At 69.5% G+C, this 115,343-nt stretch carries 102 protein-coding genes, 7 tRNA genes and 5 pseudogenes (1 of these 114 cut by a window edge); 24 read left to right on the top strand and 90 right to left on the bottom strand.

From position 1 onward, the window contains the following. Nucleotides 1-35: 35 nt before the first annotated feature. A complete protein-coding gene (locus ET445_RS11920) occupies nt 36-641 on the bottom strand; it encodes an ANTAR domain-containing response regulator (protein WP_129191489.1) in 606 nt (201 codons plus the stop codon). Between the two features lie 36 nt (nt 642-677). Between ET445_RS11920 and ET445_RS11915 the strand changes: the two genes are divergently transcribed. Continuing rightward, nucleotides 678-758 (top strand) — tRNA-Leu (locus ET445_RS11915). 150 nt (nt 759-908) lie between these two features. Here the strand turns inward: ET445_RS11915 and pyk are convergent. From pyk to ET445_RS11700, 43 genes and pseudogenes are all read right to left on the bottom strand, one after another. Next, the gene (gene pyk, locus ET445_RS11910; protein ID WP_129191488.1) at nt 909-2,324 is read right to left on the bottom strand and encodes a pyruvate kinase; all 1,416 of its coding nucleotides are present in this window, start codon (nt 2,322-2,324) and stop codon (nt 909-911) included. Between the two features lie 65 nt (nt 2,325-2,389). Next, nucleotides 2,390-3,847: a glutamate synthase subunit beta gene (locus tag ET445_RS11905; protein WP_129191487.1), complete on the bottom strand. Its 1,458-nt coding sequence runs from the start codon at nt 3,845-3,847 to the stop codon at nt 2,390-2,392. Between the two features lie 68 nt (nt 3,848-3,915). Then, nucleotides 3,916-8,508, bottom strand: coding sequence for a glutamate synthase large subunit (gene gltB, locus ET445_RS11900; protein ID WP_129191486.1), 4,593 nt, complete (start codon nt 8,506-8,508; stop codon nt 3,916-3,918). Between the two features lie 93 nt (nt 8,509-8,601). After that, nucleotides 8,602-9,591 carry a prolipoprotein diacylglyceryl transferase gene (gene lgt, locus ET445_RS11895; RefSeq protein WP_424922847.1) on the bottom strand — a complete coding sequence of 330 codons (990 nt, stop codon included), beginning with the start codon at nt 9,589-9,591 and terminating at the stop codon, nt 8,602-8,604. 57 nt (nt 9,592-9,648) lie between these two features. Further along, nucleotides 9,649-10,434: a tryptophan synthase subunit alpha gene (trpA, locus tag ET445_RS11890; RefSeq protein WP_129191485.1), complete on the bottom strand. Its 786-nt coding sequence runs from the start codon at nt 10,432-10,434 to the stop codon at nt 9,649-9,651. Next, nucleotides 10,431-11,639, bottom strand: a complete 1,209-nt coding sequence (gene trpB, locus ET445_RS11885) for a tryptophan synthase subunit beta (protein ID WP_129191484.1) — start codon at nt 11,637-11,639, stop codon at nt 10,431-10,433. Before trpB ends, trpA begins: the two co-directional genes overlap by 4 nt. Nucleotides 11,640-11,641: 2 nt before the next feature. Next, nucleotides 11,642-12,412: an indole-3-glycerol phosphate synthase TrpC gene (gene trpC / locus ET445_RS11880; protein ID WP_129191483.1), complete on the bottom strand. Its 771-nt coding sequence runs from the start codon at nt 12,410-12,412 to the stop codon at nt 11,642-11,644. 5 nt (nt 12,413-12,417) lie between these two features. Beyond that, nucleotides 12,418-12,648, bottom strand: coding sequence for a DUF6704 family protein (locus tag ET445_RS11875; protein WP_129191482.1), 231 nt, complete (start codon nt 12,646-12,648; stop codon nt 12,418-12,420). 44 nt (nt 12,649-12,692) lie between these two features. Then, nucleotides 12,693-13,364 (bottom strand): Trp biosynthesis-associated membrane protein, encoded by a 672-nt coding sequence (locus ET445_RS11870; RefSeq protein WP_165314390.1) that lies wholly within the window; start codon nt 13,362-13,364, stop codon nt 12,693-12,695. A 22-nt stretch (nt 13,365-13,386) separates the two neighbouring features. Further along, a complete protein-coding gene (gene hisI, locus ET445_RS11865; RefSeq protein ID WP_129191480.1) occupies nt 13,387-13,809 on the bottom strand; it encodes a phosphoribosyl-AMP cyclohydrolase in 423 nt (140 codons plus the stop codon). Beyond that, the gene (hisF, locus tag ET445_RS11860) at nt 13,806-14,567 is read right to left on the bottom strand and encodes an imidazole glycerol phosphate synthase subunit HisF (RefSeq protein ID WP_129191479.1); all 762 of its coding nucleotides are present in this window, start codon (nt 14,565-14,567) and stop codon (nt 13,806-13,808) included. The genes hisI and hisF overlap by 4 nt, the downstream gene beginning before the upstream one ends. Nucleotides 14,568-14,572: 5 nt before the next feature. Continuing rightward, nucleotides 14,573-15,412, bottom strand: a complete 840-nt coding sequence (gene hisG, locus ET445_RS11855; RefSeq protein ID WP_129192537.1) for an ATP phosphoribosyltransferase — start codon at nt 15,410-15,412, stop codon at nt 14,573-14,575. Nucleotides 15,413-15,461: 49 nt separating this feature from the next. Beyond that, the gene (locus tag ET445_RS11850; protein WP_129191478.1) at nt 15,462-15,725 is read right to left on the bottom strand and encodes a phosphoribosyl-ATP diphosphatase; all 264 of its coding nucleotides are present in this window, start codon (nt 15,723-15,725) and stop codon (nt 15,462-15,464) included. Further along, nucleotides 15,722-16,420 carry a ribulose-phosphate 3-epimerase gene (gene rpe / locus ET445_RS11845; RefSeq protein WP_129191477.1) on the bottom strand — a complete coding sequence of 233 codons (699 nt, stop codon included), beginning with the start codon at nt 16,418-16,420 and terminating at the stop codon, nt 15,722-15,724. The genes ET445_RS11850 and rpe overlap by 4 nt, the downstream gene beginning before the upstream one ends. A 37-nt stretch (nt 16,421-16,457) precedes the next feature. Further along, nucleotides 16,458-17,825: an RsmB/NOP family class I SAM-dependent RNA methyltransferase gene (locus tag ET445_RS11840; protein WP_208008394.1), complete on the bottom strand. Its 1,368-nt coding sequence runs from the start codon at nt 17,823-17,825 to the stop codon at nt 16,458-16,460. Nucleotides 17,826-17,923: 98 nt separating this feature from the next. Further along, entirely contained in the window at nt 17,924-18,883 is a 960-nt protein-coding gene (gene fmt / locus ET445_RS11835) for a methionyl-tRNA formyltransferase (protein ID WP_129192536.1), read from the bottom strand. A gap of 59 nt (nt 18,884-18,942) precedes the next feature. Further along, nucleotides 18,943-20,895 carry a primosomal protein N' family DNA-binding protein gene (locus ET445_RS11830; protein WP_243695188.1) on the bottom strand — a complete coding sequence of 651 codons (1,953 nt, stop codon included), beginning with the start codon at nt 20,893-20,895 and terminating at the stop codon, nt 18,943-18,945. 47 nt (nt 20,896-20,942) lie between these two features. Beyond that, nucleotides 20,943-22,136: a methionine adenosyltransferase gene (metK, locus tag ET445_RS11825; protein WP_129191475.1), complete on the bottom strand. Its 1,194-nt coding sequence runs from the start codon at nt 22,134-22,136 to the stop codon at nt 20,943-20,945. Between the two features lie 58 nt (nt 22,137-22,194). Then, nucleotides 22,195-23,439, bottom strand: coding sequence for a bifunctional phosphopantothenoylcysteine decarboxylase/phosphopantothenate--cysteine ligase CoaBC (gene coaBC, locus ET445_RS11820; protein ID WP_129191474.1), 1,245 nt, complete (start codon nt 23,437-23,439; stop codon nt 22,195-22,197). 13 nt (nt 23,440-23,452) lie between these two features. Next, complete coding sequence (rpoZ, locus tag ET445_RS11815; protein ID WP_127793552.1) at nt 23,453-23,710, bottom strand: DNA-directed RNA polymerase subunit omega; 258 nt, start codon at nt 23,708-23,710, stop codon at nt 23,453-23,455. Nucleotides 23,711-23,767: 57 nt separating this feature from the next. After that, the gene (gene gmk / locus ET445_RS11810) at nt 23,768-24,697 is read right to left on the bottom strand and encodes a guanylate kinase (RefSeq protein WP_129191473.1); all 930 of its coding nucleotides are present in this window, start codon (nt 24,695-24,697) and stop codon (nt 23,768-23,770) included. Then, nucleotides 24,694-25,572 carry an orotidine-5'-phosphate decarboxylase gene (gene pyrF, locus ET445_RS11805; protein WP_208008392.1) on the bottom strand — a complete coding sequence of 293 codons (879 nt, stop codon included), beginning with the start codon at nt 25,570-25,572 and terminating at the stop codon, nt 24,694-24,696. Before pyrF ends, gmk begins: the two co-directional genes overlap by 4 nt. After that, nucleotides 25,569-28,857 (bottom strand): annotated as a pseudogene (gene carB / locus ET445_RS11800) (carbamoyl-phosphate synthase large subunit). The gene pyrF and the pseudogene carB overlap by 4 nt, the downstream one beginning before the upstream one ends. Further along, on the bottom strand, nt 28,857-30,014 hold the full coding sequence (carA, locus tag ET445_RS11795; protein WP_208008390.1) for a glutamine-hydrolyzing carbamoyl-phosphate synthase small subunit: 1,158 nt from the start codon (nt 30,012-30,014) through the stop codon (nt 28,857-28,859). Before carA ends, carB begins: the two are co-directional and overlap by 1 nt. Further along, complete coding sequence (locus tag ET445_RS11790) at nt 30,007-30,561, bottom strand: PH-like domain-containing protein (RefSeq protein ID WP_129191472.1); 555 nt, start codon at nt 30,559-30,561, stop codon at nt 30,007-30,009. Before ET445_RS11790 ends, carA begins: the two co-directional genes overlap by 8 nt. Then, entirely contained in the window at nt 30,554-31,924 is a 1,371-nt protein-coding gene (locus tag ET445_RS11785; protein WP_129191471.1) for a dihydroorotase, read from the bottom strand. The genes ET445_RS11790 and ET445_RS11785 overlap by 8 nt, the downstream gene beginning before the upstream one ends. Next, nucleotides 31,921-32,871, bottom strand: a complete 951-nt coding sequence (locus ET445_RS11780) for an aspartate carbamoyltransferase catalytic subunit (RefSeq protein WP_129191470.1) — start codon at nt 32,869-32,871, stop codon at nt 31,921-31,923. Before ET445_RS11780 ends, ET445_RS11785 begins: the two co-directional genes overlap by 4 nt. Beyond that, nucleotides 32,868-33,419, bottom strand: a complete 552-nt coding sequence (pyrR, locus tag ET445_RS11775; RefSeq protein ID WP_129191469.1) for a bifunctional pyr operon transcriptional regulator/uracil phosphoribosyltransferase PyrR — start codon at nt 33,417-33,419, stop codon at nt 32,868-32,870. Before pyrR ends, ET445_RS11780 begins: the two co-directional genes overlap by 4 nt. A 211-nt stretch (nt 33,420-33,630) precedes the next feature. Further along, a complete protein-coding gene (locus ET445_RS11770; RefSeq protein WP_129191468.1) occupies nt 33,631-34,158 on the bottom strand; it encodes a DoxX family membrane protein in 528 nt (175 codons plus the stop codon). A 167-nt stretch (nt 34,159-34,325) separates the two neighbouring features. Next, nucleotides 34,326-35,057, bottom strand: coding sequence for a DsbA family protein (locus ET445_RS11765; RefSeq protein ID WP_129191467.1), 732 nt, complete (start codon nt 35,055-35,057; stop codon nt 34,326-34,328). A gap of 126 nt (nt 35,058-35,183) precedes the next feature. Then, a complete protein-coding gene (gene nusB, locus ET445_RS11760) occupies nt 35,184-35,597 on the bottom strand; it encodes a transcription antitermination factor NusB (RefSeq protein ID WP_129191466.1) in 414 nt (137 codons plus the stop codon). Then, a complete protein-coding gene (gene efp, locus ET445_RS11755; protein WP_129191465.1) occupies nt 35,597-36,160 on the bottom strand; it encodes an elongation factor P in 564 nt (187 codons plus the stop codon). Before efp ends, nusB begins: the two co-directional genes overlap by 1 nt. A gap of 77 nt (nt 36,161-36,237) precedes the next feature. Then, nucleotides 36,238-36,681, bottom strand: coding sequence for a type II 3-dehydroquinate dehydratase (locus ET445_RS11750; protein ID WP_208008387.1), 444 nt, complete (start codon nt 36,679-36,681; stop codon nt 36,238-36,240). Between the two features lie 43 nt (nt 36,682-36,724). After that, on the bottom strand, nt 36,725-37,870 hold the full coding sequence (aroB, locus tag ET445_RS11745) for a 3-dehydroquinate synthase (RefSeq protein WP_129191464.1): 1,146 nt from the start codon (nt 37,868-37,870) through the stop codon (nt 36,725-36,727). Further along, entirely contained in the window at nt 37,867-38,418 is a 552-nt protein-coding gene (locus ET445_RS11740) for a shikimate kinase (protein ID WP_243695187.1), read from the bottom strand. Before ET445_RS11740 ends, aroB begins: the two co-directional genes overlap by 4 nt. Beyond that, the gene (gene aroC / locus ET445_RS11735) at nt 38,411-39,622 is read right to left on the bottom strand and encodes a chorismate synthase (protein ID WP_129191463.1); all 1,212 of its coding nucleotides are present in this window, start codon (nt 39,620-39,622) and stop codon (nt 38,411-38,413) included. The genes ET445_RS11740 and aroC overlap by 8 nt, the downstream gene beginning before the upstream one ends. Nucleotides 39,623-39,685: 63 nt before the next feature. Then, complete coding sequence (locus tag ET445_RS11730) at nt 39,686-40,534, bottom strand: shikimate dehydrogenase (protein ID WP_129191462.1); 849 nt, start codon at nt 40,532-40,534, stop codon at nt 39,686-39,688. 4 nt (nt 40,535-40,538) lie between these two features. Continuing rightward, a complete protein-coding gene (gene mltG / locus ET445_RS11725; protein ID WP_129191461.1) occupies nt 40,539-42,062 on the bottom strand; it encodes an endolytic transglycosylase MltG in 1,524 nt (507 codons plus the stop codon). Continuing rightward, nucleotides 42,059-42,544, bottom strand: coding sequence for a Holliday junction resolvase RuvX (gene ruvX / locus ET445_RS11720; protein ID WP_129191460.1), 486 nt, complete (start codon nt 42,542-42,544; stop codon nt 42,059-42,061). The genes mltG and ruvX overlap by 4 nt, the downstream gene beginning before the upstream one ends. A 2-nt stretch (nt 42,545-42,546) precedes the next feature. After that, complete coding sequence (gene alaS / locus ET445_RS11715) at nt 42,547-45,204, bottom strand: alanine--tRNA ligase (RefSeq protein WP_129191459.1); 2,658 nt, start codon at nt 45,202-45,204, stop codon at nt 42,547-42,549. 76 nt (nt 45,205-45,280) lie between these two features. Next, a complete protein-coding gene (locus ET445_RS11710; protein WP_129191458.1) occupies nt 45,281-45,472 on the bottom strand; it encodes a hypothetical protein in 192 nt (63 codons plus the stop codon). A 126-nt stretch (nt 45,473-45,598) separates the two neighbouring features. Then, a pseudogene (gene rpsD / locus ET445_RS11705) lies at nt 45,599-46,263 on the bottom strand (30S ribosomal protein S4). Nucleotides 46,264-46,458: 195 nt separating this feature from the next. After that, on the bottom strand, nt 46,459-47,862 hold the full coding sequence (locus tag ET445_RS11700) for a replication-associated recombination protein A (RefSeq protein WP_129191457.1): 1,404 nt from the start codon (nt 47,860-47,862) through the stop codon (nt 46,459-46,461). A gap of 104 nt (nt 47,863-47,966) precedes the next feature. Here ET445_RS11700 and ET445_RS11695 point away from each other — a divergent pair, with 104 nt between their 5' ends. From ET445_RS11695 to ET445_RS11685, 3 genes are all read left to right on the top strand, one after another. Next, the gene (locus tag ET445_RS11695; protein ID WP_129191456.1) at nt 47,967-48,755 is read left to right on the top strand and encodes a peptidylprolyl isomerase; all 789 of its coding nucleotides are present in this window, start codon (nt 47,967-47,969) and stop codon (nt 48,753-48,755) included. A 108-nt stretch (nt 48,756-48,863) separates the two neighbouring features. After that, the gene (locus ET445_RS11690; protein WP_129191455.1) at nt 48,864-50,096 is read left to right on the top strand and encodes a DUF349 domain-containing protein; all 1,233 of its coding nucleotides are present in this window, start codon (nt 48,864-48,866) and stop codon (nt 50,094-50,096) included. A gap of 95 nt (nt 50,097-50,191) precedes the next feature. Beyond that, nucleotides 50,192-50,788, top strand: a complete 597-nt coding sequence (locus ET445_RS11685; protein WP_129191454.1) for a type IV toxin-antitoxin system AbiEi family antitoxin — start codon at nt 50,192-50,194, stop codon at nt 50,786-50,788. Here ET445_RS11685 and ET445_RS11680 read toward each other — a convergent pair. From ET445_RS11680 to pdxS, 12 genes are all read right to left on the bottom strand, one after another. Further along, nucleotides 50,777-53,026: a RelA/SpoT family protein gene (locus ET445_RS11680; protein WP_129191453.1), complete on the bottom strand. Its 2,250-nt coding sequence runs from the start codon at nt 53,024-53,026 to the stop codon at nt 50,777-50,779. The genes ET445_RS11685 and ET445_RS11680 overlap by 12 nt on opposite strands. Before the next feature lie 77 nt (nt 53,027-53,103). Continuing rightward, nucleotides 53,104-54,123, bottom strand: coding sequence for a protein translocase subunit SecF (gene secF, locus ET445_RS11675; protein ID WP_129191452.1), 1,020 nt, complete (start codon nt 54,121-54,123; stop codon nt 53,104-53,106). After that, the gene (gene secD / locus ET445_RS11670) at nt 54,123-55,838 is read right to left on the bottom strand and encodes a protein translocase subunit SecD (RefSeq protein WP_243695186.1); all 1,716 of its coding nucleotides are present in this window, start codon (nt 55,836-55,838) and stop codon (nt 54,123-54,125) included. The genes secF and secD overlap by 1 nt, the downstream gene beginning before the upstream one ends. Nucleotides 55,839-55,902: 64 nt before the next feature. After that, entirely contained in the window at nt 55,903-56,286 is a 384-nt protein-coding gene (gene yajC, locus ET445_RS11665; protein ID WP_129191451.1) for a preprotein translocase subunit YajC, read from the bottom strand. 67 nt (nt 56,287-56,353) lie between these two features. Further along, complete coding sequence (gene ruvB, locus ET445_RS11660; protein ID WP_129191450.1) at nt 56,354-57,409, bottom strand: Holliday junction branch migration DNA helicase RuvB; 1,056 nt, start codon at nt 57,407-57,409, stop codon at nt 56,354-56,356. Further along, a complete protein-coding gene (gene ruvA / locus ET445_RS11655; RefSeq protein WP_129191449.1) occupies nt 57,406-58,050 on the bottom strand; it encodes a Holliday junction branch migration protein RuvA in 645 nt (214 codons plus the stop codon). The genes ruvB and ruvA overlap by 4 nt, the downstream gene beginning before the upstream one ends. Then, nucleotides 58,047-58,685, bottom strand: coding sequence for a crossover junction endodeoxyribonuclease RuvC (locus ET445_RS11650; protein WP_129191448.1), 639 nt, complete (start codon nt 58,683-58,685; stop codon nt 58,047-58,049). Before ET445_RS11650 ends, ruvA begins: the two co-directional genes overlap by 4 nt. Before the next feature lie 10 nt (nt 58,686-58,695). Continuing rightward, nucleotides 58,696-59,451, bottom strand: coding sequence for a YebC/PmpR family DNA-binding transcriptional regulator (locus ET445_RS11645; protein ID WP_129191447.1), 756 nt, complete (start codon nt 59,449-59,451; stop codon nt 58,696-58,698). A gap of 102 nt (nt 59,452-59,553) precedes the next feature. Next, entirely contained in the window at nt 59,554-60,321 is a 768-nt protein-coding gene (locus ET445_RS11640) for a hemerythrin domain-containing protein (RefSeq protein ID WP_129191446.1), read from the bottom strand. Between the two features lie 78 nt (nt 60,322-60,399). Further along, the gene (locus ET445_RS11635; protein WP_243695402.1) at nt 60,400-60,882 is read right to left on the bottom strand and encodes a DUF1697 domain-containing protein; all 483 of its coding nucleotides are present in this window, start codon (nt 60,880-60,882) and stop codon (nt 60,400-60,402) included. A gap of 105 nt (nt 60,883-60,987) precedes the next feature. Further along, on the bottom strand, nt 60,988-61,632 hold the full coding sequence (gene pdxT, locus ET445_RS11630) for a pyridoxal 5'-phosphate synthase glutaminase subunit PdxT (protein WP_129191445.1): 645 nt from the start codon (nt 61,630-61,632) through the stop codon (nt 60,988-60,990). Continuing rightward, nucleotides 61,629-62,519 (bottom strand): pyridoxal 5'-phosphate synthase lyase subunit PdxS, encoded by an 891-nt coding sequence (gene pdxS / locus ET445_RS11625; RefSeq protein WP_129191444.1) that lies wholly within the window; start codon nt 62,517-62,519, stop codon nt 61,629-61,631. Before pdxS ends, pdxT begins: the two co-directional genes overlap by 4 nt. A gap of 130 nt (nt 62,520-62,649) precedes the next feature. Between pdxS and ET445_RS11620 the strand changes: the two genes are divergently transcribed. Both ET445_RS11620 and pdxY read left to right on the top strand, forming a co-directional pair. Next, on the top strand, nt 62,650-63,990 hold the full coding sequence (locus ET445_RS11620; protein ID WP_243695185.1) for an aminotransferase class I/II-fold pyridoxal phosphate-dependent enzyme: 1,341 nt from the start codon (nt 62,650-62,652) through the stop codon (nt 63,988-63,990). Between the two features lie 7 nt (nt 63,991-63,997). Next, nucleotides 63,998-64,848 (top strand): annotated as a pseudogene (gene pdxY / locus ET445_RS11615) (pyridoxal kinase PdxY). Between the two features lie 87 nt (nt 64,849-64,935). Here pdxY and ET445_RS11610 read toward each other — a convergent pair. The 5 genes from ET445_RS11610 to ET445_RS11590 all read right to left on the bottom strand — a co-directional run bounded on the left by ET445_RS11610 (nt 64,936) and on the right by ET445_RS11590 (nt 67,976). Further along, nucleotides 64,936-65,505, bottom strand: a complete 570-nt coding sequence (locus ET445_RS11610; protein ID WP_129191443.1) for an HIT family protein — start codon at nt 65,503-65,505, stop codon at nt 64,936-64,938. Beyond that, entirely contained in the window at nt 65,502-67,487 is a 1,986-nt protein-coding gene (gene thrS, locus ET445_RS11605; protein ID WP_129191442.1) for a threonine--tRNA ligase, read from the bottom strand. The genes ET445_RS11610 and thrS overlap by 4 nt, the downstream gene beginning before the upstream one ends. A 185-nt stretch (nt 67,488-67,672) precedes the next feature. Next, nucleotides 67,673-67,744: transfer RNA gene (locus ET445_RS11600), tRNA-Val, on the bottom strand. Between the two features lie 30 nt (nt 67,745-67,774). Next, nucleotides 67,775-67,845, bottom strand: a tRNA-Cys gene (locus ET445_RS11595). 59 nt (nt 67,846-67,904) lie between these two features. Further along, a tRNA-Gly gene (locus ET445_RS11590) sits at nt 67,905-67,976 on the bottom strand. Nucleotides 67,977-68,292: 316 nt separating this feature from the next. On the opposite strand from ET445_RS11590, the gene ET445_RS11585 reads away from it, so the two are divergent. Further along, nucleotides 68,293-68,368 (top strand) — tRNA-Val (locus ET445_RS11585). A gap of 138 nt (nt 68,369-68,506) precedes the next feature. Beyond that, nucleotides 68,507-70,084 (top strand): aspartate:alanine exchanger family transporter, encoded by a 1,578-nt coding sequence (locus ET445_RS11580; protein WP_129191441.1) that lies wholly within the window; start codon nt 68,507-68,509, stop codon nt 70,082-70,084. 66 nt (nt 70,085-70,150) lie between these two features. On the opposite strand, the gene ET445_RS11575 is transcribed toward ET445_RS11580, so the two are convergent. The 3 genes from ET445_RS11575 to zapE form a co-directional block, all read right to left on the bottom strand. Continuing rightward, the gene (locus ET445_RS11575; RefSeq protein WP_243695184.1) at nt 70,151-70,825 is read right to left on the bottom strand and encodes a type II toxin-antitoxin system PemK/MazF family toxin; all 675 of its coding nucleotides are present in this window, start codon (nt 70,823-70,825) and stop codon (nt 70,151-70,153) included. Nucleotides 70,826-70,886: 61 nt separating this feature from the next. After that, complete coding sequence (locus ET445_RS11570; RefSeq protein WP_129191440.1) at nt 70,887-72,116, bottom strand: ammonium transporter; 1,230 nt, start codon at nt 72,114-72,116, stop codon at nt 70,887-70,889. A 305-nt stretch (nt 72,117-72,421) separates the two neighbouring features. Continuing rightward, complete coding sequence (gene zapE, locus ET445_RS11565; RefSeq protein WP_129191439.1) at nt 72,422-73,477, bottom strand: cell division protein ZapE; 1,056 nt, start codon at nt 73,475-73,477, stop codon at nt 72,422-72,424. 141 nt (nt 73,478-73,618) lie between these two features. Between zapE and ET445_RS11560 the strand changes: the two genes are divergently transcribed. Next, complete coding sequence (locus ET445_RS11560) at nt 73,619-74,518, top strand: sulfurtransferase (protein WP_129191438.1); 900 nt, start codon at nt 73,619-73,621, stop codon at nt 74,516-74,518. A gap of 107 nt (nt 74,519-74,625) precedes the next feature. Beyond that, nucleotides 74,626-75,063, top strand: a complete 438-nt coding sequence (locus ET445_RS11555; RefSeq protein ID WP_129191437.1) for a SufE family protein — start codon at nt 74,626-74,628, stop codon at nt 75,061-75,063. 6 nt (nt 75,064-75,069) lie between these two features. Here ET445_RS11555 and ET445_RS11550 read toward each other — a convergent pair whose 3' ends face one another. Then, nucleotides 75,070-76,236, bottom strand: a complete 1,167-nt coding sequence (locus tag ET445_RS11550) for an alpha/beta hydrolase family protein (protein WP_129191436.1) — start codon at nt 76,234-76,236, stop codon at nt 75,070-75,072. 86 nt (nt 76,237-76,322) lie between these two features. Between ET445_RS11550 and ET445_RS11545 the strand changes: the two genes are divergently transcribed. The 6 genes from ET445_RS11545 (at nt 76,323) to ET445_RS11520 (ending at nt 82,943) form a co-directional block, all read left to right on the top strand. Next, a complete protein-coding gene (locus tag ET445_RS11545; protein ID WP_129191435.1) occupies nt 76,323-76,910 on the top strand; it encodes a DUF3000 domain-containing protein in 588 nt (195 codons plus the stop codon). Beyond that, nucleotides 76,903-78,099, top strand: a complete 1,197-nt coding sequence (locus ET445_RS11540; RefSeq protein WP_129191434.1) for a ribonuclease D — start codon at nt 76,903-76,905, stop codon at nt 78,097-78,099. The genes ET445_RS11545 and ET445_RS11540 overlap by 8 nt, the downstream gene beginning before the upstream one ends. 79 nt (nt 78,100-78,178) lie before the next feature. Beyond that, nucleotides 78,179-79,384 carry a thiolase family protein gene (locus ET445_RS11535; protein WP_129191433.1) on the top strand — a complete coding sequence of 402 codons (1,206 nt, stop codon included), beginning with the start codon at nt 78,179-78,181 and terminating at the stop codon, nt 79,382-79,384. Between the two features lie 2 nt (nt 79,385-79,386). Next, the gene (locus tag ET445_RS11530) at nt 79,387-81,528 is read left to right on the top strand and encodes a 3-hydroxyacyl-CoA dehydrogenase NAD-binding domain-containing protein (protein WP_129191432.1); all 2,142 of its coding nucleotides are present in this window, start codon (nt 79,387-79,389) and stop codon (nt 81,526-81,528) included. A gap of 90 nt (nt 81,529-81,618) precedes the next feature. Beyond that, entirely contained in the window at nt 81,619-82,323 is a 705-nt protein-coding gene (locus ET445_RS11525) for a TetR/AcrR family transcriptional regulator (protein WP_129191431.1), read from the top strand. Beyond that, entirely contained in the window at nt 82,320-82,943 is a 624-nt protein-coding gene (locus ET445_RS11520) for a hypothetical protein (RefSeq protein WP_129191430.1), read from the top strand. The genes ET445_RS11525 and ET445_RS11520 overlap by 4 nt, the downstream gene beginning before the upstream one ends. On the opposite strand, the gene dxs is transcribed toward ET445_RS11520, so the two are convergent. The 5 genes and pseudogenes from dxs to dut all read right to left on the bottom strand — a co-directional run bounded on the left by dxs (nt 82,940) and on the right by dut (nt 89,952). After that, the gene (gene dxs, locus ET445_RS11515; RefSeq protein WP_129191429.1) at nt 82,940-84,883 is read right to left on the bottom strand and encodes a 1-deoxy-D-xylulose-5-phosphate synthase; all 1,944 of its coding nucleotides are present in this window, start codon (nt 84,881-84,883) and stop codon (nt 82,940-82,942) included. The genes ET445_RS11520 and dxs overlap by 4 nt on opposite strands. A gap of 151 nt (nt 84,884-85,034) precedes the next feature. Next, nucleotides 85,035-87,874, bottom strand: a pseudogene (locus tag ET445_RS11510) (aconitate hydratase). A 160-nt stretch (nt 87,875-88,034) separates the two neighbouring features. Continuing rightward, the gene (locus ET445_RS11505) at nt 88,035-88,880 is read right to left on the bottom strand and encodes a DUF3159 domain-containing protein (RefSeq protein WP_129191428.1); all 846 of its coding nucleotides are present in this window, start codon (nt 88,878-88,880) and stop codon (nt 88,035-88,037) included. Beyond that, nucleotides 88,877-89,497 (bottom strand): DUF3710 domain-containing protein, encoded by a 621-nt coding sequence (locus tag ET445_RS11500; protein ID WP_129191427.1) that lies wholly within the window; start codon nt 89,495-89,497, stop codon nt 88,877-88,879. The genes ET445_RS11505 and ET445_RS11500 overlap by 4 nt, the downstream gene beginning before the upstream one ends. After that, nucleotides 89,494-89,952, bottom strand: coding sequence for a dUTP diphosphatase (gene dut, locus ET445_RS11495; protein WP_129191426.1), 459 nt, complete (start codon nt 89,950-89,952; stop codon nt 89,494-89,496). Before dut ends, ET445_RS11500 begins: the two co-directional genes overlap by 4 nt. Before the next feature lie 38 nt (nt 89,953-89,990). Here dut and ET445_RS11490 point away from each other — a divergent pair, with 38 nt between their 5' ends. After that, nucleotides 89,991-90,455, top strand: a complete 465-nt coding sequence (locus ET445_RS11490; RefSeq protein WP_129191425.1) for a DUF3093 domain-containing protein — start codon at nt 89,991-89,993, stop codon at nt 90,453-90,455. Between the two features lies 1 nt (nt 90,456). Here the strand turns inward: ET445_RS11490 and ET445_RS11485 are convergent, their stop codons facing one another. Beyond that, the gene (locus tag ET445_RS11485; protein WP_129191424.1) at nt 90,457-90,750 is read right to left on the bottom strand and encodes a DUF4193 domain-containing protein; all 294 of its coding nucleotides are present in this window, start codon (nt 90,748-90,750) and stop codon (nt 90,457-90,459) included. Between the two features lie 195 nt (nt 90,751-90,945). Between ET445_RS11485 and sepH the strand changes: the two genes are divergently transcribed. From sepH to ET445_RS11470, 3 genes are all read left to right on the top strand, one after another. Continuing rightward, nucleotides 90,946-92,112, top strand: a complete 1,167-nt coding sequence (gene sepH, locus ET445_RS11480; protein WP_129192527.1) for a septation protein SepH — start codon at nt 90,946-90,948, stop codon at nt 92,110-92,112. Between the two features lie 75 nt (nt 92,113-92,187). Next, entirely contained in the window at nt 92,188-92,472 is a 285-nt protein-coding gene (locus ET445_RS11475) for a DUF6504 family protein (RefSeq protein WP_129191423.1), read from the top strand. A gap of 58 nt (nt 92,473-92,530) precedes the next feature. Continuing rightward, the gene (locus ET445_RS11470) at nt 92,531-93,676 is read left to right on the top strand and encodes a serine hydrolase domain-containing protein (protein WP_165314389.1); all 1,146 of its coding nucleotides are present in this window, start codon (nt 92,531-92,533) and stop codon (nt 93,674-93,676) included. Nucleotides 93,677-93,680: 4 nt separating this feature from the next. Here the strand turns inward: ET445_RS11470 and clpX are convergent, their stop codons facing one another. The 7 genes from clpX to ET445_RS11435 form a co-directional block, all read right to left on the bottom strand. Next, nucleotides 93,681-94,958: an ATP-dependent Clp protease ATP-binding subunit ClpX gene (gene clpX / locus ET445_RS11465; RefSeq protein WP_129191421.1), complete on the bottom strand. Its 1,278-nt coding sequence runs from the start codon at nt 94,956-94,958 to the stop codon at nt 93,681-93,683. A gap of 129 nt (nt 94,959-95,087) precedes the next feature. Further along, nucleotides 95,088-95,759, bottom strand: a complete 672-nt coding sequence (locus tag ET445_RS11460; protein ID WP_129191420.1) for an ATP-dependent Clp protease proteolytic subunit — start codon at nt 95,757-95,759, stop codon at nt 95,088-95,090. 17 nt (nt 95,760-95,776) lie between these two features. Next, entirely contained in the window at nt 95,777-96,367 is a 591-nt protein-coding gene (locus ET445_RS11455; RefSeq protein WP_129191419.1) for an ATP-dependent Clp protease proteolytic subunit, read from the bottom strand. Nucleotides 96,368-96,500: 133 nt separating this feature from the next. Then, nucleotides 96,501-96,980, bottom strand: coding sequence for a tetratricopeptide repeat protein (locus ET445_RS11450; protein ID WP_129191418.1), 480 nt, complete (start codon nt 96,978-96,980; stop codon nt 96,501-96,503). A 137-nt stretch (nt 96,981-97,117) separates the two neighbouring features. Further along, the gene (gene tig / locus ET445_RS11445; RefSeq protein ID WP_129191417.1) at nt 97,118-98,566 is read right to left on the bottom strand and encodes a trigger factor; all 1,449 of its coding nucleotides are present in this window, start codon (nt 98,564-98,566) and stop codon (nt 97,118-97,120) included. Nucleotides 98,567-98,613: 47 nt separating this feature from the next. Further along, a tRNA-Pro gene (locus ET445_RS11440) sits at nt 98,614-98,688 on the bottom strand. 98 nt (nt 98,689-98,786) lie between these two features. After that, nucleotides 98,787-99,161 carry a nuclear transport factor 2 family protein gene (locus ET445_RS11435; protein WP_129191416.1) on the bottom strand — a complete coding sequence of 125 codons (375 nt, stop codon included), beginning with the start codon at nt 99,159-99,161 and terminating at the stop codon, nt 98,787-98,789. A 105-nt stretch (nt 99,162-99,266) separates the two neighbouring features. Between ET445_RS11435 and ET445_RS11430 the strand changes: the two genes are divergently transcribed. Then, nucleotides 99,267-99,337, top strand: a tRNA-Gly gene (locus ET445_RS11430). A 111-nt stretch (nt 99,338-99,448) separates the two neighbouring features. Here ET445_RS11430 and dhaK read toward each other — a convergent pair. From dhaK to ET445_RS11405, 5 genes and pseudogenes are all read right to left on the bottom strand, one after another. Further along, nucleotides 99,449-100,444, bottom strand: a complete 996-nt coding sequence (gene dhaK / locus ET445_RS11425; RefSeq protein ID WP_129191415.1) for a dihydroxyacetone kinase subunit DhaK — start codon at nt 100,442-100,444, stop codon at nt 99,449-99,451. Then, entirely contained in the window at nt 100,441-101,085 is a 645-nt protein-coding gene (gene dhaL / locus ET445_RS11420; protein ID WP_129191414.1) for a dihydroxyacetone kinase subunit DhaL, read from the bottom strand. Before dhaL ends, dhaK begins: the two co-directional genes overlap by 4 nt. 61 nt (nt 101,086-101,146) lie before the next feature. Then, on the bottom strand, nt 101,147-101,929 hold the full coding sequence (locus ET445_RS11415; protein WP_129191413.1) for an HAD-IA family hydrolase: 783 nt from the start codon (nt 101,927-101,929) through the stop codon (nt 101,147-101,149). Nucleotide 101,930: 1 nt separating this feature from the next. After that, nucleotides 101,931-102,790: pseudogene (locus ET445_RS18670) on the bottom strand (class II fructose-bisphosphate aldolase). A gap of 101 nt (nt 102,791-102,891) precedes the next feature. Beyond that, nucleotides 102,892-104,718, bottom strand: a complete 1,827-nt coding sequence (locus tag ET445_RS11405; protein WP_165314388.1) for a GAF domain-containing protein — start codon at nt 104,716-104,718, stop codon at nt 102,892-102,894. Nucleotides 104,719-104,918: 200 nt separating this feature from the next. On the opposite strand from ET445_RS11405, the gene ET445_RS11400 reads away from it, so the two are divergent. Then, nucleotides 104,919-105,404: a Dps family protein gene (locus ET445_RS11400; RefSeq protein WP_129191411.1), complete on the top strand. Its 486-nt coding sequence runs from the start codon at nt 104,919-104,921 to the stop codon at nt 105,402-105,404. Between the two features lie 108 nt (nt 105,405-105,512). Here the strand turns inward: ET445_RS11400 and ET445_RS11395 are convergent, their stop codons facing one another. From ET445_RS11395 to ET445_RS11380, 4 genes are all read right to left on the bottom strand, one after another. After that, nucleotides 105,513-106,172, bottom strand: a complete 660-nt coding sequence (locus ET445_RS11395) for a response regulator (protein WP_129191410.1) — start codon at nt 106,170-106,172, stop codon at nt 105,513-105,515. A 61-nt stretch (nt 106,173-106,233) separates the two neighbouring features. Next, a complete protein-coding gene (locus tag ET445_RS11390; protein WP_243695183.1) occupies nt 106,234-107,649 on the bottom strand; it encodes a sensor histidine kinase in 1,416 nt (471 codons plus the stop codon). 168 nt (nt 107,650-107,817) lie between these two features. Then, entirely contained in the window at nt 107,818-109,305 is a 1,488-nt protein-coding gene (locus ET445_RS11385) for an amidohydrolase (protein WP_129191409.1), read from the bottom strand. Then, entirely contained in the window at nt 109,302-109,988 is a 687-nt protein-coding gene (locus ET445_RS11380; protein WP_129191408.1) for an FMN-binding negative transcriptional regulator, read from the bottom strand. Before ET445_RS11380 ends, ET445_RS11385 begins: the two co-directional genes overlap by 4 nt. A 73-nt stretch (nt 109,989-110,061) precedes the next feature. Here ET445_RS11380 and ET445_RS11375 point away from each other — a divergent pair, with 73 nt between their 5' ends. Continuing rightward, a complete protein-coding gene (locus ET445_RS11375; protein WP_129191407.1) occupies nt 110,062-111,513 on the top strand; it encodes an MFS transporter in 1,452 nt (483 codons plus the stop codon). 10 nt (nt 111,514-111,523) lie between these two features. Here the strand turns inward: ET445_RS11375 and ET445_RS11370 are convergent, their stop codons facing one another. The 3 genes from ET445_RS11370 to ET445_RS11360 are packed head-to-tail and all read right to left on the bottom strand — an operon-like array spanning nt 111,524 to nt 114,308. Then, complete coding sequence (locus ET445_RS11370) at nt 111,524-112,543, bottom strand: Fpg/Nei family DNA glycosylase (protein WP_129191406.1); 1,020 nt, start codon at nt 112,541-112,543, stop codon at nt 111,524-111,526. 2 nt (nt 112,544-112,545) lie between these two features. Continuing rightward, on the bottom strand, nt 112,546-113,064 hold the full coding sequence (locus ET445_RS11365; RefSeq protein WP_129191405.1) for a ribose-5-phosphate isomerase: 519 nt from the start codon (nt 113,062-113,064) through the stop codon (nt 112,546-112,548). Nucleotides 113,065-113,105: 41 nt separating this feature from the next. Continuing rightward, nucleotides 113,106-114,308, bottom strand: coding sequence for a Fic family protein (locus ET445_RS11360; RefSeq protein WP_129191404.1), 1,203 nt, complete (start codon nt 114,306-114,308; stop codon nt 113,106-113,108). 215 nt (nt 114,309-114,523) lie between these two features. Here ET445_RS11360 and pepN point away from each other — a divergent pair, with 215 nt between their 5' ends. Next, nucleotides 114,524-115,343: the beginning of an aminopeptidase N gene (gene pepN, locus ET445_RS11355; RefSeq protein ID WP_129191403.1), read on the top strand. 1,751 nt of this gene lie beyond the right edge of the window; the window shows 820 of its 2,571 coding nt (coding positions 1-820); it begins with the start codon at nt 114,524-114,526; the stop codon falls past the right edge of the window.

Below are 115,343 nucleotides of genomic sequence, written 5' to 3'. Positions count from 1 at the left end.
TTCCCGCCGCGGCATCCGGATGCTTCGGAGCGTGCCTACTTCTTGGGCGCGAGCTGCTCGATGATCGCCTGCGACACGTCTTTCATCGTGAGACGACGATCCATCGACGCCTTCTGGATCCAGCGGAACGCCTCGGGCTCGGTGAGGCCCATCTTCTCGTTGAGCAGGCCCTTGGCCCGGTCGACGAGCTTGCGGGTCTCGAACCGCTCGACGAGATCGCCGACCTCGGCCTCGAGTGCGATGATCTGCGCGTAGCGCGCGAGGGCGATCTCGATCGCGGGCAGCAGGTCGTTGGGCGTGAACGGCTTCACCACGTAGGCCAGCGCGCCCGCCTCGCTCGCGCGCTCGACCAGTTCTTTCTGGCTGAACGCCGTGAGCAGCACGACCGGCGCGATGTGCCCCTTCGAGAGGCGCTCGGCAGCCGAGATGCCGTCGAGCTGGGGCATCTTGACGTCCATGATGACGAGGTCGGGGCGCAGCTCGGTCGCGAGCGCAACGGCCGTCTCGCCATCGCCGGCCTCGCCGACGACCTCGAAACCGTTGTCGCGAAGGATCTCGACGATGTCGAGACGGATCAGCGACTCGTCTTCCGCGACGACGACGCGGCGAGGAGCCGACTGGGTGGGTTCACTGTCAGTCACGGCTGAAAGCCTACGGTATTCTGGCCGAGGCCCGTTGCCGGTGTGGCGGAATGGCAGACGCGGAGCACTCAAAATGCTTTGCCGAAAGGCGTGTGGGTTCGAGTCCCACCACCGGCACAGCGGGCCTCGGAACAAGCGTCCCTCGTGTCAGACGGCGGATGCCTCGAGCGGTCGACGCCCACGCGTCCACCCGACGTCGGGAAACGACGCGCACGAACGACGAACGGCCGGTGCGAGACATCCGCACCGGCCGTTCCTCGGAACCGCTTAGAGCACCTCGCCGACCTTGTGCACGCGCACGTCGTTCGTGGTGCCGGGGATCCCGGGAGGGGAACCCGAGATGATGACGACCGTCTCGCCCTCGACCGCACGGCCCGACTTCGCGAGCACGTCGTCGACCTGGCCGACCATCTGGTCGGTGTGCGTGACGCGGTCGACGACGAACGACTCGACGCCCCAGAAGAGCGACATGCGCCGACGGATGGCCTGGTCGGGCGTGAACGCGAGGATCGGGATCGGCGAACGCAGACGCGCCATGCGGCGGACCGACTCCCCGGACTCGGTGAAGACGCACAGGTACTTCGCGCCCACGAAGTCGGCGATGTCGACACCGGCTGCCGTGATCGCGCCCGACTGGGTGCGCGGCTTCGTGCCGAGCTTCGGCACCCGCTCGAGTCCGTGGAGCTCGGTCGACTCGACGATGCGCGCCATGGTCTGCACCGTGATGACGGGGTACTCGCCCACGCTCGTCTCGCCCGAGAGCATGACCGCGTCGGCGCCGTCGAGGATGGCGTTCGCGACATCCGACGTCTCGGCGCGAGTCGGAACCGGGCTGTGCGTCATCGACTCGAGCATCTGCGTCGCGACGATGACCGGCTTCGCGAGACGACGGGCGATCTCGATCGCCTGCTTCTGCACGATCGGAACGGCCTCGAGCGGGAGTTCGACGCCGAGGTCGCCGCGCGCGACCATGATGGCGTCGAACGCCTCGATGATCTCTTCGAGGTGGTCGACGGCCTGGGGCTTCTCGATCTTCGCGATGACCGGAACGCGGCGACCCACTTCGTCCATGATCTCGTGGACCCGCACGATGTCGGCGGCGTTGCGCACGAACGAGAGCGCGATGAGGTCGGCACCGAGTTCGAGGCCCCAACGGAGGTCTGCCTCGTCCTTCTCGGAGAGCGCGGGCACGTTGACCGCGACACCCGGGAGGTTGATGCCCTTGTTGTCGGACACCGGGCCCGCGACGACGACGCGCGTCGTGACGACCGTGCCGTCGGTCTCGATCACCTCGACGCGGACCTTGCCGTCGTCGATGAGCAGGAAGTCGCCAGGGGCGACGTCTTGGGGCAGGCCCTTGAAGGTCGTGCCGACGAGCTCCTTCGTGCCGAGGATGTCTTCGGTCGTGATCTTGAAGACATCGCCGACGGCGAGCTCGTGCGGTCCGTTCTCGAACTTGCCGAGGCGGATCTTCGGCCCCTGCAGGTCGACGAGCACGGCGATCGCACGGCCCGAGTCGTTGGCGGCTTTGCGGACGTTCTGGTAGACGCCCTCGTGGACCTCGTAGCTGCCGTGGCTGAGGTTCATGCGGGTGACGTCGACGCCCGCGTCGATGACGGCGCGGATCTGTTCATAGCTCGACGTCGCAGGCCCGAGGGTCGCGACGATCTTCGCTCGTCTCATATCGGTGTGTACTCCCAGGTGTTCCGCGCCGAGACGCGGGTCGGTGGCGCCGGGTGGCGCGATGGTCAGACGGCGAACGCTCGGGCGGTCGCAGGAATCGGGCTCGGCAGACGCGTATCACCCTCAAGGTACCGGTCGACGGCCGCGGCCGCAGCACGCCCTTCGGCGATCGCCCACACGATGAGCGACTGGCCGCGGCCCGCGTCGCCCGCGACGAAGACGCCGGCGAGGTCCGTCGCGTAGTCCGCGTCGCGCTCGAAGTTGCCGCGAGACGTCGCACCGAGGCCGATCTGCTCGCCGGCGACCTTCGTCTCGGGACCCGTGAATCCGAGCGCGAGCAGGACGAGGTCGGCCGGGATCTCGCGCTCGGTGCCCGCCTTCGGAACCCGCTTGCCGTCGAGGTACTCGGTCTCGGCGATACGGATCGCGCGAACCTCTCCGGCGTCGTTGGCGAGGAACTCGACCGTTGACGCGAGGTACTGGCGCTCGCCGCCCTCTTCGTGCGCCGACTGGACCTCGAAGATGTTCGGGTGGATCGGCCACGGCTGCTCGGGCGAGCGCTCGTCGCCCGGACGCTTGCCGATCGCGAGGTTGGTCACCGTGAGCGCGCCCTGGCGGTGCGCGGTGCCGATGCAGTCGGCGCCCGTGTCGCCGCCGCCGAGGACGACGACGTGCTTGCCCTCAGCGGTGATCTGGTCGAAGACCTGATCGCCCGCGACGGCCTTGTTGGACTGCGTGAGGTACTCCATCGCGAAGTGCACACCGGGCAGATCACGACCCGGGATCGGCAGATCGCGCGGCTCGATCGCACCCGTCGCGACCACGACGGCGTCGTAACGCTCGCGGAGCTGCTCCCACGTGATATCGACGCCGATCTCGACGCCCGCGCGGAAGCGCGTGCCCTCGGCGGTCATCTGCGCGAGACGCGCATCGATGTGCTTCTTCTCCATCTTGAAGTCGGGGATGCCGTAGCGCAGGAGACCGCCGATGCGGTCGTCGCGCTCGAACACCGCGACCGTGTGTCCGGCCCGCGTGAGCTGCTGGGCGGCCGCGAGACCGGCGGGGCCCGAACCGACGACGGCCACGGTCTTGCCCGTCAGACGCCCCGGCGGCTGCGGCTGCACCCAGCCGTTGCCGAACGCCTGGTCGGCGATCGACACCTCGACCTGCTTGATCGTGACGGCCGGCTGATTGATGCCGAGCACGCACGCCGACTCGCACGGAGCCGGGCACAGACGACCGGTGAACTCGGGGAAGTTGTTGGTCGCGTGCAGCCGCTCGCTCGCCGCACGGCCTTCGCCGCGCCACGTGAGGTCGTTCCACTCGGGGATCAGGTTGCCGAGCGGGCAGCCCTGGTGGCAGAACGGCACGCCGCAGTCCATGCAGCGACCGGCCTGCCGGCGCAACTGCGTCGGGTCACCCTGCTCGTAGACCTCTTTCCAGTCCATGATGCGGACCGGCACCGGGCGGCGCTTGGGCAGCTCCCGCTCGGTGACCTTCAGAAAGCCCTTCGGGTCAGCCACCCGTCACCTCCGAGTACTCCATGCAGTTGATACGGGTGTTCGCGTCGAGGCGACGCACGACGGATGTCTCAGCCACCGGTCACCTCGAGGATGCGAGTCCAGACGACGTCGCCGTCGGGGTCGAGCCCCTCGTCGACGGCGGTCTGGCGGGTGCGGAGCACCGCGGCGTAGTCGCGCGGCAGCACTTTCGTGAACGAGTCGAACGCGGCGTCGCCCTCCTCGAGGAGGCGCGCGGCGACGGCCGAGCCGGTGTGCTCGAGGTGCTGCTCGAGCAGGTCGCGCACGATCTCGCGGTCGGCGCTGCCGAGCGGGAGCAGTTCGAGCTCGCCGCTCGAGAGCGATTCGCGGTTGACGCGGCCCTCGCGGAGGCCGAGCACGTAGGCGGTTCCGCCCGACATGCCGGCGCCGAGGTTACGGCCCGTATCGCCCAGGATGAGCGCGAGACCGCCGGTCATGTACTCGAGCGCATGATCGCCCACGCCCTCGACGACCGCCGTTGCGCCCGAGTTGCGCACGAGGAAGCGCTCGCCCACGATGCCGCGGATGAACATCGACCCGCGCGTGGCGCCGTACCCGATGACATTTCCGGCGATCACGTTGCGCTCGGCGACGAAGCCCGCGTCCTCGGCCGGCTTGACGATGATCTGTCCGCCCGAGAGGCCCTTGCCGACGTAGTCGTTCGAGTCGCCCTCGAGCCGCAGCGTGATGCCGTTCGGCAGGAACGCGCCGAAGGACTGACCCGCCGAACCCGTGAGGGTGATGTCGATCGACCCGGTCGGCAGCCCGTGCTCGCCGTGGGCGACCGTCACCTCGTGGCCGAGCATCGTGCCGACTGCGCGCTCGGTGTTCTTGATGGGCAGCTCGATCTGGATCGATCCGCCCTCCTCGAGCACGAGACGGCTGCGCGCGATGAGCTCGTTGTCGAAGTGCTCGTCGAGCTCGTGGTCTTGTGCGCGGCCGTGCTTGCGCGGCTCGGAGTCGGAGAAGTCGGGGCCGACGAGCACGGGCGTGAGGTCGAGACCCGAGGCCTTCCAGTGGTCGACCGCGCGGTCGACGTCGAGGAGCTCACGGCGGCCGATGATCTCGTCGAGCGACCGGAAACCGAGCGCAGCGAGGTACTCGCGCACCTCTTGCGCGATGAACTCGAAGAAGTTGACGACGAACTCGGGCTTGCCCGAGAAGCGCTTGCGGAGCTCGGGGTTCTGCGTCGCGACGCCGACGGGACATGTGTCGAGGTGGCAGACGCGCATCATGATGCAGCCTTCCACGACGAGCGGGGCCGTTGCGAAGCCGAACTCCTCGGCGCCGAGCAGGGCGCCGATCAGGACGTCGCGGCCCGTCTTCAACTGGCCGTCGACCTGGACGACGACGCGGTCGCGCATGCCGTTGAGCATGAGCGTCTGCTGCGTCTCGGCGAGGCCGAGCTCCCACGGGGTGCCCGCGTGCTTGAGCGAGTTGAGCGGGCTCGCGCCGGTGCCGCCGTCGTGCCCCGAGACGAGAATGACGTCGGCGAGTGCCTTGGCCGTGCCGGCCGCGACCGCGCCGATGCCCGACTGGCTCACGAGCTTCACGTGGATGCGGGCCTTGGGGTTCGCGCGCTTCAGGTCGAAGATGAGCTGCTTGAGGTCTTCGATCGAGTAGATGTCGTGGTGCGGCGGCGGCGAGATGAGGCCGACGCCCGCCGTCGCGTGACGGGTGCGGGCGACCCACGGGTACACCTTCGTCGGCGGCAGCTGACCGCCCTCGCCGGGCTTCGCGCCCTGCGCGAGCTTGATCTGGATGTCGTCGGCGTGGGTGAGGTACATGCTCGTCACGCCGAACCGGCCGGACGCGACCTGCTTGATCGCGCTGCGGCGCTCGGGGTCGAGGAGACGGTCGAGGTCTTCGCCGCCCTCACCCGTGTTCGACTTGGCGCCGAGGCGGTTCATCGCGATCGCGAGCGTCTCGTGCGCCTCTTTCGAGATCGAGCCGTAACTCATCGCGCCGGTCGAGAACCGCTTGACGATCGACTCGATCGACTCGACCTCGTCGATCGGGACCGCCGGGCGCGTGCCGGTGCGGAGCCCGAAGAGACCTCGCAGCGTCATGAGTTGCGACGACTGGTCGTCGACGAGGTCGGTGTACTCCTTGAAGATGTCGTAGCGCCGCGTGCGAGTCGAGTGCTGCAGGCGGAACACCGTCTCGGGGTTGAAGAGGTGCGGCGAGCCGTCTCGGCGCCACTGGTACTCGCCGCCCGTCGCGAGGCGCTCGTGCGCACGCACGGCCTCGTCTTCGGGGTACGCGGAGGTGTGACGGTCGAGGTTCTCGGTCGCGATCACGTCGAGGCCGACACCGCCGAGCTTCGTCGTCGTGCCGGTGAAGAACTCGTCGACGAACTCGTTCGAGAGCCCGACTGCTTCGAACGCCTGCGCACCCGCGTACGAGGAGATCGTCGAGATGCCCATCTTGGACATGATCTTGAGCACGCCCTTGCCGAGCGCCTTGATGACGTTGTGCACGGCGTCCTCGGGCGTGACGCCCTGGATGACGCCCGAGCGCACGAGGTCTTCGCACGTCTCCATCGCGAGGTACGGGTTCACGGCGGACGCCCCGTAGCCCACGAGGAGCGCGACATGGTGGACCTCGCGTACATCGCCCGCCTCGACGACGAGCCCGACCTTCATGCGGTTCTCGGACCGGATGAGGTGGTGGTGCACGGCCGACAGCATGAGGAGCGACGGGATTGGCGCCAGGTCCTTGTTCGAGTCGCGGTCGCTCAGGATGATGAACAGCGCGCCGTCTTCGATGGCCTGATCGACTTCGGCGCACAGCGCCGTGAGCCGGCTGCGCAGGGCGTCGGGCCCCTCGTCGAACCGATAGAGGCCCTTGAGCGTCACCGTGGTGCGCGAACCGGGGCGCGGGTCGATGTGGACGATCTTCGCGAGTTCGTCGTTGTCGATCACAGGGAACGCGAGGGAGACCTGCTTGGCGTGCTCGGGGCCCTGGCTCAGCAGGTTGCGCTCGGGACCGAGCGATGAGCCGAGGGAGGTGACGACCGCCTCGCGGATCGAGTCGAGCGGCGGGTTCGTCACCTGGGCGAACTGCTGCGTGAAGTAGTCGAACAGCAGGCGCGGGCGCTTCGACAGCACGGCGACCGGCGTGTCGGAACCCATCGCGCCGAGCGGTTCGGCACCGGTCTTCGCCATCGGCGTGAGGAGGATCTTGACCTCTTCCTCGGTGTAGCCGAAGGTGCGCTGTCGGCGGTTGACGGACGCCGGCGGGTGCACGATGTGCTCGCGCTCGGGAAGGTCGGCGAGCCGGATGCGACCCTGCTCGAGCCACTCGCCCCAGGGCTCCTGCCCCGCGAGCTGCGCTTTGATCTCGTCGTCTTCGATGAGGCGGCCCGCCTCGGTGTCGACGAGGAACATACGGCCCGGCTGCAGGCGCCCCTTGCGCACGATCTTCGACTGGTCGAAGTCGAGCACGCCGATCTCGCTCGCGAGGACGACGAGTCCGTCATCGGTGACCACATAGCGGCCGGGGCGGAGTCCGTTGCGGTCGAGCGTCGCGCCGACGAGCGAGCCGTCGGTGAAGACGATCGCGGCGGGGCCGTCCCACGGCTCCATGAGCATCGAGTGGTACTCGTAGAACGCGCGGCGCGCGGGATCGATCTCGGTCTGGTTCTCCCAGGCCTCGGGGACCATCATCATGATCGCGTGCGGGAGGCTGCGGCCCGCGAGCGTCAGAAGTTCGACGACTTCGTCGAAGGACGCCGAGTCGCTTGCGCCGGGGGTCACGATCGGGAGCACGGGCGAGAGGTCGCCGAGCACTTCGGACTCGAGTTGCGACTGACGCGCGCGCATCCAGTTGCGGTTGCCCTGGATCGTGTTGATCTCGCCGTTGTGGGCGATCATGCGGAACGGCTGCGCGAGCGGCCAAGACGGGAAGGTGTTGGTCGAGTACCGCGAGTGGACGAGCGCGAGCTTCGACGCGAACCGCTCGTCGGAGAGGTCGGGGTAGAACGGCTCGAGCTGGAGCGTCGTGACCATGCCCTTGTAGACCATCGTTCGCGACGACAGCGACGTGAAGTACAGGTCGAGCTCGCGCTCGGCGCGCTTCCGCAGACGGAACGTCAGCCGGTCGAGCGCGATGCCCGCGAGACGGTCGCCTCCGGCGTTGGTCGCGAGCGAGCGCACGAAGAGCTGCTGCACGGCCGGCATGGCCGCACGCGCAAGCGTGCCGAGCTCGTCGGGACGGACGGGGACCTCGCGCCACCCGAGGACTTCGAGGCCCTCGCTCGCCGCGATCGCGTGAACGTCTTGCTTGACCTTGCTTCGCGACGTCGGGTCGACCGGAAGGAACGCATTGCCGACCGCGTACTCGCCGACCGGCGGGAGCGGGAAGTCTGCGACCGCACGGAGGAACTCGTCGGGGATCTGCGTGATGATGCCGGCGCCGTCGCCCGTGCCGGCGTCGGAGCCCACGGCGCCTCTGTGCTCGAGGTGGCGGAGCGCGTCGAGGGCGTTCGTGATGATGTCGTGCCCCGCAGTGCCCCGAAGGGTCGCGACCATGGCCAGACCGCAGGCGTCCTTCTCGGCGGCCGGGTCATACATGCCCTGCGCGGCCGGGACGGTTCCGAACCGGGAGAAGGGTGGGGTGAGCGACACGTGTACCGTCCTCATCAACTTGGGTGGGAGCGAGGGACGACATTGGCCCATCGAAAAGGGGAAGTCGCGGCGCTAGGTGCGGCGCCGCGTCGGAGAACGGAGTGTTCGCTAGGAAGCTGACCGGCCGGGGCTTGTGGCCGCCGCATCGCCGGGGTCGTTCTCGCCCTCGACGGCTGCGTCGAGAGAGTCTGAATCGGACTCGGTATCGTCAGAGTCTACCTCAGCGTCGGAACCCTGCCATTCTCGGCCCGGTACGTAGACGCTGGGCTCGAGCCCGGGGTGGCGACGGCTCTGAACGAGGATGATGACGATACCGATGACGACCGCCGCCCACGCGGCCCACACGTTCGACCGGACGCCCAGGAACATCTCGCTCGGGTCGACGCGGATCGACTCGAAGAAGGCGCGGCCGGCGCCGTACCAGATGAGGTACACGCCGAACGCCTTGCCCCACCTCATGTTGAACCGGCGCTCGAGCACGAAGACGATGAGCGCGGCCCCCAGCAGGTTCCAGATGAGCTCGTAGAGGAACGTCGGGTGGAAGAGCGTGCCGTCGGCGAGGCCCTGCGGGAAGGCGGGGTTGTCGGACTCGATCTCGAGGCCCCACGGCAGGTCGGTGGGAAGTCCGAAGAGCTCATGGTTGAACCAGTTGCCGATGCGGCCGACCGCCTGCGCGACGAGGAGACCGGGAGCGAGCGCGTCGGCGAACGACCAGAATCGGAGGCCTGTGAGCTTGCACCCGATGAAGACGCCGACGGCGCCGCCGATGAGCGAACCGAAGATGGCGTTGCCGCCCTCCCAGATCGCGAAGACCTTCCACCATTCCTGGCCGGCGAAGTAGTCGGCGGGGTGGGTGAAGACGTGGTAGAACCGTGCCCCGATGATGCCCAGCGGCACCGCCCAGAGCGCGATGTCGAGCACGATGCCGGGTTCGGCCCCGCGCTTGGTGAGGCGTCGCGACGTGATGATCGTCGCGAGGATGATGCCGAGCAGGATGGCGAGCGCGTACATGTGGATGTTGAGCTGCAGACCGAAGAGGTTGAGCTCCCACACCTGCCACGCGTAATCGGGGCTCGGAATGCTGAGGGGTGCGGACACGCCGACCTATGCCTTTCGTCGGGAAACGTCGGCCACGAGGGCCTCAGTCAGGGTACTTCACTCGGGGCGCGTGCCGCGCGCGAGCTCGGCTGCGAGCTCGGCGACGCCCTCGACGCCGCGCTTCGCGAGCGCGTCGACGAGCGCCGAGCCCACGATCGCGCCTTCGGCGTAGCCGAGCACTTCGCGCACCTGCGCGGACGTCGAGATGCCGACGCCGACGCACGCGGCGGGGGCCTCGGCATCGTGCAGTCGGCCGACGAGGGTGCGGGCTGCGGCGTCGACGTCGGCACGGGCACCCGTGATGCCCATCGTCGAGACGGCGTACACGAACCCTCGGCTCGCGTCGACGGTGTGCCGGATGCGCGCGTCGGTGGAGGTCGGCGCCGTGAGGAAGACGCGGTCGAGTCCGGTGCGCTCGGAGGCTGCGAGCCAATCGGATGCCTCGTCGGGAATGAGGTCGGGCGTGATGAGCCCGGCGCCGCCCGCGGCGACGAGGTCGTCGGCGAAGCGGTCGACGCCGTACTGGAGCACGGGGTTCCAGTAGGTCATCACGAGCACCGGGGCATCCACTCGTGCCGTGATGCGCCGAACCGCCTCGAAGCCGTCTGCGAGACGGAAGCCGTTCGCGAGCGCCTGCTGGGTAGCCGCCTGGATGACGGGGCCGTCCATGACGGGGTCGGAGTACGGCAGGCCGAGCTCGATGATGTCGACGCCGTTCTCGACGAGTGCGACCGCCGCCTCGACGCTCGTGTCGAAGTCGGGGAAGCCGACCGGCAGGTAGCCGATGAGTGCACCGCCGGCCTCTTCGTTGCGCCGCGCGATGACGGATCCGACCGTCCTCATGCCTGCTCCTCGCCGTCGTACAGGCCGAACCAGCGGGCGGCCGTGTCCATGTCTTTGTCACCGCGGCCGGAGAGGCTCACGAGGATCGTCGAGTCGGGTCCGAGTTCGCGACCGAGTTCGAGCGCGCCCGCGAGCGCGTGCGACGACTCGATTGCGGGAATGATGCCCTCGGTGCGGGTGAGGAGACGCAGAGCGTCCATCGCTGCCGCATCCGTCACCGGACGGTACTGCGCACGCCCGATCGCCGCGAGCCACGAGTGCTCGGGGCCGACGCCCGGGTAGTCGAGACCGGCCGAGATCGAGTGCGACTCGATCGTCTGACCGTCTTCGTCTTGCAGAAGGAAGCTGCGGGCGCCGTGGAGGACGCCTGGGCGACCCTTCGTGATCGTCGCGGCGTGGCGGGGCGTGTCGGCGCCCTCTCCGCCGGCCTCGAAGCCGTACAGCGCGACATCCGCGTCGTCGAGGAACGCGTGGAAGATGCCGATCGCGTTCGACCCGCCGCCGACGCATGCGGCGACGGCGGTCGGCAGCGCACCCGTGAGGTCGAGGACCTGCTGTCGCGCCTCTTCGCCGATGATCTTCTGGAAGTCGCGCACCATCTCGGGGAACGGGTGCGGACCCGCGACCGTGCCGAAGATGTAGTTGGTCGACTCGACGTTCGTCACCCAGTCGCGCATCGCTTCGTTGATGGCGTCTTTGAGGGTGCGCGAACCCGCCTTGACGGCGACGACCTCGGCGCCGAGGAGGCGCATGCGGGCCACGTTGAGCGCCTGTCGCTCGGTGTCGACCTCGCCCATGTAGATCGTGCAGTCGAGACCGAAGAGTGCCGCCGCGGTCGCCGTCGCGACCCCGTGCTGACCTGCGCCGGTCTCGGCGATGACTCGCTGCTTGCCGATGCGCTTCGTGAGGAGCGCCTGGCCGAGCACGTTGTTGATCTTGTGCGAGCCCGTGTGGTTGAGGTCTTCGCGCTTCAAGACGACTCGCGCACCGCCCGCGTGCGCGGCGAACCGGGGCACTTCGGTGATGATCGAGGGACGCCCGGTGTAGCTGCGCCCGAGCTCGGCGAGCTCTTCGTTGAAGCCCGGGTCGAGCTTCGCGAGGTCGTACGCCTCGCCGAGCTCGTCGAGGGCTGCGACAAGCGACTCGGGCACGAAGCGCCCGCCGAACTCGCCGAAGTAGGGACCGGTCTGGTCGCGCAGGGCCATGTTCACACCGCCAGGAATGCAGAGAGGTTCGCGATGGGGTCGCCCGTGACGAGGGCCTCGCCCACGAGCACCGCGTCGGCGCCCGCGCGTCGGTAATGGGCGACGTCGTCGGGGGTGAGCACGGCCGACTCCGCGACGCGGATCGCCCCCTCGGGGAACCGGTCGGCGAGACGGCCGAAGAGGTCGCGGTCGAGTTCGAACGTCGTGAGATCGCGCGCGTTGACGCCGATGAGCTTCGCGCCGAGAGCCGCGGCCCGGTCGAGCTCGTCGGCCGAGTGCGTCTCGACGAGCGCCGTCATGCCGAGCGACACGATGAGGTCGTAGAGTTCGCGAAGGGTCTCGTCATCGAGTGCGGCGACGATGAGGAGCACGAGGTCGGCGCCTGCGGCGCGTGCCTCGTAGACCTGGTACGCGGTCGCGACGAAGTCTTTTCGGAGCACCGGCAGCGCCACGGCCTCGCGGACGGCCTCGAGGTCGGCGAGCGATCCGCCGAACTTGCGCCCCTCGGTGAGGACGCTGATCGCGCTCGCTCCCCCGAGTTCGTAGCTGCGGGCGAGCGATGCGGGGTCGGCGATCTGGGCCAGGGCGCCGCGCGACGGGCTCGAGCGCTTGATCTCGGCGATGACCTTGACCCGCTCGCCGGGAGCGAGGAGCGCGAGAGCGTCGAGCGCCGGCGGGCGTGCCTTCGCGGCGGCCTGCACTTCGGCGAGCGACCGAACCGTCTCGCGGGCGCGTGCGTCTGCGACGGCGTTCGCCGTCAGTTCGCTGAGCACGGACGTCAGTGGGTCTTGGGCGTGGTCTTCGACCCGCCGACGCCGTAGCCGGCGCTCTTGAGCGCCCAGCCGACGAGGAGGCCGACGACGAGGAGACCGGCCGAGGCCCAGACGAGCCAGGCGAGGTCGAACCAGAAGGCGAAGGTGCCGATCGTGAACGCGATGAGCATGATCACGACGGCGGTCCATGCTGCGGGCGAGTGTCCGTGGCCGGGATCTGCGGTCTCAGTGCTCATGTCGCTCCTTCGTTGCGGGGGTTCGGGTGTCAGTCTAGCGGCGGTCAGCCGGTCGGATCGTCGCCGCGGCTGAGCTCATCCCAGTCGTCGATCGCGCGGTCGGACGCGCTGCGGTGCAGACGGGCGCGGGACACCTCACCGGATGCCTCGGAACGACCTGCATCGGACGCGACGGCGCTCTCGGGCTCGGCTGCGCCGTCGACGGGCTCGAACGCGGGCGCAGCCCCGTCGCGGTAGCGACGCGACGAGGACGGCCACACGGTGCCGGTCGCGAGGACGAGGACTCCGGATGCCACGAGCAACGCGCCGCCCGCGAATGCGAGCACCGGCCAGAACGTCGCCGTCACCGTGCCGACGAGCGACGCCGTGGGACCGGCTCCGGCGACGCCCGTGGCATCCGTCACCGCGGGCGAGACGGCCGCGACCGGGTCGCCCATCGTCAGTGCGGCGGCGAGCACGACGCATCCGCCGAGGAGCGCAGCCAGCACGCCGAGCACGATCCGGATGACCGGACCCGCGATCGCGAGCGCGCCCGCGAGCGCGAGTCCCGCGAGCCCGAAGGCCGCGAGGGCAGGTGACGCGACCTGACCGGAGACCTCGATCGGGGTGCCGGACCCGGCGCCCGCGTCGGCTCGGAGGACGAGGTCGAACCACGTTTGGCTCCACGACAGGAGCGCGAGGCCGCCGCCGACGATAGCCGCGAGGATCGCAGGCAATTTCATCGTTTCGCGACGCATGTCAGACCCCGTCGGTCACCGACGAGGTGACGTCGAGCACCGTGACGTCGAGCGCATCGCCGTCGAAGCACGTGCGCGTACCCGTGTGGCATGCCACGCCGATCTGGTCGACCTGCACGAGCAAGGTGTCGGCATCGCAGTCGAGCGCGGCGTGCTTCACATACTGGGCGTGCCCGGACGTGTCGCCCTTGCGCCAGTACTCCTGGCGCGAGCGCGACCAGAACGTCACGCGCCCCTCGGTGAGGGTGCGGCGGAGGGCTTCGCGGTCCATCCAGCCGAGCATGAGCACCTCGCGGGTGTCGTGCTGCTGGATGATCGCGGGCAGAAGCCCGTCTGCGTTGAACAGCGCACGATCGAGCGGCGACTCGTCGGGAGCCCAGGGCTCGTCGTCGCGTTCGAGTTCTTCATCGCCGGGTTCGCTCATCGCACGATCCTTCCGTCGGCCGCGAGTGCGGCTTTGACCTCGCCGATGGTCATCTCGCCGTTGTGGAACACGGATGCCGCGAGCACGGCGTCTGCTCCGGCCGCGACCGCAGGCGCGAAGTGCTCGACTGCGCCGGCGCCGCCCGAGGCGATGACGGGCACGGTCGACAGTTCGTGCATGAGCGCCGTGAGCTCGAGGTCGTACCCCTCCTTGGTGCCGTCGGCGTCGATCGAGTTCACGAGGAGTTCCCCTGCGCCGAGCTCGATCGCGAGCCGCGCCCACGCGAGCGCGTCGAGGTCGGTCTCGGTGCGCCCGCCGTGGGTCGTGACGACGAAGCCCGACTCGGTGCGCCCGCTGCGCTTGACGTCGAGCGACAGCACCACGACCTGCGCGCCGAACCGGTCGGCGATCTCGGCGATGAGGGACGGGCGGGCGATCGCGGCGCTGTTGACGCCGATCTTGTCGGCGCCGTGGCCGAGCAGGCGCGCGACGTCTTCATCGCTGCGGACGCCGCCGCCGACCGTGAGCGGGATGAACACCTGCTCTGCGACGCGCTGCACCATGTCGTACGTCGTCGACCGGTCGTCGACCGTCGCCGTGACGTCGAGGAACGTGAGCTCGTCCGCGCCCTGCTCGCCATACCGCGCTGCGAGTTCGACGGGATCGCCCGCGTCACGCAGGTTCTGGAAGTTGACACCCTTGACGACGCGGCCCGCCGCGACGTCGAGGCACGGGATGACTCGGACGGCGAGGGTCATGTCGCTCACAACCTCGCCGCGTGGATGGCGCTCACGAGGATCGCGCGCGCACCGAGCTCGTAGAGCGTGTCCATGACCTGGTTCATGCCGATGCGCGGAATCATCACGCGCACGGCCGCCCACTCGGGGTCGTGGAGGGGCGAGATCGTCGGCGATTCGAAGCCCGGCGCGGCGGCCGTCGCGGCCTCGAGTTGCGAGCGCGGCACGTCGTAGTCGAGGAGCACGTAGCGGCGCGCGACGAGCACGCCCTGGAGTCGCCGGAGGAGGGTCTGCGTGCCCGACTGTTCGACGCCCGAGCCGATGAAGACGGCCTCGGACTCGAGGATGACCGGCCCGAAGATCTCGAGACCGGCCTGGCGGAGCGTCGTGCCCGTCGAGACGACGTCGGCGACGGCGTCTGCCACGCCGAGCCGGACGGCCGATTCGACCGCGCCGTCGAGCTTCACGAGGTTCGCCGTCACGCCGTGCTTGGCGAGGAACTCGCCCACGAGGCCCGGATAGCTCGTCGCCACGCGCACGCCCTCGAGGTCGGCGAGTTCGGCGAAGACCCCGGCGGGGCCGGCGAAGCGGAACGTCGAGTCGCCGAATCCGAGCGCGGCGATCTCGGTGGCATCCGAACCCGAATCGAGCAGGAGGTCGCGACCCGTGATGCCGACGTCGAGCGCGCCCGAGCCGACGTAGGTGGCGATGTCGCGCGGACGGAGGTAGAAGAACTCGACCCCGTTGCGGTGGTCGGCGACGAACAGTTCTTTGGCGTCGCGGCGGCCGGTGTACCCGGCCTCGTACAGCATCTCGGCTGCGATGTCGGCGAGCGAGCCCTTGTTGGGCACGGCGATGCGGAGCATTCTCTGGCTTTCGTGTCGGAGTGTCTGATCGGTCATGGAAGGACGTCGATCAGAGATGTCGGTACACGTCGGCGGGCGTCAGGCCTTTCGCGAGCATGAGGACCTGCAGGTGGTACAGGAGCTGCGAGATCTCTTCGGAGGTTTCGTCGTCGGACTGGTACTCGGCGGCCATCCAGACCTCGGCCGCCTCCTCGACGATCTTCTTGCCGATGGCGTGCACTCCGGCGTCGAGTTCGCGCACGGTGCCGGAACCCTCAGGGCGGGTGCGGGCTTTGTCTGCGAGCTCGACGAAGAGGTCGTCGAAGGTTTTCACCCGTCCAGCCTATCGGTGCCGGCGGGGTGGTTCCTGACGTGCACGTGTGCCGAAGCGGCGGCGCGCAGGTCCGCGATCTGCTCCGCGGGGTCGCCCTTGAACACCGCGGACCCCGCGACGAAGGTGTCGGCACCCGCCTCGAGCGCGATGCCGAGGGTGTCGACCGTGATGCCGCCGTCGACCTGGAGCCACACGTCGAGCCCGCGCTCGCGCACGGCCGCGGCGACCCGGGAGAGCTTGGGCATCGTCTCCGGCATGAACGCCTGGCCGCCGAAGCCCGGCTCGACCGTCATGACGAGCACCTGATCGAACTCGTCGAGCACGTCGAGGAACGGCTCCACGGGAGTGCCGGGCTTCAGCGCGACGCCGGCGCGCGCCCCGATCTCGCGCAAACGCCGCGCGATCGCCACGGGGTCGTTCGCGGACTCGACATGGAAGGTCACACTCGCCGCGCCCGCCTCGGCGTAGCCGGGCGCCCACCGGTCAGGATCTTCGATCATGAGGTGCACGTCGAGCGGAATCGGCGACACCTGGGCGATCCGCTCGACCACCGGACGGCCGATCGTGAGGTTCGGCACGAAGTGGTTGTCCATGACGTCGACGTGCACGAGATCGGCCGTCGCGATCCGCCCGAGCTCGTGCTCGAGGTTCGCGAAGTCGGCGGCCAGGATGCTCGGATTGATGCGCGTCGTCATGCTTCCGAGCCTAGCGAGGGCGAACCGTCCGGTGCCTTCAGGAGGTCTTTCGGAGGAGTGCGATGAACATCGCATCAGTGCCGTGCGCGTGCGGCCAGAGCTGCACCGTCGACCCGTCCCCGCGGACATCGATCGGATGCTCCGCCACGGCCTCGATCACGGCACGCGTGTCGACCGACTCGATCCGGTCTCCCCACCGCTTGCGTGCGGCGGCGATCGTGCCGTGCGTCTCGGCCGTGTGCGGCGAGCACGTCACATACCCGAGGAGGCCCCCGGGACGGAGGGCCCGGAGGGCCGCGTCGACGAGTTCGCCCTGAAGCAGCGAGAGCGCGGGGACATCCGTCGGCTGCTTGCGCCACCTCGCCTCTGGGCGCCGCCGGAGCGCGCCGAGCCCCGTGCAGGGCGCGTCGAGCAGAATGCGATCGAATCCGTCGGGAGATCCGAGCGCCGCGATCTCGAGATCGCGGCCGTCGCCCGTCCGCACGGGCACGTCGAGCGGCACGCCCGCGATCGCACGGCGAACGAGTTCGGTGCGGGCGGGCACGAGTTCGTTCGCGACGAGCACGGCGTCGCCCGCGAGCGCCTCGGTGGCCAGGATCGCCGTCTTGCCGCCCGGGCCGGCGCAGAGGTCGAGCCACCGCTCCCCCGGTTCGACGGGCTTCGCACGCGTGAGCGCGAGCGCCGCGAGCTGCGAGCCCTCGTCTTGCACGCGAACGCGCCCCTCGTGCGCGCCGACGAGCGCGATGGGACGCTCGGCCGTGAAGCCCAGCGGCGAGTAGGTGTTGGGGGTGCCGAGGTCTGCGGGCGTCTCGTCGCCGAGGCCAGGGAGGACCGCGAGGTTCACGCGCGGCGAGACGTTGTCGGCGGCGAGCAGCGCCTCGAGCTCCCCTGCGCGCTCGTCGCGGTCGAGCGCCGCCCGAAGTGCCCGCACGATCCACTCGGGATGCGAGTGCACGGCGGCCAGGCGTGCGTCCTCGGTCTTCGCTCGAGCAGCGACGCGTGTCTTCCACTCGTCGGCGTCGGTGCGCGAAAGCGTGCGGAGCACCGCGTTCACGAACCCCGCCGCCTGCGGCGCGACCCGGTGCGCGATGACGACCTGCTCGTGCACGGCCGCATGCGTCGGCACGCGCGTCGCGAGCAATTGATGGGCGCCGAGACGGAGGATGTCGAGCACCGCCGGATCGATCTGGGCGACCGAGCGGTTCGCGGCGATCTCGATGACGGCGTCGTAATAGCCGGAGAGCCGCAGCGTGCCGTACGTCAACTCGGTCGCGAGTGCGGCGTCGGCCTCGCTGAGCTTCGAACGCTCGATGCGGTTCGGCAGCAGGAGGTTCGCGTACGCCTCGTCGTCGCGCACGGCGCCGAGCACCTCGTGGGCGACGATGCGCGCGGGCGACACTCGCACTGGTCGCCGATCGCGGTCGTTCCGAGGGCGACGAGAGCGTGCTGCAGGTTCCACCCGTCAACCCTACGCGGCGGATGCCTCGTGGCGCTGTGAAGCGCTCAGACGAGCACGACGGCGCGATCGCCGAGGCCTCGGCCCCAATCGGCCGCCGTCATCGCGCCCTTCCCGGCGGGTTGCACGCGCACGAGTTCGATCGCCCGGTCGGCCGTGCCGACCAGGACGCGCCTGCGTTCGGGGCGCACCTCGCCGGGGGCGAGCAGAGGGGCATCGGTCGCGTCGGCGGAATCGCCCGCGCCCGAGACATCCGAAGTCAGCGCCTCGCGCACCTCGAGCACCTTCAGCCGCTCGCCGTCGATCGTCGTCCACGCGCCGGGCTCGGGCGTGACCCCGCGGGACCGCGCGAGCACCTCGCGAGCCGGTCGCGACCAGTCGAGGCGCGCGTCGTCGATCGCGAGCTTCGGCGCGAACGTCGGCTCGCCCGTCTGCGCAGTCGCGACGGCCGAACCGTCGCGGATCGCGTCGACGACGTCGGCGAGGAGCCCCGCCCCCTCGACGGCGAGAGCCTCGAGCGTCTCCCCCGCCGTCGCGGTCGGGTCGGCCGGGCGGCTCAGCATCGCGAACACGTCGCCCGCGTCGAGCTCGGGCACGAGACGGAAGACGGATGCCCCGGCGAGCTCGTCGCCCGCGATGATCGCGTGCTGCACGGGCGCGGCGCCGCGCCACGCGGGCAACAGCGAGAAGTGCAGGTTGATCCAGCCGTGTCTCGGGAGCGAGAGCAAGGGCTCGCGCACGAGGCCGCCATAGGCGACGACGACGCCCAGATCGGGCCGCAACGCCTCGACCTCGGCCGTCGCATCGGCATCGAGCCGCGCAGCCTTGATGACGGGGATGCCGAGACGTTCGGCCGCCGCCGCGACGGGCGACGGGGTCAGCACTCGCTTCCGGCCGAGCGGTGCGTCGGGACGGGTCACGACGCCGACGACCTCGTGCCCGCTCGCGACCAGCCGTTCGAGGCTCGGAACGGCGACCGAGGGTGTACCGGCGAAGACGAGGCGCAGAGAAGTCACGCTGCCATTCTTCCCGACCCCGACCGGGAGCTGCATTCGGTGCTCGTGGCCTACGGCACGTCGGGGTCGTCGAACCTCACCTTGAGCACGGGCGGTCGGCCCGCCTTTCGGCCGGCGACCGGGCGACGCCGCTCGGTGGCTGCGCGAATCGTCTCGGCGCGGAGCGTCGTCGCCACCGCCGCCCCGCGCGCGTAGTCGAATCTCACGATCGCGCGCGAGAGCCCTTCGCCCGCCGGCGTCGGGCCGAGCACGTCGACCCCCTCGACGGCCCGCGCCGCATCGAGCGCCCGGTCGAGCCGCTCAGGCGAACTCGTGACCGTCGCCACACGTACCGCGGGAGGAAACCTCAACGCCCGCCGCGCCTGCAACTCCTCGCCGGCCCACTCCGGCTGACGCCAGGTCGCGAACGCCTGCGCGAGCGCGCCACCCACCCCCACCAAGAACACCGGTGAACCGGGAGCGGCGAGCGCGGCGGCATTCGACCACCACCGCAGACAGTCCTCGGCTACCCGCAGAGACTCGCGCAGCAGCATCCGATCGCCGTCGAGGAGCAGCACTGCGCGGTACCCGCCCTCCGCGACCGGCTCGGCGCCGCGCGTCGCGACGACGAGCGCGGGCTCCGGGCCGACGCGCAACACCGGCCGTTCGCCGTCGGAGAGCACGACCTTCGCCCGCGGGAACGCCCGCCCGAGTTCCTCGGCCGTGCGGCTCGCGCCGACGGTCGCGGCACGCAGCTTCGCGCCTTCGCATACGGGACACTTCCAGTCGCCCGCGGCGGTCGCGCACAAGGTGCACCTCGCGACACCCCCGCCACGCGGCACGACGAGCGCTCCCCCGCACGCCGCGCACCGCGCGGGCTCGCGGCAGCGGTCGCACACGAGCAGCGGCGAATGCCCCGGGCGTGCGACCTGCACGAGCACCGGACCCTGTTCGAGCGCCTGCTGCGCGGCCCGCCACGCAGCGGACGGGATGCGAGCGGCACCGGATGCCTCGTCGGCCTGCTGCTCGGTCACGACCGCCTTCGGGCGAGTCTGCCCCTTCGGTTCGATCGCCCGCACCCACCCCAGTTCGACGAGTCGATGCACCTCGACGCTCTGCGAGTGCGCGAGGAACACGAGCGCCGCACCCGATTGCTCCTGGCGGATGAGCGCCGCATCGCGTGGATGGACACCGGGCGCGAGCGGTTCCTGCTGGAGCGCGTCGCCGTCGTCCCACATCGCGATGAGACCGAGCCGCGCCGCCGGCGCGTACACCGTCGAACGGTTGCCGATGATGATCCGCGCCGCGTCGCCCGTCATCTCGAGGAACGCGCGATACCTCGGTCCGCCGGCCTGCCGCGCATCGGTGCGCAGCACACGGCGCGGATCGACGACGGCGCCGAGCGCCGCCTCGAGCTGCTCCTGATCGCGGTAGTCGGGCACGACGAGCAGCGACGAACGGTCGTCGGCAAGCGCGTGCGCGGCTGCGAGCGCGAGCGTCGCCGCCCACGCGCCGACCCACGTGCCGTCGGGCAGTCGCACCGGCCGAGGATCGGCCGGCAGAGACATCCGCTCGCCTTCGATGATGCCCTGCTCGACCCGACCCGGCGCATACCCCGCGATCGCAGGCAGCGCCTCGCGGCGCGGAAGCGGCCCCGGGTCGGGCGTCGCCGCGTCGGCGAGCCATGCCCGCTCGACGCGGACGTACCGCGTCGGGATCGCCAGGCGCAGGATGTCGCTCGCATTGCCCGCCGCTCGATCGGCCGCCGCCCGCGCGAGCGCCCACACCTCGGGCGTCACCATCGGCACCTCGGAGACGACGTCCTCGAGCTCAGCGAGCCGCCCCTCGAACTCGCTCGAGTCGGCGAGTTCGACGAGCCAGCCGTTCGCGATGCGCCCGCCGCTGCGGAGCGGCACCCGCACTCGCACGCCTCGGCGCGCTGCATCCCGCAGCCGCTCAGGAACGCGGTAGTCGAAAAGCTGATCGAGCTGCGGAAGCGGCGAGTCGACGAGGACCCGTGCCACCGATCCACCGGACGCGCGCCGCTCAGGCACGGGCCCGTCGGGCACGATCAGAGCCCGGCGGCCGCGCGGAGGTCGTCGACGCGGTCGAGCCGCTCCCACGTGAACTCGGGAAGCTCGCGGCCGAAGTGACCGTACGCGGCCGTCTTCGCGTAGATCGGGCGCAGGAGGTCGAGGTCGCGGATGATGGCAGCCGGACGCAGATCGAACACCTCGCGGATCGCGCCGATGATGCGCTCTTCGGGGAGGTGCCCGGTGCCGAACGTTTCGACGTACAGGCCGACGGGCGCCGCCTTGCCGATCGCGTACGCGACCTGCAACTCGAGCCGGTCGGCGAGCCCCGCCGCGACGGCGTTCTTCGCGACCCAGCGCATCGCGTACGCCGCCGACCGGTCGACCTTCGAGGGGTCTTTGCCGCTGAACGCGCCGCCGCCGTGGCGGCTCGCACCGCCGTAGGTGTCGATGATGATCTTGCGGCCCGTGAGGCCGGCGTCGCCCTGCGGTCCGCCGATCTCGAACCTGCCGGTCGGGTTGATGAGCACGTCGAGGTCGTGCGCCGACAGCTCGACGTTCTCGAGCACCGGACGGATCACGAGCTCTTCGACCTCGGCGCGAAGCTGCTCGGTCGAGACCTTGGGCGAGTGCTGCGTCGAAAGGACGACGGTCTCGATCGTCTTGGGCGTCTGCCCGTCGTAGCCGATCGTGACCTGCGTCTTGCCGTCGGGACGGAGGTAGTCGACCTCGCCGGCCTTGCGGACCGTGGCGAGCCGCTCGGCGAGCCGGTGGGCGAGCCAGATCGGGACGGGCATGAGCTCGGGCGTCTCACGGACCGCGTAGCCGAACATGATGCCCTGGTCGCCGGCGCCCTGCTTGTCGAGTTCGTCGATGCTCGAGCCCTCACGGGTCTCGAACGCGTCGTCGACGCCCTGGGCGATGTCGGGCGACTGCCCGCCGATCGACACCGAGACGCCGCACGAGCGACCGTCGAACCACACCTCGGACGAGTCGTACCCGATCGAGGTCACCCGCTCGCGCACGATGGCGGGGATCTCGACGTACCCCGACGTCGTCACTTCGCCCGCGACATGCACGAGTCCCGTCGTCACGAGCGTCTCGACGGCGACCCGCGAGTGCTCGTCGACCTTCAGGAGCGCGTCGAGGATCGAGTCGGAGATCTGGTCGCAGATCTTGTCGGGGTGGCCTTCGGTGACGGACTCGGACGTGAACAGGCGGAGATCGCTCATCTGACAGGGAGGTCCTTACTCGTGCGGCACCGGAGCGGTGGTGGCTGGCAGATCGCGGCTATTCGGTCAGCAACGATCCGACCACATCAAGAATGGCATCCGCCACCGACAGTTTGGCTCCGTGAACCTCGGTTACGACCGTGTCGTCGCGCCCGATGATCGTCACGGCGTTCTCGTCGTTCGCGAAACCCTCGGTCCACCCGACCCGATTGAGCACGAGGAGGTCGGCGCCCTTCGCGGCGCGCTTGGCCCGGCCGAGCGCGAGTCGTGCGTCGTCGTCGGGCTCGGTCTCGGCGGCGAATCCGACAAGGATCGTGCCGTCGTGCGGCGCACGCCCCAGCTCGGCGAGGATGTCGGGATTGCGCACGAGTTCGAGCGTCAGCCCCGAATCGCTCGCGTCCTTCTTGATCTTCGACTCGCTCACGCTCGCCGGCCGGTAGTCGGCCACGGCGGCGGCCATCACGACGGCGTCGACGCCCGCTGCGGCGGCGGTCACCGCAGCCTGGAGCTCGAGCGCCGTCGACACTCGGCGGATGTCGCAGCCGGCCGGGTCGGCGACCTCGAGGTTCGCGGCGATGAGCACGACCTCGGCTCCGCGAGCGCGTGCGGCGTCGGCGATCGCGACGCCCTGCTTGCCGCTCGAACGATTGCCGAGGAAGCGCACGGGGTCGAGCGGCTCGCGCGTGCCGCCCGCGGTGACCACGATGCGCCGGCCCACTAGGTCGCGACGATCGGCGGCCGGCTCCGAGGCATCCGGATGCTTCGCCGCCGACGCGTGAGCGACCGCGAGCGCCTTGCGCACGATGACGTCGGGCTCCTCCATGCGGCCGGGACCCGCGTCTTTGCCCGTGAGCTGCCCGACGGCGGGGCCGACGACCGTGACGCCGCGCTCGCGGAGCGTGGCCACGTTGGCCTGCGTCGCCGGATTCAGCCACATCTCGGTGTGCATCGCGGGGGCGATCACGACCGGTGCCTCGCTCGCGAGCACCGTGTTGCCGAGCAGGTCGTCGGCGAGTCCCGCTGCGAGCTTCGCGATCGTGTTGGCCGTCGCGGGTGCGATCACGATGAGGTCGGCCGCCTGGCCGATCGCGACGTGTCGCACCTCGGCGACGCCTTCGTAGAGGTCGACGTGCACGGGATTGCGCGAGATCGCCTCGAGCGTCGGCCGCCCGACGAACCGCAAGGCGGCCTCGGTCGGCACGACGTGCACGTCATGGCCGGCGAGCACGAGCGCCCGCACGACGCCGACGGCCTTGTACGCGGCGATGCCGCCGGCGATGCCGACGACGATGTTGAGCGGCACGGGCCCGCCCCGGCTACTCGCCGAGGGGGCGGAGCCGGAGCTTGTCCTCGTTGATCTCGTGCAGCGCGACCGTGAGCGGCTTGTCGTCGATCGACGAGTCGACGAGCGGACCCACGTTGTCGAACAGGCTCCCCTCGTGGAGGTCGGCGTAGTAGTCGTTGATCTGACGCGCGCGCTTCGACGCGAAGATGACCAGCTGGTACTTCGAGTCGACCTTGCTCAGCAGGTCGTCGATGGGCGGGTCGATGATGCCGGACTGCTTCTCAGCCATGGACGGGCTCCTCTTTCAACAGACGTTTTCACGTACGCGCACCCGGTGCGCGGGAGATCATTGGCGAAGGGCGGCAGGACGCCGACCCTTTCGAGGCCGCATCAATTCTACGACCTTTCGAGCCGCCTCGCCGACGTCACGGTTCACGACCTGGTGATCGAACTCGTCGACGGCGGCCAATTCGACCTTCGCGGTCTCGAGTCGGCGCTGCTGTTCGGACGGGCTCTCCGTGCCGCGACCGACGAGTCGCCGAACCAGTTCGTCCCACGTCGGCGGCAGCAGGAACACGAGCGTCGCCTCGGGCATCGCACGGCGAACCGACCGGGCGCCCTGGATGTCGATCTCGAGCAGGACGCTGTCGCCCGCGGCGATCGCCGCCTCCACGGGGCCCCGGGGCGTGCCGTAGCGGTACGCGTTGTGCACGGTCGCCCACTCGAGCAGTTCGCCTGCCTCGATCATGCGATCGAACTCCGCGTCGTCGACGAAGAAGTAGTGCTCTCCGTCGACTTCGCCGGGTCGCGGCGCACGGGTGGTCGCCGACACCGAGAGCTTGACCTCGGGATGCCTCGCCCGGATGTGTGCGGCGACGGTCCCCTTGCCGACCGCGGTCGGGCCGGCGAGCACGACGAGTCGATCGCCCGTGCCGCCGTGCGCCTGCACCCACTCGGCGACGAACTCGCGGAGCCGACGCCGCTGCAAGCGGCCGAGGCCGCCGAGGCGCTTCGAGTCGGCGATCGCGAGGCTCGCCATGATGCGCGCCGTCTTCGTCTCGCCGATCGCGGGGATCGAGTTCAGGAACTCGGTCGCCCGCAATCGCCCCTCGATGCCCTCGGGCTCTTCGAACGCCGCGCGCAGGACGTCGAGCGGGCTGCGCTCCCCCGCGGCGACGGCGTTCTTGACGGTCGCGCGAGCGCGGCGGGCTGCGACGGCTGCGCGGGACGCCGCGACACGATCGACCTCGGGCGGGGTGCGGACGATGTCGGTCATGCCGCCGCCACCTCGTCGACGCGGCGGGCGATGCGATCGGCGATGCCGTCGGGCCCCGCGTCGAGGATCGAGCGCGACTCGCTCACGATCACCCCGGCCGAAAGCGCGCCGAAGATCGCACGCGTCTCGGACGGCTGGGCGCCCTGGGCGCCGAAGCCCGGTGCGAGCACCGGAACGACCGGCCCGTCGGGCGGCGACTGACGATCGATGCCGAAGTCCTCGAGCCGAAGCGTCGCGCCGATGACGACGCCCGCGGAGCCGAACGTCTTCGCGCTCGCGTCGGGCTGCGCGGCGTTGATCCCCGCGACGCCCGAGAGCATCGCCGCGGCGACGGTCGAACCGGCGCGGCTCGACGACTGGAGGACGGCCTGCTGCACGGCGGCGGCCTCGGGGTTCGACGTCGCGGCGAGCACGAATGCGCCCTTTCCGCGATCGACCGCGTACTGGAGCGTCGAGGCGAGGGAGCCGAGCCCGAGGTACGGCGACAGGGTGATCGCGTCGACCTCGAGTGGAGCGCCCGGCGTCAGCCAGGCCTGCCCGTACGCCTCGACCGTGGAGCCGATGTCACCGCGCTTCACGTCGCCGATCACGATGAGCCCGGCGTCGCGGGCACGCGCCAGCACGCGCTCGAGCGCCGCGTAGCCCGCGGCGCCGTGGCGCTCGAAGAACGAGATCTGCGGCTTCACGATCCCGACGCGCCCGAAGGCGGCGTCGACGACGCGGAGTCCGAACTCGCGGACCCCGTCGGCGGAGTCGTCGAGACCCCACTGGTCGAGGAGACCCGCGTGCGGGTCGATCCCGACGCAGAGTCGCCCGCGCTCGGTGAAGGCCTGTTCGAGGCGAGCCCCGAAGGGCACCTGTTCGCCCGCGGTCACGCGACCACCTCGCGGAGGCGCGCGTACTCCTGGAGGCTCGTCACCTCGAACCCGTCCGTCCCCGCATCGAGCGAGGCGACGGCAGCCGACAGTTCGGCGATCGTCGTGAAGAGCGGGATGTCGGCGGCGACGGCGGCGGCGCGGATCTCGTAACCGTCGGCTCGCGCCGTGCGACCGCTCGGCGTGTTCACGACGATGTCGACCTCACCGCGGTCGATGAGCTCGACGACGCTCGTCGCGTCGTCGGTCGGCTTGTCGTGGAACTTGAGCACGACGTCGGCGAGGATGCCGTTGCGGCGCAGCACCTCGGCCGTGCCCTCGGTCGCGGTGATGCGGAATCCGAGGTGCTGCATGCGGAGGATCGGCATGATGATGGAGCGCTTGTCGCGGTCGGAGACCGAAACGAACACCGTGCCGCCGGTCGGCATGCCGCCGTACGCGGCGAGCTGGCTCTTCGCGAACGCCGTCGGGAAGTCGCGGTCGATGCCCATGACCTCGCCCGTCGAACGCATCTCGGGCCCCAGCACGGAGTCGACCATGATGCCCTCGCGCGTGCGGAAGCGGTGGAAGGGCAGCACGGCCTCCTTGACGGCCACGGGCGCGTCGAGCGGGACACGCGAGCCGTCGTTCGCCGGGAGGAGACCCTCTTCGACGAGTTCGGCGACCGTCGAGCCCGTCATGATGCGGCTCGCGGCCTTGGCGAGCGGAATGCCGAGCGCCTTCGACACGAAGGGCACCGTGCGGCTCGCGCGCGGGTTCGCCTCGAGCACGTAGAGCACGCCCGCGCCGATCGCGAACTGCACGTTGAGCAGGCCCTTGACGCCGATGCCCTCGGCGATCGCGCGCGTCGCCTCGCGCACCCGGTCGATCTCGGCGCGGCCGAGGGTCACGGGCGGGAGGGTGCAGCTCGAGTCGCCCGAGTGGACGCCCGCCTCTTCGATGTGCTCCATGACGCCGCCGATGTAGAGATCGGTGCCGTCGTAGAGGGCGTCGACGTCGATCTCGATCGCGTCGTCGAGGAACCGGTCGACGAGGAGCGGGTGGGTCGGCCCCACGATGCCCTGGCCTTCGATGCGCGAGAAGTAGTCGACGAGGTTCGCGGTGTCGTAGACGATCTCCATGCCGCGGCCGCCGAGCACGAAGCTCGGACGCACGAGCACGGGGTAGCCGATGCCCTCGGCCACATGCACCGCCGTCGCGAGGTCGGTCGCCGTACCGTTCTTCGGCGCGAGGAGGCCTGCGGCGTCGAGGATCGCGGAGAACTGCCCGCGCTCCTCGGCGAGGTCGATCGCCTCGGGGGTCGTGCCGAGGATCGGCACGCCCGCGGCCTCGAGGCCCTTCGCGAGGCCGAGTGCGGTCTGACCGCCGAGCTGGACGACGACGCCGACGAGCTCGCCCGACTGCGACTCGGCGTGGATGACCTCGAGCACGTCTTCGAGGGTGAGCGGCTCGAAGTAGAGCCGGTCGCTCGTGTCGTAGTCGGTCGAGACCGTCTCGGGGTTGCAGTTGATCATGATCGTCTCGAACCCGGCGGCGCTCAGGGCGAATGAGGCGTGCACGCACGAGTAGTCGAACTCGACGCCCTGGCCGATGCGGTTCGGGCCAGAGCCGAGGATGACGACCTTCTTGCGGTCGCTCGGGGCGACCTCGGTCTCCTGGTCGTAGCTCGAGTAGTGGTACGGCGTGAGCGCAGGGAACTCCCCGCGCACGTGTCGACGGTCTTGTACACGGGGCGGATGCCGAGGATGTGACGAACTTCACGTGCATCCGCTTCGCTCCCGAAGCCGCGAAGTTCGGCGATCTGGGCGTCGGAGAAGCCGTGGTCCTTCGCGAGCACGAGGGTGTCGTGGTCGAGGGCGGGGGCGGATGCCACGTGGCTCGCGACCTCGTTGATGAGCACGATCTGGTCGAGGAACCACGGGTCGATCTTCGTCGCCTCGAACGCCTGCTCGATCGTGGCGCCCTTGCGGAGCGCTTGCTGCACCCACACGATGCGACCGTCGGTCGGGGTCTTCGAGAGCTCGAGGAGCTCCTCGACCGAACGCGGCTCCTCGCCCCAGTGGAAGCTCGACCCGCGCTTCTCGAGCGAGCGGAGCGCCTTCTGGAGCGCGGTCGAGAAGTTGCGGCCGATCGCCATCGCCTCGCCGACCGACTTCATGGTCGTCGTCAGCGTCGGGTCGGCGGCGGGGAACTTCTCGAACGCGAACCGCGGCACCTTGACGACGATGTAGTCGAGGGTCGGCTCGAACGAGGCCGGCGTGACACGCGTGATGTCGTTCGGGATCTCGTCGAGGCGATAGCCGATCGCGAGCTTCGCGGCGATCTTCGCGATCGGGAAGCCCGTGGCCTTCGATGCGAGCGCCGAGGAGCGGGAGACGCGAGGATTCATCTCGATGACGATGATGCGGCCGTCGGTGGGGTCGATGGCGAATTGGATGTTGCAGCCGCCCGTGTCGACGCCCACGGCGCGGATGATGTCGATGCCGACGTCGCGGAGCTTCTGGTACTCACGGTCGGTGAGGGTGAGCGCAGGCGCGACGGTGATCGAGTCGCCGGTGTGGACGCCGACGGGGTCGACGTTCTCGATCGAGCACACGACGACCGTGTTGTCGGCCGTGTCGCGCATGAGCTCGAGCTCGTATTCCTTCCAGCCGAGGATCGACTCCTCGAGGAGCACCTCGTTGGTGGGCGAATCGTGGAGCCCCGCGCCGCCGATGCGGCGGAGGTCTTCTTCGTTGTACGCGAAGCCCGAGCCGAGGCCGCCCATCGTGAAGCTCGGGCGGACGACGAGCGGATAGCCGAGTTCTTCGGCGCCGGCGAGCAGCTCGTCCATCGTGTGGCAGATGACCGACTTCGCGACATCCGCCCCGCATTCGAGAACGAGCTGCTTGAAGAGCTGGCGGTCCTCGCCCTTGCGGATCGCGTCGACCTTGGCGCCGATGAGCTCGACGCCGTGCTTGGCGAGGATGCCCGCCTCTTCGAGCGCGATCGCCGCGTTGAGGGCAGTCTGACCGCCCAGGGTCGGGAGGACCGCGTCGGGCGCTCCTTGATGATGATCGACTCGATGACCTCGGGGGTGATCGGCTCGACGTAGGTGGCGTCGGCGAAGTCGGGGTCGGTCATGATCGTGGCCGGGTTCGGGTTCACGAGGATGACTCGCACGCCCTCGGCTCGGAGCACGCGGCAGGCCTGGGTTCCCGAGTAGTCGAACTCGGCGGCCTGACCGATGACGATCGGGCCGGAGCCGATGACGAGGACGGAATTGATGTCGTCGCGCTTGGGCATCAGGCGTCGGACTCCTTGCTCGCGAGGACCATGTCGCGGAAACGGTCGAAGAGGTAGTTGGCGTCGTGCGGGCCGGCCGCCGACTCGGGGTGGTACTGGACGCTGAACGCGGGGATGTCGAGGCAGTTGAGGCCCTCGACGACGTCGTCGTTGAGGTCGACGTGGCTGACCTCGACTCGGCCGAAGCCCTGGCTCGACTCGCTCACCTCGCCGATGGGCGCGGCGACGGCGAAGCCGTGGTTGTGCGCCGTGATCTCGACGCGGCCGGTGGCCTTGTCGAGCACAGGCTGGTTGATGCCGCGGTGCCCGAACGGCAGTTTGTAGGTCTCGTAGCCGAGCGCGCGTCCGAGGAGCTGGTTGCCGAAGCAGATGCCGAAGTACGGTCGGCCGTCGCGGAGCGACTCGCGGAGGAGCTCGACGTGGCGATCGGACGCACTGGGGTCGCCCGGGCCGTTCGAGAAGAACAGCGCGTCGGGTTCGAGCGCGCGGATCTCGTCGATCGTGACGGTCTGCGGCACGACGTGCACGTCGAAGCCGCGCTCGGCGAGGAAGTGCAGGGTCGATGCTTTGACGCCGAGGTCGAGGACGGCGACGGAGCCGACGCGCTCGCCCTGGGCGGGAAGCGAGTAGGGCTCTGCGGTCGAGACGGCGCCCGAGAGGTTCTGGCCCGCCATCTCGGCGCCGCTCCGCACGAGGTCGAGCTGTTCCCCTGCGCTCAGCGCGGCGTCGGCCCCCGAGAAGATGCCGGCGCGCATGGCGCCCGCCGACCGGATGTGGCGGGTGACGGCACGCGTGTCGATGCCCGAGATGCCGACGACGCCCGACGCAACGAGGTCGTCGTCGAGGCTGCGCTGGGCGCGGAAGTTCGAGACCACGCGGGAGGGGTCGCGCACGATGTACCCGGCGACCCAGATGCGCGCCGACTCCTCGTCTTCGGAGTTCATGCCCGTGTTGCCGATGTGCGGTGCGGTCTGCAGCACGATCTGTCCGGCGTACGACGGGTCGGTCAGCGTCTCTTGGTAGCCCGTCATGCCGGTCGCGAAGACGGCCTCGCCGAGGGTGCGGCCACGGGCGCCATACGCCCGGCCCTCGAATCTCGTGCCGTCCTCCAGGACCAGCACGGCCGGCTCGGCGGCCAGGGGCGTCGCCTCAGTCATTCGTGATCTCGCTCTCTGCGTCGGGCCGCGGCGCGGGGCGCCAGGCGGCGAGTTCGTGGACGGCTGCGATGATGCGGCCGGTGTCGCCCGGGTCACGGGCGCGAAGGTAGCTGTCGACCTGCACGGGTTCGGCCTCGGGGTCGGTGCCCGCGATGATCCAGGTCAGGGCGACGAGCCCGTCGGGCTCGACGCCGCGGTCGATCGCGTAGGTCGCCGCTCCGGCGTCGACGATTCGGTCGGCGGGGAGGAAGCTCGGCTCGACCTCGCCCGCGATGCGGAGCAGCACGCCCTCGGCGTGCACTTCGAGCCGGCCCGCGCCGCGGAACGCGAGCCCGCGCACGGCGAGCCGTTCGAGCGGGGTCTCGGCGAAGGTCGTCGCGACGTACAGGATCTCGGCGTCGATGTCGGGCGTCGAAAGGTCGGCCGGAACCGGGTACGCCGTCAGTTCGGCGTCGCGCTCGGTGCGGCGTCGCCAACTGCGCCACATGAGGAAGACCGCGCCGCCGACGAGCACGACGCCGAAGAGGATGCCGAAGAACTCACCCATTCGAGACCCCCGTGCGCGAAGCGGCGGATGCCTCGGCCGCGAACGATGCCGCAAGCGCGGCGATCTCGGCCGCGCCCCGAACCTGTCCGTCGGCGACGGTCGCGTAGCCCTGGTGGAAGGTCCAGAGCACCTGCCCGGGGAGCGTGCGCCCGAGGTAGGGCGAGTTGACGCTCTTGCCCGCGAGGCGTTCGAGACCGAACTCGGCGGACGCGGTCGGGTCGAGGAGGGTGAGCTCGGCGGGCTGACCGGCTGCGAGCGGGGTGCCGTGCCCGGCCAGCCGCCCGATGCGAGCGGGCGTCGCGCTCATGACGCGCGCGACATCCGCCCAATCGAAGCGCCCCGTGTCGACCATCGTCTGCTGCACGACCGCGAGCGCGGACTCGAGCCCGACCATGCCGTTCGCGGCTTGGTCCCACTCGCATTCCTTGGCCTCGACGGGGTGCGGGGCGTGGTCGGTCGCGACGATGTCGATCGTGCCGTCGGCGAGGGCGTCGCGAAGGGCCTCGACGTCCTCGGCACGACGGAGCGGCGGGTTCACCTTGTAGCGCGCGTCGTAGGTCGCGACGAGCTCTTCGGTGAGGAGGAGGTGGTGGGGCGTCACTTCGGCGGTGACCTGGATGCCGCGCGCCTTCGCCCAGCGCACGACCTCGATCGATCCGGCGGTCGAGAGGTGGCAGACGTGCAGGCGCGAGCCGACGTGCTCGGCGAGGAGGACGTCGCGCGCGATGATCGACTCCTCGGCGACGGCGGGCCAGCCCGCGAGTCCGAGTTCGCCCGAGAGCGCGCCCTCGTTCATCTGCGCACCCTGGGTGAGCCGCGGCTCTTGCGCGTGCTGGGCGATGACGCCGTCGAAGGCCTTGACGTACTCGAGGGCGCGGCGCATGAGCAGCGGGTCGGCGACGCAGAAGCCGTCGTCGCTGAAGACGCGGACGTTCGCACGCGAGCGGGCCATGGCGCCGAGCTCGGCGAGCTGCTCGCCCTTGAGGCCGACGGTCACGGCGCCGATGGGCTGCACGGTCGCGTAGCCGGCATCGCGACCGAGGCTCGCCTCTTGTTCCACGACTCCGGCGTTGTCGGCGACGGGCGATGTGTTCGCCATCGCGAAGACGACCGTGTAGCCGCCCGCCGCAGCGGCCTGCGTGCCCGTGAGGACGGTCTCGCTCTGCTCGTACCCGGGCTCCCGCAGGTGCGTGTGGAGGTCGACGAGCCCCGGGAGCGCGATGAGGCCGTTCGCGTCGATGCGCTCCGCGCCCGAGACATCCGCGATGCTGCCGACCTCGACGATCACGCCGCCGTCGAGGAGCAGGTCTGCGCGCTCGCCCGAGGGCAGGGTCGCGCCAGAGATGAGGGTGCGCCGGGTCATGCCTCGCTCCGTTCTCCGGACAGCAGCAGATAGAGGGCGGCCATTCTCACTGATACTCCGTTCGCGACCTGCTCGCGCACCGTGGACTGCGGCGAATCGGCGACGCGCGCAGCGATCTCGAGGCCTCGGTTCATCGGGCCGGGGTGCATGACCATCGTAGTGTCCGCAACCTGGGCGAACCTGGCATCGTCGAGACCCCAGGTACGTGCGTATTCGCGGCTGTTCGGGAAAAACGCGCCCTGCATGCGCTCCGCCTGGACGCGGAGCATCATGACGACGTCGGGCTTCTGCGCGAGCGCGGCGTCGAGGTCGTAGGTGATCTCGGCGGGCCACGCGGCCGTCGAGACGGGCAGCAGGGTGGGCGGCGCGACGAGCGTCACATGGGCGCCCAGCGTCGCGAGGAGCCACACGTTCGAGCGCGCCACGCGCGAGTGCAGGATGTCTCCGACGATGACGCCCCGGACGCCGTCGAGGTCGCGCCCGCGCGACGCGGTGCCGTGGAGTCGGCGACGGATCGTGAACGCGTCGAGGAGCGCCTGGGTGGGGTGCTCGTGCGTGCCGTCGCCCGCGTTGACGACGCCCGCGTCGATCCACCCGCTCGTCGCGAGCAGCTGCGGCGCACCCGAGGACGGGTGCCGGATGACGACGCCGTCGGCGCCCATCGCCTGCAGGGTCTGCGCGGTGTCCTTCAGGCTCTCGCCCTTCGAGACACTCGAGCCCTTGGCGCTGAAGTTGATGACGTCGGCCGAGAGCCGCTTGGCCGCGGCCTCGAACGAGATGCGGGTGCGCGTCGAGTCTTCGAAGAAGAGGTTGACGACGGTCTTGCCGCGGAGCGTCGGGAGCTTCTTGACCTCGCGGTCCTGGACGGCGGCCATGTCTTCCGCGATGTCGAGGAGTGCGATCGCGTCGTCGCGCGAGAGGGTGCGCGTGTCGAGGAGGTGCCTCATTCGTCGCCGCCTTCGATCGTGACGACGTCTTCGCCGTCGATCTCGTCGAGGTGCACGTTGATGCGCTCGTGCTTCGAGCTCGGGAGGTTCTTGCCCACGAAGTCGGCCCGGATCGGGTATTCGCGGTGGCCCCGGTCGACGAGCACGGCGAGGCGGACGGCCTTCGCGCGGCCGAGGTCGGCGAGGGCGTCGAGCGCGGCGCGGATCGTGCGGCCCGAGTAGAGCACGTCGTCGACGAGGACGACGGTCTTGCCGTCGATGCCGTCGGCGGGCAGCTCGGTCGGGTGCGGCGTGCGCGTGCGCGTGCGCCCGAGGTCGTCGCGGTACATCGTCACGTCGAGAGCGCCGGCGAGCTCTGCGGGCGACGGCGACGAGGGTTCGATGCGTGAGATGGTCTCGGCGATGCGGTGCGCGAGCGCGACTCCGCGAGTGGGGATGCCGAGTATGACGAGATCGGATGCTCCGCGATTGGATTCGAGGATCTCGTGCGAGATGCGGGTCAACGCCCGCGTGATGTCAGCCTGGTTGAGCACGGCGCGTGCCATCAGTCCGACTCCCTTCTGCGTCTCACAGGACGCCCTTAAAGGTGGTCGATTCGCTCAAGCCTATCAGCGGATGACCCGGCGCTTCGCCGTGCGTACGGCGCGCCCGCGAGGCATCCGGCGCACCTCGGGACATCCGCACCGCGCGACCGAGCGCGCAGAAGGGGCAGGATGCTTCGTGCGCATACTGCCCCTTCGTGAAGCCGCCGACCGGGGTTCACCGGCGCGCAGGCCCGCGGAGCACCTTCGAGGCGACGACGAGCGCCGCGGCGATGAGCACGACGTTCTTCACGATGTACTGGCCGAGGAGTGTCGGACCGGTCTCGGTGAAGAGCTCTCCCGGGAAGAACGCGATCGGCGAGAGGATCCCGACGAACGCGAGTGCGAGGACGACGAGGCCGACGCGGGCGAACTTGCCCGAGACGAGCAGCACGCCCGCGGTCGTCTCGATGATCGCCGTCAGGATGAGCGCGAGCTGCCCGCCGACGATGCCGAACGTCAGCACGCCCCACGTCTGCTCGACGAGCGACTCGAGCGGGCTCGCGCCCGGGATGAATTTGAGGGCGCCGAACACGACGAACACGAGGCCGAGCGAGACGCGCAGTGCGCCGACGCTCCACTTCTCGAGGAACGTCTTGAGTCCGGCCTCTGCGGCACGGAGCCGGTCGAAGATGCCGAACGTGACGGCGGGGACCGGCGGAAGGCCGACCGGTTGGATGCCGGGAGCGGCGGGGACAGAGGACATGGCAGGCTCCTTCCAGAGCGGGGAGATGGTGGATTTCGGGCGCCGCATCGGCACCGAGATCAGTGAACCGCCCCGCCGGTGACCCGGCATCGGTGTGGGCGCGCAACCTCGCTCAGTGCATGCGCTCGATCTCACTCAGGGCGCGCACCGAGAAACGGGCGACTGCCTCAGCTCTGCCCGCCCGACGTGATGAACGCGACGATCGCCTCGGTGTCGATCACGTCGCCGCGGTACGCGGTCCCGTTCACGATGAGCGTCGGCGTGCCCTGGATCGCCGAGATGTCGGCTCCTTCGATGCCCGCGAGCGCGGCGTCGTTGGACGCCTGGACCCACGCCGTATACGTCTCGGCGTCGACGCAGTCGCCGATGCCCGCGTCGACTCCGCCGTCCACGAGCACGCTCGTGATCTCGGCGTTCTCCAGCCCCGCGGTCCCCTCGGGCGGGATGGCGTCGTAGATCGCCTTGAGCGAGTCGAGCACGAGTTCGGGCTGTTCGACGGCGACGCAGGTGAGCGCCGATCCGGCGCGCGACGAGTAGCGGGTGCCCTGCGAAGCACGGTCGAGGAAGTTCATCGGGTGGAGTGAGTAGGTGATCGTGCCGTCGTCGACGAGCGCCGCGATCCGCTCGCCCGCGGCCTCCTCGAAGTGCCCGCAGACGGGGCAGCGCGGATCGAACCACAGGCGCACGTCGATGTCGCCGTCGCCCACGACGAGCGCGAAGTCGTCGAAGTGCGCGGCGCCTTCGACGCCCGTGGGCAGGTCGCCGGGTGCGACGGTCTGCGTCGCGCCGCCGCCGTTCCCGCCGCCGCTGGTGTCCCCGCCGCTTGCACAGCCTGCGAGCACCAGTGCCGCGACGAGAACTCCCGCCGCCGTGATCGATCGTCCCCACTTGCGCATCATCGCCCGACCCCCTGCACACGAGGCTACCTCGACGGGTCGAGCGCACGCGAGCGGTCGCGAACGCGAAACGGCGGCCCGACCGTGAGGTCGAGCCGCCGTTCGAGAACTGCGTGAGAGCGGAGGGACTCAGCCCTTCGAGTGCGAGATCGCCGCGAGGAGCCCGTTGACGAACCCTGCCGAGTCTTCGGTGGAGAGCACCGTGGCCGCCTCGACGGCCTCGGAGATCGCGACCGGGTCGGGCACCTCGTCGTTGTAGAGGATCTCCCACGCGCCGATACGGAGCAGGGCGCGGTCGACCGCGGGCATGCGCTCGAGCGTCCACCCGCGCGCATGCGTCGAGATGAGCTCGTCGATCTCTTCTGCGTGGTCGACGATGCCGTCGACGATCTCGCGCGCATAGAGCCAAGACGCCTGGCGCTCGGGCTCGCCCGCGGCACGCTCGGCCTCGGCGACGAGCACCTGTGCCACGGGCACCTGGCGCATGTCTGCCGAGTACAGCATGTCGAGGGCGCGCTTGCGCGCCTTCGTGCGGGCGCTCACTAGTCGTTCACGCGGCCGAGGTAGTCGCCCGTGCGGGTGTCGACCTTGACCTTCGTGCCGGTCTCGAGGAAGAGCGGCACCTGGATCTCGTAGCCGGTCTCGACGGTCGCGGGCTTCGTGCCGCCCGTCGAGCGGTCGCCCTGCAGGCCCGGCTCGGTGTACGTGATCTCGAGCACGACCGACGCGGGGAGGTCGACGTAGAGCGGGTTGCCGTTGTTGAGGGCGATCGTGACCTGCTGGTTCTCGAGCATGAAGTTCGCGGCGTCGCCGACGGTGGCCGCGGGGACGGTGATCTGGTCGTAGTCGGTCGCGTCCATGAAGACGAAGCCGTCGCCGTCGTTGTACAGGTAGGTGAAGTCGCGGCGGTCGACGTTCTCGATGTCGATCTTCGCGCCGGCGTTGTACGTGCGGTCGACGACCTTGCCCGAGACGACGTTCTTGAGCTTCGTGCGGACGAACGCACCGCCCTTGCCCGGCTTGACGTGCTGGAACTCGATGACGCTCCAGAGCTGTCCGTCGATGCTGAGGACGACGCCGTTCTTGATGTCTGCGGTCGATGCCATGAAGGGGTATTCCGTTCGTTGGAGGTGCAAGCGTGCGGGCACGCCGGAGGGCGTGCGACTGATCGAGTGTAGTCGACTCAGCCGTGAGGACGCAGAAGCCAGTCGATCGCGAGGCGGTACGACTCGGCTCCGAAGCCCGCGATGACACCGGAAGCCACCCCCGAGATCACGCTCGTGTGGCGGAACGTCTCACGCGTGTGCGGGTTCGAGAGGTGCACTTCGACGAGCGGGATGCCGGCTTGCTTCAGGAGCGCCGCAGCGTCGCGGAGCCCGTAGCTGTAGTGCGTGAACGCGGCCGGGTTGAGCACGACGGGCGTGCCCCGGTCGACGGCCTCGTGGATCCAGCCGATGAGCACGCCTTCGTCGTCGGTCTGGCGCAGGTCGATCACGACGTCGTCGGGCACGGATGCCTCGAGCTTCGCGCCGATGTCGGCGAGCGTGTCGCTCCCGTACACCTCGGGCTCACGCGAGCCCAGCCTGCCGAGGTTCGGTCCGTTGAGGACGAGGATCGTCGTGGTCACGCGGAAAGCCTAGCGGCGAGGCATCCGACACGTCCGTCGCCGCTCACGAGGCGATCTCTTGGTACGCGGCGAAGAGCAGCGACGTGTCGGGCGCGTGCATGACCGTGGGCTTCGCGAGGTCGTCGAGCACGATGAAGCGCAACTGCCCCGCGCGCGCCTTCTTGTCGCGCTGCATCGTCGCGAGGAGGGTGTTCCAGCGGCCCGCCGGGTAGCTGGTCGGCAGGCTCAGCAGGTCGAGCACGCGCTTGTGGCGGTCGGCGACCTCGTCGGAGAGCCGCCCCGAGAGCCGCGCGAGCTCGGCGACGAACGCCATCCCGACGCCGATCGCGGCGCCGTGACGCCACTGGTAGCGCTCGGCGTGTTCGACGGCGTGCCCGAGCGTGTGCCCGTAGTTCAGGATCTCGCGCAGGCCCGCCTCTTTGAAGTCCTCGGAGACGACCTCTGCTTTCATGAGGATCGCGAGCTCGATCGCGCGCCGGAACTCGGGCGTCTGCGGGTCGGTCACGACGTCGACGTCGGCCTCGATGAGGTCGAGGATCTCGGGGTAGCGGATGAACCCCGCTTTCGCGACCTCGGCGAAGCCGGCGAGGATCTCGTTCTTCGGGAGGGTGTCGAGCAGTTCGAGGTCGCACAGCACTGCGGCGGGCTCGTGGAACGCCCCGACGAGGTTCTTGCCCTCGTTCGTGTTGATGCCGGTCTTGCCGCCGACGGCCGCGTCGACCATGCCGAGCACCGTCGTCGGCACCTGCACGATGCGCACTCCGCGGAGCCACGTCGCGGCGACGAATCCCGCGACGTCGGTCGCCGCTCCCCCGCCGAGGCCGACGATCGCGTCGGTGCGTGTGAAGTCGGCCTGGCCGAGGATCTGCCAGCAGAACGCCGCGACCTCGACGCGCTTGCCCGCCTCGGCGTCGGGGATCTCGGCGAGGATCACCTCGAAGCGGTCGACGAGCGCCTCGCGGATCGCCGTCGCCTTCGCGCCGAGCGTCGGCGGGTGCACGAGCAGCACCTTGCGTGCGCCGTCGCCGAGCGCGTCGCCGAGTTCGCCGACGACGCCGCGGCCGATGACGACGTCGTAGCCGGATGTCTCGGAGCCGACCCGGATGACGGTGCGGGAGGACGCGCCCTCGCCTTCGACCGTGAGTCGGCTCGACCCTGCCCGCGCCTCGTTCGTCGCGTCCTCGCTCATTCGGATGCTCCCAACCGCCCGGTGATGTCCTCGACGATCCGCGCGACCGGGCGGCGCGAGGTGTCGACGTCGATGTCGGCGAGTGCCGTGTACACGGGCTCGCGTTCGGCGAGGATCTGCGTCCAGCGCTCGATGCCGCCCTGCTCGAGCAGCGGCCTGCCGCCTCCCGCGAGCCGGGCTTCGACCGCGTCGGCATCCACACGCAGAAGCACGACCGTGACGGCCTGCAGCGTCTCGAGGTCGGTTCGCGTGTCGGGGTGCAGGACGGCCCCGCCGCCGAGCGCCACCACGGCCTGCTCGCGGATCGCCGCGGCGACCGCCTCGCGCTCGATCCGCCGGAATTCGTGCTCGCCGTCGCGCGCGAAGATCTCGGGGATCGGGCCGTGGCCGGCGACGATCCGCTGGTCGGTGTCGACGAACGGCAGGCCGAGTTCGGACGCGAGTCGGTGCCCGATCCGCGACTTGCCTGCGCCCATCGGCCCGATGAGCACGACGGTGCGTGCGGGGCGGACCGCGCCGGGTACCTGGTCGCGCCGCGTCTCAGACACGGTCGACGTCGGCCGTGCCCGCCGTGCGAAGCGCCTCAGGGATCGCGGCGAGGTAAGACTCGAGGTTGCGACGGGTCTCGCCGATCGAGTCGCCGCCGAACTTCTCGAGCACCGAGTTCGCGAGCACGAGCGCGACCATCGCCTCGGCGACGACGCCCGCGGCGGGCACCGCGCACACATCGGAGCGCTGGTGGTGCGCGGCTGCGGGCTCGCCCGTGGCGACGTCGACCGTCGGGAGCGAGTGCGGCACGGTGGCGATGGGCTTCATGCCCGCGCGGACGCGGAGCACCGTGCCCGTCGACATGCCGCCCTCGGTACCGCCCGCACGATCGCTGGTGCGCACGATCTGCCCGTCGGCCAAGTGCAGTTCGTCGTGCGCCTGTGACCCGCGGCGAGTCGTCGTGAGGAAGCCGTCGCCGACTTCGACGCCCTTGATCGCCTGGATGCCCATGAGCGCGCCCGCCAGCTGCGCATCGAGGCGGCGGTCCCAGTGGACGTACGACCCGAGCCCCGGCGGCAGGCCGTAGGCGAGCACCTCGACGACGCCTCCGAGGGTGTCGCCGGTCTTGTGTGCGTCGTCGATCTCGGCGACCATGAGCGCCGACGTGGCCTCGTCGAAGCAGCGCAGCGGATCGGCGTCGAGTCGGTCGACGTCGTCGGGCGTCGGCAGCGGCGAACCTTCGGGCACGCGGACGGGGCCGATCGAGAGCGTGTGGGCGACGAGGCGGATGCCGAGCTCGCCGAGGAACGCCCGTGCGACGGCACCGAGGGCGACGCGTGCCGCGGTCTCGCGCGCGCTCGCGCGCTCGAGCACAGGCCGCGCCTCGTCGAAGTCGTACTTCTGCATGCCCACGAGGTCGGCGTGACCCGGGCGGGGCCGGGTGAGGAGTGCGCCGCGCCCACGACCGAGCTTCGCGGGGTCGATGGGCTCGGGGCTCATCACCTCTTCCCACTTGGGCCATTCGGTGTTGCCGACGCGCAGGGCGACCGGGCCGCCCATCGTGAGACCGTGGCGGACACCGCCCGAGAAGTCGAGTTCGTCTTGCTCGAACTTCATGCGCGCACCGCGGCCGTAGCCGAGTTTGCGGCGTGCGAGATCGGCGCGCACGGCGTCGAGCGAGACGGGGATGCCGGCGGGGAGACCCTCGATGATCGCGACCAGTTCGGGGCCGTGCGACTCACCGGCAGTGAGCCAACGAAGCATGGTTCCATCCTTCCACAGCGTGGGAAGCTCGCCCGACGCGTGACGTCGGGCGGTCACGGCGCGCTACGCGATCGCCGCGCGCATGGCCGCGAGCACGGATGCCTCGTCGGGAAGCTCCTCGAACGGATCCCCCAGCACGAAGATGCGGACCTGCAGAAGCGCTTGGTGCAGGAGCATCCCGAGCCCGTGGACGACCTCGCCGCCCGCCTCGCGCCACGAGCGCACGAGCGCCGACGGCCACGGATCGTAGGCGACCTCGAAGAGCAGCGACTCACGGCGGATCTCCTCGGATGCCTCGACGTCGATCACCGCTCCGCCCGCGAGGGCGCCGACGACCACGTCGACCGGGCGCGCAGTCACGAGCCCCTCCAGCGGATGCACCTCGACGACCGTGCCGCACTCCCGCCCGAGATCGACGAGGGAGTCCGCCCGTGCGGGCGTGCGCACGTACACGTCGACCGAGCGCGCGCCGAGGTCTGCGAGCGCGACGAGCGCCGAGGCCGCGGTGGCGCCGCCGCCTACGAGTGCTCCCCTGCCGACGGAACCGCGGCCGGCCTCGCCGAGTGCCCGGGCGAGCCCGTCGACGTCGGTGTTGAAGCCGAGGCGCCGACCGTCGTCGGTGAACCGCACGGTGTTGACCGCGCCGGTGAGGGCTGCGACGCGATCGAGTTCGTCGACGAGCGGGATGACGTCGACCTTGAGCGGCATCGTGAGCGAAAGGCCGCGCCACGAGGCATCCAGACCGTCGATGAGCCTGGGCAGATCGGCGCCGACCGCTTCCATCGCGGTGTACCGCCACGGCAGTCCGAGAACGGCGTAAGCGGCCGCGTGCAGCCGCGGACTCTTCGAGTGCGCGATCGGCGAGCCGAGCACGGCGAGGTTCCGCGGCACGCGCGGGTCGGGGAACGTCATCGGCTCAGTTGCCGTAGTCGGGGTGGTCTTCGAGCCACTGGTAGAAGCGCTCGGCGGCCGCCTCGTGGTCGTCGATGTTGTTCGTGAACACCGTCTCGCCCGTCGACGGGTCGACGGTCACGAAGTACAGCCAGTCGCCCGCTTCGGGGTTCAGTGCAGCCGCGATGGCCGCGGCACCCGGGTTGCCGATCGGCCCCGGCGGGAGTCCCGCGTGCACGTACGTGTTGTACGGGTTCGATTCGTCGGCACGCTCGGCGTCGGTCGTCGTGACGACCGAGTCGTCGCCGATGCCGTAGTGCACGGTCGAGTCGAACTGCAGGAGCATCCCCTGGTCGAGGCGGTTCTGGATGACGCGCGACACCTTGCCGAAGTCCTGCGGCAGCCCTTCGCGCTCGACGAGCGAGGCGATCGTCGCGACCCGCAGCCGGTCGTCGGGGGCGACGCCCGCGGCGTCGAATTCCTGCAGCGAGCGATCGATCATCGTCTGCACGACCTCTTGCGCGGTCACACCCGGGTTGAACGTGTAGGTCGCCGGGAAGAGGAAGCCCTCGACGCTCGTCGCCCCCGCAGGGAGCCCGAGCGCCTGCGGGTTCGAGGCGGCCGCCTGCAGGTCTTCGAGCGGAATGCTGAGCGCTGCGGATGCCTCGGCCAGGGCGTTCTTCGCCCAGATGCCCTCGCGGAGCAGGACCGTGTTCTCCATGCGGTTCGAGTCGTCGAGGAGCGCCGCGAGCGCCGACTTCGCGCTCATCTGCGACGCGAGCTTGAAGACGCCCGGGTAGAAGACCGCCTCTGTCGGCGATGCGTCGATCGCCTCGAGGAATGCCTTCTCGGACTTGACGACATCGTCGGCGACGAGCCGCTCGCCGATCGTGCCGCCGCTGTCGCCCTCGTGCACCTGGAAGAGCACCTCACCCGTCCCCTGGCCCGTGTAGTCGGGCGTGGGCTCGAACTTCGCCATGATCGACGCGATCGGCCCCTGGAGGAAGAAGAACGCGCCCGCGACGAGCGCTGCGACGACGAGCAGGCCGATGAGACAGCCCCAGGGTCCACGACGCTTGTGCGGCTTCTCGGGTTCGTGCGGGTCGTAGACGGATGACGCGGCCGCGCGCCGATCGGCGCGGCTCGGCCGCGCGGGGTCGACCGGCCCCGTTTCGGGCGAGACGAGCGACGCGAGCTCGGGATGCACGATGGGCGCCTCGTCGGGCGATGGTGCCTGGATGCCCGTGGAGGCATTCGCGAGCGCCTCGGCGGCCTCGGCTTCGGCCTGGCGCCGCTGCTCGGCCTCGCGCATCTCGCGCCGGGTCATCGGCTGGCCCGAGGGTCCGGTCGTGGACGCCGTGGGCGCGCCCGCAGGCACGACGCCGGGCATGCCGGACTGCGGCGCCTCCGGCAACGGCTGCACGGCCGCGGTCGGACCGGTCTGCGTCGCGGTCGCACGGCGACGGAGATCGCCGTTCAGCAGCGCGTGCCAGTCGGAGGTCGCTCGGTCGTCCTGCGGTTCGCGGGGCTCAGAGGGGAACTGAGTCACAGGGATGGGGACCCTTCGTCGGGGGTGAGCACCCGTCCGGGTGCGGCACCCGACGCACGTTCGGCGTCGAGTGCATGTTGCAGAATGATAACGGCTGCGGCTTGATCGACAATGGGACGTTGCTGGCGAGCCTTCTTCCCGGCGGCACGGAGGTGCTGCTGCGCCGTCACGGTCGACATGCGCTCGTCGACCAGGCGAACGGGTCGCTGCTCCCCCGCAGCGGCCGCGAGTCGACCCGCGAAGGCGACGGCGTCGTCGGTCGAGGGCGTCGCCGCCCCCGACAGCGAGAGCGGATGTCCCACGACGAACTCGAACGCGTCGTACTCGTCGGCGATCGCGAGGATGCGACGGATGTCGTCATCGCCTTCGGCGCTGCGTGCGACGGTCTCGACGGGAACCGCGAGGATCGCACCCGAGTCGCTCCGGGCTATGCCGACCCGCGCCCGACCGACGTCGACGCCGAGCCGGACACCGGAACGCATGATCAGTGCCCGAGCTCTGCCCGCACGGCCTCGAGCGCCGCCGGGATGGCCGCCACGTCGTTGCCGCCGCCCTGCGCGAGGTCGGGCTTGCCGCCGCCTCCGCCGCCGAGCACGCCCGCCATGCGCTTCGCGAGCGCGCCCGCGTTCGCACCCGTGTCGCGCGCCGCAGCCGACGTCGCGACGATCGCGATCGGCTTGCCGCCGACCTCGGCCGCGAGTGCCACGACCGACGCGGCGTCGCCGAGCTGACCGCGCACGGAGGTCGCGAGCGAGCGGAGCTCGTCGCCCGAGCCGAGCGGGCCGACCGACTCGGCCACGACGAGCACATCGCCCGAGCGAACGGCCTTCGCCGCGAGCGCGGGCACGCGGTCGCTCAGGGCCTTCTGCTCGTACGACGCGATCTTCTTCTCGGCCGTCTTCAGGTTCTGCACGAGCTCGCCGATGCGATCGACGAGCTGGTCGGGGCGCGTCTTGAGGTTCTGCGTGAGCTCCTGGACGAGCGCGCGCTCGGCCGCGAACTGCCGGAACGCCTCGATGCCGACGAGCGACTCGACGCGGCGGTTCGATGCGCCGACCGACGACTCGCCGACGATGTTGATCATGCCGATCTCGGCGCTCGTCGACACGTGCGTGCCCGCGCAGAGCTCGCGCGACCAGGGGCCGCCGATGTCGACGACGCGCACCACGTCGCCGTACTTCTCACCGAAGAGCGCCATGGCGCCGAGCGCCTTGGCCTCGTCGAGCGGCAGTTCGCGCGTGACGACTTCGAGGTTCTGACGGATCGCGTTGTTCGAGATCTCCTCGATCTCGCTGCGGGTCTCGGGCGAGAGCGCCTGGTTCCAGCCGTAGTCGAGGCGGAGGTAGCCGGCCTTGTTGAACGAGCCCGACTGGTGGGCGTTCGGGCCGAGCACCTCGCGGAGGGCCGCGTGCACGATGTGCGTGCCCGAGTGCGCCTGCGTCGCGCCGCGACGGTAGTCCTCATCGACGAGCGTCGTCGCGGGCACGCCCACGCCGACCTCCCCGCGCGTGACCTTCACGGTGTGGCTGATGAGGCCCTTGACGGGCTTCTGCACGTCGAGCACTTCGAGCTCGTACCCGTCGCCGACGATCTTGCCCTGGTCGGGGGCCTGGCCGCCCGACTCGGCGTAGAGGCTCGTCTCAGCGAGGATGACCTCGGCGGTCTGGCCGGCGACCGCCTTCTGCGCGGGCACGCCGTCGACGAGGATGCCGAGCACCGACGAGTCGGTCTGGAGGTCGGTGTAGCCCGTGAAGACCGTCTCGCCCTTGGCGCGATACTCGCCGTAGACCGAGAGGTCGGCGAGGACCTTCTTCTTCGACTTCGCGTCGGCCTTCGCACGCGCGCGCTGCTCGGACATGAGCGTGTCGAACGCTCCCCGGTCGACCGCGATGCCCGCCTCTTCGGCCATCTCGAGCGTGAGCTCGATCGGGAAGCCGTAGGTGTCGTGCAGGAGGAACGCGGTGTCGCCCGCAAGCTCGGACTTGCCCGACTCCTTGGTCTTGGAGACCGCGAGGTCGAGGATCGTCGTGCCGCCCGCGAGCGTGCGGAGGAAGGTCTCTTCTTCGCCGAGCGCGAGCTGCGAGATACGGCTGTAGTCGTGCTCGACCTCGGGGTAGGCCGACTTCATGGCGTCGCGCGACGCGGCGAAGAGGTCGGTGAAGGTCGGGCCCTCGACGCCGAGGAGGCGCATCGCACGGATCGAGCGACGCAGCAGGCGGCGCAGGATGTATCCGCGGCCCTCGTTCGACGGCGTGACGCCGTCGCTCATGAGCATGAGCGACGAGCGGATGTGGTCGGCGATGATGCGCATGCGCACATCGTCGCCGTGGTCGGCGCCGTAGCGGCGGCCCGAGAGTTCGGAGGCACGGTCGAGGACCGGGCGCACCTGGTCGGTCTCGTACATGTTCTCGACGCCCTGCTTGATGAACGCGACGCGCTCCAGGCCCATGCCCGTGTCGATGTTCTTCTTCGGGAGCGGCCCGACGACGTCGAAGTCGACCTTCGACGTGACGTTGTTGATGAGCTCCTGCATGAAGACGAGGTTCCAGATCTCGGTGAACCGGTTGTCGTCGACCGCCGGCCCGCCCTCCTGGCCGTACTTCGGACCGCGGTCGAAGTAGATCTCGGAGCAGGGGCCGCCGGGGCCGGGCTGGCCCGTGTGCCAGTAGTTGTCGGACTTGCCCATGCGCTGGATGCGGTCGGCGGGCAGGCCCGCGATCTTCTGCCACAGCGCCGCGGCCTCGTCGTCGGTCTCGTAGACGGTGACCCACAGGTCGCGCTCGGCGAAGCCGAGTCCGCCGTCGGCCTCGGACTTGGTCAGGAGCTCCCACGCGTACTCGATCGCGCCCTCTTTGAAGTAGTCGCCGAAGGACCAGTTGCCGAGCATCTGGAAGAACGTGCCGTGGCGGGCCGTCTTGCCGACCTCTTCGATGTCGTTCGTGCGGATGCACTTCTGCACGTCGACGGCACGCGGGAACGGCGCCGGGACGACACCCGTGAGGTAGGGGACGAAGGGCACCATGCCGGCCACGGTGAAGAGCAGGGTCGGGTCGTCGGTGACGAGCGACGCCGACGGCACGACGGTGTGACCGCGCTCGGCGAAGTAGTCGATGTAGCGACGGCTGATCTCGGCAGTCTGCATGGTTCCGTTCTGATTCGTGTGGTTCGGCGGCCCGTCGGGTCGGGCAGCGAAATGCGGTGGGATGCCCCGGGGTCGCTCAGTTCGCGGACTCGGCGGCCCGGAGTTCGGCGTCGCGCTCGTGGTAGCCCTCGGCGATCGCCTGGCCGAACGCGCGCGCCTTCGCATCGACCTGGGCGAAGAACTCGCGCCCGGGCTCGGTGCGGTTGATCTGGTGCGCGACGACGAAACCGGCGGCGATGCCCGCGGCGAACCACAGAATGCTCTTCACTCGGATGCTCCCTGATCGTGTGCTCCCGGCGCTTTGCGCCCGGATGCCTCCGACAAGTCTATTGGTGGTGGGATGACGAAGGGGCCGCGGGTATCCCCCGCGGCCCCTCCTTCGAAGACCCGAGGGTCAGCGAGCGGCGTAGTACTCGACGACGAGCTGCACGTCACACGTGACGGGCACCTCGGCGCGCTTCGGGCGACGCGCGAGGGTCGCCTGGAGCTGGTCGAGCGAGACCTCGAGGTAACCCGGGGTCTTGGGGAGCACGTCGACGTGACCGCCGGCCGCGGCGACCTGGAAGGGCTCGGTGCCCTCGGAACGCTGCTTGACGCCGATGGTCTGGCCCGGCTTCACGCGGAACGAGGGGCGGTCGACGATCTTGCCGTCGACGAGGATGTGACGGTGCACGACGAACTGGCGGGCCTGCGCGATCGTGCGGGCGAAGCCGGCACGGAGCACGAGGGCGTCGAGACGCATCTCGAGGAGCTCGACGAGGTTCTCACCCGTCTGGCCGTCGGTGCGCTTGGCCTCGTTGTAGGCGATGCGGAGCTGCTTCTCGCGGATGCCGTACTGGGCCCGGAGACGCTGCTTCTCGCGCAGACGGACGGCGTAGTCGCTGTCCTGCTTGCGCTTGGTGCGGCCGTGCTCACCGGGAGCGTAGGGGCGCTTCTCGAGGATGCGGGCGGCCTTCGGGTCAGGGCGATGCCCAGCGACCGCGAGAGGCGGGTCTTGCTGCGTGCGCGATTCGACACGTGGGTCCTTTCGGAAATTCTCAAACGGGATGCTCCGGACATGCCGGAGGAATGTCAGAGGGGTTCGCCATGGGTCGACCGGCTACAGGTCGCACCCGTTCGCCGAGGGAAGTCGCGCAGCCGCACGCGAAATTCCGGCTTCAGGCCAGAGAAGATGCTATCACGGATGCCTCCACCGACCCAGTTCGGAGCAGCGCCCGGCCCCGAGGCATCCGGAACCTCGCGGTGACACGCTGCTCAGCGCTCCCCGCGCAGGATCTTGCGGATCTTGCCGAGCCTCGAGCCGACCTCGCGCTCGTTGCCGTGCTCGGTCGGCCGATAGTACTCGGCGCCCCTGAGCCCGTCGGGCAGGTACTGCTGGGTCGAGACGCCGATCGGCTCGTCGTGGGGGTACTTGTAGCCCTTGCCGTGCCCGAGGCGCTTCGCGCCCGGATAGTGCGCGTCGCGCAGATGCTTCGGCACCCGGCCGGCCTTGCCCGCCCGCACGTCCGCGATCGCCTGGTCGATGCCGAGGTAGGCGGCGTTGGACTTCGGTGCGGTCGCGAGATGCACGACGGCCTGCGCGAGCGGGATGCGCCCTTCGGGCATGCCGATGTACTGCACCGCGTCGGCCGCTGCGACCGCGATGACGAGCGCCTGCGGATCGGCCATGCCGATGTCTTCTGACGCCGAGACGATGATGCGCCGAGCGATGAACCGCGGATCTTCGCCCGCCTCGATCATGCGCGCGAGGTAGTGCAGTGCGGCATCGACATCGCTGCCGCGCACCGACTTGATGAACGCGCTGATGACGTCGTAGTGCTCGTCGCCCTGCCGGTCGTATCGCAGGAGCGCCCGGTCGACCGCGCGGGCGACCAGTTCTGCGGAGATCACGGGCTTCGAGACATCCACCGTCTTCGCTTCGCTGTCTTCGCCCTCGTCTTCGCCGTCGTCGCTCTCGCCGGCGGCGGCGGCGGCTTGCTCGCTCGCCGCCGACACGGAAGCCGCCTCGAGCGCCGTGAGCGCGCGGCGCGCGTCGCCCGACGCGAGCCGCACGATCGCCGCGCGCGCGTCGGGCTCGAGGACGAACCGGCCCCCGAGTCCCCGCGGGTCGTCCACGGCGCGGTCGACGAGCATGCCGAGGTCGTCGTCGTCGAGGGTCTCGAGCGTCAGGAGCAGCGAACGCGAGAGGAGCGGCGAGATGACGGAGAACGACGGGTTCTCGGTCGTGGCGGCGACGAGGATGACCCAGCCGTTCTCGACTCCTGGGAGGAGCGCGTCCTGCTGCGCCTTCGTGAACCGGTGGATCTCGTCGAGGAACAACACTGTCGAGAGCCCGTAGAGATCGCGCGAGGTCTGCGCCTCTTCCATCACCTGGCGGACGTCTCGGACGCCCGCCGTGACAGCGGACAGCTCGACGAACTTGCGCCCGGACGACCGCGCGATCGCCTGTGCGATCGTCGTCTTGCCGGTGCCCGGCGGCCCCCACAGGATGACCGATACCGAGCCCGTGCGGCCCGTGCGATCGCCCGCGAGCGCGCGCAGCGGCGAACCGGGCGCGAGGAGGTGCCTCTGCCCCGCGACCTCGTCGAGGGTCGTCGGACGCATGCGCACCGCGAGCGGGGTCGCGCCGGAGCGCAGCCCCGGACCTGACTCCACCATGTGAAGAAGCGTAGTCGCGGCATCCGACATCGAACGCCCGCCGAATTGCCCAGGCCGCTCGCCCATGCGTAGCATTCGGTCGCAGGACTTCGAGAAGGAGCAGCGTGGCACAGAACGACCGTCAGGCCCGTGAGGAACGTGCGCGCCTGCGCACCTACCAGGCCCGCCAGGAGGTGCACCGCCGCAAGAACAGCCGACGCGTGCGCGACAACGTCATCGCGGGCGGTGCCCTCGTCGTCGTGCTCGCTCTCGCGACCGGCGCGCAGCTCGCCTACTTCAACGGCGGACCGGGCACGACCGAGGCGGCCCCGACGCCCACTCCGACCGCGACTCCCGAGCCCACCGCGCCCGAGGACCAGAACCAGGGCGACGTCCCGTCGGCCGACATCGCCGAGGGCCGCACCTGGACGGGAACGCTCACGCTCAACGACTCTGTCGCCCTCGGCGTCGAGCTCGATGGGGCCGCGGCCCCGCAGGCCGTCTCGTCGACCATCAGCCTCGCGAACTCGGGCTTCTACGACGGGATCTCGTGCCACCGCCTCACGACGACGGGTATCTTCGTGCTCCAGTGCGGCGACCCCGCCGGCGACGGGACGGGCGGGCCGGGCTTCTCGTACGGCCCCGTCGAGAACGCGCCCGCCGACGGCCTCTACCCGGCCGGCACCATCGCCATGGCGCGCAGCACGAGCCAGTACAGCCACGGCAGCCAGTTCTTCATCGTCTACGAAGACACCACGCTGCCGACCGACGGGGGCGGGTACACGGTCCTCGGCCACGTGACGAGCGGCCTCGACGCCCTCGTCTCCGAGATCGCGAGCCAAGGCACCTCGGCCGCAGGCGGCGACGGGGCGCCCAACGTTCCGACGACGATCACGGGCTTCACGCTCGAGTGACCGCCGAACGCGTGCGAGCGTTGCAATAGGCTGTGAGAGTCCGCCGCCCGATGGGCGGCACGAGTGCGCCGTCCGTGTGGCGGCATCCGAACACGACAGGGTGAGGCCGTGACCGAATCAGTGCAGGAACCGTGGGGCCGCGTCGACGAGACGGGCGCCGTCTTCGTCCGCACCAGCGACGGCGAGCGTGAGGTCGGGCAGTACCCCGACGGCACGCCCGAAGAGGCCCTCGCGTACTTCGAGCGCAAGTTCGCAGACCTCGCAGGCCAGGTCGGCCTTCTCGAGCAGCGCGTGCGCCGTGGCGCCCCCGCGGCAGACGTCGCCAAGGCCGTGGCCCACCTTCGGGAGTCGGTTGCGACGGCCAACGCCGTCGGCGACCTCGACTCGCTCGCCAAGCGCCTCGAAGCACTGTCGGGCACCACGAAGGAACTCACCGAGCAGCAGCAGGCCGAGCAGAAGGCCGCCCTCGAAGCCGCGGTCGCCGAGCGCACCGAGATCGTCGTCGCGGCCGAGCAACTCGCCGCGCAAGACCCCGCGAAGACGCAATGGAAGCAGACCTCGGGTCAGCTCGACGCGCTCTTCGAGCGGTGGCAGCGTCACCAGCAAGACGGTCCTCGACTGCCGAAGAACGACGCGAACGAGCTGTGGAAGCGATTCCGTGCAGCGCGCTCGACGATCGAGCAGCACCGCAAAGCGTTCTTCGCCGAACTCGACGCCGCCCATCGCGACGTCCGGTCGCGCAAGCAGGCCCTCATCGATCGCGCCGAGGCACTCGCCTCACGCGGCGCCGACGGCGTCGCCGACTACCGCTCCCTCCTCGACGAATGGAAGCTCGCCGGTCGCGCCGGCAAGAAGCTCGACGATGCGCTCTGGGCCAAGTTCAAGGCCGCGGGCGACGTGCTCTTCCAGGCCAAGGCCGAGGTCGACGCGCGCGACGACGAAGAGTACCGGGGTAATCTCGAGCAGAAGCTCGCGCTGCTGACCGAAGCCGAGCCGCTCCTCCAAGCCACCGACCCGGCCGCCGCTCGCAACACGCTCGGCAAGATCCAGCGCCAGTGGGACGAGATCGGACGCGTGCCCCGCGACCAGGTCCGCACCGTCGAAGACCGCCTCCGGAAGATCGAGCAGCACGTCCGCTCGCTCGAAGACGAACGTTGGCAGCGCGAAGACCCCGAGAAGAAGGCCCGCTCCGAGGGCATGCTCGGTCAGCTTCAAGACGCGATCGCCAAGCTCGAGGCCGAACTCGCCGCTGCCGAGGCATCCGGCGACAAGAAGGCCGTCGCAGCCGCGAAGGAGGCGCTCGACGCCCGTCGCGCGTGGCTCAAGGCCGTCGGCGGCTGATCGACCGCTCCCCCACCACGCTCGAACGGGTCAGGTTGTCCACAACCTGACCCGTTCGCGTTCTCGGCCGGCCGTCGACCCAGCACGATGGGCGCATGGCCCGTCTTCCTTCGGTGCTCGGCACCGACGACCTTCCTCTCGCCGAACTCTACGCAGCGCGTCTCGACGGCGATGTCGTGCAGCTCTTCGGTGCATTCGTCCCCATCGACGAACCCGATCTTCCGCCGCTCCGTGCACAGCTCGCGGCGCACGAAGCGCCCGCGGGCGTCATTCTCGACCGGTGGTCGGCAGCATGGGTGCACGGCGCGAGCGACCTCCCGCCCGCGGCGCACGAGTTCTGCGTCCCGATCGACGCCCGCGGCACCACACGCCCCGGCACCCGCCGCATCCGCCAGGTCGTGCTCCACGACCCCGACATCGTCGTGATCGGCGGAGTGCGATGCCTCTCCTACGAGCGAACCGCGATCGAGATCGCTCGTGACCTCGCCGCTGACGACGATGACGTGCTCAATGCGCTGCACGTACTGTGCGCGGCGTCGCCGACCCTCTGGGGCAGGCTCCGCACTCGCATAGACGAATGGGAGCGGCTCGCCTACAAGCGTCGCGTGCTCGAGCGTCTGGATGCCACGGCGAAACGACTGCCGTCGGAGACGGTTGCCATGCCGACTGCGGGTCGTCGCTCAGCCGTCTGAGACGCGGTAGACGTCGTACACGGCGTCGATCCGGCGGACGGCGTTCAGCACGCGGTCGAGGTGGGTCGTGTCGCCCATCTCGAAGACGAATCGGCTGAGCGCGAGCCGGTCGGTGGACGTCGAGACGTTCGCCGAGAGGATGTTCACATGGTGCTCGCTGAGCACCCGCGTGACGTCCGAGAGCAGGCCGGCACGGTCGAGTGCCTCGATCTGGATCTGCACGAGGAAGACGCTCTTCGAACTCGGCGCCCACTCGACCTCGATCATGCGGTCGGGCTCACGCAGGAGCGACTGAACGTTGTGGCACTTCGCCTGGTGCACCGAGACGCCCGAACCTCGCGTGATGAAGCCGACGATCTCGTCGCCCGGCACGGGCGTACAGCACCGGGCCAGCTTGACGAGGATGTCGGGCGCTCCGCGCACGAGCACACCCGAGTCGCTCGTCCGGGCGACGGTACGAGGGCGCGAGATCGGGATGTCGGGCTCGTCGCTCTCATCGACGTCGCTCACGAGTGCGAGCACCTTCTCGAGCACCGATTGCGTGGAGACGTGGCCTTCGCCCACCGCCGCGTACAGTGCCGACACGTCGTCGTAGTGGAACTGCGCGGCGACGGCGGCGAACGAGTCCTGGCTCATGAGCTTCTGCAGCGGCAGGTTGCGCTTGCGCATCGCGCGCGCGATCGAATCCCTGCCCTGTTCGATCGCCTCGTCGCGGCGCTCTTTCGTGAACCACTGGCGGATCTTGTTGCGGGCGCGCGGGCTCTTGACGAACGTCAGCCAGTCTTTGCTCGGCCCCGAATCGGGATTCTTCGAGGTGAACACCTCGACGACGTCGCCGCTGTTGAGCGCCGACTCGAGCGGCACGAGCCGGCCGTTGACCTTCGCACCCATTGTGCGGTGACCGACCTCGGTGTGCACGGCGTACGCGAAGTCGACCGGCGTCGCCCCCGCCGGCAGGCCGATGACCCGCCCCTTCGGGGTGAAGACGTAGACCTCTTTCGCACCGATCTCGAAGCGCAGCGAGTCGAGGAACTCCCCCGGGTCGCTCGTCTCGGCCTGCCAGTCCGAGATGTGCGCGAGCCACGCCATGTCGGTCTCGTTGGCGGGAGGCTTCTCGTCGGTCCGAGTGCCGTTCATGCGCTCTTTGTACTTCCAGTGGGCCGCGACACCGTACTCGGCACGCTGGTGCATGTCGTGGGTACGGATCTGGATCTCGACGGCCCGACCATTCGGGCCGATGACGGTCGTATGGAGCGATTGGTAGAGGTTGAACTTCGGGGTGGCGATGTAGTCCTTGAACCGCCCGGGCACCGGCGTCCACCGAGCGTGGATCGAACCGAGCACGGCGTAGCAGTCGCGAACCGAATTCACGAGCACGCGGATGCCGGTGAGGTCGTAGATCTCGTCGAACTCGCGGCCGCGCACGATCATCTTCTGGTAGATCGAGTAGTACTGCTTCGGCCGGCCCATGACCTTGCCGCGGATGCGAGCGAGCTTGAGGTCGTCGGTCACGAGATCGATGACGTTCTGGACGAACTCCTCGCGCTGCGGCGTGCGCTGCTTCACGAGGCTCTCGATCTCGGCGTAGATCTTCGGGTACAGCACCGCGAACGAGAGGTCTTCGAGTTCCCACTTGATCGTCTGAATGCCGAGTCGGTGCGCGAGCGGCGCGTAGATCTCGAGGGTCTCGGTCGCCTTGCGCGTCGCCGACTCGGTCGGAACGAACCCCCACGTGCGTGCGTTGTGCAAGCGGTCGGCGAGCTTGATGATGAGCACGCGGATGTCTTTCGACATCGCGACGATCATCTTGCGGACGGTCTCGGCCTGCGTCGAATCGCCGTACTTGACCTTGTCGAGCTTGGTGACACCGTCGACGAGCATCGCAATCTCGTCGCCGAAGTCGGCGCGACACTGGTCGAGCGTGTAGGCCGTGTCTTCGACGGTGTCGTGGAGGAGCGCCGCCGCGATCGTCTTCGACCCGATGCCGAGGTCGGCGAGGATCTGCGCGACCGCGATCGGGTGCGTGATGTACGGCTCGCCGCTCTTGCGCTTCTGCCCCTCGTGCGCCCGGTCGGCGATCTGGTAGGCGCGCTCGATGAGCGCCATGTCGGCCTTCGGATGATGCATCCGAACGGTGCGGTAGAGCGTCTCTACCGCACCGTTCGGCTGAGCCTTCGAGAAGATGCGCGGCACGAGCCGACGCAGCGAAGCCGTCTGATTGACTCCGGTCTCGGTCATGCGCGTCACCTCCAGACTTCGATTATCGCCGGTTCAACGGCTCGAAGCCCGCTCGGCGCACATGCCCATGGCGAACGTCAGACCGCGGCGACCTCGGGCGCGGGCGCCGTCGAACCGGCCGCCCGCGCTCGCTCCTTGAGCACCTTGTCGCCGTGGCGACGGATCTTCGGCTCGCGCTCACGCAGCTGGGAGTACAGTGGCGCGGCGATGAAGACGGTCGACCACGTGCCGACGAGGATGCCGATGAGGAGCGCGAGCGAGATGTCCCGCAGGGTGTCCGCACCGAGCGCCCCGGCGCCGATGAAGAGGATCGCCGCGACCGGGAGCGCCGCCACGACGCTCGTGTTGATCGATCGGACGAGCGTCTGGTTCACCGCGAGGTTGACCGATTCGGCGAACGTGCGACGGGACTCTTCTCCATCGGCGGCGGTGTTCTCGCGGATCTTGTCGAAGACCACGACGGTGTCGTAGAGCGAGTACGAGAGGATCGTCAGCACACCGATCATGGCTGCCGGCGAGATCTCGAAACCGACCGACACGTAGATGCCGAGGGTGACGATGAGGTCGCCGATGAGCGCGATGATCGCGGCGAGCGACATCTTCCACGTACGGAAGTACAGCGCCATCACGAGGGCCGACAACAACACGAAGGCGATGAGGCCGACGATCGCCTGACGGGTGACGTCGGCGCCCCAGCTCGGACCGATGAAGGTCGATGTGACCTCGCTCACGGGCACGTCATATGCCTCGGCCAGCGCCTTGCTGACTTCGAGCGATTGGGCGGGCTCGAGCTGGTCGGTCTGCACGCGCACGCCGGACTCGCCGACGATCGCGACCTTGACCTCGGTGTCCGAGACGACGGAGTGCACCGCATCGATGGCAGGCTCAGTCTGCGCGTCGGCGACGTTCGCGATCTGGAACTGCGACCCGCCGCGGAACTCGATGCTGAAGTTCACACCCCGGACGAGCGGGATCGCAATGACGACGACGATGAGGGCGATCGCGATCGCGTACCACTTGCGGCGACCGCCGACGAAGTTGAATGAACGCTTGCCCGTGTAGAGATCGTTCCCGAACGTAGTGAGTCGGCTTGCCATCAGGACTCCTTGCCCTCGTCAGTGCCGGCACCGACGGCGGCGGCTTTACGTTCGGCGATCGTCTGGCGCTTCTGCGCCTCCTTCGCGCTTCCGGCGGCCTTCTTGGCCGGGACGGCCGTGGGCTTGCGGAACTCGGCGCGACCGCGGTACACGGCGCCGAGTGCGTTCGGGTCGAGACCCGACCACGAGTGGCCGCTCGAGAAGAAGCGCGTCTGCGCGAGCAGTTGGAGCATCGGGTGCGTGAAGAGGATCACGATGACGACGTCGATGATCGTCGTGAGACCGAGCGTGTAGGCGAAGCCCTTGACGCTGCCCACTGCGAGGATGAAGAGCACGACCGCAGCGAGCAGGTTCACGCCCTTCGATGCGAGGACCGTGCGGAGCGCTCGCTTCCAACCGGCCTCGACGGCGCCCACGAGCGGCCTGCCATCGCGGAGTTCGTCACGGACTCGCTCGAAGTAGACGATGAACGAGTCGGCTGTGAAGCCGATCGCGACGATGACGCCCGCGATGCCGGCGAGCGAGAGACGGTATCCCTCGCGCCACGACAGGATCGTGAGCATCAGGTAGGTGATGATGCCGGCGATGATGAGCGAGGCGATCGTGACCGATGCGAGCGCGCGGTACTGGAAGATCGTGTAGATCACGACCAGGATGAGGCCGATGATGCCGGCGATCAGACCGGCCTGCAGCTGCGAGCTGCCGAGCGTCGGCGAGATCGTGTTCGACGACTCGACCGTGAAGCTGATCGGCAGCGCGCCGAACTTGAGTTGATCGGCGAGGGCCTTGGACGACGCCTGGTCGAAGTTGCCGGTGATCTGCGGGCGGCCGTCGGAGATGACGGCGTTCATCGAGGGCGCCGAGAGCACGGCGCCGTCGAGGACGAACGCGAACTGGTCGCGCGGTGCCTGGTCTTTGAGGCCGAAGAGTCGCGTGCTGACCTGGGTGAAGGCCTTGGTACCCGTCTCGTCGAAGACGATGTTGACCGACCACTGGCCGGTGTTGCCGCCGGTCGAGGTCTGCACCATGCCGTTCGTGGCGTCGACGATGTTCTCGCCGCTCACCTCGACGGGGCCGAGCAGGTACTTGATCGAGCCGGTCGCATCGCATGTGACGAGCGGCTCGGCGGCCGGCGCGACATTCGCGTCGGCATCGGCGAGGGTCGAGCAGTCGAAGGTGTCGAACTGCTGCTGCAGCGCGGGCGTCACCCAGTTCGGGTCGCTGCCGTCGGTGGGCTGCACCGTCGGGGTCGACGAGAGCTCTTCCTCGGGCGCTTCGGTCGAAATGGCGGCGTCGCTCGTCACGCCCGATGCGAGCAGGACGGGGCGGAGCTCAAGCTTCGCCGACGACTGGATGCGCTGACGCGTCTCGTCATCGAGCTCGCCCGGGATCCGCACGACGACGTTGCCGCCCTCGGTGTTGATCTCGGGCTCGGCGACGCCGGAAGCGTCGACGCGCTGCCGGATGATCGAGACCGCCTGGTCGAGCTGCTCCTGCGACGCGGTCTGCCCGTCTTCGAGTTGCGGGGCGAGGACGATCTCAGTGCCGCCTTCGAGGTCGAGGGCGAGCTTCGGCGTCCACGAGGCGTCTCCCCAGATCACCCCCGCGGCGTTGATCGCGAACAAGCCGACGATGATCACGCCGAGCCAGCTCAGCGACCGCCAGGCCTTGCGTACGGGCGTCGGTCGAGACGACCGCTTCGATGGTGCAGCCACGTTGTGTGCTTTCTCTGCAGGTGTTCGCGCGTCGTCGCGCGAACAGAGCCTTGGGGGGAGGTTCTTAGTCTTCCGACTTCTTCGTGTCGGGCGTCTCGTCGGTCGGAGTCGTGTCGATGCGCTCGCCGAACTCGGGCTCGCTCGCCACCTCGTCGGCGGTCTCGTCGACGGCCGGCACGAGCGCAGGCTCGATCACTCGCGCGACCGTCTGGCGGTGCACCGTCACGACCGTGCCGGGAGCCACCTCGAGCTCGACGCGGTTCTCTTCGTCGTCGATCGACTCGATCGTGCCGAAGAGCCCGAAATTGGTCATGACCTTCGCACCCGGAACCACCTTGGCCTGCAGCTCACGCGCCTCGGCCTGACGCTTGCGCGAGTTGCGGAACATGAAGAACACCAGCGCCGCCAGAACGACGAGCAGGATGATTTCAAAGGGGCCGAATGCCATGAGAGGACAACCTTCCGAGTGCGTTCAACGCACGAAGTCGTGGGGGGTCGGCCGAAGCCTTCTTGGATTATAGGTCATCGATCGGGAGGGTCGCTCCGCCATGCGCGCTACCGTCGCGGGCGCCCTCGACCAGCCCGAAATGCCGCCACGCCGCGGGCGTCGCGACTCGGCCCCGCGGCGTGCGGGTCACAAGCCCGATGCGCACGAGGAACGGCTCGACGACGGCTTCGATCGTCTCGGCCTCTTCACCGACCGACACGGCGAGCGTGTTGAGCCCCACGGGGCCGCCGCCGAAGCGCGTGAGGATCGTCTCCATGACCGCGCGGTCGAGTCGGTCGAGCCCCAGCGCGTCGACGTCGTAGAGGTCGAGCGCCGCGCGGACGGCGTCGACGCTCGCGCCTCCGCCGTGGACGAGCGCGTAGTCGCGCACGCGGCGCAGCAGGCGGTTCGCGATGCGCGGAGTGCCGCGGCAGCGGCCGGCGATCTCGGCAAGGGCCTCGCCGTCGATCGGCAAGCCCAACATGGTTGCCGCGCGCGCGAGGACCTGTTCGAGCTCGGACTCGTCGTAGAACTCGAGGTGCGCGGTGAACCCGAACCGGTCGCGCAACGGATTGGGCAGGAGCCCTGCACGAGTCGTCGCGCCGACGAGCGTGAACGGCGCGAGATCGAGTGGTACGGATGTCGCACCCGCGCCCTTGCCGACCATGATGTCGATGCGGAAGTCTTCCATCGCGAGGTACAGCATCTCTTCCGCCGAGCGGGCCATGCGATGGATCTCGTCGATGAAGAGCACTTCGCCGGGCACGAGCGACGAGAGGATCGCCGCGAGGTCGCCCGCGTGCTGGATGGCCGGACCGCTCGACATGCGGAGCGGCCTGCCGCCCTCGTGCGCGACGATCATCGCGAGCGTCGTCTTGCCGAGCCCGGGCGGGCCGGCGAGCAGGATGTGGTCGGGCGTGCGCTGCTGGAGGGCAGCCGCCGTCAGAAGCAGCTGTAGCTGCCCCCGAACGCGCGTCTGTCCGACGAACTCCTGCAGGCTCTTCGGCCGGAGCGCACCCTCGAAGGCGAGCTCGGCCTCGTTCTGCAGGACGGGATCGGTGAGGTCGAGGTCGGCGTCGCTCAACGCGCCCTCCCGGCGTGCTGCGCAGGCCCGAGTCGCGAGAGCGTGAGCCGGAGGAGCGCGGGCACCGACGCGGCGTCGGCGTCGGATGCCTCGGCCACCGTGGCCTCGACGGCCTCGGCAGCGACGCGCTCGGACCACCCGAGACCGGTGAGCGCGGCGAGCACGTGGTCTGCCGCTCCACCGGCCACGACCGGCAGCCCGACACTTGCGCCGGCGCCGCCTCCCACGTTCACGGGTACGACCGCGCGCAGCTTGCCCGCGAGCGACACCGTGATGAGCTTCGCCGTCTTCGGCCCGATGCCCGACACCTTGCGGAACGCCGCATCGTCGTCGTGCTCGACCGCGAGTGCCACCTGCTCGGGCGAGAGTGCGGACAGCACGCCGAGGGCTGACTTCGGGCCGACGCCTGTGACGCCGATGAGCAGTTCGAACACGTCGAGCTCGTCTCGCGTCGAGAACCCGAACAGGGTGAGCGCGTCTTCGCGCACGATGAGCGAGGTGTGCACCGCCGCCTCTTCGCCGACACGGCTCGCAAGGGCGAGCGCAGGGGTCGTATGGACGTGGAAGCCGACTCCGCCGACCTCGAGGACGACGGAACCGCCGGCCGCCTGGAGCACCCGGCCGCGAAGAGAGGAGATCACGGCTTCAGCCTACGGGCGGCCCCCGACACGGCCGCGGAGCGCTCGGCGGCGATCCATGCACGCTGCGCAGGCGTGAGGTCCGAGACATCCGCCGCAGTTCTCCCCGCTGCCGCCGACGCGGCCGCGCCGAGCGCCGCTTCTCGCGCCGCTTCGCCCGCGACTCCCCCGGTGCGCCACGCGTGGCAGATCGCGAGGGCGAGGGCGTCCGCGGCATCCGCGGGCTTCGGAACCTCCTCGAGACCGAGGATCCGCGCGACCATCGCCCCGACCTGCTTCTTGTCGGCGCGGCCGTACCCGGTGATGGAGGCCTTCACCTCACTGGGCGTGTGCAGCGCGACAGGGAGTGCGCGGCGGGCCGCGATGAGCATCGCGACGCCCGAGATCTGCGCGGTTCCCATGATCGTCGAGACATCCGACCGTGCGAAGACGCGCTCGAGTGCGACCGCCTGCGGACGGTGCTCGTCGAAGACCGCCTCGAGTCCGTCGGCGATGCGCGCGAGCCGCTTCTCGATCGACAGATCGGCAGGTGACCGCAGCACGACGACGTCGACGAGGCGCGCACGCCGGTCGGGCTCGACGTCGACGACGCCCACACCGCAGCGCGTGAGGCCCGGGTCGACGCCGAGCACACGCACGGCGACGGGCCTACTCCGCCTCGAGCTCGGCCTGGACCTCGGCGGTCAGGTCGAAGTTGCTGTAGACGTTCTGCACGTCGTCGGAGTCTTCGAGCGCGTCGATGAGACGGAACACCTTGCGGGCCGTGTCTGCGTCGATCTCGACCTTGAGGTTCGGCACGAACTCGATGTCGGCCGACTCGTAGTCGAGGCCCGCCTCCTGCAGGGCCTTGCGCACCTCGACGAGCTGCGACGGGTCGGTGATGACCTCGAAGCCCTGGGCGTGCGGCTCGATCTCTTCGGCACCGGCGTCGAGCGCGGCGAGCATGACGTCGTCCTCGGTCGTGCCCTCGCCCGAGACGACGATGACGCCCTTGCGGCTGAAGTTGTAGGCGACCGAACCGGGGTCGGCGAGCGTGCCGCCGTTGCGGCTGAGGCCCGTGCGCACCTCGGCGGCGGCGCGGTTCTTGTTGTCGGTCAGCACCTCGACCATGAGGGCCACACCCGACGGGCCGTAGGCCTCGTAGGTGATCGACTGGTACTCGACGGCCTCGCCGCCGATGCCTGCCCCGCGCTTGATGGCGCGGTCGATGTTGTCGTTCGGCACCGAGGTCTTCTTGGCCTTCTGCACGGCGTCGTACAGGGTCGGGTTGCCGTTGAGGTCGGCGCCGCCCATCTTGGCTGCGACTTCGATGTTCTTGATGAGCTTCGCGAAGGACTTCGCACGGCGACCGTCGATGACGGCCTTCTTGTGCTTGGTCGTCGCCCACTTGGAATGCCCGGACATGCTGCTCCTGAAATCCGCTTCGCGGCGGGTGCGCCCGCCGACACACCATTCTAGAACAGCGGCGAGCCCACGCCTCGGTGGGCCGCGCGGGACGTCGCCCCCTTACGCGGTCCGCGGCGTGAGCGGCCGGATGCCTCGTGGCGGGCGCGGTGTCGAGCGGCGCGTGCGCTGCGCTCGCTCGGGGAACAGTCCGGCGAGGGCGTGCTCGTACTGCTTGCGTCCGACGGCTCGGTATGCGACCCGGATAGGCGCGGGCATCTGCGTTGCGAACCAGTGGTCGCGCTCAGCCGGCGGCACGCTCTCGAGCATGAACCCCACGAGGACGAAGAGCGGCAGGGGCGGCAGGTGGCCCTGCGCCTTGCGGTGCACGCGGTCCCACTCGGCGTCGGTGAGGATCTCGTCGAGGATCGGGAACGCCTCGCGCTCCTCGTCGGCGAGGTGCACGAGGAGGAGCTGGTTGACCTCTTCGAGTTCGAGGGCGAGCCGTTCGGCGCTCGCGAGGTCGGCGTCGGGCGTCCATTCGTCGATGCGCTCGTCGACCACGTCGAGGAGGTCGGACACGCGTTCGTGCTGTGTCCGCATGAGGGCGACGTGCAGCCCGCACGACGGCGTCCGGTCGGTCATCGTGTCCCAGAAGTAGGCGTCTTCGGTGCGGTGGTGCACGTGGAGCAGCTTCGTGATGCCGTGGAGGTGCTTGGCGACGCGCTTCGCCCGCACGGTGTCGCCGACCTCGACCCCGCGGACGATGTCGGGCGCGTCGGCGAAGAGCCGCTTGAAGAGACGGTGCACGACGACGACCTCGTCGCTGCGGCAGGTTGCGGCGGGCGCTTCGAACGGCGCGGCACCGGTGCTGGGAAGTCGAGTGGTCATGACGAAGAGCCAACCGGATGTCTCTCACCGACGCCTCGGGGCGCCCCGGCGATCGGCTCAGTGCCAGCCCCGGGCCGATCACACGAGTTTCTGCAGCGTGCGCAGATTGCGATTGGTCGTCGTCGGCTTGAACCGCGCCTTCGCGAGCAGTTTCGCGAAGGGGGTGTCGGTCGTCGTGCCCTTCACCGGGTTCCAGTACACGACGCCGTCGCCGCGCGCGATCGGGTCGGTCGCCGGGTCGAGGCCCTCGGCTCCGGCGAGTTCGTCGAGCACGTCGGACCCCGAAGCGAAGACCACCCACGGCTGGCGCGTGTCGTCGCCCGCGTCGAACGGGAACGCGTCGATCACCGCGCGGACGTGGTCGGTCGTCGTGAGCACGATCCACGCGTCGTACCCGAACCGTTCGCCGAGTGCGCGCTCGATGCGCGTTTTCAGCTCCGACAAGCGGCTCGCGTGCGAGGCATCCGTCGCTTCGAACCCGGATGCCTCGAAGACGACGTTCCCGCTCGCGAGCACCGTGCGCACACCTCCGAAGCCGAGTGCTTCGAAGCATTCGCGCAGATCGGCCGAGCGGATGGTGATGCCGCCGACGTTGACGCCCGAAGGAGCGCGATGAACCGGGTCATGGTGCGATGCTAGGCCCGGCCGGAGACATCCGGATCCCGCTCAACGCGCCGCGCGCACTCGCACCTTGTCGAGGAAGTACTCGTGGAAGCGGGTCTCACCGTCGATCTCGGGGTGGAAGCTCGTGCCGAGGAGATTGCCCTGCTCGACCGCGACGACGCGCCCGTCGTCGAGCGTCGCGAGCGCCGTCGCGGAGTCGCCGACCGACTCGACGACCGGGCCGCGGATGAAGACCGCGTGCACGGGCGCTTCACCGAGGGCGGGGACGTCGAGGTCGGTCTCGAACGACTGGTTCTGCGAGCCGAAGGCGTTGCGCCGGACGACGACGTCGAGGCCTCCGAACGACTGTTGCCCCTCGATCGCGTCGAGCACGGTGTCGGCGAGCATGATGAGCCCCGCGCACGTGCCGTAGACCGGGAGCCCCGCGGCGATCGCCGCCTTGAGCGGCTCGGCGAGCCCGTAGGCGCGAGCGAGCTTGTCCATGACGGTCGACTCGCCGCCGGGGATCACGAGGCCGTCGACGGTCTCGAGCTCTTCGGGACGGCGGATCAGCGAGACATCCGCCCCGAGCCCTGCCAGCACTCGCGCGTGCTCGCGGAAATCTCCCTGGAGCGCGAGCACGCCGACGCGGGGGCCGGCAGAGCCCGCCCCCGCGTCGAGCGACTCGCTCCGGAGGTTCGTCGTCACCAGCCGCGCTCGGCGAGTCGGTGCGGCGCCGCGAGATCGGCGACGTTGATGCCGACCATGGCCTCGCCGAGACCGCGCGAGACCTCGGCGACGACCGACGGGTCGTCGTAGAAGGTCGTCGCCTTGACGACCGCGGCGGCGCGCTTCTCGGGGTTGCCCGACTTGAATATGCCCGAGCCGACGAACACGCCGTCGGCGCCGAGCTGCATCATCATCGCGGCGTCGGCTGGCGTCGCGACGCCGCCTGCGGTGAAGAGCACGACGGGGAGCTTGCCCGTCTCGGCGACCTCGACGACGAGGTCGTACGGCGCCTGCAGCTCCTTCGCGGCGACGTAGAGCTCGTCTTTCGTCATCGACTTCAGCTGGTTGATCTCGGCCGTGATCTTGCGGATGTGCTTGGTCGCCTCGGAGACGTCGCCCGTGCCGGCTTCGCCCTTGGACCGGATCATCGCGGCGCCCTCGTTGATGCGTCGGAGGGCTTCGCCGAGGTTCGTGGCACCGCAGACGAACGGCGTGTTGAACGCCCACTTGTCGATGTGGTTGACGAAGTCGGCGGGCGAGAGCACCTCGGACTCGTCGATGTAGTCGACGTCGAGGGCCTGCAGCACCTGCGCCTCGACGAAGTGGCCGATGCGGGCCTTCGCCATGACGGGGATCGAGACCTCGGCGATGATCGCCTCGATGAGGTCGGGGTCGCTCATGCGGGCGACGCCGCCCTGGGCGCGGATGTCGGCGGGGACGCGCTCGAGGGCCATGACGGCGACGGCGCCGGCATCTTCGGCGATGCGGGCCTGCTCGGGCGTGACGACGTCCATGATGACGCCGCCCTTGAGCATCTCGGCGAGGCCGCGCTTGACCCGGCTCGAGCCGGTCTCGGCAGTGCTCATGTGTGTGGTTCCCTTCGAAGACGTGGATGCGCTCACGCGGAATGCGGACTCGCGGACAATGCGATTGCTTGACCTAGGCCAAAAGGTAGCATGGTCTCGACCGCCCCTCGAACAGCGACGGAAACGTGACGTGACCCTCCAGATCTCAGGCCGAGCCGCCACCGACATCGCCGCGAGCATTCGCGAACTCGTCGAGCGCGGCACCCTTCGTCCGGGCGACGCCCTCCCCCCGGTGCGCGCGCTCGCCGACAGGCTCGGCGTCAACCGCAACACCGCCGTCGCCGCCTACCGCCAACTCACCCAGGCCGGTGTCGTCGTCACGCGCGGGCGCGGCGGCACGCACGTCGCCGATCGTGCGCCGGTCGCACAAGAAGGCTTCGCGGCCGACAGCGTGCTGCGGGATGTCGCGACGGGCAACCCCGACCCCGAACTCATACCCGATCCCTCCGCGGCGCTCACCCGCATGGCCGGCCGGCCCGTGCTCTACGGTGAGCCCGTCATCGATCCCGGCCTCGAATCGTGGGCCGACGAGTGGCTGCGGGGCGACCTCGCACCGGCCGACCTCCGCCTCACGATCACGAGCGGCGCAGCCGACGCCGTCGAGCGTCTCCTCGCGCAAGCGCTCGTGCGCGACGACGCCGTCGCCCTCGAAGACCCGTGCTTCCTCACGAGCATCCACACCGTCAACGTCGGCGGCTACCGCGCGGTGCCCGTGCCCGTCGATGACGAGGGCATGACCGTCGAAGGTCTCCGATCCGCGCTCGAGCAGGGCGTGCGGGCGGTCGTCTCGACGCCGCGCGCGCAGAACCCGACGGGAGCGAGCCTCTCGGACGAGCGGGCCGCGGCGCTCCGCGGCGTGTTGGCGGAGCATCCGTATGTGCTCGTCATCGAAGACGACCACTTCTCGATGCTGTCGCGCGAACCGTTCCACTCCCTCATCGGCCCCGACCACAAACGGTGGGCGCTCGTCCGCTCGGTGTCGAAGTTCCTCGGCCCCGACATGTGCCTCGCCGTCACGGCCTCCGACCCCGACACCGCAGACCGGCTCGCCATGCGCCTCACCCCCGGCACGACGTGGGTGAGCCACCTGTTGCAGCGGCTCGTGCTCGCACTCGTGACCGACCCCGGCGTGCTCGCGGGCATCGCGGCCGCGAAGGCCCACTACGGCGAACGCAACGACGCCTTCGCAGCCCGCCTCTCCGCGCTCGGCGTCCCGACGTCCGCCGGCGACGGACTCAACCTCTGGGTGCCGCTTCCCGTGCCTGCCCGAGACGTCTCCGAGCAGCTCATGCGGCGCGGGTGGCTCGCGCGCCCGGGCGATGCGTTCGCGATCGCCGACTCCCCAGCCGCGAGCCGTCTGCGGCTCACGGTGCACGACCTCTCCGAGCCCGACGCCGACCGGCTCGCCGCCGACATCGCCGCGGCCGTGCGGGCCGCCGGCGGACGGCTCGTCCAGCCCGAGGTGGGATGATCGACGAGTGAAGGTCCTCTCCATCCAGTCGGCGGTCGCGTACGGCCACGTCGGCAACTCCGCAGCCGTCTTCCCCCTCCAGCGCATCGGCGTCGAGGTGCTGCCCGTCTACACGGTCAACTTCTCGAACCACACCGGCTACGGCGCGTGGCGGGGTCCGCTCATCTCCCCCGACGACGTCCGCGACGTCATCACGGGTATCGAGGAGCGCGGCGTGTTCCCGCAGATCGACGTCATCCTGTCGGGGTATCAGGGCGGCGAAGGCATCGCCGACGTCATCCTCGACGCCGTCGCGCGCATCAAGGCCGTCAACCCGTCGGCCGTGTACGCGTGCGACCCGGTCATGGGCAACGCGAAATCCGGATGCTTCGTGGCGCCCGCGATCCCGATCCTGCTGCGTGACCGTGTGGTCCCCGCCGCCGATCTCATCACGCCGAACCAGTTCGAGCTCGGCTTCCTGACCGACACCGACCCGCACTCGCTCGAATCGACGCTCGAGTCAGTCGACCTCATCCGCGCGACCGGCCCCACGACCGTGCTCGTCACGAGCGTCGAACGGCCCGATGCGCCCGAAGGCACGATCGAGATGCTCGCCGTCGACGACGCCGGGGCATGGATCGTGCAGACGCCCCGGCTCCCGCTCAAGGCCAACGGCTCGGGGATGTCACGGCGGCGCTCTTCTCGGCGCACTACCGCTCGTCGGGGTCCGCCGCCGACGCGCTCGCACGCACGACGTCGAGCGTCTGGGATCTTCTGAACCGCACCCACGAGTCGGGCGAGCGCGAGCTGCAGCTCGTCGAGTCACAGGAGTTCTACGCGCACCCGCGCATGCAGTTCACCGTCGAGCAGGTGCGCTGACCCGGTCTTCGTCGAACAACACGACGGATGCCTCGGGTGTGCTGCCCGAGGCATCCGTCGTCTTGCCGGTTCTTCGCTGTGCCGCGCTCAGCGCGGCCAGGCGTCGGCGATCTCCTGCCGCACCTCGCCGAGGAGTCGCGGCAGCGCCTTCGTGCCCGCGATGATCGGGAAGAAGTTCGAATCGAGTGCCCACCGCGGCACGATGTGCTGGTGCAAGTGCTCGGCGATGCCGGCGCCGGCGATGCGGCCCTGGTTCATCCCGATGTTGAAGCCGTCGCAGTGCGAGACCTCTTTCACGACCCGCATCGCGATCTGCGTGAGCTCGCCGATCTCGGCGACTTCTTCGGGCGTCGCCTGGTCGTACGTCGCGATGTGCCGGTACGGGCAGACGAGCAGGTGCCCGCTGTTGTAGGGGTACAGGTTGAGGATCACGTACGCGTGCGTGCCGCGCGCGACGATGAGCGACTGCTCGTCGGAGAGCTCGGGGGCATGGCAGAACGGGCAGGCGTGCTCGTCGGGCTGCTGCCCGTGCTGGATGTAGACCAGCCGGTGCGGCGTCCACAGTCGCTGGAAGGCATCGGGTACCGCGGCGAACTCGCTCGACTCGTCGGTCGGCACGTCGTCGAACTCGTGCGGCCCGTAGGCCTCGCCGCTCATGAGAAGAGGTCGTCCCGCGTCGACACCTGGCGGTGGTCGGCGATCGCGGTCTTGACGAGCTCGATCGCCGTGTCGATCGCGACGCCATTCTCCTGCGTGCCGTCGCGGAACCGGAAGCTGACCGTGCCGCCCTCGCGGTCGCTCGCGCCCGCGATGAGCTGGAACGGGATCTTCTGCGTCGTGTGCGTGCGGATCTTCTTCTGCATGCGGTCGTCGCTCGCATCGAGCTCGGCACGGACGCCGTCGGCCTTGAGCCGGGCGATGATCTCGCCGAGGTAGTCGGCGAAGTCGCCCGCGACGGGGATGCCAACGACCTGCACGGGCGACAGCCACGCCGGGAATGCGCCCGCGTAGTGCTCGAGGAGGATCGCGAAGAACCGCTCGACCGAGCCGAGGAGCGCACGGTGGATCATCGCCGGCTGCTTCTGCGTGCCGTCGGCCGCCGCGTAGCGCAGCTCGAACAGCTCGGGCTGGTTGAAATCGAGCTGCACTGTCGACAGTTGCCAGGTGCGACCGATCGCGTCGCGCGCCTGCACCGAGATCTTCGGGCCGTAGAACGCCGCGCCGCCCGGGTCGGCGACGAGCTCGAGACCCGACTCGACCGCGACCTCGCGGAGCGTCTCGGTTGCGGTCTCCCACAGCTCGTCGCTGCCGACGTACTTCTCGGGGTCTTTCGTCGAGAGCTCGAGGTAGAAGTCGTTGAGCCCGTACCCACGGAGGGTCTCGAGGACGAACGCGAGCTGGCTCGCGACCTCGTCTTTGATCTGCTCTTCGGTGACGTAGATGTGCGCGTCGTCCTGCGTCAGGCCGCGCACGCGCGTGAGACCGGACAGCGTGCCGCTCTTCTCGTAGCGGTACACCGTGCCGAACTCGGCGAGGCGCAGCGGCAGCTCGCGATACGACCGACCGCGCGCGCGGTACACGAGGTTGTGGAACGGGCAGTTCATGGGCTTCAGGTAGTAGTCCTGGCCCTGACGCGTGACGTTGCCCTCGGCGTCGACCTCTTCGTCGAGGTGCATGGGCGGGAACATTCCGTCGGCGTACCAGTTGAGGTGCTGGCTCGTCTCGAAGAGGTGCCCCTTCGTGATGTGCGGCGTGTTGACGAAGTCGTAGCCGTTCTTGAGGAGCTGCTTGCGCAGGTACTCCTCCATCTCGTAGCGGATGATGCCGCCCTTGGGGTGGAACACCGCGAGGCCCGAACCGATCTCGTCGGGGAACGAGAAGAGGTCGAGCTCGCTGCCGAGCTTGCGGTGGTCGCGCTTGGCGGCCTCTTCGAGGCGCGTCTGGTAGGCGCGCAGTTCGTCTTTGGTCGGCCACGCGGTGCCGTAGATGCGCTGGAGTTGCGGGTTCTTCTCGCTGCCGCGCCAGTACGCCGCGGCGACGCGCATGAGCGCCCAGCCGTTGCCGATCATGCGGGTGTTCGGCAGGTGCGGGCCGCGGCACAGGTCTTTCCATGCGACCTCGCCCGTGCGCGGGTCGACGTTGTCGTAGATCGTGAGCTCGCCGCCGCCGACCTCGACCGACTCGTGGTCGTCGCCGCTCGACTCGCCGTGGCTCGCCGCGCTCTTGAGGCCGATCAGTTCGAGCTTGTAGGGCTCGTTCGCGAGTTCGGCGCGAGCCTCGTCGTCGGTCACGACGCGGCGTACGAACCGCTGCCCGGCCCGCACGATGCGCGACATCTCTTTGTCGAGCGCCTTGAGGTCTTCGGGCGTGAACGGCTGGGCGACGTCGAAGTCGTAGTAGAAGCCGTCGGTGACGGGCGGGCCGATGCCGAGCTTGGCCTCGGGGTTGATCGCCTGCACTGCCTGTGCGAGCACATGCGCGGTCGAGTGGCGGAGGATGTTCAATCCGTCGGGCGAATCGATCGTCACGGGCTCGACGACGTCCGTCTCGGCGACCGTCGTGGCGAGGTCTTTCAGCTCGCCGTTGACGCGCATCGCGACAACGGATCGGTCGGTGAAGAGCTCGAAGCCGTCGGCCACCTTGGATCCACTCCTAAAACTCGGGAAACGAACCCTTCAACTGTAGTCGGGCCAGTCGGGGCGCTCGTCCGGCGCATCCGCCACGACGCGCCCGAACCCGTCCACACGTTCTGTCCTATAGGCCCCCGTTCAGCCCACGGGACCCCGGAAACGAGAAAGACCCCCGGAAATCCGGGGTCTTACTGTGGGCGATACTGGGATCGAACCAGTGACCTCTTCCGTGTCAGGGAAGCGCGCTACCGCTGCGCCAATCGCCCGTGTGATCTGAGAAGGAGTATCTCAGTTCGAGGTGGATACGGGATTCGAACCCGTGTATACGGCTTTGCAGGCCGCTGCCTCGCCTCTCGGCCAATCCACCGCGTGTTTGGGTTCACCACCTCAAATCAAAACCGAGCCTCACGGCCCGGCTTCGATCAGAGCGGATGACGAGATTCGAACTCGCGACCCTCACCTTGGCAAGGTGATGCGCTACCACTGCGCCACATCCGCGTTGTCGCTCTTTGCGACGTAGAGACTCTAACCGATCCGCGCGACCGAATACAAACCGAGGGATGCTCCCTCAGCATTCATGCAGGTCACATGCGGAATCCGAGCTCGCATCCCGGGCGTGTCGGTGCCGGGCCGGAGGAGTCGCGCACGGTGAACGAGCGGCGACGTCACCGCGAACGCACGGGATGACTCGGAGACGCGCGCCACGAGCCATCCGAACCCGCCGAATCCGCCGAGCCACCGCTCGATGTGCAATCGCCCCCTGTCGTCGGCTAGTATCGAACCCGCGGCCGAGCGATCGGCCGTGAGTACTGATGGGCGATTGGCGCAGCTGGTAGCGCGCTTCCTTCACACGGAAGAGGTCGTCGGTTCGAGCCCGGCATCGCCCACCATCAGCACGAAGAGAACCCCCGGTCATCCGGGGGTTTTCGCGATTCACGGCCACTCCACGACGCATGCGCCCGTAGCGCACGGCGCGTCCGCGGGGGCAAAGTAGGGGCAAGAGCCCGCCGCTTCCATCGGAGGTGCACGTGTCCGTCGTCTTCGAGTTCCTCGCCGCCAACCCGGTGCTGCTCATCTTCCTGCTCGTCGGGCTCGGGGCCGCGGTCGGGCGGGTGAGCGTCGGGGGCGTGTCGCTCGGCGCCGTCGCGGTTTTGTTCGCTGCGATCGGCCTGACCGCGTGGTCGGTCGCCGTGGGCGTCCCGATCGAGGTGCCGGCGGCGATCGGCGATATCGGCCTCGTCATCTTCGCGTTCTGCACGGGCCTCATCGCGGGGCCCGGCTTCTTCAACGCCCTGCGGACGTCGTATCCGCTCATGCTCGTCGTCGCAGGCGTCCTCGTGCTGTCCGCGGTCGCGGCCTTCCTGCTCGGCGGCGCACTCGGCCTCGACCCGGTGACGATCGCGGGCACCTTCGCAGGAGCGACGACCAACACACCCGCACTGGCGGCCACGGGCGGCAGCCCCGCTGCGACGGTGGGCTACGCGAGCGCGTACGTCTTCGGCGTGATCGGGGCGATGGCGGCGGCCGCGCTCGCGCTGCGGCACCGGCCCTCCGACACCGATGCGATGGCGCCGATCGTCGAGAAGCCCGTGCAGATCGACACGACCACCATCCACACGGTCGGCGAGATCGTCGCGCATCACAGCGACCGCGTTGCGATCTCGCGCATCAAGCACGCAGACGACGGACAGATCGACCCGGTCCGACCCGACACCGAGCTCGAGGTCGGCGACGTCATCAACGTCGTCGGGCCGCGAGACGAGGTCGACGAGGTCGCGATCGAGCTCGGACACACCTCGGCGATCGACATCACGCGCGAGCGCAGCTCCCTGGATTTCCGCCGCATCATCCTGTCGAACCCGAAGCTCGCCGGACGCACGATCGGCGGCCTGCGGCTGCACGAGCAGTTCGGCGCGAGCATCGCCCGCATCAGGCGCGGCGACGTCGAATTCGTCGCGACCGACGATTTCGTGCTGCACCAGGGCGACCGGCTGCGCGTCGTCGGCCCCCGCGACGCGATGGCCGACCTGACGTCGTTCTTCGGGGACTCCGAGCGCGGCATGGCCGACGTGAACCCGCTCGCGCTCGGTCTCGGCATCGCGATCGGCCTCGGGATCGGCGCCATCCAGATTCCGATCCCGGGCGGACATTTCAGCCTCGGCTACGCCGCCGGGGCACTGCTCCTGGGCCTCGTCATGGGCCGGATCGGCCGCATCGGCCCGATCGTCACGTCGCTCCCGCACACCGCGGCGTCGGTGCTCGCCGAGTACGGTCTGCTCGTCTTCCTCGCGTTCGCCGGAACCAAGGCGGGATCGCTCATCGTCTCGGCGATCGTCTCGGGCGAGGTGCTCACCCTGCTGCTCCTCGGTTTCGTCGTCACGTCGATCGCGATGTTCGGCACGTACCTGGTGGGGCGATTCGTCTTCCGGCTCGGCGGCACACGGCTCTCGGGCGTCGTGGGCGGCGCGCAGACGAACCCCGCGATCCTCGCATTCGCGAACCTGCGCACCGACTACGACGTGCGTGTCGCGCTCGGCTACAGCCTCGTGTACCCCGCGGCGATGGTCGTGAAGATCCTCTTGGCGCAGATCATGGTCGGGCTCTGAGACATCCGCCCGCCTGGGCCGTCGAGAAGGGCGATCGGATGTCCCACCGCGACGCCGACCGCTTCGTCAGCGCCAGCCGTACCGCGACGACAGCGCGGCCGTGACGCGCTCGAAGCGCTCCTCGTCGAGGATCGCGCCCTCGCGGCGCATGCCGCCGCTCGAGACGCGGAAGACCCGGTCGAGGGCGACCCAGCTCGGTCGGCCTTCGGGGTCCCAGTCCCCGGACCCGAGCGAGACGTGATCGCGGTCGCGGTCGTGTGCCTTGCTCGTGAGCTGCACGGCGAGGAACTGCCCGCGCTCGCCGGCGGCGACGATGACGACCGGGCGATCCTTGCCGCGGCCGTCGCGCTCCTCGTAGGGCACCCACGTCCAGACGATCTCGCCCGGGTCGGGATCGCCGTCGCGGTCGGGCGCGTACGCGAAGCGGACCTTGCCGATCTTCGACGGGTCGAGTTCGACCGTCGCGCTCGGCCCTGCCTGGCCCGGAGAAAGCTCCTCTTCGAACGAGGACGACCGTGAGACATCCGCCCGCTGCCGACCTGCCGATCCCGGCGCCTGCGGCTTCGGTGCACTCGAACCCCCCGCCCGAGCCGGCCGCGTCGCCGTCGCGACGCCCGTCGACGCCGAAGCGCCGTCCGAAACGGACGGCGTGGACGGCGCAGACGACGAGGATGTGAGCGACCGGAGCACGGTCTCGAGCACACGCCCGAGGGCGGTGAGGAAGCGGCTGGTGTCTGACACACCCGCACACTACCCCACCGCCCTCGCAGCCCTTCTTCGAGGGGCCCAGACCGTGGAGAACTCAGACGGTCTCGAGCTGGTACCCCTCTTCACCGTGCACGACGGTGTCGATGCCGGCGATCTCGTCGACGTTCTTGACGCGGAACCCGATCGTCTTCTCGATCGCGATACCCACGATGAAGGCGACCACGAAGGAGTAGACGAGCACGCCCACCGCGGCGATGAACTGCACGAGGAGCTGCGACGCGTCGCCGCCCACGAACAGACCGGTGCCGGTCGCGAAGAAGCCGAGGTACAGCGTGCCGATGACACCGCCGACGAGGTGGATGCCCACCACGTCGAGCGAGTCGTCGAAGCCGAGCTTGAACTTCAGCTCGATCGCCAGCGCGCACACTGCGCCGGCCAGGACGCCGAGCAGGAGTGCCCATCCCGGGGCGAGGGCGGCACACGAGGGGGTGATTGCGACGAGACCCGCGATCGCGCCCGAGCCCGCTCCGACCGCGGTCGGCTTGCCGTCCTTGATCTTCTCGACGATGAGCCAACCGAGGATCGCGGCCGCCGTCGCGCCGAGCGTGTTCAGGATGATGAGGCCAGCGGACTGGTCCTCAGTGCCGAGGAGATTGAACGTGCCTTCTGCGCCGGCGTTGAAGCCGAACCATCCGAACCACAGGATCGCTGCGCCGAGCAGGGTGAGCGGCACGTTGTGCGGCTTGTCCATGCCCTTCTGGAAGCCGACGCGCTTGCCGAGGACGAGCGCGAGGGCGAGGGCCGCCGCACCGGCGTTGATGTGCACGGCGGTGCCGCCCGCGTAGTCGATCACCGACACGTCGAGCCCCAGATTGGCGCCGAGGTTCATGATCCAGCCGCCGCCCCAGACCCACGCCGCGACGGGGAAGTAGACGAGCGTCGCCCAGATGCCGGCGAAGATCATCCACGAGCCGAACTTCGCGCGATCGGCGATCGCTCCCGAGATCAGCGCGACGGTGATGATCGCGAAGGTGGCGCCGTACGTCGCGCCGACGAGCGTGTTGTCATCGGCGTTCGCGAGACCGAAGTCGGAGAACGGATTGCCCGCCAGGAACTGCGGGTCTCCTTCGGTGATCGCCGACATGTTGAAGCCGTACAGCACCCAAAGGACGCTGATGAGGCCGAGAGCGCCGAAGCTCATCATCATCATGCTGATGACGCTCTTCGCTTTGACCAGGCCGCCGTAGAAGAACGCGACGCCCGGCGTCATGAACAGCACGAGCGCGGTAGCCGCAATAGCCCACGCGAGATTGCCCGAATCCATGGAGTTCCTCACCGTTCTTTCGTGATAGCAGGGGGTGTACCGAGGTGGGGCTGAGCTCCGGACTCGGGTACGTCGTTCAGCATGGAACCGGCACGTTTCTACCAAGATGCGTCAGGTGTTTCGCAACCGTTACGAGATCCCGCTCCGTGTAACGACTGTGTTTCGGGCGGCAGCGGATCCGCCGCGAAATCGCGCAGGAGTCGCCGAAAGGGGTTCAAGGCGTGTCGCCCTAGCACGTGCAGGTACGGCCTTCGTTTGGAGAGCCGTCTCGTTCGCGCGAGTCGTCGCGAGCGAGCGGATGCGCGCTACTCGTGCGGCGGCAGCTGCCCCGTCGTGAGCGCCGTCATACGGCTCATCGCGCGCAGGTACTTCTTTCGGTACCCGCCTGCGAGCATGTCGGCGTCGAAGACCTCGTCGAGCGGAAGGCCGCTCGCGACGATCGGGACCTCTGCGTCGTAGACGCGGTCGATGAACGCGACGAGCCGGAGCGCGGCGCTCTGGTCGTGGAGGGAGTGGACGCCGCGGAGCGCGAGGATCTCGACGCCGTCGATGAGCTTGATGTACTTCGACGGATGCACCGTGGCGAGGTGCGCGATGAGCGCGTCGAAGTCGTCGAGCGAGACCCGGTGTCCGCGCGCGGCGAGTGCCGTGGCCGTGCGGTCGACCTGGTCGTCGCTCTCGACGGTCTCGGCGCGGCCGTCGGTGTCGCGGCGGCGGTAGTCGAGTCCGTCGATGCGGAGCGTCTCGAAGTTCGATGAGAGGCCCTGGATCTCGCGGAGGAAGTCGGCCGCCGCGAATCGCCCCTCGCCGAGCGCGTTCGGCGGCGTGTTGCTCGTCGCCGCGACGCGCGTGCCGCTCGCCATGAGCTCGCCGAGGAACCGCGTCATGAGCATCGTGTCGCCCGGGTCATCCAGCTCGAACTCGTCGATGCAGATGAGCTTCGCGCCCCGGAGCGCCTCGAGCGCCTTCTGGTAGCCGAGCGCGCCGACGAGTGCCGTGTACTCGATGAACGTGCCGAAGTACTTGGGACCGTGCGCGACGTGCCAGAGCGACGCGAGAAGGTGGGTCTTGCCGACGCCGAAGCCGCCGTCGAGGTAGACGCCTGGCAGTTCGATGCGTGCCGGCCGCTTGCGCGAGAAGAATCCGCCCGGCCGCTGCGCTGCCCGCCAGGCGCCCGCGAACTCGTTGAGCCGGTCGAGCGCGGCCTGCTGCGACGGGAAGTCGGGGTCGGGCCGGTAGGACTCGAACGAGGCCGTCGCGAACTGCGGCGGCGGGGAGAGTTCGGCGGCGATCTCGGCGCCCGTGATCGACGGATTGCGGTCGGCGATGCGGATGAGGTCGGACGTGGCTGCCGAGGTCATTGGCGGATTTGGCTCCCGTATTGCACCGGATGACGGGGCCTGTGACTTCGACGGGCACGCCGCGTATGTTCGTGCTGAACAGGTCACCAGCCTAACCGCACCCCATTCAGCCGCACGCACCGAGCGCCCCAGGAGGCCGCAATGTCCGTCGAGTTCGACCCCGCCGAGAAGTTCACCTCGTACGCCCACCCCGAACGGCTCGTGAGCACCGAATGGCTCGCCGAACGGCTCGGTCAGCCGGGTCTCGTGGTCGTCGAGTCCGACGAAGACGTCCTCCTCTACGAGACGGGCCACATCCCGGGCGCGGTCAAGATCGACTGGCACACCGACCTCAACGACCCGGTCGTGCGCGACTACCTGAACGGCGAGCAGTTCGCCGCCCTCCTCGGCTCGAAGGGCATCGCGCGCGACACGACCGTCGTCATCTACGGCGACAAGAACAACTGGTGGGCCGCTTATGCGCTCTGGGTCTTCACGCTCTTCGGCCACGAAGACGTACGCCTCCTCGACGGCGGCCGTGACCTCTGGATCGCCGAGGACCGCCCGCTCACGACCGACGTCCCCGAGGTCACCCCCGTCGAGTACCCCATCGTCGAGCGCGACGACACCGTCGTGCGCGCCTACAAAGAAGATGTCCTCGCCCACCTCGGCAACCCGCTCATCGACGTCCGCTCCCCCGAGGAGTACTCGGGTGAGCGCACGAGCGCACCGGCCTACCCCGAAGAGGGCGCGCTCCGCGGCGGACACATCCCGACCGCGGCATCCGTGCCGTGGGCTCGCGCTGCGGCCGCCGACGGCACGTTCAAGGGCCGCGACGACCTCGAGGCGATCTACCGCGGCGAGGTGGGCCTTCAAGACGGCGACGAGATCATCGCCTACTGCCGCATCGGCGAGCGGTCGAGCCACACGTGGTTCGTGCTCACCCACCTCCTCGGCTTCGAGAACGTGCGCAACTACGACGGCTCGTGGACCGAGTGGGGCAGCGCCGTGCGTGTGCCGATCGTGACCGGCGCCGAGCGCGGCGAACTCCCCGCCCGCTGAGCGGAGCGGCATCGCACAACGCTCGCGTCATCGAGACGCGCACTCAGACCGCGCCCGGCTTTCCGCAGCCGGGCGCGGTTCGTTTCGACCGTGGAAGAATCGAACCGATGGATGCCTCGAATCTGCCCGCCGCGCTCGCCGAGACGCGCGAAGACTTCCTCGCGCTCGCGGTGCGGGATCGGCTGCAACTGCTCCTCGACTTCTCGAACGAGCTCCCCGGGCTGCCCGAGCAGTACCGCGACCACCCCGACCTCTTCGAGAAGGTCGAGGAGTGCCAGTCCCCGGTGTTCATCTTCGTCGAGGTGACCGACGGCATCGTCCACGTCTACGCGACGGCTCCCGCCGAGGCGCCGACGACGCGCGGGTTCGCGTCGATCCTCGTGCAGGGGCTCGACGGGCTCACGGTCGACGAGGTGCTCACCGTGCCGGCCGACTACGCGCAGTCGCTCGGTCTCGCCGAAGCTGTGTCGCCGCTGCGGGTGCGCGGCATGACGGGCATGCTCGGGCGCATCAAGCGCCAGGTGGGTGAGCGCGCAGCCGCCTGACGCCGTTCAGCGCTCGGCGAGCCAGTTCCGGATGAGCCCCGTCCAGCGAATGGGGTCGTGGTTCCAGAGCTTCGTGTGCCGCGCACCGTTGAAGACCTCGAACTGCACGAGGTCTGGGCGGGCCTCGGCGAAGCGGCGTGCGCCGTCGATCGGCACGTAGCCGTCGTCTTCGGAGTGCATGAGGAGCATGGGCGTCTCGAACTCGTCGGCACGCGAGACGGCGTTGAGGCTCACGAGGTCGATCGGCGAGGCCACGCCCGTCACGCCGACGGCGGCGGGAGTGCTGAGGAGCCTGCCGACGAGTGCGCCCACCTCTTCGGGCAGTCCGTTGAGAACACCCTGGAAACGCAGGATGTCGACCCAGTCGATCGCGGGAGATTCGAGGATGACTCCGACGAGCGCTTCACGCACCTCTTCGGAGCGCAGCACGGCCTGGAGCACGATCGCCCCGCCCATCGACCAGCCCATGAGCACGATGCGCTCGGCGCCGTGCTCGCGCGCGTAGCGGACGGCGGCGACGGCGTCTTCCCACTCGGTGCCGCCGAGGCCGTAGCGGCGGTCGACGCTCTCGGGGGCTTCGCCGTCGTTCCGGTAGGAGGCGAGGAGCGAGTTCCAACCGGCCGCGAACACGGGCTCGACTGCACGGAGCGTCTCTTGGCGCTTCGCGCCGCGGCCGTGGATCTGCACGACCCAGTCGGTCGTCGGCTCCGCGGCGGGGATGAACCACGCAGGTGAGGGCCCGAGCGGGGTCTCGACGACGACGTTCTCGTAGGTGCGGCCGAGTTCCCACGGCCCGAGGTGCAACCATCCGTCGAGCCGCCCGCGCTTGGCGCGGTCGAGGCGACCGAAGTCGACGCCGTCGAGGCGGCGGAGGGCCGAACGGCCCTCGCCCGCGAGCACTTCGCCGAGACGCGCGTGGCCCGAGTCGTGCTCGAACCAGAGTCCGTACCGGCCGGCGAGTGCGGCGTCTTCTCCGTCGAGTTCGACCGTGCCCGCCGCGAGGTCGACCGCAGTGATGCGGAACTCCTCTTCGCGCGTGGTGACGGGCGTGACGACCTGCCGTGCGAAGCGTGCCGTGATCACCGCGGCGAGCGTCGCCGCGACTGCGGCCGTGATCGCCGCGACTCCCGCGGCGACACCGATCACCGCTGCGGCGGAGACCCGTCGAGACATCCGTCCTCCTCATCGTCGGACCGTGTGTGACGCTCGGTACGGCGTGCCGTCCGGGCGCCCGGTCATCCAGACTCTAGTCTGCACTCGTGCCCGACCGTGCGACGCCAGCGCCTGCCGAGTTCGAGGCCGCGATCACCTCGATCCGCGGCGTCGTGCCGCGTGCCGAACTCCGTGTGACGGAGATCCCGGCGCCGGGCTCCCTCGCGCCCTATGCGATCGCGTTCGCGGCCGATGTCGCACCCGCGGGCCACGGCGACGATTCCGATCTCGGCACCGGGCGGTTCATCCTGCTCTACGACCCCGCCGAGCCCGAAGCGTGGGGCGGCGCGTTCCGCGTCGTGTGCTTCGCGCAAGCGCCGCTCGAGACCGACATCGGACTCGACCCGTTCCTCGCCGACGTCGCGTGGTCGTGGCTCATCGACGCACTCGACGCCCGCAGCGCCCACTACGTCGCCGCGAACGGCACGGCGACCAAGATCCTCTCGACGGGGTTCGGCGAACTCGCCCATCGCGGCGACGGCGCGCAGATCGAACTCCGGGCCTCCTGGACCCCTCTAGACGGCGACATCGCTCCGCATATGGAAGGCTGGGAGGAGTTGCTGTGCATGTTGGCAGGGCTTCCGCCCCGGACGGAAGGGGTGACCGCTCTGCCCCGACGGAGGAACCGTGGCTGAATTCCGGGTGATCGAGACCCGTGCGGCGTTCGAGAGCGCGGTCGAGCAGCTCTCCGCCGGAACCGGGCCGATCGCGGTCGACGCCGAGCGGGCGAGCGGGTTCCGCTATTCGCAGCGGGCGTACCTGATCCAGATGTACCGGCGCGACGCCGGCACGTTCCTCTTCGATCCGCCGGCGATCGGCGATTTCGCGCCGCTCGAAGACGTCATCGCGCAAGAGGAGTGGGTGCTCCACGCGGCGAGCCAAGACCTCGCGTGCCTCCGCGAGGTCGGCCTCGACCCGAGCACGATCTTCGACACCGAGCTCGCGGCCCGCCTCCTCGGCATGCCGCGCGTGGGCCTCGCGTCGGTCGTCGAAGAGCTCCTCGGCATCAAGCTCGCGAAGGAGCACTCGGCGGCCGACTGGTCGACGCGCCCGCTCCCCCAGTCGTGGCTGACGTATGCCGCGCTCGACGTCGAGCTCCTCGTCGACGTGCGCGACCTGCTCGTCGAGCGTCTCGCCGAGAAGAGCAAAGACGGGATCGCCGCGCAGGAGTTCGAATCGGTCCTGCACAAGGAGGCGAAGCCTGCCGCCGCGGAGCCGTGGCGACGCCTTTCGGGCGTGCACGGCATCCGCCACGCGCGCAATCTCGCGGTCGCGCGGTCGTTGTGGGTCGCGCGCGACGCGCGAGCGGTCGAGTTGGATGTCGCGCCGGGCCGCCTGATTCCGGATGCCTCGATCGTCGCCGTCGCGCGCAGCCTCCCCCGCACCAAGCGCGCGCTCGCCGATCTCCGCGAGTTCACGGGTCGGGCGAGCCGCTCCGAGATCGATCGCTGGTGGTCGGCCGTCGAAGACGGTCTCGCGACCACCGAGCTCCCCGCGATCCGGGTGCCGAGCGATGCGCCGCCGCCGCCCAGGGCGTGGGCTTCGAGGCATCCAGACGCCGACGCGCGCCTGCGCCTCGCGAAGCAGGCCGTCGCCGACAAGGCCGAAGCGCTCGTCATGCCGGTCGAGAACCTCCTGACGCCCGACCACTTGCGCCGGGTGGCGTGGAGGCCGCCGGCAGACACGTCCGAGCGAGGCATCCGCGAGGCCCTCGCCGCGCTCGGTGCGCGCGCGTGGCAGCTTGACGCGACCGCACAGATCATCTCCGTCGCGTTTGTGGAGGCCGAACAATCGGTGGAAGACGCGTCAGCCAGCGCTTCGTAGGTTCCGCCAACCGATTCTGTTGCATGACGCACCACACGTAAGATCGGTGCGATTCTCTCATCGAAAGGGAGCTAGCAGCGTGGCTGAACGAGTTGACGTCGTGTTCGTCGACGGGGTACGGACCCCGTTCGGACGGGCCGGCGAAAAGGGCATGTACTGGAACACCCGAGCCGACGACCTCGTGGTCAAGGCGATCACGGGCCTTCTCGAGCGCAACCCGAACCTTCCCAAGGACCGAGTCGATGAAGTGGCCATCGCCGCCACGACGCAGCAGGGCGACCAGGGCCTGACCCTCGGCCGCACGTCCGCGATCCTCGCCGGCCTCCCCGTGACGGTCCCCGGCTACGCGATCGAGCGCATGTGCGCCGGCGCGATGACCGCCGTCACGACGGCCGGCTCAGGCATCGGCTTCGGCCAGTACGACATCGTCATCGCCGGTGGCGTCGAGCACATGGGCCGTCACCCGATGGGCCAGGGCGCCGACCCCAACCCCCGCTTCCTCGCCGAGAAGCTCGTCGACCCGCAGGCGCTCAACATGGGCAACACGGCCGAGCGTCTCCACGACCGCTTCCCGCAGCTCACGAAGGAGCGCGCCGACCGCTTCGGCATGCGGAGCCAGCAGAAGGTCCAGGCGGCCTACGAGGCCGGACACATCCAGCCCGACCTCGTGCCCGTCGCGATCCGCACGGCCGAAGGCTGGGGCCTCGCGACCGAAGACGAGGGCCGCCGCCCCGAGACGACGATGGAGGGCCTCGCCGCCCTCAAGACGCCGTTCCGCCCGCACGGCCGGGTTTCGGCCGGCAACGCGTCGCCCCTCACCGACGGTGCGACCGCCGCGATCCTTGCGAGCGGCGACGCCGTCAAAGAGCTCGGCCTCACCGCCAAGATGCGCATGGTGAGCTACGGCTTCGCCGGCGTGCCCGCAGAGGTCATGGGCATCGGCCCCATCCCCTCGACCGAGCGCGCGCTCAAGAACGCCGGACTCTCGATCGAGGACATCGGCCTCTTCGAGCTCAACGAGGCGTTCTCGGTGCAGGTGCTGAGCTTCCTCGACCACTTCGGCATCGACGACGACGACCCCCGAGTCAACCCGTGGGGCGGCGCGATCGCGATCGGCCACCCGCTCGCGGCCTCGGGCGTCCGCCTCATGCTGCAGCTCGCCCGCCAGTTCGAGCTCCACCCCGAGGTCCGCTACGGCCTCACGGCCATGTGCGTCGGCCTCGGCCAGGGCGGCTCGGTCATCTGGGAGAACCCCCACCACAAGAAGTACGGAAAGGGCCGCTGAACGTGACCGACTACTCGAAGATCGACTTCAGCGACCTCAAGGCCGCTTCCGAGGCCGACGAGGTCGTCACGCACTCGTACGTGCGCGACATCACGCTCGCCTCGGGCAAGGTCCTCGCCCTCATCACGCTCGACAACGGCCGCGACCACACGCGCCCGTCGACGCTCGGCCCCGTGACGCTCCTCGAGCTGAACGACCGTCTCGACGAGCTCACGGCCCGTGCCGCCGCGGGTGAGATCCAGGCCGTCGGCGTCACCGGCAAGCCGTACTTCCTCGCCGCGGGCGCCGACCTCTCGAAGGTCGGCGAGGTGCCCGACCGCGACTCGGCGAAGAAGATGGCCCAGCTCGGCCACTTCGTGCTCGGCAAGCTCGGCGAGCTCGGCGTGCCGTCGTTCACGTTCATCAACGGCCTCGCCCTCGGCGGCGGCGTCGAGATCGCGCTCAACAGCGACTACCGCACGGTGGATGCCTCGGCGCCGGCCCTCGGCCTGCCCGAGGTGTTCCTCGGCATCATCCCCGGCTGGGGTGGCGCCTATCTCCTGCCGAACCTCATCGGCATCGAGAACGCCCTCAAGGTGATCGTCGAGAACCCGCTGAAGAACAACCGGATGCTGAAGGCGAAGGAGGCGTTCGACCTCGGCATGGCCGACGCGATCTTCCCGCCCGTCAACTTCCTCGAAGACTCGCTCAAGTGGGCCGACGGAGTGCTGACCGGCAAGATCCAGGTCAAGCGCCCGAACGTGCCCGGCAAGCTCGAGAAGCTCGCCAAGTGGGACGTCGCGATCGGCATCGCGAAGAAGTCGCTCGAGGGCAAGCTCGGCACGACGCCCAAGTCGCCGTACCGCGCGCTCGAGCTCCTGAAGGCCGCGAAGAGCGGCACGAAGGCCGAGGGCTTCGAGCGCGAAGACGAGGCGCTCGCCGACCTCGTCTCGGGCGACCAGTTCGTGGCGTCCATCTACGCCTTCAACCTCGTGCAGAAGCGCGCAAAGCGGCCGGCCGGTGCGCCCGACCGCGAGCTCGCGCGCAAGGTCACGAAGGTCGGCATCATCGGCGCCGGTCTCATGGCGAGCCAGTTCGCCCTGCTCTTCGTGCGTCGCCTGCAGGTGCCCGTGGTCATCACCGACCTCGACCAGTCGCGCGTCGACAAGGGCCTCGACTACATCCGCACCGAGATCACGAAGCTCGAAGAGAAGGGCCGTCTCGACTCCGACGAGGCGAACCGTCTGCGTGCGCTCGTCTCGGGTACGACCGACAAGGCCGACTTCGCCGACTGCGACTGGGTCATCGAGGCCGTCTTCGAGGACCTCGCCGTCAAGCAGCAGGTCTTCGCCGAGGTCGAGCCGCACCTCTCCGAGACGGCGATCCTCGCGACGAACACGTCGTCGCTGTCGGTCGAGCAGATCGGCGCGAAGCTCGCGCACCCCGAGCGGGTCGTCGGCTTCCACTTCTTCAACCCGGTCGCGGTCATGCCGCTCCTCGAGATCGTCAAGGCTCCGGCCACGAACGACGAGACCCTCGCCACCGCGTTCGCGGTCGCCGCGAAGCTCAAGAAGTCGGCCGTGCTCACGGCCGACGCGCCCGGCTTCGTCGTGAACCGGCTCCTCGCGAAGGTCATGGGCGAAGCGGCCCGCGCCGTCGACGAGGGCACCCCGGTGCCGGTCGTCGAGAAGGCGCTCGCACCCATCGGCCTGCCGATGGGTCCGTTCGAGCTCATCGACCTCGTCGGCTGGGCGGTCGCCGCCCACGTGCAAGACACGATGGTGCGCGAGTTCCCCGAGCGCTTCTACTCGTCGGAGAACCTGCACGCCCTCGCGAAGCTCCAGGGCGTCGTCGAGAAGGACAAGCACGGCAAGGTCACCGACCTCTCGAAGGAGGCGAAGAAGGTCGTCACGGTCGGCAAGTCGCCGGTCGACGAGGCCACGATCCTTCGTCGCGTCGAAGACGAGCTCGCTCGCGAGATCAAGCTCATGCTCGACGAGAAGGTCGTCGTTGCAGCGGAAGACATCGACCTGTGCCTGATTCTCGGCGCGGGCTGGCCGTTCCAGGCCGGCGGTGCGACGCCGTACCTCGACCGCGTCGGTGCGTCCGAACGCGCCTTCGGCGACACGTTCCACCACCCCGCGATCCGCGGCGTGGGCGCGTAAGCCAGGCTCCACCCGTTCGGGCCCTCGACTCTTCGGAGTCGGGGGCCCGTTCGCGTTGCGCTCCGGGGCGGCTCGCGGTAGTTTCTGAACATGTTCAGTTCTGCGGATGTCTCAGAGCAGCCGGATGTCTCGAGCACGCCTTCGACCAAGAGCGAGCGCACGCGCGCACTGGTCCGCGACATCGCGCTCCGCTCGTTCCGCGAGCGCGGATACGACGCGACGACCATCCGGCTCGTCGCCACCGAGGCCGGAATGTCGGTCGGAGCCACGCACTACCATTTCCCGTCGAAGCACCACCTCGTGCAAGAGCTCTACCTCGACGTGCAAGCAGCGCACCGCGCCGCCGCAGAGCCGCTGCTCGAGGCATCCGACGATCTCATCGAACGCCTCGGCATCGTCTACCGCACCGGTCTCGACGGGCTCGCGCCGTACCATCCGTTCGCTCCCGAGTTCCTCTCTGCCGCGGTTTCACCACGCTCCCCGATCAATCCGCTGTCGACCGAGTCGGCGCCCGCGCTCGCGATCGTGCGCGGGCTCTTCGCGGACGCCATCACTGGAGCAAGGACGCGGCTCCCCGTCGAGCTCGAGGAGCGCCTGCCCGACGCGCTGACGCTCGCGCACCTGCTGCTCGCGCTCTTCTGGGTCTACGACCGCTCCCCCGGGCAGGTCCGCAGCAGGCGGCTCGTCGACCGCGGCCTGGGGCTCCTCAAGGGCGCGCTGCCGCTCGTGCGGACGCCGCTCCTGCGGAAGCCCGTCCGCGACCTGCTCGATCTCGTCGCAGAGGTTCGAGCGTGAACGCGGGAACGGGCGACTCGATCGCGGCACGATACGGCGCCCGCGACCCCCGGAGCGCCGCCGAGCCGATGGCGTTCACCTTCGGCGAGTTCGTGCGCGGGGCCTTCGGCACGTGGGGATGGTTCCTGCTGTTCGCGGTCGGCGGGTTCCTCATCGTCGGCACCGTCGCCGAAGTCGCCTCGACGGGCTGGAGTGGGGGATCGCCCGGACCCGCGCTCGGAATGTCGCTCGTCGTGCTCATCTACGGCTTTCCCGTCTTCCTCGCCGTCTCGCTCGTCGCACTCGCCCTCGGGATGCCCGGCGCATGGCTCCTCGCCTGGTCGCTCCGGCGGGTGCCTCGCGTCCGCGTGCAGCTCATCGCCTTCGCCGCCTACGGCGTCGCCTTCGGCACCCTCATGACCTGGCTCGTCGCGGGGGTCATCGCCCGTGATGCGCTGCCCGTCGCGTTCCTCTGGCTGTCGCCGTTCATCGCCGCGAGCGCTGCCGCGTTTGCACTCGGTCGGGACCGAGCCATCCGCCGCATCGCGCGACCGGCGACCATCGCGCACCTGGTCGGGAGCTCGAACGCCGACGGATTCGAAGAACGTCGCCGAATGGACGGGGAGACCCCCGAAGACTAGACCCGCGGCTGCGGGCGAGTGTCGGTCGGCACGTCGACGCCCGCGCCGCGCGCGTGCGGCAGCTTCGAGCCGAGGACCATGGCCGTGACATCCCGCGCGATGTGCTGGGGCGTGAGCCCCGCCGCCTCGAGGATCTCGCCTCGCGTCGCGTGGTCGAGGAACTCGTCGGGAAGGCCGAGCTCGGTCACCGCGGTGTCGACGCCCGCCTCACGGAGGTCTTGGCGGATGCGCGTGCCGATGCCGCCGACTCGGACGCCGTCTTCGAGGCTCACGACGATGCGGTACTCCCCCGCGAGCTCGACGACGCTCCGCGGCACGGGCACGACCCATCGCGGGTCGACGACCGTTGCGCCGATGCCGTGCGACTCGAGCCGCTCGGCGACCTCGAGCGCGATGCCGGCCATCGGGCCGACGGCGACGAGCAGCACGTCTTTGCGTTCGGACTCGACGAGCACGTCGACGCCGTCATCGAGACGGTGCACGGCGTCGTACTCGACGCCCACGCTGCCCTTGGGGAACCGCAACACGGTCGGGCCGTCATCGACCTTCACCGCTTCGGCGAGTTCCTCGGTCAGGCGCACGGAATCGCGCGGAGCGGCGATGCGGATGCCGGGCACGACCTGGAGGACCGAGAGGTCCCACACGCCGTGGTGGCTCGGACCGTCGGGACCGGTGACCCCGGCACGGTCCAGCACGAACGTGACGCCGGCCTTGTGCAGCGCGACGTCCATGAGCACCTGATCGAACGCACGGTTCATGAAGGTCGCATAGATCGCGACGACCGGATGCAGCCCGCCGAACGCGAGGCCCGCGGCCGACGTGACGGCGTGCTGCTCGGCGATGCCGACATCGAACACTCGACTCGGGAAGCGCTCGGCCATGCGATGGAGACCCGTCGGGCGGAGCATCGCGGCAGTGATGCCGACGAGCCGCTCGTTCTCTTCAGCGAGGGCGACGAGGGAATCGGCGAACACGCTCGTCCACGACGGCTTCGACGACGTCTCGAGCGACTCGCCCGTCTCGGGGTCGATCTGCCCGACGGCATGGAACTGGTCGGCGACGTCGCGAAGCGCGGGCTCGTAGCCGCGACCCTTCTCGGTGATCGCATGCACGATCACGGGAGCGCCGTACTGCTTCGCCTGACGCAGCGCCGCCTCCATGGCGTGCTCGTCGTGGCCGTCGACGGGGCCGACGTACTTGATGTCGAGGTTCGAGTAAAGTGCCTCGTTGTCGGTGAAGCGCGACAGGAAGCCGTGCATGCCGCCGCGCACACCGCGGTAGAACGCGCGCGCGGGGGCGCCGAGGCGCTCGAACGCCCGCGCGCTGGAGATCTGCAGGTCGCGGTAGGTGCGCTGCGTGCGGACCGAGCTCAAGAACCGCGCCATCCCGCCGATCGTGGGCGCATACGAGCGTCCGTTGTCGTTCACGATGATGACGAGCTTGCGCGTGTTGTCGTCGGAGATGTTGTTGAGCGCCTCCCACGTCATACCGCCCGTCAGGGCGCCGTCGCCCACGACCGCGACGACGTGGCGGTCGGACTGCCCCGTCATCTCGAAGGCCTTCGAGATGCCGTCGGCCCAACTGAGCGAGCTCGACGCGTGGGATGACTCGACGATGTCGTGCTCGGATTCAGACCGCTGCGGGTAGCCTGCGAGACCGCCCTGCTGACGCAGCGTCGAGAAGTCCTGGCGCCCGGTCAGCAGCTTGTGCACGTACGACTGGTGCCCCGTGTCGAAGACGACGGCGTCGGTGGGCGAGTGGAAGACTCGGTGGATCGCGATCGTCATCTCGACGACGCCCAGGTTCGGGCCGAGGTGACCGCCCGTCTTCGCGACGTTCTGCACGAGGTACGCACGGATCTCAGCCGCGAGTTCGGCGAGTTCCTCCGTCGAGAGGTCGTCGAGGTCGCGAGGGCCTCGAATCCGCTCGAGCAGGGTCATCCGGAACCGCCTTTCGTGCCGCGTCTCGCGGCTCTCACATCGATCGAGTCTACGCGCCCCGGGGTGGAGGCTTGTGTGCACGAACGGGAACTGCCCGCCCCGCGACATCCGGTGGACGGATGCGCGAGGCGGGCAGTCTCGAATGGTCGCCTTACGCGACGAGGCTCCGCAGCACGTACTGCAGGATGCCTCCATTGCGGAAGTAGTCGGCCTCACCGGGCGTGTCGATGCGGACGACCGCGTCGAACGTCACCGTCTCTTTGCCGGGAGCCGAGAACTCGCTCGGGGCGGCCGTGACCTTGACGGTCTTCGGCGTGACGCCTTCGTTGAGCTGCGCAAGACCCTCGATCGAGACGATCTCGGTGCCGTCGAGGCCGAGCGACTTCCAGCTCTCGCCGGCCGGGAACTGCAGCGGGACGACGCCCATGCCGATGAGGTTCGAGCGGTGGATGCGCTCGAAGCTCTCGGTGATGACGGCCTTGACGCCGAGGAGGCTCGTGCCCTTCGCCGCCCAGTCGCGCGACGAACCGGAACCGTACTCCTTGCCGCCGAAGATGACGAGCGGGGTGCCCTGCGCCTGGTAGTTCTGCGACGCGTCGTAGATGTACGACTGCGGGCCGCCCTCCTGCGTGAAGTCGCGCGTGAAGCCTCCCTCGATGATCTGACCGTCGTTGACGGCCGAGACGAGTTCGTTCTTCAGGCGGATGTTCGCGAACGTGCCGCGGATCATGACCTCGTGGTTGCCGCGACGCGAGCCGTAGGAGTTGAAGTCCTTCTGCGCGACGCCGTTCGACGTGAGGTACTGCGCGGCGGGCGTGCCGGCCTTGATGCTGCCGGCGGGGCTGATGTGGTCGGTCGTGACCGAGTCGCCGAGGGTCGCCATGACGCGAGCGCCCGTGATGTCGGCGACGGGCGTGAGCTCCATTGACATGCCGTCGAAGTACGGCGCCTTGCGGACGTACGTCGAGGTCTCGTCCCATTCGAAGATGGGGCCGGTCGGCGTCGGCAGGTTCTTCCAGCGGTCGTCGCCGTCGAAGACGGTCGCGTACTGCGTGATGAACTGATCGCGCGAGATCGACGTGTCGATGACGTCCTGCACCTCTTCGGGCGAAGGCCAGATGTCGTTGAGGAAGACGTCATTGCCCTCGAGGTCGGTGCCGAGCGAGTCGGTCTCGAAGTCGAAGTGCATCGAGCCGGCCAGCGCGTACGCCACGACGAGCGGCGGCGACGCGAGGTAGTTCATCTTGACGTCGGGGCTGATGCGGCCCTCGAAGTTGCGGTTGCCCGAGAGCACCGCGGTCACGGCGAGATCGTGGTCGTTGATCGCCGTCGAGACCTCTTCGATGAGCGGGCCCGAGTTGCCGATGCAGATCGTGCAGCCGTAGCCGACGGTGAAGAAGCCGACGCTCTCGAGCGCCTTGTCGAGGCCCGACTTCTCGTAGTAGTCGGTGACGACCTTCGAGCCCGGGCCGAGCGTGGTCTTGACCCACGGCTTGGCCTTCAGGCCCTTGTCGACGGCCTTCTTGGCGAGCAGGCCCGCCGCGATCATGACCGACGGGTTCGACGTGTTGGTGCACGAGGTGATCGCTGCGAGCGTGACGGCGCCGTTGTCGATGATGTACGGGTCACCGGCCGGCGGAGCGACCTTGACGGGCTTCGACGCGACGGCCGGCCCGCCGCTCGAGATGTGGACGGGACGCGTCTCGACGGGCTCCTCCTCGCCGGGGCGCCGGCGGGGTCGGAGGCCGGGAACGAGTGCTTCGACTCGAGGTCGACGATGTCTTCGGTCGTCGAGGGCGTCGCGTAGGCGAGGATGTCCTCCTCGAACTTGGACTTCGCCTCGGAGAGGAGGATGCGGTCCTGCGGACGCTTCGGTCCGGCGATCGAGGGGACGACGGTGCCGAGGTCGAGCTCCATGTACTCGGAGAAGTTCGGCTCGTGCGAGGCGTCGTGCCAGAGCGACTGCGCCTTCGAGTACGCCTCGACGAGGGCGACGGTCTGCTCGTCGCGGCCCGTGAGGCGGAGGTAGTCGAGCGTGACGTCGTCGATCGGGAAGATCGCGGCCGTCGAGCCGAACTCGGGGCTCATGTTGCCGATGGTCGCGCGGTTGGCGAGCGGCACGGATGCCACGCCGGCGCCGTAGAACTCGACGAACTTGCCGACCACGCCGTGCTTGCGGAGCATGTCGGTGATCGTGAGCACGACGTCGGTCGCCGTGACGCCCGCGGGGATCTCGCCCGTGAGCTTGAAGCCCACGACGCGCGGGATGAGCATCGAGACGGGCTGGCCGAGCATGGCCGCCTCGGCCTCGATGCCGCCGACGCCCCAGCCGAGCACGCCGAGGCCGTTGACCATCGTCGTGTGCGAGTCCGTGCCGACGCACGTGTCGGGGTAGGCGCGGAGCACGCCGTCCACCGTACGGTCGTAGATGACCTTCGCGAGGTGCTCGATGTTGACCTGGTGGACGATGCCGGTGCCCGGCGGGACGACCTTGAAGTCGTCGAACGCCGTCTGGCCCCAGCGAAGGAACTGGTAGCGCTCGCCGTTGCGCTCGTACTCGATCTCGACGTTGCGCTCGAGCGCATCGGGCGTGCCGAAGAGGTCTGCGATGACCGAGTGGTCGATGACCATCTCGGCGGGCGAGAGCGGGTTGATCTTGCTCGGGTCGCCGCCGAGCGCCGTCACGGCCTCGCGCATGGTGGCGAGGTCGACGATGCACGGCACACCCGTGAAGTCCTGCATGACGACACGAGCCGGCGTGAACTGGATCTCGGTGTCGGGCTCGGCGCTCGGCACCCACGAGCCGAGGGCCTCGATCTGCTCCTTGGTGACGTTCGCGCCGTCTTCGGTGCGGAGCAGGTTCTCGAGGAGCACCTTCAAGCTGAAGGGGAGCTTGTCGTAGCCGGGGACGGTGTCGATCTTGAAGATCTCGTACGTCTCATCGCCGACCTGGAGCGTGTCCTTCGCCCCGAAACTGTTCACTGCAGACACGATGGTCCTCTCCTTCGCGGGTGCGTCGCGCGCACGCGGGCGCGACACTTCGATCCTTCCCTGTCGGACCGTTGTTTACCAGCAAGGCTGACCTAAACAGTCGGTCCGAGGCCGGCGTCGTCGAGGCCCGCGGATTTATCTTGATGTCGAGATAACTGTATCACCGCTCGGCACGCGACGATTGCCACGCCGAGCGCACCACGAGCCACGTGAACACGAGCATGAGCGCGTAGAGCGGCACACCCATCAGGAGGCGCGTCACGCCGAGCGCCTGCACGTTGTCGACGAGATACAGGGGCACCTGCACGACGAGTCGCAGCACGAAGAACCCGATCCACGCGAGCGTCAGGAACTGTGCGATCCGGACCTTGCGCTTGTCGGTCCGCCACTCGGTGCCGTCACCGACGAGGAACCCGACGACGAGTCCGATCGCGGGCCACTTCACGAAGAGCGAGACGAGGAGCGCGAGCGCGTAGCCCGCGTTCGTGAAGAACCCGAGGACGTAGTTGTCGCGCGCGTCGCCCGTCCACAGCGAGAGCGCCGCGGAGAGCAGGACGCCGACAAGTCCGGCGATCGACTGGGTCGGGCTCGATCTCGCGACGAGCCGCACGATCGTGAAGACGACTGCGAGCCCGACGGACGCGCCGAGCGAGGGCACGAGCGCCTCTTGACCGCTCCAGCCGGAGAAGCTCGTGAGCACCGAGTAGAGGACGAGGAAGACGAGACCGGGAAACAGGGCTTCGAGGATGCCTCGGACGCCGCCGACTGCCTTCAGCACGTCGCGAGCGGCCAGCCGTTCGTCGCGCACGAGCCCGCCGAGGCCGCTGCGCTCGGCCGCCTCGGCGAACTGGCGCTTGAGTTCGTCGCGGAGGTCGGGCTCGGTCGCGTCGTCGCCGGATGCCTCGGCCGAGACATCCTGAGCGGAGTCTTCTCGACCGGCGCTCGACGACGAGTCGTCAGGCTGCGACGCGCGCTCGACGCGCGCGTCGCCCTCGGGGTCGGTCACTGCGCGGGTCCGCCGGTCGGAACCGTCGGCATGCGAAGCGGGATGAGATCGCGCGGGGGCATGGGCGTGTTGCCGCGCGCCACGACGATCGAGCGGAAGAGGTCTTCGATCTTCTCGGCCGCGGCCGGGTCGACCGCCGCCTCGCCTGCGATCACGCCGCGGAGGAACCAGCGGGGGCCGTCGACGCCGACGAAGCGCGCGAGACGCATGTGCCCGGGCTGGTCGCCCTGCGGCGCCACGGGGATCTGCGCGAGCAGCTCGGGCCCGAAGGCGCCGTCGCGCACGGTCGTCGTGCCGCCCTGCTTGGCGATCTGATCCGCGATCTGGTCACGGATCTCGTGCCACAGTCCGCTCGTGCGGGGCGCCGCGAACGGCTGCACCTGCAGCGTCGAGTTCGCGTAGTCGAGCCCGATCGCGACGACGCGCTTCGACCCCTCCTCGACCTCGAGGCGCACCTGGAGGCCCTCGCGCGGAAGCACCTTGATGCCGCCGAGGTCGACGTACGGACGCACCGGGTTCGCCTCGGACTCGTCGAGGGGCCCGGCCGTCTCACGGTCTTCGGGTGCGGACTTGGGCTGGTCGGCGGGGATGTCGCCGATGTTCTCGATGTCGCTCACGCGTTCACTCCTGACTTGTGCTCCCCGAAACCGGTCGAGCCGAATCCCCCCTCGCCTCGGTGGCTGCCCGGCAGACGCTCGACCTCGACGAAGCGCGCGCGACTGACCGGCATCACGACGACCTGGGCGATGCGATCGCCGGCCTCGATGCGGTAGGGCTCGCGCGCGTCGGTGTTGAGCAGGGCGACCTTGATCTCGCCGCGGTAGCCGGCGTCGACCGTGCCCGGGGCGTTGACGATCGTGATGCCGCGCTTGAAGGCGAGCCCAGAGCGCGGCACGACGAATGCGACGTAGCCGTCGGGCAGTGCGATCGAGACGCCGGTGCCCACGGTGGCACGTTCTCCGGGCTCGAGCACGAGCGACTCGGAGGCGTGCAGATCGGCTCCGGCGTCGCCCGGATGGGCGTAGGTCGGAAGGCGGTCTGCCGTGATGAGCACGTCGACGGAATCGGTCACCGTTCGAGGGTAGTGCAGAAGTCTGATCGAATAGAGCCATGCCCGACTATCGCGAGCGACTGTGGCCCTCCCCCTGGATCTTCATCGCGAGCCTGCTGCTCGTCCCCGCGAGCATCCTCGTGCTCGCGCCCGTCTCGTTGCCCGCCGGCATCGTCACGGGCATCGTCCTCTACGTCGCCGCAGTGGGCATCCTGACGCTCACCGCCCCGGTTGTCGAGGTCTCCGACGGGCGGCTCCGCGCCGGCCGCGGCGAGATCGACCTCGCCTACGTCGGCGAAGCCGTCCCGATCGCCTCGCCCGAGGCCGCGCGAGTCGAACTCGGCACCGGACTGGACGCCCGCGCGTTCCTCGTCATCCGCGGTTGGGTGAAGTCGATCGTGCGCATTCCCATCGACGACGCCGACGACCCGACCCCGTACTGGATCGTGTCGAGCCGCCGCCCGAACGAAGCGGCCGCCGCGATCAATCGATCGCGACGGCCGGATTCGTCTTCGTCGGAGTAGCTCAGGCGGCGCACTCCACGCAGATCGGCCCGAGCTTCGTCTCGTGATCGATCTGCGAACGGTGCTTCACGAGGAAGCAGTTCACGCACGTGAACTCATCGGCCTGCGGCGGGAGCACGACGACGTCGAGTTCGACATCGGAAAGGTCGGCTCCGGCCAAGTCGAAGCTGCCCGGATTGTCGGCGTCCTCGACGTCGACGACCCCCGAGAGCTTGTCGGGAACGCGCTCCTTGAGGGCCTCGATCGACTCGGAGTCGTCTTCGGTCTTCCGTGGTGCGTCGTAGTCCGTAGCCATGCCCATCCATTCATTCAGCGCCGGTGTTTTCGGCGGCCATAGTCTGCACCAATCCCCGACGGTAAGCAAACCCCCGCTCGCAGTATCGCGGATCGATCACCGTTGCAACTTCCGGCGCGCCCGTGCTATTCCCGGCCCACGGGCCGCGCTCATGACATCCTGGCTCGGAAGCAAGGCACGGAAGGGCTTGTCGTGATGCAGGAACTCAAAGTAATCGGAGTCGAGAGCGGGGCGCTCATCGCCGCGTCCGACGACGGCGCACGATTCCGGATCGAGATCGACGAAGTGCTGCAGTCGCGGATCCGCCAAGCGCACCCCGAGGTGCACCAGGGGCCGAAACTGTCCCCGCGCGAGATCCAGGCGCACATCCGCTCCGGACTCTCCGCAGAAGAGGTCGCTTCGCTCACGGGCGCCGCGGTCGACTACATCCGCCGCTTCGAGGGGCCGGTGCTCGCCGAGCGCGACCACGTCGTCACCTCGGCGCTGTCGATTCCCGTCCACACGGCGGGCGACCTCGACCCCGCCGACGATCAACTGACGTTCGGCACCGCGATGCGCGAACGGCTCGCCAAACTCGATGTCCACGGCGAACGTTGGGCGAGTTGGAAAGACGAAGAGCGCGGATGGATCGTAAAGCTCGAGTTCACCGCCGACACGATCGACCACGACGCACGCTGGACCTTCGACGTGCGACGTCGGGTGCTCCAGCCCATCAACTCCGAGGCGATCACGCTCTCTCAACAGGGTGAGCTGAAAGACGGCCTGATCCCGCGCCTGCGCGCGGTCGGCAGCGACGGGGAGCAGAGCCGGTTCGACAGCGGCGCGTTCACGTTCGACGAGCCCGTCGTCGAGGTGCAGCACGACACGGCGCCGCAGCTCGAGCCGCTTCCCTACGGTCGACCTGCTCCGCTCGCTCCCCAGGTCTCGAGCCCCGCGGTCGCGCGCGCGGCGATCAAGCGCGCCGACGAACCCACGCAGCCGCAAGGCGAGACGGCCGATCTGCTCGAAGCGCTCCGACGTCGTCGCGGGGAGCGCGAGTCGGCGACGGGCGAGCTCGAGCCGCTCTTCCCCGCGCCGGCACCGGCGGCCCCGGCGCAGTCGGCGCCGCCCGCGGCGCCGACTGCTCCCGTGGCGCCGACCCCGGTCGCACCACAGCCGGTTCCCGTATCGCTCAACTCCGAGCCTCAGCCCTCGAACCCGTCGGCGCCCGTCGAGAAGCCCGCGGCGGCCGCACGCTCGATCTGGGGCGGCAAGGTGTCGGGCTCGAACGGCTCGGGACGCAACAACCGCAAAGGTCGCGCATCGATGCCGAGCTGGGACGAGATCGTCTTCGGTGCGCGCAGCGACGACGACCTCGCCTGACGCCCTCGCTCCTCCGACCAGGCTGTCGGCGCCCGGTGTTAGCATTCGAACACAGTTTCGAACGCGGGGGTTGAGATGGAGCGTCTTCAGGAGTTCGTCGAGGTCTGGTCGGGCGAGTCCGGCGAGCCGGCACGACTCGTATGGCGCGCCCGCAGGTTCCGGGTGACCGACGTTCCGACACCGCTGGTCGGCACGGCCGACTGGTGGCAGCCACTCGGCGCCCACGACGCCGCGCCCGGGCGTCCACCGCTCGCGATCGCCGGCTGGAGATTCCAGGCGAGCGCCGACGATGGCGAGACGCACGTGTTCGACATCGGCCACGATGGCGAGCACTGGCGTCTGCTGCGAGTGTTCGACTGACGCGTCCACTCGTCGAGATCGATTGCGCTCATGTTCCGCGCAGGCATATGGTGCGGCCATGAGTGCAGGGCGTGCACGTCCGACGGAAGCGATCACGTTCCGACGCGGCACGACGATCACGATCCTCGTGACCGCCGCTCTGACGGTCACGGCGTGCGCCGGCACCGCGCCTTCCCCGGCCCCGACCGAACCGGTCGGCGAGGCGACCGCCGAACGACTGCAGGCGATCCTCGACGACGCGATCGGCGACGACCGCACCGGCACAGCGGTGACGGTCCTCCGCGAAGGTGCAGGCACCTGGTCTGCAGTCGCCGGAACGTCGGATTGGTCACGACCGCTCGAGCCGGGCGCGAAGTTCGAGATCGCGAGCACCTCGAAGACGTTCATCGCCGCCGTCATCCTCCGCTTCGCCGAAGTCGGCCGCCTCTCGCTCGACGACCCAATAGCAGATCACCTCCCCGTCGACCTCGACTTCGATTCGAGCGGCACCACCATCCGCGATCACCTCGCGATGGAGAGCGGGATCCCCGACGGCTCGGACCCGCTCAACGGCGAACCGGAACGGCTCCGCGAGCCCGCCGAAGTACTGGCGACGGTCCCCGACACCCGACGCGAGCCCGGGACCCACTCCTACTCCAACTTGAGCTACTACCTGCTCGGACTCGTGATCGAGGAGGTCAGCGGTACGACCACGGCGCAGGCGGTCCGCGCCGAAGTGCTCGACGACCCGCGATTCGACACGATCGTCACCCAACCGGAGGAGCAGCCCGAGCCACCGCTCGCGCTCCCTCTCGCCGGCCCGGGCGTGCGCAAGATCATCCTCGATCTCGGCGGCGACCTGCTCATGACGCCTGCCGAGGCGAGCGCATTCGGCGGGTCCGGCAATATGGCGAGTGATTCGGAGGCACTTGCGGTCTGGTGGTACGAGCTGTTTTCCGGCTCGATCCTCTCGGACGCGTCGCTCGCGGCGATGACCGACGTCGAAGGCGACGACTACGGACTCGGCTTGTTCGGTCGACCCGCCGTTCGAGGCGTAGAGGGCGCGGTGTACGCGAACGGCGGTCGGGGCATCGGCCACATGAGCTACGTGCTCACCGTTCCAGACGCCGGACTCGTCGTCGTGGTCCTCAGGAACCGGGGCGGCGACCCGGAGGCCACCCTCGGCCCCCTCGCATACCAGTTCGCCGCCGCCGTCGGCGACTGAACGCCTAGGCCGACTTCTCGGCGCGACGCGGCTTGTGCGGCACGATCGTCGGGGCGGCGTTGTCGAGCACGGCCGCCTTGGTGACGACGACGCGGGCGACACCGGTCGAGCTCGGCACCTCGAACATGATCGGGCCGAGTACCTCTTCCATGATCGCGCGGAGACCGCGGGCGCCGGTCTGACGGAGCACCGCGAGGTCTGCGATCGCCTCGAGGGCCTCGAGCTCGAAATCGAGTTGTACGCCGTCGAGCTCGAACATGCGCTGGTACTGCTTGACGAGCGCATTGCGCGGCTCGGTCAAGATGTCCATGAGCGCGTCGCGGTCGAGCGGCGACACCGTCGCGACGACGGGCAGTCGGCCGATGAACTCGGGGATGAGGCCGAACTTGTGGAGGTCTTCGGGCAGCACCTCGCTGAAGATGTCGCCGAGGTCTTGCTTCGAGTGCAGCGGCGCCCCGAACCCGATGCCGCGCTTACCGGCACGCGACGAGATGATGTCTTCGAGCCCCGCGAATGCGCCCGCCACGATGAACAGCACGTTCGTCGTGTCGATCTGGATGAACTCCTGATGCGGGTGCTTGCGGCCGCCCTGCGGCGGCACCGAGGCGACCGTGCCCTCGAGGATCTTCAGCAGCGCCTGCTGCACGCCCTCGCCCGACACGTCGCGCGTGATCGACGGGTTCTCGGCCTTTCGAGCGATCTTGTCGACCTCGTCGATGTAGATGATGCCCGTTTCAGCGCGCTTCACGTCGTAGTCGGCGGCCTGGATGAGCTTCAGCAGGATGTTCTCGACGTCTTCGCCGACGTAGCCCGCCTCGGTGAGCGCCGTGGCGTCGGCGACCGCGAACGGCACGTTGAGCTGCTTCGCGAGGGTCTGCGCGAGGTAGGTCTTGCCGCAGCCCGTCGGGCCGATGAGCAGGATGTTCGACTTCGCGATCTCGATGTCGTCATGGGCTCGGTCTGCGGTCGTGAGCTGACCCTTCGCCCGGACGCGCTTGTAGTGGTTGTAGACGGCGACCGCGAGGGCGCGCTTGGCGGGCTCCTGCCCGATCACATACTCCTCGAGGAAGCCGAAGATCTCTTTCGGCTTCGGAAGCTCGAACTCGCCCGCCTCGGTCTCGCCGGCCTCGGCGAGACGCTCTTCTATGATCTCGTTGCAGAGCTCCACGCACTCGTCGCAGATGTAGACGCCGGGACCGGCGATGAGCTGCTGCACCTGCTTCTGGCTCTTCCCGCAGAATGAGCACTTGAGCAGGTCGGCGCTCTCCCCGATGCGTGCCATCGCACCCTCCCTCTCGACGCGTCTGGATCGAGCCTAACCCGAACCGGGCGGCTTGCGGCGGAGCCGCGCAGATTCAGTGGGCAGCAGGATGCCCCGAGGTCGAGCGACCCCGGGGCATCCGGACCTTCGTCAGCGCGCGAGCGCGGGAAGGGTCTTGCGCGACGACAGCACCTGGTCGATGAGGCCGTACTCGAGCGCCTCTTCGGCCGACAGGATCTTGTCGCGGTCGATGTCGACGTTCACCTGGTCTTGCGTGCGGTTCGAGTGCCTCGAGAGCGTCTCTTCGAGCCACGTGCGCATGCGCAGGATCTCGGCGGCCTGGATCTCGATGTCGGACGCCTGCCCGTGACCCGCCTCGCCCATGGCGGGCTGGTGGATCAGGATGCGGGCGTTCGGCAGCGCGAGACGACGACCGGGCGTGCCCGCCGCGGCGATGACCGCCGCAGCCGAGGCCGCCTGACCGAGCACGACCGTCTGGATCTGCGGACGGATGTACTGCATGGTGTCGTAGATCGCCGTCATCGCCGTGAAGGAGCCGCCGGGCGAGTTGATGTACATCATGATGTCGCGGTCGGGGTCCATCGACTCGAGCACGAGCAGCTGCGCCATGATGTCGTCGGCCGACGCGTCGTCGACCTGCACGCCGAGGAAGATGATGCGATCCTCGAAGAGCTTCGCATAGGGGTCTTGGCGCTTGAAGCCGTAGGCCGTGCGCTCCTCGAAGCTCGGCAGGATGTACCGCGAGCCCGGAGCCTGCACGCCGCCCGAGAAGGCCGTGCCGCCGAAGTCAGGGATGTTCATACGTTTCTCTCTCTTCCTCACGCAGCCTGGCTCGTGCCGCCGCCGCCCGACACGTCGAGCGCCGACTCGCGGATGTGGTCGACGAAGCCGTACTCGAGCGCCTCTTGTGCGGTGAACCAGCGGTCGCGGTCGCCGTCGGCGTTGATCTGCTCGACCGACTTGCCGGTCTGCGCCGCGGTGATCTCGGCGAGGCGGTTCTTCATCGAGGTGATGAGCTGGGCCTGCGTCTGGATGTCGCTCGCGGTGCCGCCGAAGCCGCCGTGCGGCTGGTGCAGGAGCACTCGGGCGTTGGGCGTGATGTAGCGCTTGCCCTTCGTGCCGGCCGTCAGCAGGAGCTGACCCATCGAAGCGGCCATGCCGATGCCGACCGTGACGATGTCGTTCGGCACGAACTGCATGGTGTCGTAGATCGCCATGCCGGCCGTGATCGAGCCGCCGGGCGAGTTGATGTAGAGGTAGATGTCCTTCTTGGGGTCTTCTGCGGCGAGGAGCAGCAGCTTCGCGGCGATCTCGTTCGCGTTGTCGTCGCGTACTTCGGAACCGAGCCAGATGATGCGGTCCTTCAGCAGGCGGTCAAAAACACTGGGACCCAGTGTCGGTTCGGCCATGGATGTCGCTCCGTTTCGTTGTCGCGTTGAATCGAATCTATCCGTTGCAACACACGGGAACGGGGCTGTTCGCCCTAGGCGGATGCCGCGTCGCGCCGTGTTCGCCGACCGCGATCATCGGGCTCCGAACGCGCTACTCGCCCAGGAGTTCGGCGGTGTACGCGCGAGCGGCGCGCGCATACTGCGGGAGATGGCCGGCGAGCGCTGCGACGGCGACGGATGCCGCGCGGCGGGCGTCGCCCGCATCGACGAGCGCGAGCGCACGGAACGCCGAGATCGCGTCACCGAGGTCGTGCGGGTCGCGCTCCGCTTCGAGGAGGAGGGAGAGCGCCTCGTGCGGGCGTCCGAGGTTTCGGACCGTGGAGGCGAGCTGGATGAGGCATTCGACACGCGGCCGGCCCGAGAGGCCCAGTTCGAGCGCGCGGCGGTATTGGTGCTCGGCTTCGGCCTCGAGACCCGCCGAATCCCGCGCTCCCCCGGTCTCGAACGGTCCACGGGGGTCGTCGACAGCGAGCTCAGCGGCGAGCTCGTCGATCTGCCGCACGACCTCGAGTTCACCGAGCTCGTCGGCGCTCGCCCACACGTCGTCGACCCGCTGCTGCCAGTCCGTCATCGCGTCGCCTTCCGTCGTCGTCCGAGACATCCGATCGTCTCGATCCTCACCTTCGAGCATGGCAGACCCGCCATCCCTGGGGACGACGGAGGGGCCGGGCATCCGCCCGACCCCTCCGTTCGACCGAAGTCGTCGCCTTACTCGGCGTCGGCCTTTTTCGTGGTGCGCTTGCGCGCCGGCTTCTTCTCCTCGACGGGAGCCTCTGCGGCCTCGTCGGCAGCCTCGTCAGCCGCCTTCTTGGGGGCGCGCTTGCGAGCGGCGGGCTTCTCGGCGGGTGCCTCCTCGGCAGCCTCGGCCTCGTCTTCGTCTGGGACGACGATGAAATCGCTCAGGTCGACGGCGTTGCCCGAGGCATCCTTCACGACGACCTTGCCGAGCGCGATCGAGAGCGCCTTCGAGCGTGCGACCTCGCCGACCATCGCGGGGATCTGGCCCTGCTGGCTGAGGATCTGCACGAACTCGTTGGGGTCCATGCCGTACTGGGCTGCGGACTGCACGAGGTACTGCGTGAGCTCGTCTTGACCGACCTGGACCTTCTCGTTGCGGGCGATCGCGTCGAGGACGATCTGCGTCTTGAACGCCTTCGTGCTCGCTTCGGTGACCTCGGCGCGGTGCACGTCGTCCTCGAGACGGCCTTCGCTCTCGAGGTGACGGTGCACCTCGTCTTCGATGACCGCATCGGCGACGGGCACGTCGACGAGCTCGAGGAGCTTCTCGACGAGGAGGTCGCGCGCCTGCGCGCCCTGGCCGAACGCCTTGTTGCGGCCCGCCTGCTCGGCGAGGCTCGCCTTGAGCTCGTCGAGGGTGTCGAACTCGCTCGCGATCTGCGCGAAGTCGTCGTCGGCCTCGGGAAGCTCGCGCTCCTTGACGGCCGTGACGGTCACGGTGATCTCGGCGGTCTCGCCCTCGTGGTCGCCGCCGAGGAGCTTCGACGCGAACGTCGTCGTCTCGCCCGCGGTGAGCGAGTCGAGCGCCTCGTCGATGCCCTCGAGGAGCTCGCCCGAGCCGACCTCATAGGAGATGCCGTTGGCCGTGTCGACCTCTTCGTCGCCGATCTTGGCGACGAGGTCGAGGGTCACGAAGTCGCCCGTGGCGGCCGGACGGTCGACCGTGATGAGCGTGCCGAAGCGGCTGCGGAGACGCTCGAGCTCTGCGTCGACGTCGTCGTCGTCGGCCTCGACATCGTCGACCGTGATCTCGAGGCCCTCATAGGCGGGCAGCTCGATCTCGGGACGCACGTCGACCTCGATCGAGAGGAGCAGGTCGCCCGAGAAGTCCTTCTCGTTCGGCCACTCGACGATGTCGGCCTCGGGGCGACCGAGGGGCTGGAGCTCGTGCTCGGCGACCGCGGCACGGAAGAAGCCGTCGAGGCCCTCGTTGACGGCGTGCTCGAGCACAGCGGCCTTGCCGACGCGCTGGTCGATGACGGGCGCGGGGACCTTGCCCTTGCGGAAACCGGGCACGTTGATCTGCTCGGCGATGTGCTCGTACGCGTGCGCGATGCTGGGCTTCAGCTCTTCAGGCGTCACCGAGATGGTCAGCTTGGCGCGCGTGGGGCTCAGCTTCTCGACCGAAGTGGTCGGCATGGAGGATCTCCTGTTCGTGGAAGTTCGTGTCGAGCCGAGTCGACTCGTCGGGGCGACAGGATTCGAACCTGCGACCTCCCGCTCCCAAAGCGGGCGCTCTAGCCAAGCTGAGCTACGCCCCGAGTCGCTACTCAACTCGCGATCCGCACGCGCGGGCGCGCCGAAACGCACCGCAACACGGATGGATCCAGAAAAGTCTACTGCACCGCGCCTGGGCGGTTCATTCCATGCGCTCGACCCACGGCGCGCGCCAGTCGGGCGCGTCGAAGGGAGCCGGCCAATAGGCCGTCTCCTTCGCGATGAGGCCGTCGCGGAGCTCGAGCACGAACACACCGCGGATCGGCACGCCGTCTCCGTAGTCGAGGAGACCCTGCATGACCCAGTGGTCGCCCTCACCCGTGATCGAGCCGACCTCGATGTGCGGCAGCTGCGGGAACCGGCTGTAGATCGCGCGCCGGTTCTCGGCGCCGACGATGCGCTCCCCCGACTGCGGCCACTCCATGACGGCGTCGTCGTGGAAGACGTCGTCCATGCCCGGCACGTTCCCGGCGTTGATCGTCGCGACGAGCGCTTCGACGACTGCACGTCCGTCCATCGCCCTCCCCCTTCGGACGGCGCGGCGCGTGCGTGGCGGCGCTTCGTCGTCAAGAGGCGCTCGCGGTCTGTACTACGATGTTCCGGGTGCCCCTCACCGGGCCACGGGGATGTAGCTCAATGGTAGAGCCTCAGTCTTCCAAACTGATTACGCGGGTTCGATTCCCGTCATCCCCTCTGAGATCGACCCCCGTGATGAACCAGCGGGGGTGGCCGAAGGCCCCGCCGGAAAATCATCGCCGGACGGGGCCTTCGTCGTCGGAGCGGCACGCGCCCCGAGGCATCCGATCAGAACACCCGGTAGCCGATCTCGGCGGGTGCGTCGAGGAGCCGCTCAATCTCGTCGTCGAGCCGGACAAGGGTGAGCGAGGCGCCGGCCATGTCGAGCGACGTGCAGTACTCCCCCACGTAGCTCTTCACGACCTCGATGCCCTGCGCGGCAAGCTGCTCGTGCGCGTGGCCGTAGGCGACGTAGAGCTCGGAGATGGGCGTCCCGCCGAGGCCGTTGATCATGAGGGCGACGCGGTCGCCGCTCTGGAACGGCAGGTCGGCGACGACGGGCTCGAGCAGGATGTCGACGAGCTCGTCGGAGGGCACGATCTTCGCACGGCGACGGCCGGGCTCGCCGTGGATGCCGACGCCGATCTCGATCTCGTCGTCGCCGAGGTCGAACAGCGGCTCGCCCTTCGCGGGCGGGGTGCACGCCGTGAGCGCGAGGCCCATCGTGCGGGTGACCGAGTTGACCTTCTCGCCGATGCGGACGAGCTCTTCGAGCGAAGCACCCTCTTCGGCGGCTGCGCCGACGGCCTTGATGACGAAGAAGTTGCCGGCGACGCCGCGACGGCCGACGGTCCAGGTCGAGTCCTGCACGGCGACGTCGTCGTCGATGAACAGGGTCTTGACGTTGACGCCGTCGGCGAGGCTCATCTCCTGGGCCATGTCGAACGCCATGCGGTCGCCCGTGTAGTTGTTGACGAGCAGGAGCACGCCCTTGGCCGAGTTCCACAGCTTCGTGGTCTCGTAGACGTAGTCCATGGGCGGCGCCGAGAACACGTCGCCCGGACACGCGGCGTCGAGCATGCCCTTGCCGACCGCCATGACGTGGGCAGGCTCGTGGCCCGATCCCGAGCCCTGGATGATCGACACCTTGTCGTCGCTCGGCCCCGATGCGCGTCCGATGAGGTTGTACTCGGGCACGTACTTGAGCGTGTCGGGGTTCGCGAGCGCGAGCCCCTTCAGCATCTCGGGGACGAACTGCTTGGGGTCGTTGACGAACTTCTTCATTTCGCTTCCTCCTTCTCACGCCAACTCGAGGCGAGCGCCTCGAGGATGACCGCGACCGCGACCGCACCGGCGTCGGGTGAGCCGATGCTGCGTTCGCCCGTATACGACGCCCGACCGCGCTTGGCGATCATGGGCGTCGTGGCATCCGCAGCCTGCCTCGCGGTCGTCGCGGCGACCGCGACGATCTCGACGGGCGTCTGTCCGGCAGCCACGCCGGCCTCGATCGCGTCCGTCGCAGGAACGAGCGCGTCGAGCAGGGTCTTGTCGCCGACATCGGCGTTGCCGCGGGCCTTGATGCCCTCGATGGAGGCGCGAAGCATGGCGACGACGTCGTCCCCGGTGAGGTCGTCCTTGCCCTTCGCGACGCTCGCTGCGCGGAGGAACGCGGTTCCCCAGATCGGCCCCGACGTGCCGCCGATCCGGCCGGTGATCGCCATCGCGACCTTCTGCAGGAACGTCGCGATCTCGGTTCGGTCGTAGCCGTCCCAGTCCGCGAGCACGATCTCGAACCCTCGCGCGAGCGAGTAGCCGAAGTCGCCGTCGCCGACGACGGAGTCGAGATCGCCGAAGTACTTCTCGTTGTCGACCGCGGTCTGCGCGATCGAGCGCACCACGAATTCGACGTCGGGCAGGCTCGTCATCGGTCCTCCAGATTCACAGGGTTGGGCGGGGTCATGGATGTCTCGGGGCGGATGTCTGCGGTCACGGCCGCGGGGTCGCGAGCACGCGCTCGAGGTCGGTCAGGTGCACTTCGGGTCCGGGATGGACCCCGGCGGCGTCGGCGAGCACATCGGCGGGCTCGCCCGCCGCCTCGTCGCCGAGCGAGGAGACGACGAGGGACGCCCCCGTGAAGTCCTCGTCGACGGTGTACGCGCTCACGGTCACGACCGTGCGGATGCCCGCGGCGAGCGCGGCCGTGAGCCCGTTGCCGCTGTCTTCGACGACGACGGAGTCGTCGGGGGTGGCGCCGAGGTCGGAGAGTGCGAGTTCGTAGATGTCGGGTGCGGGCTTCTTGCGTGCGACGATGTCGCCCGCGTAGACGTGGAAGCCGGCTGCGAGTTGGAGGCCGACGGCGTGTTCGAGGACGGCCCGTACGGATGCCTCGGCCGACGTGGAGGCGACGGCGAGGCCCCACCCGGCGTCGGCGGCTTCGGCGACGATGCGGGCGATGCCGGGCCGGCCGGGGAGGGCACCGGATGCCACGAGGCCCGTGTAGATCGCGGTCTTGCGCTTGTGCCATTCGGCGAGGAGCGCCTTCTGGCCCTCCTCGTCGGCGGGGAGCCCGTTGGCGGCGACGAACTCGGGCGTGAGGAGGCTCGCCATGCGCTCCTTGCCGCCGCCGATGAGCACCTTGACGGCGTAGTCGGCGTCAGACCACTGCACGGGCACGCCGAATTCGGCGAAGGTCTGGTTGAAGGCGGGCAGGTGCCCGTAGCGTTCGGTGTCGGCGAGCACGCCGTCGCAGTCGAAGATCAGGAACGGCATGTCACCACGCCTTCCCGGCGCTGCCGAACTTCGCGGCGAGGTCGGTCGTGAGGTCGACGATGTGCTGGCGCACGTCGGCGAACAGCGAGGGCGGATCCCATTTGTCGGCTGCCTCGGCCTGCTTCAGGAAGGCGAGGTTCGACTTCATGAACTCGATCTTGAGCGCCGTGGAGATGTTGACCTTGGCGCAGCCGCGCGAGATGAGGTCGGTGAACTGTTCGTCGGTCATGCCGCTGCCGCCGTGGAGGGCGATGGGCGTGTTCGTCGCGGTCACGAGGTCGGTGACGCGTTCGAAGTCGAGGTCAGGGGTGGCCGAGTAGACGCCGTGCGCGTTGCCGATCGACGGGGCGAAGACATCCACCCCCGTCGTCTCGATGAAGGTGACGGATGTCTCGACCGACTGCCTGCGCGAGTCGGTGTCGCTGCCGATGCCGTCTTCGACGCCCTTGATCGCTTCGATCTCGCCTTCGACGTGGGCGCCGTAGCGGCGCGCTTCGGCGACGACCTCGACGGTCTGGCGCTGGTTCTCCTCGACGGGCATCGTCGACGCGTCGAAGAGCACCGAGTTCCAGCCGCGGGCGAGGCAGTCGCTGATGACCTGCCGTTCGGGCAGTGGTCGAGGTGCAGGGTCACGGGCACCTCGATGCCGGCCGTCATCGACGTCCACATGCTCCACAGCACGTCGAGGCCGATCGACTTGACCGTCTTGACCGAGGTCTGCACGATCACGGGCGATCTCGCCTCGACGGCGCCCGCGAGCACCGCTTCGAGGGTCAGGTCGTTCACGATGTTGATCGCCGGCACGCCGTAGCGTTCCGCGAACGCCCGATCGACGATCTCCTTCAGGCTCACCACGGCCATCGGCCACCTCCTCGTCACCGCTTTCAGGCTAGGCAGGAGGGGACGCCGACCCAATGCGTGATTCCCCTACCGCGGGGGTAGGGGAATCCGCCACGTGTCGTTCAGTCGCGGTGGGCGGTGAGTCCGGCGAGGGCGGTGCGGTTCGCCGCGCCGGTCTTGCGGAGGATGGAGCCGACGTGCTTCTCGACGGTCTTGACCGAGATGCGGAGGGCGGTCGCGATCTGCTTGTCGGGCAGCCCTTGGGCGACGAGCTCCCGCACTTCGCGCTCGCGCGGCGTGAGGAGCGGGTCGTCGGGTGCCGTGAGGCGGCTGAACACCTCGGGCGAGAGCAGTGCGTCGCCGCGGGCGGCGGCGACGACCGCGCGGGTGAGGCTCGCGGCATCCGTCTGCTCCTCGACGAAGCCCGTCGCGCCGACCTGGGCGGCGCCGCGCACCCGCTCGTCGGCGAACGACGGCACGAGGAGCACGACGGCGGCCTCGGGGTCGATCGCGCGGAGGTACGACGTGATCGCGACGCCGTCGATGCGCGGATGCTCCATCGGCGCGAGCACGACGTTCGGGCGCAGCAGCTCGTAGGCCTCGACCGCGCGGGCGGCGTCGGCGAACTCGCCGACGACCTGGATGTCGGTCTCGTGATCTCCGAGGAGCCGCACGAGCCCGGCCCGTACGAGTTCGTGCTCATGGACGACGAGCACGCGCCAGCGCCCGCGCGTCGCCTCGACCGACGGCTGCCTCGGCACCTCGGCGCGGATGCGGGTGCCCCACTGCGGCGTCGACTCGATCTGGAGCGTGCCGCCGAGGTGCTGGGCGCGCGCGAGGAGGCCCTGGAGTCCGAGTGCCCGTCGCGGCGGCGCGGTGGCCGCCGCGACGTCGAACCCGTGCCCGTCGTCCTCGACGAGGACGGTCATCGTGCTGCCGCCGTAGACGAGGCCGACGCGAACCGAACGCGCCGCGGCGTGCTCGAGGACGTTCGTGAGCGACTCCTGCACGATCCGGAAGAGCTGCCGACCCGTCTCGGACGGGAGCGCGACGGGCTCGCCGATGACGATGAGCCGGGTCTGGATCGATGCCGCCGTCTCCATCCACGCGAGTTCGAGTCCGATCGCGTCGGCGAGCGACGCGGCGTCCTGCAGGGTCGGTCCTGCGCCGAGCACCGTGCGCTGCGTCTCGGTGAGCGCCGACCGCGCGGCCGTGCGCGCCCGTGCGAGCGCCGCCGTCGGCTCCCCCGCCCGCCCGATCGTCCGCTCGGCCTCGTCGAGGTGCAGGAGCACGGTCGCAAGACCCCGCCCGACCGTGTCGTGCACATCGCGCACGACCCGCTCACGCTCGGCGAGGATCGCCGCCTGACTCTCCTTCTCTGCGGCGAGCGCGTGCAGGCGCGCGTTCGCGATGGCGATCGCGGCGTACGTCGCGAACAGCTCGACGAGCGCGACATCCGTCTCGCTGAACCGGCGCACAGGGTCGCGACTGAACACGACGCACGTGCCGATGATCGCACCGTCCGCCATGATCGGCACGCCCACGACCGCGTGCAGTTGCGCGCGATCGGACCCCGAGATGTGCCCGCCCCGCACCTCGGAATACTCGTCGAACACGACCGACCGCCGCGCCCGCACGACCTCGCCCGTGACGCCCTCGTCGAGGGGGAACGTCTGGCCCTGGAGACATCCGACCCCGACATCGACCTCTTTGCGATACGTGCGCGACGCCTCGTCGACCGTGCAGATCGACCCGTCGGCGCAGCCGAGGAGCGCCATCGCATGCCCGAGGATGCGTTCGAGGAGGCGGGCCGTGTCGAAGCGGCCCGCGAGATCGGCCGCCATCGTCACGAGCGCGTCGAACCGGGGGTCGCCGCGAAGGGCCGTCGTCGCATCGGTGGTCGTGTTCGGCGGCACCTCGGTGCCGGTCGCGCTCTTCGCTCGCTCCATCGCCATCCTCGTCGACGTCGTCGTCTGCGAACATCATGCGCCTGTCGGGCCGCGGCTGCCAGCACCCGTTCAGGACGAAGTGCTCCGTTCGGGGCATCCGGATGCCCCGTCATGCTTCGTCAGCGTTGCCTTCCCTTGCTTGAAATACGCGCGAGGCTGCGTAGCGTTGCATATGACATCGACCAGGGAAGGTGGAACCGATGACCGACACCACGACCGTTCCGAACACGAGCGCCAACCCCGACGTCGCGTCCGGCGTGGCGCAGTTCTTCACCCCGATCGTGCACGAGCTGATCGCCCTCGCGGTCAACGGCAAGCAGGCGCACTGGCACGTGCGCGGGCACAACTTCATCGAGGTGCACGAATTCCTCGACGTCGTCGTCGCGCACGCGCAGGAGTGGAGCGACCTCGCCGCCGAACGCGTCATCGCCCTCGGGCTGCCGATCGACGCGCGCCTCGCGACCGTCGCGAAGGCGGGCTCGACGAACCCCGCGGCCGGCTTCAAGCAGGCCGACGACACGATCACCGACGTGATCGCGCAGATCGACCTCGCGACGCAGAAGGTGAACGCCGCGATCGAGGGCCTCGCCGAGCTCGACCCGGCCAGCCAGGACGTCGCGATCGCGATCCGTCAGGGGCTCGACAAGGACCGCTGGTTCCTGTCGGCGCACCTCAGCGTGAGCTGAAGTCCGCGGCGCCGGACGCGCGCAACGAACGACGACGCCCCGGCGGGACCGATGTCCCGCCGGGGCGTTCGTCGTTCGCCGAGGCCGGCCGGCCATCGCCGGGGCCCGCTACCGCTGGAGCCACGCGAGCACCGCGAGCACGCGACGGTGGTCGGTGCCCGAGTCCTCGAGGCCGAGCTTCTGGAAGATCGCCGTCACGTTCTTCTCGACGGCGCCGACGCCGATGAAGAGCGCCTCGGCGATGCCCGCGTTCGTGCGGCCCTCGGCCATGAGCCCGAGCACCTCGCGTTCGCGCGGGGTCAGCGCTGCGAGCGGGTCGCCTCGTCGGGAGAGCAGCTCTTTGACGACCAGCGGGTCGAGCACCGTCCCCCCGGCGCTCACGCGCGCCACGGCGTCTTCGAGCTCGTCGAGCGACGCGACGCGGTCTTTCAGGAGATACCCCATTCCGCCTTCGCCCGACGAGAGCAGCTCGTGCGCGTAGGTGCCTTCGACGTATTGGCTGAGCAGGAGGATGCCGAGTTTCGGATGTCTCCGCCGCAGTTCGATCGCCGCTCTCACGCCTTCGTCGCGGAACGTCGGCGGCATGCGGACGTCGAGCACCGCGACGTCGGGCGCGAGCGAGTCGATCGCGGCGAGGAGCGCGTCGGCATCTCCGAACGCTCCCGCGCTCTCGAAGCCGGCCTCGTCGAAGAGCCGCACGAGTCCTTCCCGGAGGAGGACCGAGTCCTCGGCCAGCACGATGCGGAGGGGACGTGAAGAATCGGCCACCCCCTCACCGTAGCGAGGGGGCGGCCGATTGCGTTCGCGCCGCGAGACGCCGAGTCTCTGATCAGACCACCGGGTCGGCCGTGGATTCGGGGAAGAACGGGATGTGCGCGCCGATCATCGTCGGCCCTCCCACCGGGCTGTCGACGATGAGCTGTCCGCGGAGGCCGCGCACGCGCTCGTCGAGCCCGGCGAGTCCGTGCCCGGGCACCGCCGATGCGCCGCCGCGGCCGTTGTCGGTGACCCACAGATCGAGCACCCGGCCGGCCGAACCCAGGTCGCGCGTCGCGACCCGCAACCGCATCGCCGTCGCCCCCGAATGCTTGGCGGCGTTCGTCAGCAGTTCGGCGGCCGCGAAGTACGCGTTGCGCTCGATCGCGGCCGGCAACGGGGCATCCGGAGCCATCGCGTTCTCGTACGCGACCGGCACCGTGGACCGCGCCGCGAGCGCTTCGAGCGCACTCGCGAGACCGCGATCCTGCAGCAGCGGCGGCGCGAATCCGCGCGAGAGCGCGCGGAGCTCGTCGAGCGCCTCACGGGCCTGGTCGCGAGCCTCGACGACGAGGGCCTTCGCCTGGTCGGGGTCGCGATCCAGGCGTCGCTCGATGGTGGCGAGATCCATCTGCAGACGCACGAGCCGCTGCTGAGGGCCGTCGTGGATGTCGCGCTCGAGACGGCGGAGCGACGCGTCCTCGGCCTGCACGGCGGCGCCGCGCGACGCCGCGAGCTCGGCGACCTCGCGCTCGAGCGCCTCCGACCGCCACGCTGCGAGCATGCCGCGCGCGATGACGTGGTGCAGGAGCGTGAGCCCGTGGAACACGAACGGCATCGAGAGCAGGAAGAGCACGCCGATCGCGATCTCGAGCACGCGCTCGCCGAGTACCGGATCCCACGCGAGCGGGCGACCCGGCGCGAACCGCTCGAACAACCACTCGTTGAGCCAGAAGTCGCGCTCGCCGTCGGGGATGAACGGCTGCCAGATCCACCCCGTGAGCCCCGCGAGCGCCGTCGAGACCCAGGTGATCGTGAGGCTCCACGACACGATGCTCACGATCGGGTTCACGACGACGACGTGCAGCAGGTACAGCCAGTAGTGCCCGTCGACGAACGGCGCGAACGTCGCGCGCCAGAACCCATGCTCGCGATCGCCGCGCGACCAGTCGGGCTCGGCGATCTCGGCGAGTCCCGTCCACCGCAGCCGGACGATCTCGAGCACGCCGAATCCCCGCGCGACGTAGAACGCGGCGATCATGAGGAACACGCCGACGACGAGGGCGATGAGCCCGAGCCCCGTGAAGAAGAGCGTCGAGACGATCGTGAGGCCCGTGACGGCGATCGGCATCGTGAGGATGAGGAACCCGAAGTCCCTGGGAAGCGCGACCCAGAGTCCGCCGTAGCCGCGGCGCGGGCGCGGAGCATCCGCCGACGGCACTGCTGCGCCCGTCGGGCCGGGTTCCGTCGGCATCGTCTGTGTACTCATGGCGGGTCGTCTCCTCGGTCATCGTCGCACGCCGGGCCGGTCGGGCGGCAGTCATGCGAACGTGAATCCAGCTTCGCGAGACGGATGCTTCGGCCCCATCCGGCGGACGACCGAACCTCGGCGGGGGTTATCCCCCGCTCCCGCCCGAACGGCGCTCGGATCGCCGACTCAGAGGGTCGAGTGCATGGCCCTGCCCGCGACGAAGGTCGCGGCGACTGGCATGGTGCGGAGCGCGTCGACGGATGCCTCGTGCGGGTCGAGTTCGACGACCGCGACGTCGGCCGCGCCGCCCATCCCGATCCTCGCGCCCGCGCCGTTCGTCGAGGCTGCGAGCGCGACGCGCACGTCGATCGCCTGCTCGGGGTGCCACGGCGCGCGACCGTCCCGCGAACGGCCCACGGCGGCCGCGATCGCGACCCACGGGTCGAGGGGGGCGACGGGCGCGTCGGAGCCGAGCGCGAGTTCGACGCCCGCGGCGGCGAGCCCGGCGAGCATGAAGGCTCGGTCGGTGCGGCCCGCCCAGTAGCGTTCGGCGACGTCGCGGTCGTCCATCGCGTGTTCGGGTTGCACGCTCGCGATGACCCCGAGTTCGGCGAACCGGGCGACGTCGTCGTGGCGGAGGAGCTGGGCGTGCTCGATCGTCGCGCCCGTACCGCGCCACCCGGAGGCGTCGACGGCTTCGAATGCGTCGAGCACGCGCGCGTTGGCGCGGTCGCCGATCGCATGGACGGTCGGGACGATCCCGCCCGCCCAGGCTCGCCGCATGCGCGGCACGAGGTCTTCGTACGCGACCGTCGCGAGTCCGTACGGGTGCTCGTCGGCGCCGAGTCCGGGGTACGGGTCGTAACACCACGCCGTACGGGTGTTGAGCGAGCCGTCGGTGATCATCTTGGCTCCGCCGACCGTGACGAGTCCGCCCGTGCCCGCGACGGGGTCGCCCGTGCGGAGCCCTTCGGCGAGCGCGCGGTCGAGGTGCTGCGGGTAGACGCCGAACGCGACGCGAAGCGGGAAGTCGCCGTCCGCTGAACGTCTGGCCCAGTCGTCGCGGTTCCACCGCATCTCGTAGTCGGTGACGCCGACGACGCCGCGGGCGGCGGCACGGCGGGCGGCGTCGCGCACCCACCCGTCGAGGACATCGTCGGCGATGTCGTCGAGGCGTCTCACGAGCTGGAAGCAGGCGTCTTCGCGGAGGACGCCCGACTCCCCGGCGTCGACGCCGTGGCGTCGAGCGGCGGCGGAGTTGAGCCAGCAGGCGTGGAGGTCGGCTGCGACGAGCACCACCGGGACATCGCCCGAGACGCCGTCGAGGAGCGCGCGGCTCGGAGCATCCGCCCACAGGCCGTCTCGGTAGCCGAATCCTGCGACCTCGGTCTCTCCGCGCGCGACGGCCGCCGCGACGAGTGCGGCAGCGTGGGCGGCGCTTGTCGCGCCCGCGAGGTCGAGCCGGCGAGAGACCATCGCCCACTGCGACATGTGCACGTGGCGGTCGTAGAGGCCGGGGACGATCCATCGGCCGTCGAGGGCGAGGCGGTCGCCCGGGAAGGGCGCGGATGTCTCAGCCGCACCGATCCGCGTGATGCGGCCGTGCTCGAGGTCGACGTCCACGAGTGCGTCGGCGCCGGGGATGCGCGCGTTCGCGAGGCGGAGGGCGCTCACGCGCGATCCGCCGACGCAGACGCAGACGCAGACGCCGAAGCTGCACGCGCCGCGCGCATGGCGTCGTGCGTGCGGCGCATCTCGGCCGCGAGCGACGGACTCGCATACGGGCCGTCGCCCTCGAGCTCGTCGATGATCCGGTCGACGGTCTCGGCGGGGCGGTTCTGGCTCATCTTGTTCTTCGCGACGAATCGCGTGACGGGAATGCGGAGGCCCACTGTGCCTGCCGCGATCCGGTCGGCGTACTCGGAGTTCGCGTGGGTGCCGCGCATGCGGCGCGGCTCGGGCAGCTCGTCTTCGAAGTGGTCGACGAGCGCTTCGAGCACGCGCAGATTCTCGTCGTCGGAGAGGATCTCGGGCGTGCCGTAGAGGTGCGCCGTGACGAAGTTCCACGTCGGCACGGCGGGCTTCTCGTCGTACCAGCCGGGTGAGATGTAGCCGTGCGGGCCTTGCACGATGAACATCACCTCGTGGCGGCCGAGTTCGTGCAGCACCTCGTCGGGGCGGCCGACGTGGGTGAGCAGTGCGATGCCGTCGGCGGTCTCGTCGAGGAGCACCGGGTAGTGGGAGGCGACGAGCCCCGAGGCATCCGTGTCGCTCACGATCGTCATCCACGGGTTCTGGCGCACGAGCCGCTTGATCTCGTCGACGCTCGCGAGCGTGAAACTGGGGTTCTGGCGCATGACATCCTCCGGGGCGAGGATTTCACCCTAACGCCGGTGCCGACCGTCGGCGGCCGGGCATAGTCTGACGGCGATGAGCGGAACATCCGGCGAGCGCGAACGGCTCAGCCGCGCACGCCCGACGTGGCCGCTCGTCGCCGTGCTCGCCCTCTCGGGTGTGTGCGCGTCGTTCATGTTCACGATCGTCGTCCCCATCCAGGCGCGGTTCCCCGAGCTGCTCCGCGCCGACCGCGATGCGACGGCGTGGGTCGTGACCGTGACCCTGCTCGTCGCTGCCGCGACGACCCCGATCGCCGGGCGTCTCGGCGATCTCTACGGCAAGCGCCGGGTCGTGCTCGGCCTCCTCGTCGTCCTCATCGTCGGCAGCGTCATCGCAGGGGCCTCGCACGACCTGGTGTGGCTCCTCGTCGGCCGCGGTCTCCAGGGCGCCGTCACGGGCGTCATCCCGCTCGGCATCGCGATCCTCCGAGATGAACTGCCCGAGCACCGCATCGGCGGCGCCGTCGCCCTCATCAGCGCGACCCTCGGCGTCGGAGGTGCGCTCGGCCTGCCCGTGAGCGCGATCATCGCGGAGAACGCCGACTGGCATCTGCTGTTCTGGGTCGCGGGCGCCCTCGGCATCGTCCTGATCCCGCTCGTGTTCGCGTTCGTCCCCGTGTCGACGCTGCGCACGCCCGGCCGATTCGACTTCGTCGGGGCGATCGGGCTCGCCGTCGGCCTCTCAGGGCTCCTCATCGCGATCGCGCAGGGCGACGAGTGGGGCTGGCTCGCCCCGACGACGCTCGTCGCAGGCCTCGGCGGCATCGCCGTCCTCCTCGTCTGGGGACGGTTCGAACTGCGCATCCGCGACCCGCTCGTCGACCTGCGCGTCGCCGCGCGCCCACCCGTGCTCATCACGAACCTCGCGTCGATCGCCATGGGATTCGCGTTCTTCGCGTCGAACGTCACGCTCCCCCAGCTCCTTGAACTCCCCGTCGCGACGGGCGTAGGCCTCGGACTCTCGCTCCTCGCCGCGAGCCTCGTGATCATGCCGCTCGGCGTCGTCATGATGCTCATGTCGCCCGTCGCCGCCCGGCTCGACCGACGTCTCGGCGCGAAGTCCCTTCTCGTCGGCGGCGCCGGAGCCCTCGCCATCGCCTACGCCGTCGCGCTCGTCGCCTCGACCGAGGTGTGGCACATCTTCCTGCTCAACACGATCATCGGCGTCGGCATCGGACTCGGGTACGCCGCCATGCCGATCCTCATCATGCGAGCCGTGCCTGCGAGCGAGACCGGCGCCGCGAACGGCCTCAACGCGCTCATGCGCTCGCTCGGCACGAGCACCGCCGCGGCCGTCATGGGCGCCGTGCTCGCGGCGTCGTCGACCGACATGGGCGGCATCCCCGTGCCGTCACGCGCGGGGTTCGAGCTCACCTACCTCATCGGGCTCGGCGCGGCCGTCGTCGCGGGCGCCCTCGGCCTTGCGATTCCGAAGCCCGCGCCGCACCCGGGCGAGCACCCGTCGCTTCCTGAAGACGTCGCCTAGCGGTGTCGGCTCACGCCTGGCAGTAGGGGCACCAGTAGAGCTTCCGGGCACCCATCTCTTCGAGCACGATGTTCGTGCCGCACACCCGACACGGCAGCCCCTCGCGCTTGTACACCCAGTGCCGGTCGGCGCGGTTGGCCATGGCGGCCCGCCATTCGTCGGTGCTGAGCCCGTCCATCGTCATCATCTGGCCGGTCTCGACGCCGATCGCGAGGAGCTTCGCCCAGTCGCGCCAGAGGTGCCGCACGTGTTCTTCGGGCACGAGCCTGCCGGGCGTGTGCGGGTTCTGGCGGGCGCGGAAGAGGAGCTCGGCGCGATACACGTTGCCGATGCCGGCGACGACGTTCTGGTCCATGAGGAGGAGGCCGACGGGCGTCGGCTTCTTGCGGACGACACGCGTGAACTGCTCTTCGGCCTCGGGCCCGTCGTCGAGGAGCGGATCGGGGCCGAGCTTCGCGACCACCTGCTCGACCTGCGCGGGGTCGAGCACCTCGCACGCCGTCGGGCCGCGGAGGTCGGCGCTCACGGTGTCGGTGAGAAGCCGCACGCGCACTTGCCCGACGGGCTCGGGCGGGAACACGTCGAGCGCCCCTCCGTCTTTCTCGGACTCCGACATGCGCAGGCGCGCCTTCCGCGGTGCGCCGATCGAGGTGAGCGAGTTCTCGCCCGCTCGGTCGAAGACGGGCGCGTCGAGCACGACGGCGTCGGGGTTCGGCGAGTCGATGAAGGTACCGCGTTGGTTGGTCTGCCCTATGCGTCCGTTCGCGGATGCGATCGTGGCATCCATGAGGATGTCTCCCGCGAAATCCCATGCACCGTACATGCCGAGGTGCACGCGCAACCACACGTCGCCCTCGAACTCGAGGAACATCTGCTTGCCCACGGCGCGCGCTTGAAGCATCCGCCGCCCGTCGATCTCGGCCGCCCCCGCCGCGAACCGGCCCTGCGGACTCGACGCGTGCACGATGTGCCCGACGAAGTTGCGCTCGAACTGGCGGGTGATGCGGTGGACGGAATGGCCCTCGGGCATCGCTACTCCGCGGAAGCGGCGGGAGCGTCAGCCGCGACGTCGACGCCCTTGCCGACGATGTCGCCCGTCGTCTCGTACTCGGCGAGCTGCGCGATGCGGCGCACGTGCCGCTCGTCGCCCGAGAACGGCTCGGCGATGAACGCGTCGATGTAGCGGATCGCCTCTTCGACGGTGTGCTGGCGGGCGCCGATGGAGATGACGTTGGCGTCGTTGTGCTGGCGGGCGAGGATCGCCGTGTCCATGCTCCAGACGAGTGCGGCGCGGATGCCTTCGACCTTGTTCGCGGCGATCTGCTCGCCGTTGCCCGAGCCGCCGAACACGACGCCGAGCGTGCGCACGCCCGCGGCCTGGTCGCGCGCGACGCCGAGCGCCGCATTGATGCAGAACGCCGGGTAGTCGTCGAGCGCGTCGTACTCGGTCGGCCCGTGGTCGACGACCTCGTGACCGGCGTTGGTCAGGTGGTCGACGAGGGTCCGGCTGAATTCGAGGCCGGCGTGGTCGGTCGCGATGTGGATGCGCATGCGTCGATTCTACGGATGCCTCGGCGCCCGACCGTCGCGGTTCAGCCGCGGCTTCGGCGCGCCCGTGCGGCGAACGCGTCGAGCGCCGTGAGCACTTCGGTGGCCTGCCAGAGCCGGTAGCGCTCGCCTCCGGAGATCTTGACGAGCACGCCCGCATCGACCAGCGTGTCGATCGCGTGCTGGGCGGAGACCTCGCTCACACCGACCGCCGCCGCGACCGATGTGGTGTTCACGATCGGCTGGCGCAAGAGGTGCTCGGTGACCCTGTGCACGGACGCGTCGCTCCGCGCCACGACGACCGATCGCCACCGCGCCTGCGCCGCGCGGATGTCGTCGACGAGTCGCCGCCCGTTCCGCACGGCGGCGAAGGATGCCTCGGCGACGGCCTCGACGATCGCGTCCGGCCTGCCGGCCCGGTACGCGCCGAGTGCGTCGAAGTAGGCCTCGGTGTCGCGCAGCAGCCCGGCTGAGACGGGGATCGCGACGTTGCGGGTCAGTCGGCCGGCCCGCAGCATGCTCTGCAGGAGCGCCCTGCCGGTGCGGCCGTTGCCGTCGGGGAACGGATGGATCGTCTCGAACTGGGCGTGTGCGATCGCTGCGTGCGCGAGCACGGGGACGTCGGTTCGGGCGGCGAATTCGACGAGGTCGAGCATGAGCGCGTCGACGCGATCGTGGTGGGGTGGGACGAAGCTCGCGTGGTGCGGCGAGATGCCGCCTCCGCCGATCCAGACCTGTTCGTCACGCCATGCCCCGACCATGCGCGGCGCGGACGCACGCAGGAGAGCGTCGTGCATCGCGATGATCGATCGCTCGTCGATGCGGTGCGAGAGGTCGATCGCCGCGGTCATCGCACGCACGTTCGCGACGACGAGTCGGGCGTTGGGCGACTGCGATGCACCGAGCTCGGCGAGCGCGACCTGCTTCGCGCTCGACGTCAGGTTCTCGACCTCGGAACTCGAGGCGGACTCGGTGCGGAGCAGGATCGACGCGAACGGCGCGGCGATCAGGCCGGTCTCGGCGTCGAACCGCGCGAGTTCCTGCGACGCGTCGTCGGCGAGCGCGAGCGTCTCGGAGCGCAGCGCGACGTACGCGGTGGCGATGCCCGGCGGAACAGCTGCGGAGTAGGGGCCCTGCGCGCGCCGGAGCGCGCGTCGGGAGGCGACCTCGTCTCCTTCGCGAACCCACTCGTGCGACTCGTATGCGACGGCAGGCCACGAGGAGGGAGTTCGGTTCTCCTTCGCCATGTCCGAATCTTAGCAAAGTTTGTTCTCGTAACCTTTGCTTAGCACCGCGAGAGATGCATGGTCGACGGCCGTCCCTCCGAGCTTGCCGCGGGAGAGACATCCGCGCTCGTTCGCCGTCGGCGCAGCGCCCCCTCTCGGCGTCGCGACCCCCGCGGACTAGGCTGTTTCGCGTTGCCCGCGGCCAGAAGCCGCGTCGATATCGCGAAGGAGCGCACGTGCCCGGAGAGAACCTCACCAGACTCGAAGCCGAGGAGCGCGCCGCGCTCGTCACCGTCCACGACTACGACGTCGTGCTCGACGTGACGACCGGCCCCGACGTCTTCAAGACCACGACCACGGTGCGCTTCGCCGCGTCGACGCCGGGCGCGTCGACGTTCATCGACCACATCACGGCGGCCGTGGACTCGGTCACCCTCAACGGCGTCGCCCTCGACCCCGCCGAGGTGAGCGACGGCGTGCGCATCCAGCTGCCGAACCTCGCCGCCGAGAACGAACTCGTCGTCGTCGCAGACGGCCGGTACATGCACACGGGCGAGGGCCTGCACCGCTTCGTCGACCCCGCCGACGGCGAGGTCTACCTCTACACGCAGTTCGAGGTGCCCGACTCGCGGCGCATGTTCGCGGTGTTCGAGCAGCCCGACCTGAAGGCCGCGTTCCGCTTCACCGTGACGGCGCCGAGCCACTGGCAGGTCGTGTCGAACCAGCCCACGCCCGAGCCGACGATCCACCCGTCGGGCCGCCGCGCGGACGACGTGTCGAAGGCGACGTGGGCCTTCGAGCCCACTCCGCGCATCTCCAGCTACATCACGGCGCTCATCGCGGGCCCCTACGACGTCGTGCGCGACGAGCTCACGAGCTCCGACGGCAAGGTCGTGCCGCTCGGCGTCTTCAGCCGCAAGAGCCTCTCGCAGTACCTCGACGCCGACTACATCTTCGAGAAGACCAAGCAGGGCTTCGCCTACTTCGAGCAGAAGTTCGGCGTCGCCTACCCGTTCGACAAATACGACCAGCTCTTCGTCCCCGAGTACAACGCGG

It is taken from the genome of Agromyces protaetiae (genome assembly GCF_004135405.1).
GTDB classification, from domain to species: Bacteria; Actinomycetota; Actinomycetes; order Actinomycetales; family Microbacteriaceae; genus Agromyces; species Agromyces protaetiae.
Note: the sequence above shows the minus strand (reverse complement) of the source record. Positions and strands in the feature narration are given on the sequence as shown.

Bases quoted from the DNA above. Each gene is read 5' to 3' on its own strand.
- sepH (WP_129192527.1), top strand. From the start codon at position 90,946: ATGCAGGAACTCAAAGTAATCGGAGTCGAGAGCGGGGCGCTCATCGCC.
- carA (WP_208008390.1), bottom strand. From the start codon at position 30,014: ATGACTGAGGCGACGCCCCTGGCCGCCGAGCCGGCCGTGCTGGTCCTG.
- ET445_RS11375 (WP_129191407.1), top strand. From the start codon at position 110,062: ATGAGCGGAACATCCGGCGAGCGCGAACGGCTCAGCCGCGCACGCCCG.
- ET445_RS11475 (WP_129191423.1), top strand. From the start codon at position 92,188: ATGGAGCGTCTTCAGGAGTTCGTCGAGGTCTGGTCGGGCGAGTCCGGC.
- rpe (WP_129191477.1), bottom strand. From the start codon at position 16,420: ATGACGACGCGCATCAATCCGAGCATCCTGGCCGCCGACTTCGCGAAC.
- dhaL (WP_129191414.1), bottom strand. From the start codon at position 101,085: ATGACGAGCCTGCCCGACGTCGAATTCGTGGTGCGCTCGATCGCGCAG.
- ET445_RS11460 (WP_129191420.1), bottom strand. From the start codon at position 95,759: ATGAACATCCCTGACTTCGGCGGCACGGCCTTCTCGGGCGGCGTGCAG.
- ET445_RS11405 (WP_165314388.1), bottom strand. From the start codon at position 104,718: ATGGAGCGAGCGAAGAGCGCGACCGGCACCGAGGTGCCGCCGAACACG.
- ET445_RS11450 (WP_129191418.1), bottom strand. From the start codon at position 96,980: ATGACGGACTGGCAGCAGCGGGTCGACGACGTGTGGGCGAGCGCCGAC.
- trpB (WP_129191484.1), bottom strand. From the start codon at position 11,639: ATGGCCCTGCGCGACCAGACCGGTCCCTACTTCGGCGAGTTCGGCGGG.
- ET445_RS11555 (WP_129191437.1), top strand. From the start codon at position 74,626: ATGGATGCCTCGAATCTGCCCGCCGCGCTCGCCGAGACGCGCGAAGAC.
- ET445_RS11455 (WP_129191419.1), bottom strand. From the start codon at position 96,367: ATGGCCGAACCGACACTGGGTCCCAGTGTTTTTGACCGCCTGCTGAAG.
- zapE (WP_129191439.1), bottom strand. From the start codon at position 73,477: ATGACCTCGGCAGCCACGTCCGACCTCATCCGCATCGCCGACCGCAAT.
- ET445_RS11525 (WP_129191431.1), top strand. From the start codon at position 81,619: ATGTTCAGTTCTGCGGATGTCTCAGAGCAGCCGGATGTCTCGAGCACG.
- ET445_RS11680 (WP_129191453.1), bottom strand. From the start codon at position 53,026: ATGACCGAGACCGGAGTCAATCAGACGGCTTCGCTGCGTCGGCTCGTG.
- yajC (WP_129191451.1), bottom strand. From the start codon at position 56,286: ATGGCATTCGGCCCCTTTGAAATCATCCTGCTCGTCGTTCTGGCGGCG.
- rpoZ (WP_127793552.1), bottom strand. From the start codon at position 23,710: ATGGCTGAGAAGCAGTCCGGCATCATCGACCCGCCCATCGACGACCTG.
- dhaK (WP_129191415.1), bottom strand. From the start codon at position 100,444: ATGAAGAAGTTCGTCAACGACCCCAAGCAGTTCGTCCCCGAGATGCTG.
- ET445_RS11570 (WP_129191440.1), bottom strand. From the start codon at position 72,116: ATGGATTCGGGCAATCTCGCGTGGGCTATTGCGGCTACCGCGCTCGTG.
- hisG (WP_129192537.1), bottom strand. From the start codon at position 15,412: ATGCTCCGCATCGCCGTGCCCAACAAGGGCTCGCTCGCCGACATCGCA.
- tig (WP_129191417.1), bottom strand. From the start codon at position 98,566: ATGCCGACCACTTCGGTCGAGAAGCTGAGCCCCACGCGCGCCAAGCTG.
- hisI (WP_129191480.1), bottom strand. From the start codon at position 13,809: ATGAGCGAACCCGGCGATGAAGAACTCGAACGCGACGACGAGCCCTGG.
- aroB (WP_129191464.1), bottom strand. From the start codon at position 37,870: ATGAGCGAGGACGCGACGAACGAGGCGCGGGCAGGGTCGAGCCGACTC.
- ET445_RS11640 (WP_129191446.1), bottom strand. From the start codon at position 60,321: ATGACCACTCGACTTCCCAGCACCGGTGCCGCGCCGTTCGAAGCGCCC.
- ET445_RS11485 (WP_129191424.1), bottom strand. From the start codon at position 90,750: ATGGCTACGGACTACGACGCACCACGGAAGACCGAAGACGACTCCGAG.
- ET445_RS11785 (WP_129191471.1), bottom strand. From the start codon at position 31,924: ATGACCCGGCGCACCCTCATCTCTGGCGCGACCCTGCCCTCGGGCGAG.
- ET445_RS11770 (WP_129191468.1), bottom strand. From the start codon at position 34,158: ATGTCCTCTGTCCCCGCCGCTCCCGGCATCCAACCGGTCGGCCTTCCG.
- hisF (WP_129191479.1), bottom strand. From the start codon at position 14,567: ATGACCCTCGCCGTCCGAGTCATCCCGTGCCTCGACGTCGCGGCGGGC.
- pdxS (WP_129191444.1), bottom strand. From the start codon at position 62,519: ATGAGCACTGCCGAGACCGGCTCGAGCCGGGTCAAGCGCGGCCTCGCC.
- ET445_RS11365 (WP_129191405.1), bottom strand. From the start codon at position 113,064: ATGCGCATCCACATCGCGACCGACCACGCCGGCCTCGAATTCAGCCGG.
- clpX (WP_129191421.1), bottom strand. From the start codon at position 94,958: ATGGCACGCATCGGGGAGAGCGCCGACCTGCTCAAGTGCTCATTCTGC.
- ET445_RS11380 (WP_129191408.1), bottom strand. From the start codon at position 109,988: ATGCGCCAGAACCCCAGTTTCACGCTCGCGAGCGTCGACGAGATCAAG.
- ET445_RS11370 (WP_129191406.1), bottom strand. From the start codon at position 112,543: ATGCCCGAGGGCCATTCCGTCCACCGCATCACCCGCCAGTTCGAGCGC.
- ET445_RS11560 (WP_129191438.1), top strand. From the start codon at position 73,619: ATGTCCGTCGAGTTCGACCCCGCCGAGAAGTTCACCTCGTACGCCCAC.
- ET445_RS11645 (WP_129191447.1), bottom strand. From the start codon at position 59,451: ATGTCCGGGCATTCCAAGTGGGCGACGACCAAGCACAAGAAGGCCGTC.
- ET445_RS11390 (WP_243695183.1), bottom strand. From the start codon at position 107,649: ATGAGTACACAGACGATGCCGACGGAACCCGGCCCGACGGGCGCAGCA.
- metK (WP_129191475.1), bottom strand. From the start codon at position 22,136: ATGAGCGATCTCCGCCTGTTCACGTCCGAGTCCGTCACCGAAGGCCAC.
- efp (WP_129191465.1), bottom strand. From the start codon at position 36,160: ATGGCATCGACCGCAGACATCAAGAACGGCGTCGTCCTCAGCATCGAC.
- ET445_RS11700 (WP_129191457.1), bottom strand. From the start codon at position 47,862: ATGGTGGAGTCAGGTCCGGGGCTGCGCTCCGGCGCGACCCCGCTCGCG.
- ET445_RS11610 (WP_129191443.1), bottom strand. From the start codon at position 65,505: ATGAGCGGCGAGGCCTACGGGCCGCACGAGTTCGACGACGTGCCGACC.
- ET445_RS11780 (WP_129191470.1), bottom strand. From the start codon at position 32,871: ATGAGGCACCTCCTCGACACGCGCACCCTCTCGCGCGACGACGCGATC.
- dxs (WP_129191429.1), bottom strand. From the start codon at position 84,883: ATGACCCTGCTCGAGCGGATTCGAGGCCCTCGCGACCTCGACGACCTC.
- gmk (WP_129191473.1), bottom strand. From the start codon at position 24,697: ATGACCGACATCGTCCGCACCCCGCCCGAGGTCGATCGTGTCGCGGCG.
- aroC (WP_129191463.1), bottom strand. From the start codon at position 39,622: ATGCTTCGTTGGCTCACTGCCGGTGAGTCGCACGGCCCCGAACTGGTC.
- ET445_RS11730 (WP_129191462.1), bottom strand. From the start codon at position 40,534: ATGACGTTCCCCGACCCGCGCGTGCCGCGGAACCTCGCCGTGCTCGGC.
- ET445_RS11470 (WP_165314389.1), top strand. From the start codon at position 92,531: ATGAGTGCAGGGCGTGCACGTCCGACGGAAGCGATCACGTTCCGACGC.
- ET445_RS11875 (WP_129191482.1), bottom strand. From the start codon at position 12,648: ATGAGCACTGAGACCGCAGATCCCGGCCACGGACACTCGCCCGCAGCA.
- secF (WP_129191452.1), bottom strand. From the start codon at position 54,123: ATGGCAAGCCGACTCACTACGTTCGGGAACGATCTCTACACGGGCAAG.
- ET445_RS11685 (WP_129191454.1), top strand. From the start codon at position 50,192: ATGGCCCGTCTTCCTTCGGTGCTCGGCACCGACGACCTTCCTCTCGCC.
- pyk (WP_129191488.1), bottom strand. From the start codon at position 2,324: ATGAGACGAGCGAAGATCGTCGCGACCCTCGGGCCTGCGACGTCGAGC.
- ET445_RS11490 (WP_129191425.1), top strand. From the start codon at position 89,991: ATGCCCGACTATCGCGAGCGACTGTGGCCCTCCCCCTGGATCTTCATC.
- ET445_RS11435 (WP_129191416.1), bottom strand. From the start codon at position 99,161: ATGGACGGACGTGCAGTCGTCGAAGCGCTCGTCGCGACGATCAACGCC.
- ET445_RS11765 (WP_129191467.1), bottom strand. From the start codon at position 35,057: ATGATGCGCAAGTGGGGACGATCGATCACGGCGGCGGGAGTTCTCGTC.
- trpA (WP_129191485.1), bottom strand. From the start codon at position 10,434: ATGAGGACGGTCGGATCCGTCATCGCGCGGCGCAACGAAGAGGCCGGC.
- ET445_RS11415 (WP_129191413.1), bottom strand. From the start codon at position 101,929: ATGCCGTTCCTGATCTTCGACTGCGACGGCGTGCTCGCCGACACCGAA.
- ET445_RS11400 (WP_129191411.1), top strand. From the start codon at position 104,919: ATGACCGACACCACGACCGTTCCGAACACGAGCGCCAACCCCGACGTC.
- ET445_RS11790 (WP_129191472.1), bottom strand. From the start codon at position 30,561: ATGGGTGAGTTCTTCGGCATCCTCTTCGGCGTCGTGCTCGTCGGCGGC.
- ET445_RS11360 (WP_129191404.1), bottom strand. From the start codon at position 114,308: ATGGCGAAGGAGAACCGAACTCCCTCCTCGTGGCCTGCCGTCGCATAC.
- gltB (WP_129191486.1), bottom strand. From the start codon at position 8,508: ATGAGGACGGTACACGTGTCGCTCACCCCACCCTTCTCCCGGTTCGGA.
- alaS (WP_129191459.1), bottom strand. From the start codon at position 45,204: ATGCAGACTGCCGAGATCAGCCGTCGCTACATCGACTACTTCGCCGAG.
- ruvX (WP_129191460.1), bottom strand. From the start codon at position 42,544: ATGCGTTCCGGTGTCCGGCTCGGCGTCGACGTCGGTCGGGCGCGGGTC.
- ET445_RS11550 (WP_129191436.1), bottom strand. From the start codon at position 76,236: ATGTCTCGACGGGTCTCCGCCGCAGCGGTGATCGGTGTCGCCGCGGGA.